The following is a 110,456-nucleotide window of genomic DNA, read 5'->3' as shown; positions in this document are numbered from 1 at the left end:
CCACCGTGTAGCCGTCCACGGTCGCGCTGCCGGTGGCGGCCGGCAGCGCGGCCTCGGCGGCCGCGCCCTCGCCGGGGACGTCCAGCGTCCGGCTGAGCACCAGACCGGTACCCCGGCCGGGGCCGCTGTCCGGGACGAAGGAGGCGTAGACGCGCCAGGTGCCGGCGGCGAGGGCGGCGAGCGGGGCCGTCCAGGTGCCGTCGGCGGCCATCTCGGGGTGCAGGTGCTGGAAGCCGGTCAGGTCGGAGCGGACCGCGTAGAAGTGCATCCGCTTGGTCTGGTCGGTGCCGAAGGCGGTGAGCGGCCTGCCGTCCGGGCCGGTGACGGTGAACCGGTACTCGGCGGGCGCGCCGGGGGTGAGCGCCGCGGTGGCCGCGTCGAGGCGGTAGCCGTTCTGCTCGGCGGCCGGGGCCGCGGCCGGCGCCGCTGCGGTGGGCTGTCCGGCGGCGTCGGCACCGGCGCCGGGCGTCTGGTGGCCCTGGTGGTTCTGGTGTCCGGCGGCGGTGGCCGACGGCGCGCCGCCGGAGCCGTGGTCCATGCCGCTCATCGCGGTGGAGCCGCAGGCGGTCAGGGCGGCCGCGAGGACGGCGGCGCCGGCGGTGCGGGCCAGGGAGCGGGTGTCGAGGAACGTCACGAGAGGTGTCTTTCGGTGGGTACGGACAGGACGCGGTGCACCGGCCCCCTTCCGGGAGGGCCGGCACGGGTCCGGTCAGTTCCGCGCGACGCCCAGCAGGAGCAGCAGCCGCCGTCCGGCGGCGGGGGGCGCCCGGGGCCCGTCCGCCGGGCGCGGGTGCGGCCCGGCGAGGGCGGTGGGCTGGGTCGCACCGACGGCCGGGACCGCTCCCCCGGGTGCGGGCACCCCGGCGCCGTCGCGGCCCCGGTGCGCCACACAGGAGTCGGCCGCGGCGGTGGTCCGGAGCTCGCCGCCGTGCGCCCGCGGCCCGTCCGGCCTGTCCAGCCTGTTCGGCCTGTCGTCCGGCCCGTGCAGTCCGTCCGGTCTGCCCGGCCTGTCCGGCGCGTGCAGCCCGTTGTCCGGCCCGGCCGGGGTGCCGTGCTGCCGGTGCGGATCGGCGGCGGCCCTCCAGGCTTCCGTCGGGGCCTCCGTCGGGGCCCCCGTCGGCCGCGGCTCGTGGCAGCCGCCCGCCGAGGTGGGCGAGCCGTGCATCAGGAACAGTCCGGCCAGCAGCGCGCAGAGCAGCAGCAGTCGGGCCACCGCCCGCCCCCGCGTCCGTCCGCCGTCCGTCATCACCCGGCAGACGATACCCCCAACCCGTATCCCGTCCCCGTCTGTTTCGGCCCTCGGTACAACATTTCCGGCCGATTCACCCCCACCCGGGGTGTCCTGCCCCCGCCCCCGGGGCAGAAATGCTCTCGGCCACCCCGTCGGCAGGAAGTGCCATGCCAACTCGCCAGCTCAGAGACGAGCGCCCACCGACCGACCCGGACGACCTCCGCGATCCACGAGACCCGCGCGACCCGGTCCTGATCGGCGACATCATCGCCGACACCCTCGCCGAGATCGCCCGCCGCGCCGCCCCCCTGGAACCGCGTCAATTCCCCGCCCAGCGCACTCGCCCACACCCATAACCAGACAATCCGAGCATCATTCGAAATCGACTTCGGATGTACACACAGCGCCGCTAGGATCGCGGCGCTCAACCGCCGTTCCGACACATCCCGGTGTCGGAGGCAGCGCGGATCATTCCGAAGGCCACGATGACCGAGAAGCTCGCCCTCGCCGGGGACCGCACCCCGGCGACGCCGTCCGCGCCGGACGCACTGGATGCACCGTCCGCCGCAACCCCGGCCCAGCACCGCCGTTCCGGGGCGGACTCCCACGACGGCTCCCGTCCCCGGGGCGGGCCCGCGACGCCCCGGGCGCCGCGCATCCTGGTCCTCGACGGACTGCGGCTGGTCGCGGCGCTGGCGGTGCTCCTCTTCCACTACCTGGCCGGATCGGGCGACATCCCCTGGCAGCGGACCGCGGTGGACCTCTTCCCCACCCTGCACCGGATCGCCGAGTTCGGCTGGCTCGGGGTGGTCTTCTTCTTCATGATCAGCGGCTTCGTGATCTGCATGTCCAGCTGGGGCAAATCGGTCCAGGACTTCTGGCGGGGCCGAATACTGCGCCTGTTCCCGGTCTACTGGTTCGCGGTCGTCCTCGGTACCGTCGTCGCCCGCTTCGGACCGCACACCCCGAACGAGCCGCGGATCACCGTCAGCCAGATGCTGACCAATCTGACGATGCTCCAGGAGCCGTTGAAGACGCCCCTGGTGGACAACGTCTACTGGACCCTCTGGGTCGAGCTGCGGTTCTACATCATCTTCACCGCGGTCGTGGTGCTCGGCACCGGATACCGCCGGGTCGCCAACTTCTGCTGGATCTGGGCGCTCGGCTCCGTACTGGCGCCGATCTCCGGGATCCCGCTGCTCGACGTGCTCCTCGCGCCCCTCTGGGCACCCTTCTTCATCGCGGGCATCGCCTTCTACCTGCTCCGCCGCGAGGGCCGGCTCACCGGCGAACTGCTCGGTCTGCTCGCCCTCACCTGGCTGCTCGTCCAGCACAACCTGCCGGCGGTCATGGCGGCCGAGGGCCACGGCATCAACTGGAAGATCTGCCTGACCGCCGTCACCGCGATGTACGGCCTGATGGCCCTCGTCGCCCTCGGCAAGCTGGACCGCGTCCAGTGGCGCTGGCTGCCCGTGGCGGGCGCGATCTCCTACCCGCTGTACCTCATCCACCAGTCCACCGGTGTCCGGTACATCTGGCGCTGGAACGAGACCCTGGGTGCCTGGACGACCCTGCTCTCGGTGACCGCGGCCATGGTCCTCGCCGCCTGGCTGGTCCACCGCCTGGTCGAACGCCCCGCCACCCGCCTGCTGCGCCGCCTGACGGCGCCGTCCCCCGCCGACCGCACCTGACCCGCCCGCGGCGGACACCCCCGGGGGCGCAGGGCTGCCCGGGACGATGGCGAGTGGGGAGGTGACCCGTGGAACTGCGGCAGCTCAGGTACTTCTGCGCCGTCGCCGAGGAGGAGAACCTCGGGCGGGCGGCGCAGCGGCTCGGCCTGCGGTCCCCGTCGTTGAGTCAGCAGATCCGCGCGCTGGAGGCCGAGTTCGGGGTGCCCCTGTTCGCGCGCTCGCCGGCCGGGATGACGCTCACGGCCGCGGGCGCGGCACTCCTGCCCGAGGCGCGGGCGGCGCTGGCGGCGGCGGAACGCGGCCTGCGCGCCGTGGCGGCGGCGGCTTCGGCCGCGCGGGTGTGGACGGTGGGCGTCCCGCCGGGCGTACCGTCCGACCTGCCGCGACGGCTCCGCGCGGTCGCCCGGGAGGCCGGTGTGGAGCTGGTGTTCGAGGACGTGGGCTCCGCCGAGCAGCTCGCGCGACTGCGCCGCCGGGAGTTGGACTGCTGCGTGCTGACACTCCCGGTCGACACGGACGGACTCGCGTCGGTGGTGGTCCACGACGAACCCCTGGGCGTCCTGCTGTGCCCCAAGCATCCACTGGCCGGCCGCGACACGGTCGGCTGGGCCGAGTTGGAGGGGCAGGAACTGCTCTGGTTCCGCCGGGAGTCGGCCCCCGGCTACCACGACGCCGTACTGGCCGCCTGTCACGCGGCCGGGTGGCGGCCCGCCCTGCGCACCGTGGCTCCGCGCCGGGCGCTCCTGCTGGCCGAGCTGATCTCGGGCGACCCGGTGGTCGCACTGCGGCCCCGACCCGCCGCGGAGGAACCGGGGCTGACGTGGCGTCCGCTGGCGCAAAACCCGCCCCGGCTGCGCCTGGCCCTCGCCTGGCCGAGTGACGAGGCTCACTCCAGGCTGCGCGCGATCGCCCGCACCCTGGCGTGTTAGGCGGCGCCTCAGCCGCGTGAGGCGCTGCCTCGTGGACGGCCCGCGGTGAACAGGCGTTACCTGCACGCATGTTCATTTTGCTGCTGACCTACCGGGACGGAGTGCTCGACCGGCTCGACGCACTGCTGCCGGAGCACTACGCGTACGTCGACCGGAACATCGCCGCCGGCATCTTCCTCCTGACGGGACGCCGGGTGCCGAGGACCGGCGGCGTGATCCTGGCCCGTGCCGACAGCCGGGCGACGATCGAGAAGGTCATCACCGAGGACCCGTTCCTGCGCACCGGCGCCGTCGCCTACGACGTCATCGAGATCGAGCCGACGCGTTCCGCGCTCCCCGGCCTCCTCTAGGCCCTGCCCGGTCCTGTCTGTTCCCGCCCGAACCCAAGCCCAAGGATGTGGATTTCACCATGGTTCTGCCCGCACCCCGCGCAGAGATCACCATCGGCACCACGACGGTCACCTACCTGCCCGACGGCCACGGGTGGCTCGATCCGGCCGCGATCTTCCCCGACAGCCGCCCGGACGGCTGGGCCACCCACGCCGAGTTCCTCGACGGCGAGGGCCGGTTCCCGGTCAGCATCGGCTCGTTCCTGATCCGCACCGCGGAACGCGTCGTCCTGGTCGACCTCGGCCTGGGCGCCGTCGACTTCGCGGTTCCCGGGATCGCGGAGTTCAAGGGCGGCGAGCTGCTGGCGTCTCTCGCCGCCGAGGGGCTGACACCGGCGGACGTCGACACCGTCGTCTACACCCACCTGCACCACGACCACGTGGGGTGGACCAGCAATCTCGCGCCGGCACCCGACCTTCCCGCCGGTGCGCGGCTCACCGGGCTCACCTTCGCCGGGGCCCGGCACCTGGTGCACGAGGCGGAGTGGCGGCACTGGGCGGACAAGGGCGCCTTCCCCGGCCCGGACGCCGCCGCGGTACAGGCCCCGCTCGCCGACCGGATCGCCTTCGTCGGCGACGGGGACGAGATCGCCCCGGGCGTGCGCGTCCTGGCCACACCCGGACACACCCCCGGCCACAGCAGCCTCGTCGTCACCGACCCCGGCGGCGGGAGCGACCAGCGGCTGGTCATCCTCGGCGACGTCATGCACTGCCAGGTGCAGGTCGCCGAGAGCCACTGGGCCTTCGTCTTCGACGTCGACCCCGAGCAGGGCGTGCGCACACGCGAACTGCTGCTCAAGGAACTGGAGGACGAGAACACCCTGCTGGCCGGCGGCCACTTCGCCGGAAGCGTCTTCGGCCGGGTCCTACCGCCGGTGACCACCCGCGCCTGGGCCTCGCACAGGAGCCGGGCACGCTGATGACCGCAGTCATGCCTTCACCCATCACAGGCTGACCTGCGACGATGCCCGGTTCGAGCACCGGGTGGCAGTCGTGGATCAGAGGGCGATGAGCAGTACTCGGCTTCCACAGAGCTTGGCCATGTCATCGACATCCGACGTGAGGATGGCGACCGGCCCCGGCTGTCGCAGTGCCATCTCGGCGACGGTCGCGTCGATCGCGTACTTGTGGCCGTGCAGTCCGGCCTGCTTCAGCAGTGCGGCCGCGGCCCTGGCGGCCTGCTCGGTGACCGCCTCGACCTTGACCTGGGAGAGCACCCAGTTCAGCCGGGAGGTGTTCACCCGTGCGTGCATGACTTCCACGATGGTGTTGGCGCAGACCACCAGATCGGCCGCCATGGAGTGGAAGGAGTGGATCATCGCGAGCGTGCCCCGGTCCTGCGAGATCCAGGCTGAGAGCCCCTGGGAATCCAGCACGACTGTCTCAAGGCGGTTGTTCATGCAGCGCTCGCCGGATTCTCGCGTGCCGCCGAGTCGAGGATCCTGGCCTGCGCGGCCGCCAACTCCTCGTCGGTGAAAGCACCGTGCTCATCCTCGTAGCGGCGCAGTTCCTCGCCAAGCAGCTGGTGCCGGATCTGTCGGGCAACCGCCTCGGCCACGTAGCCGGAGACGTTGTCGGTGAGCCTCTTGAGCTCGGCCACCTGCTCGGTCGGCAGGGTGACCGTGATGCGGGTAGTGGCAGACATGAGGCAAGCATACTCCGGTATGTTCCGCAGTGCGTAGGAGCGGCCGCAGCGCCGGCGGAGGAGCTTGCATAAGCTGAAGGCTGGCTTGCATCTTGTGCAAGCAGCCACCCTGGGAGCCGCAATTCACTCCTACGGGTGACCTGACCTATGCGGCGTGGGCCGAGCCCTGGTGAGCTTCGGCCGTCGACCGCCGGCGGCGAGTTCGCTCAGTCGCTCGCCGATCACGGACACGCCGGGGCGGGGCTCCTGCTCGTAGTACCAGGGCTTCCGCCGACGCAGCAGTTCCTCACCGTGCTCGGCCCAGACGAAGCCCGGTTTCCGCAGCAGCTTCCGGAACACCGCGTCGACCGTCTCCGGGTGGGCGGCGGCCAGCCGGCGGATCGGCAGCGGGGCGATCGACTCCTCGCGCAGGTACACGCGCAACAGGTCCTGGTGCTGCCTGCGGCCCGCCGGGGTCGGGTCGGCGAAGAGGGCCCGCAGCATCCCGTAGTCAGCGTAGAAGTTGAGCCCGTCGACCTCGTCGTAGATGACGCCGATGGTGTCCGAATCCGCGAGGGCTTGCGGCAGTTCGAAGGCCGGCAGGTCGATTCCCGGCAGCCGCCTGCCGCGGGCCCGGTCGGGGTGCTCGGCGACCGCACCCTCCTGTCGGTGCCGGTAGTAGGCGTTGAGCCGCTCCTCGACCTCGGCCGGGGGAAGGATCAGTTCGTCGCTGCCGCAGAACTTGACGAACGCGGCCCGGTCCGCCCGCATCGACTCCCATCCCTGCGCGATCTTCTCGGGGTTGCGGAAGACCAGTGCGGGGTGGCTGGTGGCCAGTCGGAGCGCAGTGCGGGCGATCTCGGCGGCGCTGGACTTCGGGTAGGACGACATCGCCCCGGAGACCAGCCACACGCCCTCGGCCGAGAGGACGGGCACCAGGCAGGTGAGGAGGAACCCTCCCTTGGACACTCCACGGAAGGCCGCCCGCCCGACGTTCGAGTACGTCCGGTACTCCAGGTCGTCGACCAGGTTCAGCAGGACGACGGCGTCCCCGTCCTTGCGCTGGACCTCGAAGATGCCCTCGACCGGGTCACGCCAGCCGAGCAGCAGCGCCCGATCGGCTTCGCTCAAGTCCCGCCGTCCGGCAACGAACCTGTCCACCACCGTCGAACCGTCCGGCAGGCGGTACCGCAGGATGAAGTTGTCGGTGATCCGGATCGCCGTGCCCTCGTCCAACAGCCGCTCGGGGCCGGCCGCCTCCAGGAGGAGCGGCGTCAACCACTGGTCGAAGCGCGGGCCTTGGGCGAAGGCGACGAGTTCGCCCTTCAGTTCGGCACTTCGCTCGATCAGGCCTCGCAACGACACCTCGTCCTCACTCCGCACGACAGCGGTCATGCGAGCCCTCCCTGTCTCGAAGATTCCGGCGCTCACTGCGCCCAGTAATAGCGGTACGCCTCTACCCACTCAGCTCCGTCCGGAGCCGGGTCCGGCAGCGGAAGGTCCAGCAGCCCGATCGTCTGCCGGAATCCGCTGCGGGTGCACAGGGCGACGATTCTGCCTTCCTGCGAGAGGTCGACGCCGCGCACGGTCACCTCGACGCCCAGCACTGTGGTGCTGAACGGCACCGCCAGGTGCTCCTCGACGGCGGCGAACAGAGCCGACATCTCCTCGTGCTCGTCGTAGGTGTCGACCGTCGCTTCCTCGACCAACGCGGCCAGTTCGCGCCTGCTCAACGTGCTCATGGCGCCACGCTAACCGACCTGCCCGCGCCGTATCGCGAGTGTTCCCAAGCACTGTCGAGTACGCGCGTATCGTCACTGCATGCGCTTGAGTACCGTTATCCTCCCCATCCACCGGTGGAGCGAGGGGCAGAAGATCTGGCAGCGGGCCGAGGAGCTCGGGTTCCATGCCGCCTACACCTATGACCACCTCTCCTGGCGGTCGTTCCGGGACGAGCCGTGGTTCGGGGCGGTCCCGACCCTCACCGCCGCCGCGACGGCGACCGAGCGGATCCGGCTGGGCACGCTGGTGACCTCGCCGAACTTCCGGCACCCGGTGACGCTGGCGAAGGAGATCGTGTCGCTGGACGACGTCTCGGGCGGGCGGCTGACGCTCGGGATCGGGGTGGGCGGCACGGGATTCGACGCGACGGCGATGGGGCAGGAGGCGTGGTCGCCGCGGGACCGGGCGGACCGGTTCGGGGAGTTCCTGCCGCTGCTGGACGAGCTGCTGAGGAACGACTCGACGACGCGCGAGGGCACCTACTACTCGGCGGTCGAGGCGCGGAACATCCCCGGCTGCGTGCAGACGCCGCGGGTGCCGTTCTACGTGGCGGCGACCGGGCCGCGCGGGCTGCGGCTGGCGGCGGAGTACGGGCAGGGCTGGGTGACGTACGGGGACCCGAAGGGGCCCGCGGACGTGCCGGTGGAGCAGGCCCCCGCGGTGATCGCGCAGCAGATCGGGAAGCTGACGGCGGCCTGCGAGGCGCAGGGCCGGGATGTCGCGACGCTGGAGAAGGTGCTGCTCCAGGGCTCGACCGCGGAGCGGCCGCTGGCCTCCCTGGACGCCTTCGTGGACTGGGCCGGGACGTACCGGGAGCTGGGGATCACCGAGTTGGTGGTCCACTGGCCGGTGCCGGACTCGATCTTCGCGAACGACCTGGCGGTGTTCGAGCGGATCGCCACCGAGGGCCTGGCACAGCTGGGGTGAGCGCGCGGTGGTGTCGGCGGGAGGCGCTACTCTTTCCGCCGCACACCATCATCTGATCGTTTGTCACACGGGGGTTCCTTCGTCATGCCTGTTCACCGGAGACTGCTCGGCGCCGGTCTGGCCGCCACCGCCCTGTTCGGCCTCGCCGCCTGCGGGCCGGACAACTCGTCCGACCAGGCCGGCGGTTCCGCCAACACGCCCGCCGCTCCGGCTGCTACCGCTCCGGCCCCCTCCGGGTCCGGGTCCGGGTCCGGCAAGCCCGCCGGCACGGCCGCGCCGACCGGTGGCAAGAGCTCCGGCCCGGCGGCGGGCGGCAAGCCGTCGGCGGATCCGAGCGAGCCGGAGGGCTTCTGCGACGCCCCGCCGCTGCCCGCCGGCCAGAAGTGGATCTACCCGGCGAAGGGCACCACCGCGACCACGCTGGTCTACAAGGACACCAAGACGGCGTGCGGCGTCAACGACGTGGTCTTCGAGCCCGTCGGCGCCGACAAGACGGCCCCCTTCGCGCCCACCGCCAAGGGCCACCTGAACTCGGTGCTGGCGAAGTCGAAGGACGTCAACGCCGCCGACCTGGTGAAGCACATCAACGAGTGCATCGCCGACCCCACCAGCACCAAGGGCTTCTACCCCTGCTCGGGCGGCGACTACAAGGTCGCGATCGACGCCTCCGGCAAGGTCGTCGAACTGACCGAGCGCGCCCATTCCTGAGCCGGTGAACGGCCGCGGGTGACGGCTGCACGAACACGGGGGAACGGGCGGGTCGGCACGGGGCCGACCCGCCCGTTGCGGTTCGGTCACGGTGTGTCCGATTGATTGATCATTGGGTGGGAGTGCGGTGATTGATTTTGTTGGCACCGGTGTGCGGCGGCTTTCATAATTCCTGCTGAGACGCGTGACGGTAGACCTGGAGAGCCACGGGGGGTGGCCCGCGAGGGCCCGTGCGCCATTCCCACATTTCCCCGGGGGAGTTCCTTGTCCGCGCCCGAAAACCTGCCGTCCGCCGACGAACCGGTGGATGGTCCCGTTCCGGTTCCCGATCCCGATCCCGCCGAGTACGCGCCGTTCGCCGGGCTGCCCGGCGCGCCGGCCGCCGCCGCACCGGCCCGCCGGCTGCCGCGTGCCGTCGGGGTGGTCCTCGCCACCGCCGGCCTGCTCGCCGTGACGGCGGCCAGCGCGGCCGTCACGGTCGCGGTCGGCAGGCCCGACGAGCGGTCGACCGTCGTCGCCGCCGGCCTGACCGGCCGCCCCTCCGCGAGCGCCTCCGCGGGCCCCTCCGCGAGCCTCTCCGCGAGCCCGGGCCAGTCCGCGAGCGCCTCCGCGAGCCCGTCCGCGTCCGCGACGGCCGCACCGAAGCCCAGCCCGACCGCCTCCGCCCCGGCGCCCAGGCCGACCAGCACCCTGAAGGGCGGCGTCAGCGGCGGCAGCCACAGCGGCGACCTGCGCTACTTCCTGCTCCCGATCCCGGACGGCGGCGAGTCGTACGGCCCCTCCGACGGCGTGATGATGACGGACGAGGAGATCGCGGAGGGCTACAAGCAGGCCGACATCATGGACGTCCTGAAGTCGTACGGGTACAAGGAAGCGGCCACCCGCACCTACCGGACGGCCGACGGGAAGGCCGAGGTGACGGTCGAGCTGATGCGGTTCGGTTCGCCCTCGATGGCGAAGGACTTCGCCAAGGGCTCGACCCTGAAGCAGACCGACACCATCGAGATCGAGGGCGACCCGAGCGCCCACGCCTACCGGTTCACCCCCCGGCAGCAGGCGTTCACCGGCTCGATGGTCGGCATCTCCAACTCCGGTGACGTGCAGTACACGATCACCGTCGACGTGAAGGGGACGCCCGACAAGGCGCTGCTCAACGACGTGATGAAGCGCCAGCGCGAGCGGCTGGCCTCCGGCGGCTGAGCCCCGCCGCCCGCCCGCCTTCGACGCCCTTTCCCCTTCTGGAGCGATTCCATGACCACCGAACCCGTGGAGCCGTCGCCCGCCGACGCTCCGCCGCCGGCCGCGCCGCCCGCGCCCGCCGTGCCACCCGCCGCGCCCCCCGCCGAGCCGTCGCTCGGACTCCCGACCGAGGCCGCGCCCGCGTCCGCGCCCGTCCGCCGCCGCCCCCGGCCGGTGCTGCTGCTGACCTCGGCCCTGGTGCTGGGCACCGTCCTCGGCGGCGCCGTCGGCTACGGCATCCAGGCCCAGCGCCCGCCCACGCCGCTGCCGCCCCTGCAGGTGGCCCGCCCGGCCTACCCGGCCGAGGTGGTGGACCCGGCGGCGGCCGCCGCGGCCGCGCCGAGGCCGCTCGCCGTCGACGGCGACCTCCGCAAGCTGCTGATCACCCGCCCGGACGGCAGCGAGGTCTGGGGCGACTACCCGGACACGCCCAGCTGGGTGAGCGTCGGCGACCTCGCCGAGCGGGACGGCAAGGCCGACGTCTCCTTCAAGGACTACCTCCGGGAGGGTCTGCGCCGCGCGGCCGGGGTCAGTTGGAAGAAGGGCGGCGTCAAGTACCGCGTGACGCTGCTCCAGTACGGCCCGGACCGCGCCGCCGAGGCGATGGTCCGCGCCAAGAACTTCAGCCTCAAGCCCTTCGTCGAGGGCGTCAACGGCGGTTACCGGGTGGAGAGTTCGCCGGACTACTGGGCCGAGAGCACCGAGCAGTACTACTACGGGTACGCGGTCGCCCGGCGCGGCACCGTCGTGCTGGAGGTCGAGGTCTACGCGCCGCAGGCGGTGCAGGCCGAGGACCTGAAGGACATCGCCAAGCGGCAGTGGGAGCGGCTGACATGACCGACAACACCGTCACCCAGGCCGCGCCGGTCGCGGAACCGGTCCCGGAACCGGTCGTGGAACCGGCTACCGAGCCGCTGCCCTCCGCCGACGCACCCCCCGCCGTGCCCGTCCGCCGGTCCCGGCTGCTGCGCGCCACCGGCGCGACCGTGGCGGCCGCCCTGGTCGGCGTGGTCATCGGCATCGGCATCATCAAGGTCGAGTACGACGCCCCCGGCCCGGTCGTCGCCGCCTCCGGTGCGCCGACCACCGGGCCCGCCCCGACCGCCGCCCCGACGCCCTTCGGCGCCAAGTCCAACGGGAACCACTTCGGTTCGCTGCGCGACCTGCTGCTGCCCGTCCCGGACGGCTACGCGCTCGGCCCGGACGACGGCGGCTACGGCAACGACGTCGAGCTGTCCGCGGACCGGCTCTCGGCGGACATGGAGGAGGACCTCAAGGAGGTCCCGAAGGAGAAGCGCGACCGGCTCCGGGCGTACTGGGAGGGCCTGCACGTCAAGGCCACCGGGGTGCGCACCTACAAGGCCGTGGGCAGCAACGACCTGCTGATCGGGATGAAGCTGCGCCAGTTCAACCAGCAGGAGGTGCAGAAGCTGAACGAGTACACCGCCGTCTTCACCGGTGACACCGGACTCTTCCGCATCGGCCCCGAGATCCCGGGCCACCCCGAGGCGCACTGCTACCTGATGCCCGTTCCGCCGGGCGCGCAGATCGACTACCTGGAGTGCTCCGCCGCCGAGGGCGACCTGCTGGTGGTCATGAACGTCGAAGGCGTCGCGCCGCTGCGCAAGGACCGGATCGTCACCCTCTTCACCCAGCAGCTCGACCGCCTCGCCACCCCGGGAGCGTCCGTATGACCGACAGCGCCACCCCACAGGACACCGCGGCCCCCGCGACCGCGCCGCCCGCCGTACCCCCGGGTCAGCCCGCCCCCGCCGCCCCGGACCCCTGGGCCGGCCCCGCCGGCCCCGAGGCGCTCGCGCCGCTCGCGCCGCCGGAGACCCCGGAGGAGCGCGCGGCCCGGCTCCGGCGCCGCCGCAACGCGCTGCTGCGCTGGGGCGCCGCCGTGCTGGTCCTCGCCACCGCCGGGACGGCCGCCGCGATCGCGGTGACCGCGCCCGAGCGCACCAGGATCCCGGGCCTGGCGACCGCGAACGACGGCCGCTACACCTTCGCCCCGCTCGCCCTGCCGCCGCTGCCCTCCGGCAAGGCGGCCCCGAGCGCGAGCGACAGCCGCAACCGCCACGCGGCCGACCTGCGGTACCTGCTGCTGCCCGCGCCCAGGGAGGCCGGCGGCTCGCTGACCCCCGTGGTCTTCCCGACCCCGACGGCCGTCGCCTCGCAGACCGCGGCCGCCTCCGCCTCCGCCTCCCCGTCCTCCGCCGCCCCGGCATCCGGTCCGGCCTCCGCCACCCCGTCCGCCGGGGCCGCGCCCTCCACCGGCCCGGCCCAGGCCACGGCCGACTGGGTGCCCTGCGGGGACGCGGCCGCCGATCAGCGCGACCCGGCCGCGCTCGCCGGCAAGCTGGCCGAGGACGCGTGCCGCTCCGCCACCGTCCGCGAGTGGACCGCCTCGGACGGCACCCGGACCAGGATCCGCCTGCTCGGCTTCGGCTCCTCCGGGGAGGCCTGGGACGTCTTCAGCCAGCTCCGCTCCGACGGCGCCCTCAAGGACCTGGACCTCAAGGCGCAGTCCCCCGAGGGCTTCGACCAGGTGCCCGGTGTGGACAGCGCCCTGCGGGTCGGCACCGCCAGGGCAGCCTCCGGCGAGCCGTCCGCCCGCGCCGCGTACCTGAGCGCCGGCGACGTCCTCGCCGTGATCGTGATGACCAACCCCAAGGGCGTCCCCGCACCCGCGTTCCGGCAGGTCGTCACCCTCCAGTCCGACCTGCTGGCCTGACGGCCGGTACCGTGCCGCCCCGGGCCGGTCGCGCATGCGGCCCGCCCGGCCCGGGGCAGCCGGGACGATCCCCTAGGGGATGACGGGGAGGCGTCATACCGCAGCATCATGCGGGGCTCGTCATTCCAGCTCATCCCAGCACGGGGTGCGGACACTACGTTGGAAAACGTGTCCACTGTCATCAAGACGGACGGCCTCACCAAGAGGTTCCCCCGGGTCACCGCCCTCGATCAGCTCACCGTAGAGGTGCAGCCCGGGGTGGTCGGTCTGGTGGGGGCGAACGGGGCGGGCAAGTCCACACTCATCAAGATCCTGCTGGGGCTCGCCCCGGCGACCTCCGGCACCGGGCAGGTCCTCGGCCTGGACATCGCCACACAGGGGTCGGAGATCCGCGAGCGGGTCGGGTACATGCCGGAGCACGACTGCCTGCCGCCGGACGTCTCGGCGACGGAGTTCGTGGTGCACATGGCCCGGATGGCCGGGCTGCCGGCCGCCGCCGCGCGCGAGCGGACCGCCGACACGCTGCGCCACGTCGGGCTGTACGAGGAGCGCTACCGGCCGATGGGCGGGTACTCCACCGGCATGAAGCAGCGGGTCAAGCTCGCTCAGGCGCTGGTGCACGACCCCAAGCTGGTGCTGCTGGACGAGCCGACCAACGGGCTCGACCCGGTCGGCCGGGACGACATGCTGGCGCTGATCCGCCGGGTGTACTCCGACTTCGGGATCTCGGTGCTGGTCACCACCCACCTGCTCGGCGAGCTGGAGCGCACCTGTGACCACCTGGTGGTCATCGACGGCGGCAAGCTGCTGCGCTCCTCCTCCACCGCCTCCTTCACCGAGGCGACCGCGGTGCTGGCCGTCGAGGTGACGGACTTCCCGTCCGCGGGCCCCGCCGACGGCGACCACACGGACCCAGCCCCCGCCGACGGCCACCCCGCGGACTCCGCCGTCGCGGTGCGCGAGCGGATGGCCGCCGCCGGGCTGTCGGTCCAGATGGACGGCTCGCGGATCCTGCTGGTCCGGATCGACGGGGACGACACCTACGACACCATCCGCGACACCGTCGCGGGCCTCGGCCTCGGCCTGGTCCGGCTGGAACAGCGCCGCCACCGGGTCGCCGAGCTCTTCACCGACTCCGCCACCGCCGCACCGCAGGGAGGTACCGCAGATGTCGCTGCCTCCTGAGACCAGGTCGACCGACACCGGCGTCATCCACGACATCGGCTACCGCGGCTACACGGGCCCCCGCCTCGGCCGGGCCTACGCGACCCGCTCGCTGTTCACCCAGAGCCTGCGCGCCGCGTACGGGCTCGGGCGCTCCGGCAAGTCCAAGGTGCTGCCGATGCTGGTGCTCGGCGTGGTCACCGGGCCCGCGGTGATCATCGTCGCCTTCGCGATCGTCACCGGCCGCAAGGAGCTCCCGCTCGACTACCCGGGCTACCTGGCCGCCCTCGGGCTGATCGTCTCGATCTTCCTGGCGGCCCAGGCGCCGGTGCTGCTCTCCCGGGACCTGCGCCACAACACCGTCCCGCTGTACTTCTCCCGCCCGATCACCCGCGGCGACTACGTCCGGGCCAAGTTCGCCGCGATGGCCTGCGCCCAGCTGCTGCTGATGACGGCCCCGCTGCTGGTCCTGTACATCGGCGCGCTGCTCGGCGGGCTGGACTTCGGGCACAACACCGCGCAGCTCCTGTACGGCCTGGTCACCGCCGTGCTGTACGCCCTGGTGCCGACCTCCGTCGCGCTGGTGATCGCGGCGAGCACCCCGCGCCGGGGCTTCGGGGTGGCGGCGATCATGGGCTACCTGGTGGTCAGCACCACCCTGGTCGCGATCATCACCGGTATCAGCAGCGGCGTCTCCGAGACCGTGCCGGACTCCGCCCAGTGGATCGCACTGCTCTCGCCGAACGAGCTGGTCGAGAGCCTGACGAACCAGCTGTTCGACCTCGGGACCGACCCCGGCCGGATGCACGCGCCCGGCGCGCTCGGCGCGGCCGTCTTCCTCGTCGTCGCCGCCGCGATCACGGCCGGCTCGTACGCCCTCCTGCTGCGTCGCTACCGCAGCATCTGATCACCCGAGTATCTGAGAGGGCGTCATGGCCACCATCACCATCGACAAGGTCTCCCGCTGGTTCGGCAACGTGGTCGCCGTCAACGACATCAGCATGGCGATCGGCCCCGGCGTCACCGGCCTGCTGGGCCCCAACGGCGCCGGGAAGTCCACGCTCATCCACATGATGAGCGGCTTCCTCGCCCCCTCCACCGGGGCGGTCACCCTGGACGGCGCGCCGATCTGGCGCAACCAGGAGGTGTACCGGCAGATCGGGCTGGTGCCCGAGCGCGAGTCGATGTACGACTACCTGACCGGCTGGGAGTTCGTGCTCGCCAACGCCGAACTGCACGGACTCGCCGACCCGGGCGCCGCCGCCAAGCGGGCGCTGGGCCTGGTCGAGATGGAGTACGCCCAGGACCGGAAGACCGGGACGTACTCCAAGGGCATGAAGCAGCGCGTCAAGATGGCCTCCGCGCTGGTCCACGACCCCGCGGTGCTGCTGCTCGACGAGCCCTTCAACGGCATGGACCCGCGCCAGCGGCTCCAGCTGATGGAGCTGCTGCGCCGCTTCGGCGCGGACGGCCGGACGGTGCTGTTCTCCTCGCACATCCTGGAGGAGGTCGAGCAACTGGCCCGGCACATCGAGGTCGTGGTGGCCGGCCGGCACGCCGCCTCCGGGGACTTCCGGAAGATCCGCCGGCTGATGACCGACCGCCCGCACCGCTACCTGGTCCGCTCCAGCGACGACCGCCGGCTGGCGTCCGCGCTGATCGCGGACCCGTCGACGGCCGGCATCGAGCTGGACCTGCAGGACAAGGCGCTGCGCATCCAGGCGGTGAACTTCCAGGGCTTCACCACCCTGCTGCCGAAGGTCGCCCGGCAGGCCGGCATCCGGCTGTACACCGTCGCACCGGCGGACGAGTCCCTGGAGAGCGTCTTCTCCTACCTCGTCTCCGCCTGAACGCCTCAACCGGACCAGGAAGGCCGACCACACCATGAACCCGACCGTCGCCAGGCTGACGCTGCGCGGCCTGCTGGGCCGCCGCCGCGGCCTCCTGCTGCTGGTGGTCCCCGCCCTGCTGCTGCTCGTCTCGGCGATCGCCAGCGGCTCCAGCGGGGACAAGCACGACCTGACCGTCAAGATCCTCGGCCAGCTGGGCCTCGGCACCCTGCTGCCGATCCTCGGCCTGGTCGTCGGCACCGGCGCCATCGCCACCGAGATCGACGACGGCTCGATCGTCTACCTGCTCGCCAAGCCGCTGCCCCGCTGGAAGATCATCACCACCAAGCTGGTGGTGGCCGTCGGCACCACCTGGGTGTTCGCGGCCGTCCCCACCCTGCTCGCCGGGCTGCTGCTGTACGGCACCGGGGACAACCTGGCGCTCGGCTACACCGTCGCCACCCTGGTGGCCGGTGCCGTGTACAGCGCGCTGTTCCTGCTGCTCGGCGTGGCCACCCGGCACGCGGTGGTGGCGGGCCTGGGCTACGCGCTGATCTGGGAGTCCCTGGTCGGCAACTTCGTGAAGGGCGCCAAGACGCTGAGCGTGCAGCAGTGGGGCCTGTCGGTGGGCGAGGCGGTGGCCGGGGACGGCGCGATCACCGCGGGGGTCTCGCTCGGGGTGGCCGTGCCGCTGCTGCTGGTGCTCACCGTGGCGGCGACGGTGCTGGCCTCGGTGAAGCTGGCCGGGCTGACCCTGGCCGCCGAGGAGTAGGCCCGGCGGCCCGGGTGGCGGCCTGCCCGGCCGCCACCGCCCGGGTCGCGCCCGGGTCGCAGCGTCCGGGTCGCAGCGTCCGGGTCAGAGCGTCCGGTTGCGGCCCGCGCCCCAGCCGGCCGCGGCGACGACGGCGGTCAGCGCCAGCATCAGCACCAGCACGGTGTCCCAGCCGCCGGTCAGCTGCCGCAGCGCCCCGGCGCCGACCGGTCCGGCCGCCGCCACCAGGTAGCCGACCGCCTGCGACATCCCGCCCAGCCGGGCGGCACCGGCCGCGCTGTCGGTGCGCAGCACGATGAAGGCGAGGCCGAGGCCCAGCGAACCGCCCTGGGCGATGCCCAGGATGGTGGCCGCGACCCAGGCGCCGGGCACCGGCGAGACCAGCAGGATGGCGAGGCCCAGCCCGTTCAGCACGGCCATCACGAGGGCCAGCGCCCGCTGGCTGGTCATCCGGCCGGCCATCAGCGGGACGAGGAACGCCCCGGCGACCTGTACCAGGTTGGAGAAGGCGAAGACCAGGCCGGCCTCGCCGCGGTCCATGCCGTGGTCGGCCAGGATGGTCGGCATCCAGGCGACCAGGATGTAGACCAGCAGCGACGAGACGCCCATGAAGAGGCTGATCTGCCAGGCCAGCGGCGAGCGCCAGATCCCCTGCGCGGGGACGGCGGCGGCCCGGGGCGCGCTGGCCGCCGGCGCCGGAGCCGCGGCCCGCTCCTGGCGGGAGCGCAGCACCTGCGGCAGCCAGGCCACCGCCGCGACCAGCGCCAGCAGCGACCAGGCGCCGAGCGAGGCCTGCCAGCCGCCGCCGAGGGCGTGCTCCAGCGGCACCGAGGTGCCGGCCGCGAGGGTGGCGCCGACCAGCATGGTGGTCGAGTAGACGCCGGTCATGGCGGCGGCCTTGCCCGGGAACTCCCGCTTCACCAGGCCCGGCATCGAGACGTTCAGGACGGCGATGGCCACGCCGATCACCACGCAGCCCGCGTACAGCGCCGCCACCGAGGGCAGCACCCGCAGCAGGACGCCCGCGCCGAGCACCAGCACCGCGCCGAGCACCACCCGCTCGGTGCCGAACCGCCTGGTCAGCCGGGGGGTGAGCGGGGCGCCGACGCCCTGGAAGAGCACCGGCACGGTGGTGATCAGGCCGCTCGCGGTGGCGGAGAGGCCGAAGGTCCGCTGGATCTCGCCGACCATCGGCGAGATCGCCGCGAGGCAGGCGCGCATGTTCAGGGCGACCAGCAGGATGCCGGTCAGCAGCAGGGCGGGGTGGGCCAGCCGGGCGCGGACGGGGAGCGTGGGAGTGGTGACAACCGGCTGCTGGGCACGGGTGACTGCCATGGGTCGTGCTGCTCTTTCGTGAGGACGGGGACGCGGGCGCGGAAGGGGCGGGCGCCGCTTACTTCCGGGCCGCGATGGCCGCGAGGAGCTGCTCGACGGCCGCGGTCGGCTCGGCGAGCAGCTCGCGACACGCCGCCTCGGCGCGGTCCGGGTCGCCGCTCTCGATCGCGTCCACCAGGGCCTCGTGGGTGGCCACGACCACCTCGGGCATCTCGTGGTCGCCGAAGGCCGTCCGCATCGACTCGCGCACCGAGGCGCCGAAGTAGCGGTACACCTCGGCCAGCGCCGGGTTGTGCGCGGCCTCGACGACGGCGGTGTGGAACTCCAGGTCGTGTTCGACGGTCGCCTCGCGGCCGGCCCGCTCGGGGTGCGCCGCGATCACCTCGGCCTCGCGGGCCAGTGCGGCCCGCATCCGGCGGATGTCCTCGGGCGTGTGCCGCAGTGCCGCCAGCCGGGCCCCCTCGGCCTCCAGCGCCGCGCGGACCTCCAGGACGTCCCGGATGCCGGAGCGCTGGACCCCGCGCAGGACGGAGGCCGGGTCGCTGGTGCTGCGGACGAAGGTGCCCTCGCCCTGCCGGGAGACCAGCATGCCGGCGTGCACCAGCACCCGGATCGCCTCCCGTACGGTGTTGCGTCCGACCTGGAGGCGCTCGGCCAGCTCGTGCTCGGTGGGGATCCGCGAGCCGACCGGCCAGGCGCCGGCGGCGAGCTGCTCGCGCAGCTGGTCGATGGCGGTGTCCACCAGGGAGCGCCGGCCGGCGGCCTGCAGGTTGTCGTTCGTGCTGGTCACGGCGGCTCCTCCCGAGTCCTCTGGGCCGGTCATCGGTCATCCTACAACTGCTTGCCCGGTCATCCTACAACTGGTGGATGAACACCATGGGAACCGTCCGGGCCGGCCTCGCGTTGCTCCGGACGACTTCGGTCCACCCCTATTGCAAGGAGAGCGTCCGCATGGTGTTCAAGAAGCTGCTCGGTGCCCTGGGCGTCGGCGGTCCCGGCGTCGACACCGTCCTGTCCACGCCGGTGGTGCAGCCCGGCGGCACGCTGCACGGGACGGTCGAGCTGACCGGCGGCACGGTCGAGGCCGACATCCGGGGGATCACGCTGACGCTGGTCGCCCGGGTGGAGATCGAGCACGAGGAGGGGGAGAGCACCGGTCTCTACCCGTTCGCGCGCTTCTCCGTCACCGCGCCGCTGGTGCTGGCGCCGGGCGAGAACCGCTCGATCCCGTTCGCCGTCCCCGTCCCGTGGGAGACGCCGGTCACCGTCGTCGCCGGGCAGCGCCTGCACGGGATGCAGCTCGGCGTGCGCACCGAGGTGGACATCGCGGGCGCGCTCGACAAGGGTGACTCCGACCCGCTGGAGGTCGAGCCGCTGCCGGTGCAGCACCGGATCCTGGACACCCTGCTGCAGCTGGGCTTCCGGTTCCGCTCCGCCGACCTGGAGGCCGGGCGCATCCGCGGCACCGGTCAGACGCTGCCGTTCTACCAGGAGATCGAGTTCTCCTCGGCGCCGCAGTACGCGCACTCCTGCAACTCGCTGGAGGTCAGCTTCGTGACCACCCAGAACCGGGTCGAGGTGGTGCTGGAGGCGGACAAGCGCGGCGGCCTGTTCGGCCACGGTGGCGGCGACGTGATCCGCACCCACGTGGTCGAGCACGGCCAGGCCGACCAGGACCTCACGGCCCTGGTCGACGGCTGGATCCGCGCGGCGCTCTGACCCCCGCTGCCACTCGCTGACCCCCGCCGACCCCCGCGGCCACCCGGCGCGCGGGCGGCCGGCGGCGGCTATCCGTAGGAGACGTTGCTGCAGATGTCGTCGTCGGCCGAGCGGGCCTCGTTGACCACCTCGGTGGGCAGCGGGGCCGGGGCGGCGGGCGTGCCGGGCGCGGCGGCCGTGGTGGCGTTGGCGGCGGCGTAGTCCTTGCCGAGCACCAGGCTGATCCCGGCCGCCGAGGTCGGCGTCAGGGTGGAGCCGGGGAACATCGCCGCGACCTTCTCCGCGTTGGCCTTCTGGCCGGAGCCGTACTCCACCGTGGTGGTCGCCTTGTTGGTGTTCTTGGCGGTGGTGACACCGGTGACGGTGACCTTGGCGGCCTTGAGCGTCTCGGCGGCCTTGGCGGCCAGCCCGGAGGCGGTGGTGCCGTTGTAGACCGCGACCTTGACCGGCGGCCCCTCCACCGCGGCCGGCGGGGGCGGCGCGGCGGGGGTGGTCTCGGGCGCCGCGGTCGGGGTCTGCGGGGCGTCCTCCTGCTTGCCCGTGGCATCCTCGCCGTCGATGGTCCGGTCGGCCTGGAGGGTCTTCCAGAGGTTGTCGACGGCGGGGTGGACCAGGTCGATCCGGGGGCCGTTGTAGCGCCACGGCGTGGTGAGGAACTTGACGTCGTGCAGGTCGATGTTCTTCATCGACAGCGCGAAGTCCATCAGCTTCTTGGCCGAGTCCAGCCCGGGGTCGACCGTCATCGACTTGGTGGCGGCGTCGGCCAGCGGCAGCAGCGTGGTCGGGTTCAGGCCCTCGCCCTTGACCTTGGCCATCAGCGAGGCCAGGAAGGCCTGCTGGCGCTTCATCCGGCCGACGTCGGACTCGTCGCCGATGCCGTGCCGCAGCCGGACGTAGTCCAGCGCCTTCTGGCCGGCGAGCTTCTGCTTCCCCTTGGGCAGGACGACCTTGCCCTTCTTGCCCAGGTTGGGGTTGAGGTGCCCCTCGTAGACGTCGTTCGGCAGGCAGACGTCCACCCCGCCGACGGCCTCGGTCATCGCCGCGAAGCCCTCGAAGTTCACTTCTATGGTGTGGTCGACCCGGATGCCGGTGAGCTTCTCCACCGTGTTCTGCGTGCAGGCCGGGTTGCCGGACTCGCTGTTGCCCACCGAGAACGCCGAGTTGAACATCTGCCCGGGCGACTCCTTGGTCCACTTGCCGTTCGGCAGCTTGCACGCCGGGATGGTCACCAGCGCGTCGCGCGGGATCGAGATGCCCACCGCGTGCTTGTGGTCCGCGTAGACGTGCAACAGGATCGTGGTGTCCGAGCGGGCACCGTCCTCGTTGCCGCCGCCGAGGTCGCTGTTCTTGCCGGCCCGCGAGTCGGAGCCGATCAGCAGGATGTTGACCGGCTTGTTGCCGTTGGCGTCGGCGACCGCCTCCGGCGGGCGGTCGGTGGCGATCGCGTCCGGGTCGAAGGACTTGATGTTGCCGTTGAGCTTGTAGTAGATCGCGCCGCCGGTACCGGCCAGGAGCACCAGGACCCCGGCGGCCGACCAGGCGACGATCTTCTTGAGGTTCCGCTTGGGCTTGCGGCTGTTGCGCGCGGCCGCCCGGCCGCCGGCCGCGGTCGCGCCCGGCGCCTCCTTGCCGGCCGCACCCCTGCCCGCCGGGCCCTTGCCCGTGGTCGAGCCCTTGCCCGCGGTGCCCTTGCCCTGGGCCGCCCGCCGGGCCTCGGCCCGGCCGCCCGGCCGGGGCGCGGGGACGCGGCCGTCGGCGCTGTCGGCGGGGGGCTCGGTCCGCACACCGCCGCGCGAGCCTCCGGCGCCGTGCGAGCCTCCGTGTGAACCGCCACCGCGGGGGCCGCCGCCGCTGGCGCGCCGCCGTCCGTCCGCTCCCGACGGGGTCTCGTCCCACTGGCCTGACATGCGCGTACCTCTCAGCGGCGAAGCGGCAATCCTGTGCGCGTCCGGCGGGCAACGCCCGGGCCGGCTGGTCGCACCGCACAGGAGCACCGCACCGGGAGACGCGGAGCTTCAGCGGAGCATACAAACTCTTCCTGAGACGGTCAGCATCCGGGTGCCGCCGAGGCGATCACCGGGCCCCCGTCCGGCCGTTCAGCGGACCGGGTAGAGCCGCTCCAGGACGACGGCGACGCCGTCCTCGTCGTTGCCGACGGTGACCTCGTCGGCGACCGCGAGCAGCTCCTCGTGGGCGTTCGCCATCGCGACGCCGTGCGCGGCCCAGCCGAACATCGGGATGTCGTTGGGCATGTCACCGAAGGCGATGGTGTCGGCGGCGCGCACGCCCAGCCGACGGGCCGCGACGGCCAGCCCGGTGGCCTTGGAGAGCCCGAGCGGCAGCAGTTCGACGATGCCGGCGCCCGCCATCACGACGCCGACCAGATCCCCCGCGACCCGGCGGGCGAGGTCGGCGAGGCCGTCGTCGGTCAGGCCGCGGTGCTGGATGTAGAGCTTGCTGAGCGGGGCGGCGAACAGCTCGTCCTTGTCCGCCCGGACCACCGGGAGGTCGGAGCCGATCAGCAGCTCGTACCCCGGACCGGCCAGCACCTGGCCGTCGAGGCCGTCCTGGTTGGCGGCGACGGCCAGCGGGCCGATCTCCGCCTCGATCTTGGCGATGGCCAGTGCGGCCTGCCGCCGGTCCAGGGTGAGCGAGGTGAGCAGCTTGTGCGCGCCCGCGTCGTAGACCTGCGCGCCCTGGCCGCACACCGCTATGCCGGTGTAGCCGATCTCGTCGAAGACCGGCCGGGCCCAGGCGGCCGAGCGGCCGGTGACGATGATGTGCAGCGCCCCGGCCGCGGTGGCGGTGGCCAGTGCGGCCCGGGTGCGCTCGGAGACGGTCTCCCCGCTGTTCAGCAGGGTCCCGTCGAGGTCGGTGGCGACCAGCCGGAAGGGCAGGTCGCCACCGGGGGAGACGGGGCTGGGGCTGGTGTTGCTCATGGGCCGTACGTCTCCCGGGAGTTGCTGTCGAGCGGTGCTGCGGAGGGCGTTACTTCTTGACCGGCGGGAGGACCTCGCGCCCGCCGAGGAAGGGACGCAGCGCCTCCGGGACGACGACCGAGCCGTCGGCCTGCTGGTGGTTCTCCAGGATCGCCACGATGGTGCGCGGGACGGCGACCAGGGTGCCGTTCAGCGTGGCCAGCGGGCGGACCTTGCCCTCCTCGCGCATCCGGATGGCGAGCCGGCGGGACTGGTACTCGGTGGTGTTGGAGGTCGAGGTGACCTCGCGGTACTTGCCCTGGGTCGGGATCCACGCCTCGATGTCGAACTTGCGCGCGGCCGAGGAGCCGAGGTCGCCGGAGGCGACGTCGATCACCCGGTACGGCAGCTCCAGGGCGTTGAGGAAGTCCTTCTCCCACTGCAGCAGGCGGCGGTGCTCGGCCTCGGCGTCCTCCGGGGAGGTGAAGACGAACATCTCCACCTTCTCGAACTGGTGGACGCGGATGATGCCGCGGGTGTCCTTGCCGTAGGTGCCGGCCTCGCGGCGGAAGCAGGACGAGTAACCGGCGTAGCGCAGCGGCAGCTTGTCCGCGTCGATGATCTCGTCCATGTGGTACGCCGCGAGCGGGACCTCGCTGGTGCCGACGAGGTAGCGCTCCTCCTCCGCGAGGAAGTAGACGTTCTCGGCGGCCTGGCCGAGGAAGCCGGTGCCGTCCATGGCGGCCGGGCGGACCAGGGCCGGGGTGATCATCGGGGTGAAGCCGGCCGCGGTGGCCTGGGTGATCGCCATGTTGACCAGGGCGAGCTCCAGCAGCGCGCCGACACCGGTCAGGTAGTAGGACCGCGCGCCGGCGACCTTGGCGCCGCGCTCGGTGTCGATCGCGCCGAGGATCTGCCCCAGCTCGACGTGGTCGCGGGGCTCGAAGCCCTCGGCGGCGAAGTCGCGCGGGGTGCCGACCTCCTCCAGGGTGACGAAGTCCTCCTCGCCGCCGACCGGGGCGGCCGGGTCGATGAGGTTCGCCAGGGAGCGGAGCAGGCGCTCGGCCTCCTCCTTGGCCGCACCCTGCTCGGCGTCGGCGGCCTTGACCTCCTCGGCGAGCGCCTTGGTGCGCTGCAGCAGGGCGGTCTTCTCCTCGCCCTGGGCCTTGGCGACCTGCTTGCCGAGCGTCTTCTGCTCGTTGCGCAGCTCGTCGAAGCGACTGCCCGAGGACCGGCGGCGCTCATCGGCGGAGAGGAGGGCGTCGACCAGGTCGACGTCCTCGCCACGGACGCGCTGCGAGGCGCGTACTCGGTCAGGGTCCTCACGAAGCAGGCGAAGGTCAATCACGGGCCCAAGCCTACCGGGCGGGTGCCCTTCCACCGGTACGGATTTCCGGCTGGGGATAACTCGGCCCTTCCTGTGGATAACCCTTGTGGGCAATCGCGCCGCGAAAGGTTATCCACAGGCGGAACCGGTGGGCTGTGGATGATGGGACCCCCTGGGCGGGCCGTGTGTGCAACCAGGGAATTGAGGTTTCAAACCTCATTTGACCTTCCCGAGTGAGGGAATTGAAGCACTCGCACGGGTGATTTGCTGGCACACGGGTGACTCTGGTCCGATTAGTCATCTCTGCGCCGCTTCCCGATGATCCGACCGAAACCGGCAGTGGCTATACCGGTTTGTCGACTCATCCCCAGGCCTGTGGATAACTTTCGGCTGTGGACAGCCGGGGGCCCTGTGGACAGCCGGGTTCCGCCGGTGCGGAGCCTGTGGACGACGGGTGCGGTGACCCGTCCCGCCGTCCGGGCGCGGTCGAAAACAGTCGAAAAAGGGTGGGAAAACGAAAGTCGACGGTCAGATGTCGCCGCGACCGTCGAGGCAGCGGGAGAGCCAGTCCGCGGCGTCGGTGAAATCGGTGTCCGAGGTGCCCGGCCGCCGGTGCTGGGAGACCTGCTGGTCGGCGCGCGGATAGGAACCGAGGAAGCGCACCTGCGGGCAGATCCGCTTGAGGCCCATCAGCGCCTCGCTCACCCGGCGGTCGGTGAGGTGGCCCTCGCAGTCGATCAGGAAGCAGTAGCTGCCGAGCCCCTCGCCGGTCGGCCGGGACTCGATCCGCATCAGGTTGACGCCGCGCACCGCGAACTCCTGGAGCAGCTCCAGCAGCGCGCCCGGGTGGTCGTCCGGCAGCCAGAACACCATCGAGGTCTTGTCCGCGCCGGTCGGCGAGGAGACCCGCCCGGGCCGGCCGACCAGGATGAACCGGGTGGTCGCGTTCTGCGCGTCGGCGATGTCCTTGACCAGCGGGTCCAGCCCGTAGATCGGGGCCGCGAACTCGCCCGCGAAGGCACCGTCGAACCGCTCCTCGGCGACCAGCCGGGCGCCGTCCGCATTGGAGGCGGAGGACTCCCAGCGGGCGTCCGGCAGGTTGGCGGCCAGCCAGCGGCGCACCTGCGGCTGGGCCACCGGGTGGCTGGTGACGGTCTTGATGTCGGCCAGCTCGGTGCCCGGACGCACCAGCAGCGCGAAGGAGATCGGCAGCAGCACCTCGCGGTAGATCATCAACGGGCTGCCGGAGGCCAGTTCGTCGTTGGTGGCGGTGACGGCGCCCTCGACCGAGTTCTCGATCGGCACGAACGCCCCGGAGGCCTCGCCGCCGCGTACCGCGTCCAGCACCAGCGGTACCGAGGCGAGCGGGACCAGCTCCCGGGTCGCCGCCTCGGGCAGGGTGCGCAGGGCCGCCTCGGTGAAGGTGCCCGCCGGGCCGAGGTAGGTGTACCGGGTCGCCGACATGCCGCCTCCGAGCGAATGGGTTGTCAGACCAGTCACCTTAGCCACTCCACCGATCGGCCACGTCCGGATTCCGGTCCGTGGTCACCGGGCCTGTTCCAGCAGCGACTGGCCCACGTAGCCGCCCTCCGGGGCGCCCGGCGGGACGGCGTACAGACCGCCGGCCTCGTGCCGCAGGAAACGGGAGAGGCCGTCGCCGCGGGCCAGCTTGCGCTGCACCGGGGTGAAGCCCCGGCGCGGGTCGGACTGGAAGGCCAGGAAGAGCAGTCCGGCGTCCGGGGAGCCGTCGGCCAGCAGGCCGTCGTGGTACGAGAAGCCGCGCCGCAGCATCGCCGCACCGCCGTTGGCGCTCGGGGCGGCGACCCGGACGTGCGCGTCGGAGGGGATCGCCAGCGCACCGTCCGGGCCCTGCGCGGCCAGGTCCACCGGGGTGTTCTCGCCGCCGGAGGCGGGTGCGGAGAGCGGGGCGCCGTCCGCCTTGCGCCGCCCGATCACCCGCTCCTGGCGGTCGACCGGCAGCGCCTCCCAGTTGTCCAGCAGCATCCGGATCCGCCGGAACACCAGGTACGAGCCGCCCACCAGCCAGGCCGGTCGGTCCTCCCCGGGGGTGCAGAACACCTTGGCGGCGAAGTCGTCCTGGCCGGGTTCGGGGTTGTTGGTGCCGTCGATCTGGCCCATCAGGTTGCGGCCGGTCATCGGCTGCGCGGTGGCGCCCGGGGTCCGGGCGAAGCCGGACATCTGCCAGCGCAGCGCCGCCGTCCCGGCCGCCTGGCGCTGGAGCACGCGCAGCGCGTGCACCGCGACCAGCGCGTCGTCGGCGCCGATCTGGACGAGGAGGTCGCCGTCGCCGCGGGCCGGGTCGAGGGCGTCGCCGGGGAAGGCGGGCAGCGGTTCGAGGGCGGCCGGCCGGTGGGCGGCCAGTCCGGCCTTGTCGAACAGGGCGGGGCCGAAGCCGAAGGTGACGGTGAGCGAGCACGGCCCGGCGTCCAGCGCGATCTGGTTCTCGTACTCGGTGGCCGGCTCCCCGGCGGCCAGCCTCGCGGCGGTCTGCGACCAGCGCCGCATCAGCTCGCGCAGCCCGTCCCGGCCGACGCCGTCGGCCAGGTCGAAGGCGGCCAGCTGGACCCGGGCCTGCTGCGGTTCGAGGATGCCGGCCTGGTGTTCCCCGTGGAACGGCAGCCGGGCGGCGCCGAGCGCCCCGCTCGGCCGGGTGCCGGCCGGGGCGGGGCCGGCGGGGGCGCGGTCCAGGGCGATGGCCCCGGCCGCGCCGGCGCCCGCCCCGACCACCAGCCCGGCCCCGGCGGTGCCCAGCAGGGCCCGCCGGGTGAAGCCGGTGCGCCCGGGCCCCTCCGCGGGCGCGCCGCCGGCCGTGGTGCTGTGCGCGGCGGTGTCCGTGCTGCTCTCCGTGGTGCCGTCCTCCAACGCGCTCACCCGATCTTCAGCTGCTTGATCTCGGTGGCCTGGTCGATGTCCGAGGAGCGGACCTGCACCGACACCACCCAGTTCCCGGCCAGCGGCAGCTGTGCGGTGCCGCTCCAGCGCCCGGTGCCCTCGGCGGTCAGCGCCACCGGGAGCGGGCCGAGGTCGCGGTCCGGCAGGGTGAAGGCGAGCTCCACCTCGGGGACCTCGACCGGCCGGCCGTCCGCGCCGTCCAGCGCGAGGTGCACCTCGTTGGGCCCGGTCCGGACCGGGTTGAGGGTGACCGTCGCGGTGCCCTTGGCGTTCGGGGTGCGGCCCTTGGTGTCGTACGGGAGCTTGAGCTCCAGGGTCTGGCCCGGCACGGTCTGCGGAGCCGGTGCGCCGGGCGCGGGGGCGGTGGCGCCGGTCCGGGCGGCCCCCGCCGAGACCTCCTGGGCCACCCGGCCGGGCGGCGAGTTGGTGAGCATCGTGGTGACCACCAGCACGGCCACCGCGACCAGCGACTCGACCAGCACCGAGCGGCGCAGTCCGGCCCTGGTGGGGGTGAGCGCGCGGTCGCGCCCGGCGCTCTCCCGGGCGGCCTGCTGGCGGTCCAGCTGGGCCTGCCGGACGGGGTCCTCGGAGACCGCCGCGACGGCGACCGGCTCACGGGCCTCGACGGCGCCGACCGGCTCCGCCTCGGCCGGGGCCGAGCGCAGCCGGGCCGCCCAGGAGCGGGAGACCCAGGCGACGCCGAGCATCGCGACCACGCAGCCGGTCTTCACCAGCAACAGCCGCCCGTACTCGGTCGAGGTCAGCGCGCCCCAGCTGCCGAGGCCGCGCCAGGACTGGTAGACCCCGGTGGCGGTGAGCACCGCCACCGAGCCGAAGGCGACCTTGGAGAAGCGGTCGACGGCCTCCGGGGCGAGGCCGTGCCGCAGTCCGACCAGCATCGCGGCGAGGCCGCCCAGCCAGAGGGCCATCGCGATCAGGTGCAGCATGCCGAGCGGCAGGGCCAGCCAGACCTGGATGCCCACCGCGGCGTGGTCGGCCCCGACCCAGGTCGCGGAGAGCGCCACCGCCAGCACCAGCCCGGCCACCCCGAGGCCCAGCCGGGCCTCGCGCTGCGGGCGTTCGGCGGCCCGCTGCTCCAGCTCCCGCAGCTCGGCCTCCTCGGCGTCCGCCGACCGCGGTCCGTCGGCCGACTGCCGTGCGCCCGCCGACTGCGGTCCGTCAGTCGCCTCCGGTCCGTCGGCGGCCGGGTGGGGCGGCTGGCCGAGCTGGCCGACCAGCAGCGACAGGAACACCCCGCTCGCCGCGAGCAGCAGCAGCCGGGCGGCCAGCGCCGTGCCGATCCGCTCGTCCAGCGTGGTGCGCACCAGCGACAGGTCGAAGGCCTGCCCGACCCCCGAGCCGCGCTCGTACGGGCCGCGCAGCAGCAGCACCGCCACGGTGGAGACCAGCAGGGCCACCCAGCCGGTCATCAGCAGCCGCTGCACCTGGCGCAGCGCGGCCCCGGCCGGCCAGCAGACCAGGACGAACGCGGCGGCGCCGGCGAGCAGCGCGAAGGCCAGGTAGGCGACGGTCCGCCCGGTCCCGTAGAGGGCGGCGACCACCGGGTCCGCCTCGGCGCTGCTCAGCGCGGTGGCGGAGACGGAGGTGTCCGAGGGCGCGCCGACGGAGAAGACGAACGCGCCGCCGATCGGGTGCGAGTCCTCCGAGACGGCCCGCCAGGCGACGGTGTAGGTGCCGTTGGCCAGGCCGCTGTTCAGCCCGACCCGGGCGGTGTTGTCCCGGCCGTCCGCGTGCGCCGGACTCCCGGTGTCGACGGCCTTGCCGGCCGGGTCGAGGACCCGGACCGAGTCGCCGGACAGCGAGACGGCCTCGCTGAAGGTCAGCGTGACGGACTGCGGGGCGGCGGGGACGACCGAGTTCTGGACCGGGTCGGTGGACTGCAGCGCGGCGTGGGCGGAGGCGGGGCCGGCGCCCGTGAGCATCAGCGCGAGCACCGCGCCGAGCATCCCGAGCAGCGCGGCGATCCGGCGGTGGCTGGCCTTCGGCATCTGGCGGATCCCTTACTGCTGGCCGGGCCGGCCGGACTCGCCGGACCGGCCTGGACGGTAGGTGAGTTCCTTGACCGGCACCTTGACCGAGATGGTGCCGGTCCTGGCGAAGGTCAGGTCGAGCTCCAACTCGTCACCGAGGACGGGGGCCTTCTGCCATCCCATGATCATGAGGTGGGTGCCGCCCCGGGCGAGCTGCAGCGCGCCGTGCGCGGGGACGTCCAGGCGCTCGACCTGCTCCATGGTGGAGGCGGTCGAGCGGTGCATGGTGACCGACTCGGCGCCGGGGCTGGAGACCTTGAGCAGCTGGTCCTCGCCGCCGTCGTTGCGCACGGTCAGGTACCCGGCCGCCATCCCGCCCGCCGGGGGCAGCGGGATGTAGGAGTCGGCCACGCTCAGCCGGGCCGTCCCGTCGCCCGCGCCGCTCCCGCCGCCCGCACCGCAGGCGACCAGCAGGGCGCCGCCCCCCAGTGCCGTCGCCAGCGCCGCGCCCGCGAGTGCCGTTCGGCGGAAGCCGAGGGGGCTGCCGAGTGCCTTCATGCGGCGACCCCCCGCGCGAGCAGCGGGAGGTCGTGCTCGTAGACCTGCTCCTCGGTGCCGCTCAGGTAGAGGACGTGCGCCTTGTCGTCCGCGGGGAGGAAGGCCAGCACCTGCGCGCCGTGGGTGGAGGTGACGGTGCCGTCCGCGTTGGTCACCGGGTCCTCGATCAGGATGCCGAGCGACTTGGCGGCGGTCTTCACCTTGGCCAGGTCCCCCGTGAGGCCTATGAAGTCGCTGCCCATCGAGTCCAGCCAGGTGCGCAGCACCTGCGGGGTGTCGCGCTGCGGGTCGGTGGAGACGAAGACGACGTTGACCTTCTGCCGCTCCTCGGCGGAGAGCTTCTTCATCGCCACGCCCACGTCGCCCATCGTGGTGGGGCAGACGTCCGGGCAGCTGGTGTAGCCGAAGAACAGCAGGGTGGCCTTCCCCGCGGTCTGCTGGCGCAGGTCGTAGGGCTTGCCGGAGGTGTCGGTCAGCTGCAGGTCGGGCTTCTCGAAGTTCTTGCTGAGCACGGTGCCCTGGTACGGCGAGTCGGCCTTCTGCCGGGTGACCTTGGCGGGGCCGGTGCCGCTGCCGCCGTCCGAGCCGCAGGCGGTCAGGGCGAGCGCGGCGGCGAGGGCGACGGCGGCGGCACCGGCCAGGCGGGCGGTGCGGGGGGTGCGGGGCATGGCGGTGTTCCGATCGGGTGCGCGGTGGTCACCGGTGGGGGCCGGACCCGTTCGGACCGGGTCCGGCCCCCACCGGTGCGAGGGTCAGGAGGCGGCGCTGCCGTTCTTGCGGCGCAGGCCGAGGACACCGAGAGCGGCGCCGATCACACCGACGACGATGCCGACCACACCGAGGACGCGGGCGGTGGAGTCGCTGCTCTTCGCGGCGTCGTCACCGGAGGCCTGCTCCTTGGCGTCGCCGTGGCCGTGGCTGTCGGCGGAGGTGGCGGCCGGGGAGGCGGTGACGCCGTGGGCGTCGCCGGAGGAGGCCTTGGTGAGGGTCAGCACCGGGGCGGGCTTGGCCGGCTCGGGCTGGCCGTCCTTGGCCTCGTCGATCCAGCGGACGACGTCGCCGTTGTCGTAGCTCTGCAGCGCCTTGAAGGTGAGCTTCTCGGCGTCGGTCGGCAGCGGGCCGAGCGAGACGCGGAACTCCTGGAACTGGCCGGGGGCGATCTTGACGCCCGCGTCGGCGGTCCAGGTGATCTTGGAGACGGCCTCGTTGACGTCGTTGCCGTGCACCTTGATCGGCTTGTCGAGCTTGGCCTTCTCGATGGTCGCGGTCCAGCCCGGCAGGGGCAGGGTCCGCACGGAGGCCAGCGGGTGGTCGAGCGGGAGGTTGACCTCCAGCTTCACCGTGGACGCGGCGTCGCTCTCGTTCGGGACCCGGAAGTCGACGGCGGTGTAGCCGCCCTGCGGGGCGCTGCCCGGGTTGACGGTCACGTGCGCGGAGGCCGGGCCGGCCAGGACCACGACGGAGGTGGCGGCGGCGAGGGCGACGGCGGCGATACGGCGGGTGGCCAGGGAACGCATGATGGGGTGGTCTCCGTTCGGAGGCTCGGCGGCAGGCCGGCCCTCGGGCACGGTGGTCCGTGCTCGGGCGGGCGCCGCGCGGCGTGGGGGGACGTCTGTGGGACCGCAGGACCGCGCGGGAGCGCGGGAACGAACGGTTCTGCTGCTTGCGCACGCCCGGAGCCCGGTACGGCAGGGGGTGCCGGCGGCGGGTCAGTACGCGAGGACGCCGAACGGAGGTCCGCGCCGCACCACGCTGTGCCGCAGCGCGGTACCGGCCGGCAGCGGGTCGCCCCCGCCGCGGGCGCCGGGGCGGCGGACGGGGCCGCCCCCGGTGCCGAGCAGGCCGCGCAGCAGGGCGGCGGCCAGCGCGAACGCCGTCCGCAGCGGCGCGGCCCAGTGCTCCCGGGCGGCCGCGGCGGTGATCCGGACCAGTCGCCACAGGGCGGCCTCGCCGCGCCGCAGCCACCAGCCGGCCACCAGGGCCGCGGCCAGGTGCCCCGCGAGCATCGACGGCGTCATCCCGAGCACGCCGCCCTGCCACCAGGGCGCGACGGCGAAGGTCTGCGGGTCCAGGCCGGCACTGGAGACGAGCTGCTCGGCGGACGGGTTGCCGGGCAGCCCGATCAGTGTGCCGGGCCGGGACTCGTTGCAGATCAGCCGGCCCGCCACCTGCGGCAGCGAGAGCGGACCGGAGGAGGAGCCGTGGTGCATCCCCGACAGGCCGGCCATCGCGGTCGTGTGGCCGCCGAAGCCGTGGAAGAGGCAGTGCAGGCCGAGCTGGCCCGCGCCGAGCGCACCGGCGATGGCGGCGAGCGAACGCTCCCGCCCGCCGAAGGCCACGGCGAGCACCAGGACGGCCGCGAAGCCGGTCGCGAGTGCGGACGGGGCCACGTTCCCGCCGCCGGCCAGGGCGTGCCCGGCGGCCGCGATCAGCGTGCAGACCAGGGCGAACGGCACCGCCCGCGCAAGCCGCAGATCCCAGGCGGCGGCCCCGACCGGCGCGTCCGGTGCGGGGGCGCCCGGGTGCGGGGCGGCGGCGGGGGCATTCATGGCCGGGCCATCATCTCATCGCGTACCCCGCCGACGCGGGCAGGGTGGGAAATCCCTACGAATGCCCCGTTCGGCCCCGGCGCACGCGCCCCCGAATGCGCCGCTCGGCACAGAGCACGGCCCCAGTCCATCCGCCGAACGGGCGGTACCGGACCTCCGACACGGTTCACCGCCGGATCCCCCGGAGATACCTAGTTGTATGTGGAGCCGCAGCCAGGAGGGACCTCCCGTGGACATCTGGTGGACTCTGCACCTCAAGCGCGACCCGGCCAGCGTGCCGCTGGCCCGGCGCATACTGCTGGGTGCCATGGCGACGGCGGGCGTCGACCCGCAGGTCGCCCAGGACCTCGGGGTCGCCCTCAGCGAGGCCTGCGCCAACGCCGTCGAACACGGCGCGGGCGGCCGCCCGGACGAGGGCTTCCAGGTCACCGCCTCGATCAGCGGCGACCGCCTGCGGATCGAGGTGACCGACTCCGGCCCCGGCGTCGCCGCCCCCGCCGCGGCCTTCCCGCCGCCGCCGCTGCGCCGCCCGGCCGCCCCGCCGGCCCGCCCGGCCCCGCGCCGCCGCACCCGCCGCGGCCGCGCGACCCTGCCCGGGGCCCTGCTCACCACCCACCGTCCCCGCCGCGACGGCCGCCCCTACGACACCCACGTGCTGCCGCCCTGCCTCCCGCCCGCCCCGGCCCCCACCCTGCGCCCGGTCGACCTCGACACCCTCCCCGACCTCACCGCGGAGAGCGGCCGCGGGCTCTTCCTCATCCACGCCCTGACCGACCACGTCCAGCTCCGCAACCACCCCCTGGGCGGTGCGATCGTCAGCTTCGACAAGATCCTCAAGTGGCAGGACGGCGCCCTGCTCCAGGCCTCGTAGGCCCCGGGGGCTCCCCGGTTGCCGGTGGGGTACGGCGGCCGGACGATGGGGGAATGATGCACCAGATGCGCGCCGAGTACGGCGATGGCGGCCCGGCCGCCGGGGTGAGGCTCTGGCACATGGTCCGCGGTTCGGAGGCCGTGGCGATGTGCGGCCGGGAGCTGGACGCGGATGCCGCGCTGCGGGAGCCGGTGGACTGGGGCAAGACGCCCGAGCTCTGCTGCCACACCTGCGGGGCGTACTACCTGCGCGAGACGCCGTACCTGGCCACCGAACACCCGTAGGCACGCCTACCGTGGTCGGCATGGAAGAGCCCCTGGTCCGGCCCCGGTCCCTGGTCCGTGAGGCCGCCGCGCTGCGGACCGGTGAGTCCGGCCTGCCCGCCCATGTCGACCGGCTCTGCGCCCGGATCGAGCACGTCGACCCGCTGATCCGCGCGTTCGTGTCCGAGCCCGGACGGCACGCCCGGCTGAGCGCCGAGGCCCGCGCGCTGGCCGCCCGCTACCCCGACCCGGCCGCCGCGCCCCCGCTCTTCGGGGTGCCGGTCGGGGTCAAGGACATCGTCCACGTCGACGGACTGCCCACCCACGCCGGCTCCGCGCTGCCCCCCGGCGTCCTGGCCGGGCCGCAGGCCACCGTGGTGGACCGGCTGCGCGCCGCCGGGGCGCTGGTGGCGGGCAAGACCGTGACCGCCGAGTTCGCGTCCAGCGCCCCCGGTCCGACCCGCAACCCGCACAACCCCGCGCACACCCCGGGCGGTTCCAGCAGCGGTTCGGCGGCGGCCGTCGCGGCCGGGCTGGTGCCGCTGGCCATCGGCACCCAGACCGTCGCCTCGGTGGTCCGCCCCGCCGCCTACTGCGGGGTGGTGGGCTTCCGGTCCACCCACGGGCGGATCCCGATCGACGGGGTGATCCCGAACGCGCCCAGCTTCGACACCCTCGGCGTGCTCACCTCCGACCTGGCCGGCGCCGCGCTGGCCGCGTCGCTGCTCTGCGACGGCTGGCAGGAGGCCGGGGACGGCCCGCCGCCCGTCCTCGGGGTGCCCGTCGGGCCGTACCTGGAACGGGCCGAGCCGCAGGCGCTCAAGGCGTTCCGGGAGCAGCTGGACCGGCTCGCCGCAGCAGGACTGACGATCCGCCGGGTCGATCTGCTGCCGGACTTCGAGCAGCTCGCCCGGCACCTGCGGACCATCGGCCGCTTCGAACTGGCCCGCGCCCACGCCGACTGGTTCACCCGCTTCGGTGCCCTCTACCGGCCCGAGACGGCGGCCGCCGTCCGGCACGGCCAGGGCGTCGACCCGGAGGACCGCGAGGCCGCGCTGCGCGCCCGCGCGCACTTCCGCGACCGGCTCGCCGAGGAGACCGGGCGGGCCGGGGTGGACCTCTGGCTGGCGCCCGCCGCGACCGGCCCGGCGCCGCTCGGCCTGGACGGCACCGGCGACGGCATGATGTGCCTGCCCTGGAGCTACGCCGGACTGCCCGCGCTGAGCCTGCCCGCCGGCCCGGCGGACGACGGTCTGCCGCTGGGCCTCCAGGTGGTCGGCGCGGCCGGAGCCGACGAAAAGCTGCTGGCCGGGGCGGCCCTGCTGGAGCGGGCCCTGGTGCCTGGTCCCGGCTCCACCGGGGGCTAACCCCCGCCGGGGTCGGCCGGGCTGCCGCACTGTGCCGGCACCCTCCCGCGCGGGAGGGTGAGGACATGCCGAAGCCGCCCAGCCACCCCAGCCCGCAGCGCAGTTGCCGCCGCGCGATCCACTGCCAGAACCGCCCGGGAGGGCAGGTCTGATGCTGCTCTCCTACGCACTCCAGAGCCTGCGCGCCCGCCGGTCGAGCTTCGCGGGCGCCTTCTGCGCACTGTTCTTCGCCGCCCTGACCGTCACCGCCTGCGGGACGCTGCTGGAGACCGGCCTGCGCGGCGAGATCCGCACCGAGCGGTACACGGGCGCCCCCTTCGTGGTGGCCGCCGACCAGCAGGTGCACCGGACGACCGTCAAGGACAAGGGCAACGGGAAGACCAAGACCAAGGAGAAGGCCAAGCCGCTCGCCGAGCGGGCCTGGCTGCCCGCCGCACTGGCCGACCGGATCGCGGCGGTACCGGGCGTGCGCGCCGCCGTGCCCGAACTCACCTTCCCCGCCCAGCCGGTGGCCGCCGACCGGCTCCCCGGGTACGGACACGCCTGGGCCTCCGCCGGGCTGACCCCGTTCACCCTGGCCGAGGGCCGGGAGCCGGGCGCCGCCGACGAGTTGGTGGTCGACGCGGGTCTGGCCGCCCGGGCCCGGCTGCACGTCGGCGACCGGCTGACCGTCCGCTCCACCCAGACGCCCGCCGCCTACCGGATCTCCGGCATCGCCGCCGCCCGGGGCACCGAACTCACCGAGCAGAGCGCGCTGTTCTTCCAGCAGGCCGAGGCCGAGCGGCTGGCCGGCCGGCCCGGACAGGTCGCCGCGGTCGGCGTCCTGCCGGAGCCCGGCGCCGACCGGGCGAAGCTCGCCCGGGACCTCGCCCCGGTGCTGGCCGGCGCCGGCGCGGTCGTCCACCAGGGCGCCGACCGCGGGCAGGCGGAGTTCCCGGAGGCCGCCGGTGCCCGGGTGAAGCTGGTCAGCATGGGCGCCGCGATCGGCGGCACCGCGCTGCTGGTGGCCGTCCTGGTGGTCAGCGGGACCTTCGCCCTGATGATCCGCCAGCGGGCCCGGGAGATCGCCCTGCTGCGCGCGGTGGCGGCGTCGCCCAAGCAGGTGCGGAAGATGATCGGCGGCGAGGCGCTGCTGCTGGGCCTGGTGGCCGGTGCGCTGGGCTCGGTCGCCGGGCTGCCGGCCGGCGGGTGGCTGTACGAGGGCTTCGTCGACCTCGGTGCCGTGCCGGACACCCTGCACCACACGCTGAGCGTCTTCCCGGTGTTCGCCGCGGTGCTCGCCACCCTGCTGGCGGGCTGGGCCGCGGCCCGGATCTCGGCCCGCCGGGCCTCCCGGATCCGCCCCGGCCAGGCGCTGTCCGAGGCCGCCGTGGAGATCCCCGGGGCCGGCTGGGGGCGGACCCTGGCCGGTGGCCTGACGCTGGCCGGCGGCATCGTGCTGGTCGCCGTCCTCGCCGCGCTGGACACCGAGAAGGCGGCCACCCCGGTCACCTTCGCCGCCGTGGTGGTGCTGGCGGTCGCGGTCTCGCTGCTCGGCCCGGTGCTGGCCCGGGTGGCCTCCGCCGCCTTCGGCGGGGTGCTGCGGGTCTTCCCGGTCAGCGGCCACCTGGCCGCCGCCAACCTGCGGGCCGAGTCCCGCCGGCTCGGCGCCGCCGCCGCGCCGCTGGCCCTGCTGACCGCGATGGTCTGCACGGTGCTCTTCACCCAGTCCACCCTCGGCGGGGCGGCCGCCCGGCAGGCCGAGGACGGCGTCCGGGCCCCGTGGACCCTGGCCGCGAGCGCACCGGGCGTCCCGGGCCAGGCGGCGCAGGCGGTCCGGGCGGTGCCCGGAGTCACCGCGGTGACCGAGGTGCTGCGCAGCTCCGTCCGGATCGACCTGGAGAAGTACACGGTGCAGGGCGTCACCACCGAGGGCCTGACGGCGGGCTGGGACCCGCAGGTGACGGCGGGCACGCTGGACGGCTTCGGCGACGGCGACCTCGCGGTCAGCGAGACGGCGGCGGGCGGCCTCGGGGTGCGCCCCGGCTCCACCGTCCGGCTGGTGCTCGGCGACGGCGCCCCGGCCACCCTGACCGTCCGGGCCGTGTACGCCCGCGGACTCGGCTTCGGGGATCTGACGCTCTCCCACGCGCTGCTGGTCCGGCACGTCGACAACCCGCTCGCCGCGGCCGTCCTGGTGACCGCCGACGGCCGGGTCACCCGGGAGCGGCTGACCGCGGCGGTGGCGGGCTTCCCCGGGGTGCGGGTGCTGGACCGGGCGCAGGCCGGCGGGATCGCGGCCGAGGCGCGGCAGAACGGCGCCGAGGTCAACTTCCTCGGGATGGGCCTGGTGCTCGGCTTCACCGCGATCTCGGTGGTGAACACCCTGGCGATGGCCACCGCCGACCGGCGGCGGGAGTTCGCCCTGCTCCGGCTGACCGGCGCCACCCGGCGCCAGATCCTCGGGATGCTGCGGCTGGAGGCGGTCGCGGTGGTGGCCACCGGGGTCGCCCTCGGCTCGGCGATCGCGTTCGCGGTGCTCACCGCCTTCAGCCTGGGCATGACCGGCTCGGCCGAGGTGGCCTGGGGCTGGACCGGCTACGCCGGGGTGCTGGCGCTGGCCGCGGTGCTGGCCCTGGCCGCCACGGCGCTGCCGGCCCGGCTGGCCCTGCGGGCGCCGGCCCTGGGAGTGCCGGCCGGGTAGAGCCGGGTAGACCCCGTCCGACCGGACGGGACCGGGGCGGGCGGGGCGACCGCTATACCCTGGCGGGACGCAGGCGCAACGGGCGGCTCACTCCGGTGGGCCGCCCGGCGCCGCTCCCGCTACGACGGGTTTCCCGTCCCGACGGACAGCTGAGGTGCACTGTGACCGGTTCTGGCACGGACGGGCGCACGGGCGCCCGCGCCGACGGCCGGGCCGACGGCCGGGTCCTGCGCGGTGAGGAGACCCGCCGGGCGGTGCTGCGCCGAGCGGTCGAGATCGCCTCGGTGGAGGGGCTGGACGCGCTGTCGATCGGCCGGCTGGCCACCGACCTCGGGCTGAGCAAGAGCGGGGTCTTCGCCGGCTTCGGCTCCAAGGAGGAGCTGCAGCTGGCCACCGTCCGGGCGGCCCGGCGGATCTTCGCGGACGCGGTGGTCACCCCGCTGGAGGACACCGCCCCCGGCCTGGGCCGGGCCCGGCGGCTCTGCGAGGGCTGGCTGGCGTACTCGCGGGCCCGGGTCTTCCCCGGCGGCTGCTTCTTCTTCGAGGTGAGCGCCGAGTTCGACGCCCGCCCGGGCCCGCTGCGCGACGCGCTGGCCGCCTGCGCCCGGGAGTGGCACACCGTGGTGCTCGACACGCTGGCGCAGGCCCGGGCGACGGGCGGGCTGCGGGCCGGGGCCGACCTGGAGGACCTGGCGTTCTCGCTGATCGCGGTGATGGAGACGGCCAACGCGCAGGCCCTGCTGTTCGACGAGCAGGCCCCGTACGACCGGGCGGGCCGGATCGCGCTGCGCCTGCTGCGGGCGGAGGCGACCGACCCGCGGGCGCCCGAGCTGGCCTGAGCCCCCGAGACCCGAATCCGGGGCGGGCTTCGCGTCCATAAAACTGCACGAACGGTCGTGCTAATATCTCGGCGAGTTCGGCACCGCACCCAGGCACGCCCGTCAGCACCGACAGGGAGACCCCGATGGACCCGGCCGTCGCACTGATCCGCACCAGCCTCAACGCCCTCTCCCGACCGGCTCCCGGCCTGGCCGGCCGGGCCGCGTTCGCGCTGTACCGGCACCCCGTCCGGCGCGGCCGGGTGGGCAGCCGCGAGCGCGAGGTCCACGACCGGGCCGTCACCGAGCAGCTCACCGTCCACGGCAGGCGCGTGGTCGTCTACCGCTGGGGCGACGGCACCCGGCCCGTGCTGATGCTGCACGGCTGGCAGTCCCGCGCCTCCCGGTTCGCCGGCTTCGTCCCGCGGCTGCGGGCGCTCGGCCTGAGCCCGGTCGCCTTCGACGCCCCCGGGCACGGCGACTCGGGCGGCCGCGCCACCACGGTGCTGGAGTACCGCGAGATCGCCACCCGGCTCCAGGAGCGGTACGGCGCGTTCGAGGCGGTCATCGCGCACTCGCTCGGCGTCAACGCGGCCTTCCTCGCGCTGCGCGGGGGCCTGCGGGCCGGGCGGCTGGTCGCCGTGGCGGGGGTCAGCGAGTTCTCCTACCTGCCCGCCGCGTTCTGCGCCGAGCTGGGACTGAACACCGCGATCGAGCGGGAGCTCAGGCACCGGGTCGAACACGAGTTGTTCCCCGGCGTCGGGGACGTCGCCGAGTACTTCGACGCCGCCCGCAGCCCCGAGCAGATCGCCCTGCCGATCCTGGTGGCGCACGACGAGGGCGACCGCAGGGTCGGCATCGACCACGCCCACCGGCTCAAGGCCGCCTACGGGGACCGGCTCGAACTGCTCGTCACCCAGGGCCTCGGCCACCGCCGGATCCTCACCGAGCCCGCCGTCGTCGACAACGCCGTCGGATTCCTGGCGGCCGGTCAGGGGGTCACGGCCCCGTGAGCCTGCTCGAACTGCACACCCGCTCGCTGGAGCTGGCCGCCGAGGTGGTCGACACCGTCCGCCCCGAGCTGCTGGAGCTCGCGACGCCCTGCGCGGGCTGGACGCTGCGCCGCCTGCTGGAGCACGTCGTCGGCCAGCACCGGGGCTTCGCCGCCGCCGCCCGCGGCGCCGGGCCCGACCTCGCGCTCTGGCGCGACGCCCCGCTCGGCGGGGATCCGGCAGGGGCGTTCCGGCGCTCGGCGGCCGACCTGACCGCGGCCTTCGCCGAGGCCTCGGCGGCCGGGCGGGAGCTGTGGCTGCCGGAGATCCGGGCCGGCGGCGCCTTCCCGCTGCGCCAGGCGGTCGGCTTCCACCTGCTCGACACCCTGGTGCACGGCTGGGACGTCGCCGCCGCCCTGGGCGTCCCGTCCGGTGTCGCCGCGGCCGTGGACGGCGACGGGCGGCTGGCGGCCGTCCTGCTGTCGGTGGCCGAACTGGTCCCGGCCGCGCCGGAGGACCGCGCGCCGGGGCGGGCCTTCCAGGGGCGCCGCGAACCGGGCGGGGGCGCCGGACCGTTCGACCGCGCGCTCGCCCTGCTCGGCCGCGACCCGGACTGGGCGCCGCCCGCCGGAGGGGACCGGCCTCAGGCCTGAGGCCGGTCGCGCTGCTCGTCGGGGAAGCGCGGTCCGCCGATCAGGTACAGCAGTGCGGCGATCGGAAAGCCGATCGAGGCGACCAGTAGCACGATGAACTGCCAGAACATCTCCCGCTCCTCGTCAGTCCCGGGCCACCCGGCCCCCCGAAGGAGCCGCCAAACCTGATGGGCCCTGATTGGCCGAATTGTCCACTCGGTATCCGACGGTATGGCCGGATTACTCCCGCTGCCACCGGACAGCCTCGGCCCGGGCGGGGCGCGCCGGGTGCAGGGGTCTGGGCTCGGGCGGCGGGTGGGGCCACACTGTCGGGATGCAGGTACAGCTCGCAGGGGAAGCACGGCGGCCGGACCGCGAGAGCGAGGACTTCACGGCGGCCTCGTCGGAGGCGCTCGTCCTGCTCGACGGGTCGAGCTCGCCGAGCGGCATGGAGTCGGGGTGTCGCCACGGCACCGCCTGGTACGTCCGCAGACTGGGGGTGCACCTGCTGGCCCGGCTCACCGACCGGGCCGACCGCTCGATCGCCGAGTGCCTGGCCGACGCGATCGCGGAGACCGCCGCGCTGCACGGTGGCCGCTGCGACCTGGCCCACCCCAACACGCCCGCCGCGATGGTGGTCGCGGCCCGGCGGCACGGCTCCTCGCTGGAGTACCTGGTGCTCGGCGACTCGCTGCTCGTCCTGCAGTACAAGGACGGCCCGCCGAAGGTGATCGGGGACAACCAGCGCTTCCCCGGCGGGGAGGAGCTGCGCCGACAGGTCTGGTCGACCGTCCCCGGCTCGACCGAGCGGGCCGCGCTGCACCTGCGGTACGCGCTGGCCGTGCGGGCCGCCCGCAACACCCTGCACGGCCCGTGGATCGCCGCCGCCAGCCCGAAGGCCGCCGGGCACGCCGAGACCGGCTTCGTCCCGCTGGACCGGCTGCACGCGGTGGCCGCGCTGTCCGACGGCGCCTCGCGCTTCACCGAGCGGTTCGGCCTGGGGAGCTGGGCGGACGCGCTGCGGCTGCTCGGCGAGAGCGGCCCGGGTGAGCTGATCGCGCAGGTGCGGGCGGTGGAGCGGGCGGACGCGGCCTGCGAGCGCTGGCCGCGCGGAAAGGCGCACGACGACGCCTCGGCCCTCTACGCGCTGCTGTAGGAGCCGAGGCGTCGCCGTCGGGCGCCCACCCGCACCACCCACTTCGCAGTGCTTCGCCCCGCCGACCAACCGGTCGGCGGGGCGAAGCAGCAGGACCCGAATCGACCGACAGCAGCCGCTCCTGGTCCGGCCTCTCACGATGTGCCGTCAGCGTCCCAGGCTGGTGTCGGCGGGGATGGTGCCGAGGCGGCCGGCCTGGAAGTCCTCCATGGCCTGCTGGAGCTCGCGGTGGCTGTTCATGACGAACGGGCCGTAGTGGGCGACCGGCTCGCGGATCGGCAGGCCGCCGAGGAGGACGACCTCGAAGTTGGCGTTGCGGGAGTCCTGGGTCTCGTCCGCCCGGATGGTGAGGGAGTCGCCCTCGCCGAAGACGACGGCCTGCCCCATGTGGAACGGGCGCCGTTCCTCGCCCGCCGAGCCGCTGCCGGCGAGGCCGTACGCGAGGCCGTTGAAGTCGGCCCGCCAGGGCAGGGTGACCTGGGCGCCGGGGTTCACGGAGACGTGGATCATGGTGATGGGTGTGTGCGTCGCGCCCGGGCCCTGGTAGCCGGCGATGTCGCCGGCGATGAGGCGGATGAGCGCTCCGCCGTCCGAGGAGGCGAGCAGCTTCACGGTCGTGCCCCGGATGTCCTGGTACTTAGGGGCGATCATCTTGTCGGCGGCGGGCAGGTTCACCCAGAGCTGGAGCCCGTGGAACAGGCCGCCGGACATGACCAGCGACTCCGGCGGGGTCTCGATGTGCAGCAGGCCGGAGCCGGCCGTCATCCACTGGGTGTCGCCGTTGGTTATGACACCGCCTCCGCCGTGGGAGTCCTGGTGGATGAAGGTCCCGTCGATGATGTACGTGACCGTCTCGAAGCCGCGGTGCGGATGCCAGGGGGTTCCCTTCGGCTCCCCGGCCGCATAGTCGACCTCGCCCATCTGGTCCATCATGATGAACGGGTCCAGGTACTTCTGGTTGACCTTGGCGAAGGCGCGGCGGACGGGGAAGCCCTCGCCTTCGAAGCCCTCGGGGGCGGTGACCACGGTGAGGACCGGCCGGCCGCTCGTGACGGCGGGGTCGGGGGTGGCGACGCGCGGGAGGGTCAGCGGGTTGTCGACGGTCACGGCGGGCATGTCGGCCTCCTTCGGGGGGTGTGTGGCCTACATCCAGGAGATTAGTTCAATCCTCAACAAGAAGCAAGTTGAATTTTGAACCATATGGGGACGGCTGAGCCGCCGGCCCCTCCTCCAGGATGGACCCCCGGCCGTCAGCCGTACATCCGGCGCATGGTGAAGTCGACCATCTGCTCGACCGCCTTGGCGTCGAACACCATCCGGTGCTCGCCCTCCATGTCCAGCGCGAAGCCGTACCCCGTCGGCAGCAGGTCCAGCACCTCGGCGCCGGTGACGGTGAAGTGCTTGGAGTCCTTGCCGGCGTAGCGGCGCAGCTCCTTCAGCGAGCTGAACATCGGGATCACCGGGGTCGGCGTGTTGTGCAGCGCCAGGAACCCGGGGCGCTCGCCGCGCGGGCAGTGCACCTTGGAGGTGATGAAGATGGCCTGGAAGTCCTCCACCGCCATCGACCCGGTGGTGAAGGCCCGGACGGCGTCCGCCAGCGAGGGCGGGGAGGGCTCCGGGTAGAGCGACTGCTGCTGCGCCGCCTGCGGCTGCTCGCCGTAGGGGCCCGGCCCGGGCATGCCGTTCATGCCCGGCTGCGGCCCCGCCTGCTGCTGGTAGGGGTCGCCCGGGTACGCGTTCTGGTCATAGCCGTACACACGGACAGGCTATCGGGAGCGCAGCCGCCTGTGTGGCGGTCGATCCTGACAGGAGTGGCCGTCCGGCGTTGTGGGACGTGACCACGTTCATAGCGGATTCACCGCCAGGGGCTTGAAACAAGTTACCGCTGGGTAGCATCATGATGCCTACTGGTGGGTACGGGGCGCCCGATCGCGGCGGTCACCCGGAAGCGACGAACCGGAGATAACGGCCATGGGTCACTACAAGTCCAACCTGCGGGACGTGGAGTTCAACCTCTTCGAGGTGTTCGGCCGCGACCAGGTGTACGGCACCGGTCCGTTCGCCGACATGGACGTCGAGACCGCGAAGAACATCCTCAGCGAGATCGCGCGCCTCGCCGAGAACGACCTCGCGGCGTCCTTCGCGGACACCGACCGCAACCCGCCGGTCTTCGACCCGGAGACCAACACCGCCCCGATCCCCGCCTCGTTCAAGAAGAGCTACCAGACCTTCATGGACGCCGAGTGGTGGCGCCTGGGCATCCCGGAGGCCATCGGCGGCCAGGTCACCCCGTCCTCGCTGATCTGGGCCTACGCCGAGCAGGTCCTGGGCTCGAACCCGGCCATCTGGATGTACTCCTCCGGTCCGGCCTTCGCGGGCGTCGTCCACGACGAGGGCACCGAGGCGCAGAAGAAGGTCGCCGAGCTGATGACCGAGCGGCTCTGGGGCGCCACCATGGTGCTGACCGAGCCCGACGCCGGTTCGGACGTGGGCGCCGGCCGCACCAAGGCGATCAAGCAGGAGGACGGCTCCTGGCACATCGAGGGTGTGAAGCGCTTCATCACCTCGGGCGAGCACGACATGTCCGAGAACATCATCCACCTGGTGCTGGCCCGCCCCGAGGGCGGCAAGCCGGGCACCAAGGGCCTGGGCCTCTACATCGTCCCGAAGTTCGACTTCGACTGGGAGACCGGCGAGCTCGGCGAGCGCAACGGCGCCTACGCCACCAACGTCGAGCACAAGATGGGCCTCAAGGCCTCCAACACCTGCGAGATGACCTTCGGCGCCAAGCACCCGGCCAAGGGCTGGCTGCTCGGCGAGACCGTCGACGGCATCCGCCAGATGTTCAAGATCATCGAGTTCGCCCGGATGATGGTCGGCACGAAGGCCATCGCCACCCTCTCCACCGGCTACCTCAACGCGCTGGAGTACGCCAAGGAGCGCGTGCAGGGCGCCGACATCTCGCAGTTCCTGGACAAGACCGCCCCGCGCGTCACCATCACGCACCACCCGGACGTGCGCCGCTCGCTGCTCACCCAGAAGGCCTACGCCGAGGGCATGCGCGCCCTGGTGCTGTTCACCGCCTCCACCCAGGACGACGTGCTCGCCGCCCGCCTGCGCGGTGAGACCGACGAGGCCGCCGAGCGCCTGAACGACCTGCTGCTGCCGATCGTCAAGGGCTACGGCTCCGAGAAGTCCTACGAGCAGCTCGCCCAGTCCCTGCAGACCTTCGGTGGCTCCGGCTACCTGCAGGAGTACCCGATCGAGCAGTACATCCGGGACGCGAAGATCGACACCCTGTACGAGGGCACCACCGCGATCCAGGGCCAGGACTTCTTCTTCCGCAAGATCGTCAAGGACGGCGGCCAGGCGCTCACCGCGCTGTCCGAGCAGATCCAGAAGTTCCTCGGCTCGGCCGAGGGCGGCGACGCCCTGGCCGCCGAGCGCGAGCTGCTCGCCAAGGCCGCGGGCGACCTGGAGGCGATCGTCGGCAAGCTGCTGGCCGACCTCTCCTCGGTCGAGCAGGACGTCAAGAACATGTACAAGGTGGGCCTCAACACCACCCGCCTGCTGATGGTCTCCGGCGACGTCGTGATCGGCTGGCTGCTGCTGCGCCAGGCCGCGGTGGCCCTGGCCAAGCTGGAGGCCGGCGCCTCCGAGAAGGACGTCCCGTTCTACCAGGGCAAGGTCGCGGCGGCCCGCTTCTTCGCCAAGAACGTCCTGCCGACCATCACCCCGCAGCGCCTGATCGCCGAGGGCATCGACAACGAGATCATGGAGCTGGCGGAGGAGGCGTTCTAGGACGCCCACCGTCGCCGGCCGGCACCTGCCGCTTGTGACACCTCTCTGACCGCCTGACCCAACCCTCAGTACGAAGGGGGCCCGCCTTCCCGGCGGGCCCCCTTCGTGCTGTCCGCGGTCGGCCGGCGCCTGGGTGCCCGGCCGCCCGGGCCGGCCGCTCAGCCGCTGCGCAGGGCCTGGAGCGGGTCGGTGCGGGCCGCGCGCAGCGCGGGGTAGAGGCCGGCCAGCAGCCCGACCACGCTGCCGATCAGCGGGGCGGGCAGCGTGGTGGCGGGCTGGAGGACGGCGGTCCAGTCCCGGGCGGCCGCGACGGCGACCACGGTGACCACACCGAGGGCGGTGCCGACCAGGCCGCCCAGGGTGCCGAGGGCGGTGGACTCGGTGAGGAACTGGGCGGCGATGTGGCCGGTCCGGGCACCGAGCGAGCGGCGCAGGCCGATCTCCCGGGTCCGTTCCAGGACCGCGACCAGGGTGGTGTTGGCGATGCCGACCGCGCCGACCAGCAGGCAGATCCCGGCCAGGGCCAGGAACAGGCCGGTCAGGTCGGAGGTCACCTTGTCCTGGAGGCTGTGCGGATCGGGCGGCGGGACGACGGTGAAGGCCTCCGGCGCGTCCGGCCGCAGGGCGAGCGGGAGCTGCGCGGCGACCACCGAGGCGGCGCCGACCCGGGTGGCCACCAGCGCCTGGGCCGCGTGCTCGGGGTCCGCCCCGGGGTTGCCGAACTGCGCCAGCGCGGTACTGGCCGGGATGACCAGCCCGAGCAGCGCGCCGGACTGCCGCTGCACGTCCGAGTAGATCCCGATCACCGTGTACGGCACGGAGCCGATGAAGACGGCGGGCTGGGCGTCCAGCCGGCTCACGCCGAGGCGCTTGGCGGCGGCCTGACTGAGCAGCACCACCGGCTGGGCGGTCCGCTGGACGAAGGGGTCCATGGTGACGCCGGCCGTGATGGTGGGCTCCATGGCGGCCACCGCGCCCGGGGTGGCCGCGAGCACGGCCAGGCCCGTTCCCTCGTTCTCGCCGTTCGGACGGCCGGAGACCACCGGAGCACCCGGCACGGACCACCAGACGCCGCCCGCGCGCACCCCGTCGATCCCGGCGATCCGGCGGTCGGCGTCCTCGGGGAAGTGGGTCGGCGGGTTGGTGCCGGGGGCGACGCCCTCCGTCGCGGGCCGGTCGGCGACGTTCACCGTGGTGGCCCTGGTCAGGCTGAACTGCTCGCCGATCTGGCCGGAGGCCGTCGCGGTGAGGCCGAGCACCGCGACGAACGCGCCGATGCCCAGCACCGTGCCCAGCATGGTCAGCACCGAGCGGCCGGGGCGCTGGAGGACGCCGGACAGGGCCTCCGAGCAGAGGTCGCCGAGCCGGAGCCGGGAGGGCGGCTCGGGCAGTGCGCCGCGGGCCATCAGCGCGGCACCCCGGCGTCGGTACCACTGCGGGGAGCGGTACTACTGCGGGGAGCGGCACCGCTGCGGGGGACGGCACCGGGATCGGCGGGTCCGGCCTCGTCGAGGACGCCGTCGCGGATGGCGATCCGGCGCCCGGCGCGGGCGGCGACGGCCGGGTCGTGGGTGATGACCACCAGCGTGAAGCCCTGGGCGTGCAGCGCGTCGAACTGGGCGAGCACCGCCCCGGCGTTGGCGGAGTCCAGGTTGCCGGTCGGCTCGTCGCAGAGCAGCAGGCTGGGGCGGTTGACCAGGGCGCGGGCGATCGCCACCCGCTGCCGTTCGCCGCCGGACATCGTGGTGGGCAGGGCGTCGGTGCGGTGGCCTAGGCCGACCTGGCGCAGCGCGTCCAGGGCGGCGGCCCGGCGACGGCGGGGCGGCGTGCGGTTGTAGACCTGGGCCAGCACCACGTTCTCCTCGGCCGTCCGGTGCGGCAGCAGGTGGAAGGACTGGAAAACGAAGCCGATCCGGCGCCCGCGCAGGGTCGCCCGGTCCCGGTCGCGCAGGCCGCCGGTGTCGATGCCGTCCAGCTCGTAGCGGCCCCGGCTGGGGGTGTCGAGCAGGCCGAGCAGGTGCAGCAGGGTGGACTTTCCGGAGCCGGACGGGCCGGTGACCGCCAGGTACTCCCCGCGGTGGACGGTCAGATCGGACGGGTGCAGCGCGGTGACCGGGGGCCGGCCGGGGTAGCTGCGGCCGACCCCGGACAGGGCGATCACGGGTGGCGTGCCGGTGGTGGGGCCGATGGCGGTCGGGGCGGTGGTGGGCGGGGCGGTGGTGGGCGGGGTGGCGGTCACCGGCCGACCACCACCTGGTCGCCGGGCCTGAGTTCGGTCCCGGCGTCGGGGACCACGGCGACCATGCCGTCGGCGCTCACCCCGGTGGTGACCGGGACGGTGGTCCGGTTGCCCGCGGCGTCCACCCGGGTGACCGAGGTCCGGCCGGCCGCGTTGGTGGAGATCGCGGCCACCGGGACGGCCGTCACCGGCTGCCCGGCGGTGTCCTTCAGCACGGTGAGTCGCACGTTCCGGCCGTTCAGGGCGGCCGGCAGCGGAGCGGCGGGGGTGATGGTGACGGGGACGTAGGCCGGTCCCGCGCCCTGGCCGCCGGCGTTCGGGGCCTGCGGGGCGCCCGGGGCGGTGTTGCCCCCCGGCGCGCCTCCGCCGGCTCCGGCGGCGCCGCCCAGCGTGATCACCCTGCCGGCGGGCGGTGTGGTGGTCGGGGCGCCGACCTCGCCCACCGTGCCCTTCAGGGTGGTGTTGGTGTCCTCGACCAGGATCTCCACGGCCATCCCCGCCCTGACACCCGCGGCCTGGGCGGGCGTCAGCTGCCCGGTGGCGCTGAGGCCGCCGCTGGTGAGCGAGAGCAGGGTGCCGGTCGCGGGGGCGCCGACCGAGCCGTTGACGGCGGTGACGGCGGCGGGCAGCGTGGGCAGGAAGACGGCGTGGGCGGCCGGCACCATCGGGCCGTTCACCGCCTGGGCCTTGCCGAGGGCGGTCTTGTCCGCGGCCAACTGCTTCTTCGCGGCGGCGAGTTGCTGGTCGATGTCGAGCCCGGGGGCGGGGGCCGGCGCCGGTGCTCCGGTGGCGGTGCCGGTCGGGGCGGTGCCGGTGGGCGCGGTCCCGGTGGGGGCGGGCGTCGGTGGCTGGGCCGCGCTGCTCTGGCCGGCCTTCTTCTGCGCGGTGAGCGAGTCCACCGTCTGCTGGCTGCCGTCCACGGCCTTCTGCGCGGCGTCGACGGCCTGTTGGGCGGTGACGCCGGTGGTGGGCACCGGGTAGCCGAGTCTGCGGTAGAACTCGGTGACCGCCTGCGCGGTACCCGGGCCGAAGACGCCCTTGTCGTCCGACCGCAGCGAGTACCCCAGGCCGGCCAGCGCGTTCTGCAGCTCGGTGACGTCCGGACCGCTGCTGCCGGGCTTGATGTCCCGGTACGCCGGCACCGGCCCGTCGAGCGCGAAGAGCGGCTGCCCGGACACCTCGGCCAGCAACTGCCCGCTGGTGACGGCGTCGCCGGTCTTCACGGCCAGCTTCGACACGTACAGCTGGGTGACGTCGGGGGAGGCCGAGGAGGGGACGATGTTGTACTGGGCCGGCGGGTAGACCACCGCGCGGGCCGGCACCGACCGGTTCAGCACCTGGCTGGTCACCGGCGCGGTGATCAGACTGTTCGGCGGCGGCGCCGCCTGTGCGGCCCGCTCGGCGGGTGACTTCACCAGCGAGGCGGCGCCCAGGCCGCCCACCGCCAGCAGTGCCGCACCCAGCGCCACCAGCGCCAGCACCCGCCTGCGCCGCGCGGCCCGGGAGCGCCGCGGGGGTGCCCCGGCGTCGGCGTCGGCCGGCTCGGCGGCCTCGATCGTGGTGGTCGTCAACGTGCTTCTCCCCCCGATGACTTCACTCCGGGGGGAGTATCGTCGATCGGCTGTCGGACGGGTGCGACGGGGTGCGCTCGGGAGGCGGCCGCGGGCCGTCCGGGTGCGCGGCCGGCGCCCTCCCGCGACCGGGCCTGAGGGTGGTGATGTTGGTCACCAGGATGGTGGGCGGGCAGCTCCAACTCACCCACTGCGGGGGCCGGGCGGTGGTGTACCGGCCGTTCTGCGCGCAGCTGTTGGGATGGGCGGGCGTCACGAACGCTCCGGCGGGCTGCTGCGCCTCCTGCGCGATGCGGCGGGCCTCGCACAGGAGGAACTCGCCGAGCGGTCCGGGCCCGGCGCGCGGGCCGTCGGGAACCTGGAACGCGGCCGCGCCCGGCCCAGGGCCGACTCGTTGCGGCGGATCGTGCGGGCGCCCGGCCTGGCGGGGCGGGACGCCCCTGGTCGCGGCGGTCGGCGACCGTGCCGGGCCTGCCGCCCGACGAGTTGGCCGGGCGACTGGACGGTGCCCATCCGGTTCGCTGACGGCCGGTCATCCGTGAAAGGGTGGAGAGGGGGATATGTGATGACCCTGTGCAAGCGGCTGGAATCCCTGGGTGCCCGACGGGGGTTCGGGGACCGGCGGGGCGTCACTTCACGGTTCTGTCTGCGTTCTGCATCCGTTGCCGGGTTCCGAGTGTCATGTCCGTGTACGGGCATATGCTCAGGGTGCGAAGTCGACCCCCAATCCGGCTTCAGCCCTCCCTCGACTCAGGAGCAGCATGTCGACCGCCGCCCGCCAGGCCTTCTTCGACCGGACGCACACCGATGATCTGATCGCCTTCCTCGGCACCTCCCCGTCGCCCTACCACGCGGTCGCCAGCGCGGCGGAGCGCCTGGAGAAGGCGGGCTTCCGGCAGGTCGCCGAGACCGACGCCTGGGACGCGGCGGCCGGGGGGCGCTACGTCATCCGGGGTGGCGCGCTGATCGCCTGGTACGTGCCGCAGGGCGCGGGCCCGGAGACCGCGTTCCGGGTCGTGGGCACGCACACCGACTCGCCGAACCTGCGGGTCAAGCCGGTGCCGGACACCGGGTCGGCCGGCTGGCGTCAGGTCGCGGTGGAGATCTACGGCGGTGTGCCGCTGAACACCTGGCTGGACCGCGACCTCGGCCTCTCCGGCCGGCTCGCGCTGCGCGACGGCAGCTCGCGGCTGGTGCAGCTGGACGAGCCGCTGCTGCGCGTGCCGCAGCTGGCGATCCACCTCGACCGCCAGGTCAACGAGGGCATGAAGCTCGACAAGCAGCGCCACCTCACCCCGATCTGGGGCCTCGGCCCGGTCGACGAGGGCTCGCTGATCTCCTACGTCGCACAGCGGGCGGGCGTCGAGGCGGCCGACGTGGCCGGCTGGGACCTCATGACGCACGACGTGCAGCCGGCCTCCTACCTGGGCCGCGACCGCGAGCTGCTGGCCGGCCCGCGCCTGGACAACCTGCTGTCGGTGCACGCGGCCGCCGCCGCGCTGGCCGCCGTCGCCACCGCCGCCGCGACGGACGGCGCGGACCTGCCGTACATCCCGGTGCTGGCCGCCTTCGACCACGAGGAGACCGGCAGCGAGTCGGACACCGGCGCGCAGAGCCCGCTGCTCGGCAACGTCCTGGAGCGCAGTGTCTACGCGCGCGGAGGCAGCCCCGAGGACCGCGCCCGGGCGCTGGCGGGCACCGTCTGCCTCTCCTCCGACATGGGCCACGCCGTCCACCCGAACTACAGCGAGCGGCACGAGCCGGGCCACCACCCGATGCCGAACGGCGGCCCGATCCTCAAGGTCAACGTCAACAACCGGTACGCGACCGACGGCGTCGGCCGGGCCGTGTTCGCGGCGGCCTGCGAGCGGGCCGGCGTGCCGTGGCAGACCTTCGTCTCCAACAACGCCATGCCCTGCGGCACGACGATCGGCCCGATCACGGCGGCCCGGCTCGGGATCAGCACGGTCGACTGCGGCATCGCGGCGCTGTCCATGCACTCGGCGCGCGAGCTGTGCGGGGCGGACGACCCGTACCTGCTGGCGAGCGCGATCAAGGCCTTCCTGGAGGGCTGAGCGGTCAGGGCCGAGCGGTCAGGGCCGAGCGGCGAGGGCTGAGCGGCCCACGCGGAAGGGGCCCGGCGGAGTGCGCTCCGCCGGGCCCCTTCGTGCGTGTTCTGCCCGCGCCCCTGCGCCCGCGCTCGGGCCCGCTCCGCGAGCCCGGGCGCGGGGGCAGTCGGCTACTCCATGCCCGCCAGGACCAGCGGCAGCCGCCGCGCGCCGTCCGCGGTGAGCTTCACCGGTACGCCCCAGTCCTGCTGGTGGACGTGGCAGGCCGGGTACTCGATCTCCGGGTCGTCGTCGCAGGAGGCGGCCATCGCCGAGACGTGCAGCACGCCCTCGGCCACCTCCGCGGAGAGCACCAGCTCGCGGGAGAGCGCCGAGTCGGCCCCCGCCCCGGAGACCAGCAGCTCGGGCGGGGTGGAGCTGACCAGCAGCCGGGTGGACGGGCCGTAGCGCTCGTCCAGCTTCTGGCCGCTCGGGGCGGAGAAGACCACGTCCAGCTGGAACGCGCCCGGTGCGACCTCGGTGGCCGCCCGCCGGGTGCGGTGCGCGACCGACTCCACCCGGACGGCCTCCTCGGGCAGTCGCAGCCTGGTCAGCCGGTGCCGGGCGGACTCGACCACCACGATGTCGCCGTCCACCAGGACCGCCCCGGAGGGCTCGCGCAGGTCGGTGGCCAGCGTGGTGACCTCGCCGCTCGCCGGGTCGAAGCGGCGCAGCGCGTGGTTGTAGGTGTCGCTGACCGCCACCGAGCCGTCGGGCAGCACGGTGACGCCGAGCGGGTGCTGGAACAGCGCCTGGTCGGCCGCGCCGTCGCGGTGGCCGAAGTCGAACAGGCCGGTGCCGACGGCGCTGTGGACCGTCTTGGTTTCACGTGAAACCCACCGCAGGGACGAGGTCTCCGAGTCGGCCACCCAGAGCCGCTCGCCGTCCGCCGACACCGCGAGCCCGGACGGCTGCGCGAACCACGCCTCGGCGGCCGGTCCGTCGACCAGGCCCTCGTTGGTGGTGCCGGCCGCGACGCCGACGGTGCCGGCGGTCGGGTCGTAGGACCAGAGCTGGTGGACGCCGGCCATGGCGATCCAGACCCGGCCGTCGAACCAGGCGACGTCCCAGGGCGAGGAGAGGTCCACCTCGCGGGCCGGGCCCTCGGTCGCCGAGCCCTGCCACCACTGCCGGCCGGTGCCCGCCAGGGTGGTGACGGCGCCGTCCGCCAGCCGCACGCCGCGCAGCGCGTGGTTGACGGTGTCGGCGACGATCACGTCGTAGCCCAGCGCGTCGCGGACCGGGCCCTCGGGGAGCAGCACCAGGCCCTGCGGCTCGCTGAACCGGGGGCTGGTGCCGTCGACCAGGCCGCGCTCGCCGTCGCCGATCCGGCGGACGACGCGCTCGCCGTCCTCGGCCAGCTCGACCAGCGAGTGGTGGCCGGAGTCGGCGACCAGGAAGTGCCCGTTCGGCAGCCGGACGGCCTTGCCCGGGAACCGGAGGTCGCCCGCGACCGGCTCGGGCGCGACGTACGGCCCGTCGCCGCGCCGCAGGGTGCCCTTGGCCTGGTGCTCCGCCTCCAGCTCCTCGACCAGCCGGGCGATGGCGTGCGCGTGCCCCTCACCGGCGTGCTGGGCGACCACGTACCCCTCCGGGTCGATCACCACCAGCGTCGGCCAGGCCCGGACGGCGTACTGCTTCCAGGTGGCGAGCGCCGGGTCGTCCAGCACCGGGTGGTGCACCTCGTACCGCTCGACGGCGTCCACCACGGCCTGGTGGTCGGCCTCGTGCACGAACTTGGGCGAGTGCACGCCGACGATCACCACGGTGTCGCGGTGCTTCTCCTCCAGCTCGCGCAGCTCGTCCAGGACGTGCAGACAGTTGATGCAGCAGAACGTCCAGAAATCCAGGATGGTGATCTTGCCCCGGAAGTCCGCGAGCGTGAGCTCCTTGCCACCGGTGTTCAGCCAACCGCCTGCCCCGACCAGCTCGGGGGCGCGTACACGTGCACGAGATGCCATGAGCCAATCAAACCTCACCCGGCGGCAGGACATTCCGCCGTGGTGGGGTTCGGCGGGTGGCCTTCGGGTCAGGCCTTCGGGTCAGGCGGTCGGGGTGGGCTGGTCGAGGCGCCAGCGGACCTCGCCTTCGTGGAGCTCGCCGGTGGGGGCCAGGCCGAGGGTGCGGGCGACGGCGGCGGAGGCGTGGTGGTCGGGGTGGATGTGGGCGAGGACGGTGGTGACCCCGCCCGCAGTGAGGTGGGCGAGCAGGGTGCGGGCGGCCTCGGTGGCCAGGCCGCGGCCCTGCCAGGGGGTGCCGAGCACCCAGGCGACCTCGGCGGCCTCCGGGCCGATGGTGGCCTGGACGTAGCCGGTCAGCCGGCCGTCGGCGCGCAGTCGCAGGGCCCAGTTGCCCCAGGCCAGGGCCGGGTCGGGGGAGCCCGCGGCGAGGCGGGTGTAGCGGGTGCGCAGCGCGTCGGCGGTGGGCGGTTCGCCGCCGGTGAAGACGTACAGGGCCGGGTCGGCGAGGGCTGCGGCCATCTCCTCGGCGTGGTCGGGCCCGATCGGGAGCAGGTCGAGGCGCTCGGAGCGCAGGGGCACGGTGGTGGAGGGGCGCATGCCGGTATTCAACGCCCGCGTGTGGCGGTGCTTCGCGACGGGTACCCGATCGGGTCGAATGGGGGCACGTCCACTCGGAGGAGGCGGCATGCGGTACCTGATCAGGGAGAAGCTCTTCACGATCGGCGACGACTACTGGATCGAGGACGAGGACGGGCACCGGGCGTTCCTGGTGGACGGCAAGGTGCTGCGGCTGCGGGACACCTTCGAGCTGAAGGACGCGAGCGGCCGGGTCCTCGCCGTGATCAAGGAGAAGGCGTTCACCGTCCGGGACGCGATGAAGATCGAGAACGCCGACGGGGACGTGATCGCCACCGTCCGGGAGAAGCTGTTCACCCCGTTCCGCGACAAGTACCACGTGGAACTGGCGGGCGGCGGCGAGCTGAAGATCCACGGGAACCTGGTCGACAAGGACTACCGGATCGAGAACAGCCACGGCGACGACCTGGCCCGGATCTCCCGCAAGTGGTTCCGGATCCGCGACAGCTACGGCGTGCAGATCGCGGACGGCGCCGACACCGGTCTGCTGCTCGCCGTCGCGGCCTGTGTGGACCACCTGACGGAGGAGGACTAGGAGCAGGCCCGGCCAGGGGAAAGGGGGGGCCGGGCGGGCCTAGACGATGATGTGCGGCAGGAAGCGGGCCCCCTGGTGGGTGATCGGGCTGTCGTCCGTCTCGCGGATGCCCAGGCCCGCCGACTCGCCGTCGACCACCCAGGTGCCGAGCACCGGGCGGTTGCCGTCGAAGTCGGGCAGCGGGTGGTACTGCTGGTAGCAGAACCCCTCGGAGCCGTAGCGGTCCGGGTCGCCGGCCCAGTCGGCGAGCCGGGTCTCGCGGCCGTCGGGTCCGACGATCCGGATGCCGGCGCCCTCGCGGCCGAGCAGCGGTTTGGCCGCGTAGCCGGGGCCGTCCGGGTCGGCGAGTTCGCGCGGGCCGTCCAGGTAGGCGGGCAGCAGGTTGGGGTGGCCGGGGTACAGCTCCCAGAGCACGGCCAGCAGCGCCTTGTTGGAGAGCAGCATCTTCCAGGCCGGTTCGATCCACAGGGTGGAACCGGTGGAGCCGCCGTGGTCGATGACGTCCAGCAGCTGTCCGCCGAACTCGTCCGAGGCCAGCCACTCCCACGGGTAGAGCTTGAACGCGGAGCGGATGAAGCGGTGTTCGAGGTCGACGAAGCGACCGGAGAGACCGTCCCAGCCGATGTCCTCCATGGCGATGCCGACCGTCTCGACGCCGGCCTGTTCGGCGCACTCCTGGAGGTAGAGGGTGGTCATCCAGTCCTCGCCCTCGGTGTCGCCGCGCGAGTGGGCGAAGTGCACCGGGCCGGGCGGCAGCAGGTGCTTCTGCCGGGCCCAGGAGGCGACCAGGCGCTCGTGCAGCGAGTTCCACTGGTCGGCGGCGGGGAAGCGCTCCTCCATCCAGAACCACTGCGGCCCGGCGGCCTCGATCAGGGAGGTCGGGGTGTCGGCGTTGTACTCGAAGAGCTTGGCCGGCCCGGCGCCGTCGTACGCGAGGTCGAACCGCCCGTACACGGCGGGCTGTTCGTCGCGGCGCCGCCAGGACTCGGCGACGGCGGCGGCCAGTCGGGGGTCGGTGATGCCGTAGTCGGCGAACCGGCCGGTTCGCACCACGTGTTCGGCGGCGGCGAGGGACATCTCGTGCAGTTCCTCGACCACCTCCTCCAGCGCCTCGACCTCGGGCAGCGAGAACTCGTAGTACGCGCTCTCGTCCCAGTAGGCGTGCGGGCCGCCCTGGTTGCAGGGGGCGGAGCACATCGCGTAGATCAGCCCCTGGCCCTCCACGGTGGCCAGCCAGTCGGGGCGCGGGGCGATGGTGCGACGGCGCACGTGCTCAGCCCCCGCCCGAGCCGCTGGAGCCGGACGGGCAGCCGAAGCCGCCGCGCTTGGTGGCGGCCTTGTCGAAGGTGCCGCCGAGGGCGGTGGTGCTGCCCGAACCGCAGTAGTACCAGCGGCCCGCGGTGGCGCCGCCGCCCTTGCAGGAGTGGCTGTCCAGCACCTTGAGCGTGCCCGGGTCGACGCAGCGGCTCGGCGTACTGCTGCTGGAGGACGAGCAGCCGGAGAGCGCCAGCGCGAGGGTGCCGACCATGCCGAGGGCGACGAAGCCCGAGCGGCGGCGGCCGTCGGGGGAGGGGTCGGCGGGTCGCTCGGCGGGTATCGCGGAGGGGATGGCGGCGAGGACGGCGGCGGGCGCCGCGTCAGGTCTCGCCGGGCTCTCGGCGGGCCCGGGGGCGGGCGGGGGCGGCGTCATGGCGACCGATGGTACGCGCCGGGCCGGATGGTACGGGAGGGGCCCCGGTTCCCCGGTCGGGCGTTGACCCGATGGGATATGTTTTGCCGATCCTTGACCGTGGGGGTCCGGTGACCGCACCGGGCTCGGCCGGACTCAGTGAATGGACCCGGGGGAAGACACCCATGAACGACATCCTGCACGGCCTCGGTGCGGCGGCCGCCTTCGGCGGCGTCGGCGTGGTGCTGCTGCTCCTCGGCGTCGGCCTGGTCGACGTGCTGACCCCGGGGAAGTTGGGCCACCAGATCTGGGTGGAGCGCAACCGCAACGCCGCGGTGGTGCTGAGCTCCGCGCTGCTCGGCATCGGCGGCATCGTCTTCACCGCGATCATGTACACCTACGAGGACTTCGGCAAGGGCCTCGCCTCCACGGCCTGTTTCGGCCTGCTGGGGCTGCTGCTGATGGCCGTCGCGTTCTGGGCCGTGGACGTGCTGACGCCGGGCAAGCTCGGCGCCATCCTGGTCGACCCCGAGCCGCACCCGGCGGTCTGGGTCACCGCCAGCTGCAACATCTCGGTGGCGGCGATCGTGGCGGCCGCGATCGCCTGAGGCCTCGGCTCAGGCCGGCAGGTTCAGGCTGGCAGGTTCAGGCTGGCAGGTTCAGGCTGGCAGGTTCAGGTTCAGGTTCAGGCGATCCGGACGGGGTGCGGGGCGCCGCCGAGGACGTTCTCGCGACCCCAGGCGCCCAACGGGGCCAGCGCCGCGTTGAGCCGGGCCCCGGCCTCCGTCAGCGAGTACTCCACGCGCGGCGGCACCTCCTCGTACGCCTCGCGGTGCACCACGCCGTCCGCCTCCAGCTCGCGCAGGTGGGCGGCGAGCACCTTCTCGGTGATGCCCGGTACCAGGCGGCGCAGTTCGCCGAACCGGCAACTCCCGCGCTCGTCCAGCGCCCAGAGGATCAGCACCTTCCACTTGCCGCCGATGACGTCCATCGCGGCGTCGATCCCGCAGACGTACGCGCCCGGCCTCGATACGGTCGCCATGCCCCCACCTTCCGACCTGGATGCTCACCCCAGGGTAACCACCCACTCCCAAGTGCGTACTTGATCACCTCCGGGGCCTGCCGCGAGCCTGATCGGCATGGCACAGAACACCGTTGAGAAGATCTCCCGCACCCCGCTGACCCTGCTCGGCCTCGGCGCGATGGGCGCCGCACTCGCCCGGACCTGGCTCGCCGCCGGGCACCCGACCACCGTCTGGAACCGCACCGCCGCGCGGGCCGAACCGCTCGCCGCCCAGGGCGCCACCGTCGCCGCCACCGCAGCCGATGCGGTCGCCGCCAACCGGCTGGTGGTCGTCTGCCTGCTCGACGACGCCTCCGTGGACGAGGCGCTGTCCGGCGTCGAGCTGTCCGGCAAGGACATCGTCAACCTCGTCACCAGCACCCCCGGCCAGGCCCGTGCCCGCGCCGAGTGGGCCCGCGAGCGCGGCGCCCGCTACCTGGACGGCGGGATCATGGCCGTCCCGCCGATGATCGGCGTCCCGGCGGCCGGCGGGTACGTCTTCTACAGCGGCTCGGCCGAACTCTTCGAGCAGCACCGCGAGACCCTCGCCGTCCCGGTCGGCACCACGTACGTCGGGGCGGACGCCGGCTTCGCCGCGCTGTACGACGTGGCGCTGCTGAGCGCGATGTACGGCATGTTCGCCGGGCTTACGCACGCCTTCGCACTGCTGCGCAAGGAGTCCGTGCCGCCGACCGCGGCGGCCCCGCTGCTGAGCGGCTGGCTCACCGCGATGACCCACTCGGTGCAGGGCAGCGCCGAGCAGCTGGAGAGCGGCGACTACACCACGGGTGTCGTCTCCGGCCTCGCCATGCAGGTCGCGGGGGCCCCCACCTTCCTGCGCACCGCCGAGGAGCAGGGGGTCAGTCCCGAACTGCTCGCCCCCTTCTTCGAGCTGATGCGGCGGCGGCTCGCGGAGGGCGGCGGCGAGGAGAGCCTGACGGGCCTGGTCGACCTGCTCCGGCGGTAGTCCGCGCTGCGGCGTCGGTGCTGCGGCGTCGGTGCAACGGGTGCCGCTGCAACGGGTGTCGGCGCAACGGGCGTCGGTGCTGCGGCGTCGGTCGTGGCGGACCAGGTCCTGTCCGGCGTTGCGCGTCCGGCGGCAGGATCGGCCGGACAGGACCCGAGGCCCTACCCGGCCGCGCGGGCGGTGGCCGGGCGGCGGCGGAGGGCGGGGTCGGTGAGCGCCGGGGGCTTCCAGACGCCGTCGGGGTGGTAGACGTTCGTGCCGGGCGGGACGATCGCGTCGATGCGGTCGAGGGCGTCGTCGTCCAGGACGAGGTCGGCGCCCTTGAGCGCGTCCTCCAGCTGCCCCATGGTGCGCGGGCCGATGATCACCGAGGTGACGGCCGGGTGCGCCAGCGGGAAGGCCAGGGCCAACTCGGGCAGGGTGCGGCCGAGTTCCTCGGCCAGTGCGGACAGCTCCTCGACGGCGTCCAGCTTGGCGGCGGTGGCGGGCAGCGCCGGGTCGAAGCGGGCCGGGGTGAGGGCGGCGCGGCCGGCGGTCATGTCGATCGGACGACCCTTGCGGTAGCGGCCGGTGAGGAAGCCGGAGGCGAGCGGGCTCCAGGTCAGCGCGCCCATGCCGAGCCGCTGGACCACCGGCAGCACGTTCGCCTCGACGCCCCGGGCGAGCAGCGAGTACGGCGGCTGCTCGGTCCGGAACCGCGGCAGGCCCCGGCGTTCGGCGACGTGGTAGGCCTCGACCAGCTCCTCGGCGGGGAAGGTCGAGCAGCCGAAGGCGCGGATCTTGCCGGCCCGGACGAGGTCGCCGAGCACCGAGAGGGTCTCCTCGATGTCGGTGGTGTGGTCGGGGCGGTGCACCTGGTAGAGGTCGATCCGGTCGGTGCCCAGTCGGCGCAGGCTCTCCTCCACCTCGTGGACGATCCAGCGCCGCGAGTTGCCACCCCGGTTGCGGCCCTCGCCCATCGGGAAGTGCACCTTGGTGGCGAGCACCACGTCGTCGCGGCGGCCGCCGGCGAGGGCCTTGCCGACGATCTGCTCGGACTCGCCCGCGGAGTACATGTCGGCGGTGTCGACGAAGTTGATGCCCTGGTCGAGGGCGGCGTGGATGATCCGGACGCAGTCGTCGTGGTCGGGGTTGCCGACGGCGCCGAACATCATCGTGCCGAGGCAGTGGGTGCTCACCTCGATGCCGGTGCCGCCGAGGACGCGGTAGCGCATGGTTCGGGCTCCCTGGAGTGGTGGGTGGTGGTGGCCGTGGCCGGTGGTGGTCGGCTGCGGGTCCCGACGGTAGGTGCTGGAGTGCACTCGAAGGCAAGGGGTGGGCGCTGTTGAGTGGCTCCGGGCCGGTCCCCCTTCACGGCTCCGTGTGGCCGGCTCCCCCCGCTGGGGGAGTGGCTTCCTCCGGACGGCGGAGGCCAGGGCGCCGCGGCCGGTGCGAGTTTGGGGGCATGACAGACATCGGGCGGATCGCCGCACGGGCGGCGACCGGATGGGGCGTCGCGGGATGGGGCGCGGCCTACGCCGTGCTGGGAGCCGGCTGCGCCGGGGGCGGCCGGGCGCTGTTCGGACTGGCCTGGTTGGGGTGGGCGGTCGCTGCGGTGGGCGGGGCGGCCGTCGCCGTCGGTCTGGCGGTGGCCCGCCGCGGCCTGCAACCGCCCTTGCGCAGAGCACTGCTGGCGCTCTGCGCCCTGGCCGTGGTGGCGGCGTTCAGCCTGCTGATGGACGTGATCACGCTCATCTTCGGTCAGGGCGTGGACAGTCGGGCCGATGCGGGGTTGCGCGCGCTGTCGGCGGTCGGTGCCGTCCTGCTGGCGGCGACCGCCCGTCCGGACCGTCCGGTCCCGGCGGCCGACCCTGTCGGACCAGCCCCTCGGAGGGTCCAACTCGCCGCCTGTGCCGGGACACTGGCCTTTGCGCCGTACGTCGTGATGAAGCTGGTCTGGGTGCTGGGCGGCACCTTCGCCGGAACGGACGGCGCCGAGATGCGAGCTGCCTCGGAACGCAACGGCGCCTCCGGGGTCTGGCTCGCCCTGGAGTCCTGGGGCGTGGACGGGACGGTGCTGCTGGCGGCCCTCGGGGTGTTCCTGCTCTGGGGCCTGGTCCGCCCGTGGGGCCGGGTCTTCCCGCGCTGGACCCTGGTGCTGCGCGGACGCCCCGTCCCGCGCTGGCTGCCGCTCACCCCTGCCCTGCTCGGCGCCGCCACCCTCGTGCCGTACGGCACCTTCGGGGTCGGGTACCTCGTGCTCGCCACCGGGGGCGCGGTGACGATCCGGCCCGGTGACTTCCACAGTGAGGCGGATGTCCTGCTGGTGGCCTGGATCGGTTTCTGCGCCTTCGCCGTGTACGGGGTGGCACTGGCGGTCGCGGCCCGCTCGTACTGGCGCCGAACCGGTCCCGGCCGTCGACCGTCCTGATCCGAGCCCGGCTCGGTTCTCGTCGAGGGTGCGGCCAGGGGCGCGTCCGGCCTCAGGCGTCCGGCTTCCGGTGCCGGCCGGGGCCCTTGCGCAGGAGCGGTACGGGCGTGTCCGCGTGCGGGAAGATCCTGAGCTGATCGGCGCGGGCGATGAGCCCGTACGCCTCGGCGTAGTTCTCCGCGACGGCGACCGGCTGCCAGGCGAAGCCGTCCCACTCGACCACCAGTCGTGGTGCGTCCTTGAACAGGTGCGCCCCGCGCTGCGGTCCTGCCACCAGCGCGATCGCGTCCCGCACCCCGGGCGAGCGGCGTCGCTTCGCCCGGGCTGCGTACCAGTCGGCCAGCGGTTCGTCCTCGGCGTCCATCGCCACCTCCCTCAGGTTCGGCGGGGCCAGTCTTGCCGATGGCGGGAGGGCGGGGCGATTCCACGAACGAGTGAAGTGGGTAGTGCTGTTGTCCGACCGTCAGATGTCCTGCTTCGGTCTCTGTGCAGGGGTGGCCACCTTCGGGGTGGCAGCGGCTGCCCTTTCCGCACTTTGCAAAGTGTGACTTTGCAAAGTGCGGAAGGGGAGGGAGGGGGGAAGTGCAGAGGGCGGGGGACCAGGCACCCGGGGCTGCCGCCCGGCTCAGATGCCGGAAGCGAGCTTCAGGGTGATCGCCCCGGCGATGATCGAGGCGAACGAGAGCACCTTGGGGAGGGTGATCCGCTCCTTGTAGATCAGGGCCCCGAAGAGCACCGTGCCGATCGAGCCGAGCCCGGTCCAGATCGTGTACCCGACGCTGAGGTCGATGGTCCGCAGGGCGAGGCTCAGCGTGAAGATGCCGGCCGCGGCCACGACCAGGGTGAAGACGGACGGCCAGAGCCGGGTGAAACCGTGCGTGGCGTTGGTGCCGAGGGCGAAGCCGATCTCGAAGACGACGGCGATCGCGAGGAAGACCCAGGCCATGGCGTTCTGCTCCTTTGCGGGTGCGGGTGCGGGTGCGGGTGCGGGTGCGGGAGTTCGGGATCAGGGGTCGGCCAGTTCGGCCAGTTCGGCCAGTTCGGCCGGTCCGGCCGGACCGGAGGGGCCCGTCAGGCGGCCGGCTGCTGCTCGCCGCCGAGCCGGTCGGCGAGCTTCAGGCCGAGGACGCCGCCGATGATCAGGACGAAGGCGATCGCCTTCCCTGCGTTCATCGACTCGTGGAAGATCGCCGAGCCGAGGATGACGGTGCCGACGGAGCCGATCCCGGTCCAGACGGTGTAGCCGACGCCCACGTCGAGGGTCTTGAGGGCCAGGCTGAGGAAGAAGATCCCCCCGGCGGCCGCCGCCGCGGTGAGCAGCGAGGGCCCCAGGACGGTGAAGCCGTGGGTCGCGTTGGTGGCCAGGGCGAAAGCCACTTCGAAGGCCGAGGCGATGAGCAGGTAGATCCAGGCCATGAGAACCCCCCGGGTTCCTAGTCATTGCATGTATGTGCAAATTCATGGAGACTGGGCAAGAGCATGCATGTACAAGTAACCTGTGTCAACCCACCCCGCTCGGCCAGGGAGTCACCCATGACCTCTCGACCCACCCCCACCAGCGGCGATGCGGATGCCCGGATGTGGGCCCGCCTCACCGCACTGCACACCCAGGTCGAGGGCCGCCTGGCCACCGTCCTCCAGCGCCGCCACGGCCTCGGCCTCTCCGAGTACCGCGCCCTCGGCTTCCTCTCCGAGGCCCCCAAGGGCGAGCTGCGCATGCAGGACCTCGCCACCAGCCTCGGGCTCAACCAGAGCTCGGTCACCCGCCTGGTCGCCCGGCTGCACACCGCCGAGTTCACCTACCGGGACAGCTGCCCCGACGACAAGCGCGGCGTCTACACCGTCATCACCGAGCTCGGCCGCGCTCGCCGGGAGGAGGCCCGCAGCACCTACGAGTCCACCCTCACCGCCGCGATCGACGAGGCCGGCGAGGCCGCTCCCGACCTCGCCCCACTGCTCGCCACCGCCCGGAGCTCCCTCGGCACCCCCTCGCCCGAGGACGCGTCCTAGGTCCGCGTCCTATGTCCGCGTCCCAGGCCGGCGTCCCAGGTCCGCGTCCCAGCCCGCGCCCGGTCCGCCCGGGGATGCGCCGGGAGCCACTAAACTCAGCCGCACCCGGGACGCACCGCGTCCAGGTCGCATCCGTCCGCCCGGGCTCGCCCGGCCGCCTGTACCGGCAGGCCGGTGCACAGGACATCGACACCATCCACCCGCGGGCACCCCCACCGGTGTTCGCCGGAGACATTGGAGCATCCCAGGATGACTCGGCAGTTGATCACCAGCGCGCTTCCCTACATCAACGGGATCAAGCACCTGGGCAACATGGTCGGGTCGATGCTCCCGGCGGACGTCTACTCCCGCTACCTGCGCCAGCGCGGCCACGAGGTCCTGTACATCTGCGCGACCGACGAGCACGGCACCCCCGCCGAGCTCGCCGCCCAGGAGGCGGGCCTGCCGGTCGCCGAGTTCTGCGCGCAGGCCCACGAGCAGCAGAAGGCCATCTACGACGGCTTCCAGCTGTCCTTCGACTTCTTCGGTCGCAGCTCCTCCCCGCAGAACCGGGAGATCACCCAGGAGATCGCCCGCGAGCTGCACGCGAACGGCTTCATCGAGGAGCGCGCGGTCCGCCAGGTGTACTCCAACACCGACGGCCGCTTCCTGCCGGACCGGTACATCGTCGGCACCTGCCCGCACTGCGGCTACGACAAGGCCCGCGGCGACCAGTGCGAGAACTGCACCCGCGTCCTCGACCCGACGGACCTGGTGGAGCCGCGCTCGGCGATCAGCGGCAGCTCCGACCTGGAGGTCCGCGAGACCAAGCACCTCTTCCTCCTCCAGTCGAAGCTGACGGACGAGGTCGAGGCGTGGATCGCGGCCAACGGCGACACCTGGCCCGTCCTCGCCTCCTCGATCGCCCGCAAGTGGCTGACCGAGGGTCTCCAGGACCGCGCGATCACCCGCGACCTGGAGTGGGGCGTCCCCGTCCCGGCCGACGTCTGGCCGGAGCTGGCGGCCGCGGGCAAGGTCTTCTACGTCTGGTTCGACGCCCCGATCGAGTACATCGGCGCCACCAAGGAGTGGGCGGACGCCGCCCCGGCCGGCGAGGTCCGGGACTGGAAGTCCTGGTGGTACGAGGCCGACTCCACCGTCCGGTACACGGAGTTCATGGCCAAGGACAACGTCCCGTTCCACACGGTGATGTTCCCCGCCACGATCCTCGGCTCGCGTCGGCCGTGGAAGAAGGTCGACTACGTCAAGGCCTTCAACTGGCTGACGTACTACGGCGGCAAGTTCTCCACCAGCCAGAAGCTCGGCATCTTCACCGACGTCGCGCTGGAGCTGCTTCCGGCCGACTACTGGCGCTACTTCCTGATGGCGCAGGCCCCCGAGTCGGACGACTCCAGCTTCACCTGGGACCTCTTCGCCTCCGTCGTCAACAAGGACCTCGCCGACACCCTCGGCAACTTCGTCAACCGCGTGCTGTCCTTCAGCCGCAAGCGCTTCGGCGACGAGGTCCCGGCCGGCCACGAGGCGGGCGAGGCCGAGCAGCGCCTCGGCGCCCAGATCGCCGAACTGCTCGCCGAGTACGAGGGCCACCTCGACGCGCTCAACTTCCGCAAGGCCGCGCAGAGTCTGCGCGCCCTGTGGAGCGCCGGCAACTCCTACCTGGACGAGAAGGCGCCCTGGCTGCAGGCCAAGACCGACCTGGACGCCGCGGCCCTGACGCTGCGCACCGCGATGAACCTCATCCACCTGTACTCGGTGGTCTCCGAGCCCTTCATCCCGACCGCCGCCAAGGCGATCCGCGACTCCTTCGCCCTGCCCGACGACACCCGCACCTGGGTCTCTGCCGAGGAGGCGCTCACCCTCGTCCCGGCCGGCACGCCGTTCACGGTGCCCCCGGTGCTCTTCGCCAAGATCACCGACGAGCAGCTGGAGAGCTGGACCACCCAGTTCGGCGGCGGCGCGGCCTGAGTCTCAGGCTTCGGGGGGCTGCGTAGGAAGTCGGCGGGTCCGACTTCCTACGCAGCGGCGACGGGACAGCTGAGGGTGGGCCAGAGCTGGTTGGGGCAGGCGATCACGTCGTCAGCGGATCCGCACGGCCGGTCGGCGATCCTGGTCAGCTCCACGGCGTTCACCGAGATCACGCCAGCCACGCCGGGATCGGCTCACCCGCGGTCGACGGTCTCCGGGCACCTGTCAGTCGGGCAGATCGCCGTTGCCGCCCAGGTTCGCGACCATCCGCCGCAGCACGTTGATGGTGGTCACGAAGTCGGCCGTGTCGATGCCTTCATGCATCTGCTCGTGAACGCGCAGATTGCGCTCCCGGGCCCGCAGGCGGCCGTCCTCTCCGGCCTCGGTCAGTGTCATGACCCCCGCCTCCTCGGTGACCCAGCCACGGGCGAGCAGGTCGTCGAAGACGCCGTCGAAGTCGATCCCGAGGTCCTCGTACGCCGTCAGTCGCTCGGTCAGCGTGGCGCGGCTCCATGTGGCCGGCGACCCGGCGACGTGGTTGAGCGTCCACCAGTGCGGCTGGGTGAGGTCCTCCACTGCCAGCTGAGCCCGGAGGGCTCCGACCACCTGGCGGTAGGCCTCGCCGCTCCACGCGCCGATGGGCTGGGCTGCCAGTTCCTCGGGTGAGTACTCCTTGATAGCCACGCTGATGCGCCCCCTTCAACGATTACCGGAACGCGATCACGGTAGGACTTCAAGTTCGCTTGAGGTCAAGCCTGGGTTCGCAGACCCTGCCCATCGCCAGGATCACTGATGAGCAGTTGGAGAGCTGGACCGCCCGGTTCGGCGACGGGACAGCCGAGGGCGGGCCAGAGCCGGTTGGGGCAGGCGATCACGTAGTGCCCGGCCCAGCGGTTGTCGGAGATCCACCTGGACCACACAAGGTCTCCGCCGCGGGCCAGTTGAGCGGCCGCCCGAGCCCGCCGCCTGCTGGTGGGACACCAGGTCTCACCCCCTGGCAGATGCCGTTCGAAGCGCTCGACCAGCCAGGCGGTTGCATCCGTCGGTGCTCGCCATGTGCCGCGCACCTGGGCGGCCGGTCGCAGCAGCCACCAGCCGGTCATCATCGGCGGCAGCTCGGACGCCAGGAATCCGCTGCCCTGTACCGGGCGCCGCTCCGCCTCCCGTGCCAGCAACCGGCCGTCCCCCGTCCACTCGTAGCCGTGGAAGTGCACCCGGGCGTCTCCTTGGAGTGATCGGCGCCCGGGTATCCGCAGCAGCTGCGGACACCCGGGCCATCGTGGACGTCCCGCCGCCTACACCGACAGGCCGAACCGCGCCGGGTCGATCCCGGCGGCGGTCAACTCCTCACCGGTGAAGAGCAGGGGCTGGGCATCGGGCCGCTTGCTGTCCCCCAGCGCGAAGGCCCCGGGCACCTCGGGCACCGCGCCGAGGGTCACGCACGACTCGCCGTCGTCACCGCCGCCCTGGTTCCCCCCGCAGGCCCGGTTGAACTCGACCCCGGCCAGATCGAGGGCGTACAGGTTGCGCTCACTCATCTCGTGCACCTTCCGGTAGTGCTCCGGGGCAGCAACGGCCCCACCCCGCCCGCGAATCGGACGGGAAGACAAACGGAAATGGGGCAGGCCACGCGCTACCCGCGCGCGGCCTGCCACGCGGAGAACCCGCCGGGGGCGCCATCCGGCGGGAGGAGGTCGGAGGTGCGCACAACCCGCTCCCGCCCACCCCTCAACGGCCGGACGTAGACGTCGTGCCGGCGGATCTCCATTGATATTCCCGGGTCGGAGCGCGCTAATGTTCCTGCAGATATTCATCGCGGATTGTCCTGAGGGGGGATCGTGCCGATTCACCCGACGAGCCGACCTGGAAGAATGAATTGAACTTTTCCAGGTAGGCTGCCACGTCCCGAGGATCCGTCACGACAATCTCGGCATGGACCGTCTCCACGGTCACCACCCGGTCGTCTCGGATGGCAAAGGAATGGCCAGGCGAGTCCGGCTGATGTGCAGTGAGGGGAACGATCCGGATGTCGACGTTAGGGAGGCGGGAGGCTGAGATGATTCTATCCAATTGCCCCGCCATCATCGCGGGCGCAAGTATGCGCCAACGGAGAACCGGCTCGGTAATGACGAAGCTCAGGGTTCTGTCGGGGTCGTACAGGATGGCTTGCCGTTCGAGTCGGGTCGTGATTGTGGGGTTGAGAGACTCTGCTCCGAGGTTCTTCTTTCCCAGGATTGTCCGAACGTATTCCGGAGTCTGTAGGGGCCCGGGAACCAGCGACGGTTGGAATAGCTTCAGGGCTTTCATCGACTGGTCGAGCGCCCTGATCTGCTGCTGCTTTCTGTGGTAGCCGAGCCGCCGGAACTCGCGCCAGGCGGTGGATTCTGTGGCATCTGCCCTGGCTGCGGCCAGGTACTCGGACTTGACTTCGGCCGATACTCCTATAGCCGTAAGGATTCGGTCGACATCCATCACGGTCGGGGTTGCCCGACCGTTCTCGATTTTGCTCAGTTTGCTTGCAGACATGACGGCGCTGCGGGCAACGGCCTTGGCTTCCTTGCCGGATGCCTGCCGTAGTGCCCGCAGCGCCGCTCCCAACTCTGCTCTGTTCACTCGTTGTGCTTGGCCCACCAGTCGGTGAACGGTTCCGCATGAGCAAGCGCGATGTCCCGGTACTGGGAAAATTCGGGCAGGCGGTCGGGCGCCACGAAATCGGCCCCGAGATATTTCCCGTGGGCGTCGTAATTCATGACGCCGATGGTGTGGTTGTCGAACATCCAGAAATCAGGCGCATTCGGGATCGGGTTGTCCTGGCCGGTGACATCGAGGATGAAGAACTCCTCGCCCGCCTCGGCGTTCCGCTGGTATCCCCACCCGAGTTCAAACCCGAGGTACGGAGTCAGAGGGCGAGAGAGGATGTGGACCCGGTACATCCGCTTGCCTGATTGTGTGGAGATTCGTACGGTGTCCAGCCACCCGGACGACTTGTAGGCCTCGGGCTGTGGCTCGCAGGCAAGAAAGGCGTGATAGGCCTCGACTCCGCCGGATTGGCTGTAGTCATCCAGGGTTTCCAGCCGGAAGGCTTCTGTCTCAAATTCGTCAAACCATTGTGAGAGCGTCCTAGATGAGCTTGTCACGGATGGCCTTCCGGATGAGTTCGAGCGGGATCTCGACGACCGTCTCACGCTCGGGGAGCTCCAGGCCGTGGTCCGCTGGAGTCTCGCCCTGGACGAGCAGGGTCTTACGGTCGGTGGTGTACAGCGTCGGACATTCCCCGTCATCGCAGGAACTGGCGATCTTCCGGACCAGCACGGTGTCCCCTTAGCAAGGTTCCGGTGTCAGCGCTGATCCTCCTGGAACGATTCGGCTAGGCGGTGCCGAAGTGGTCGAACTCGCCGCGTTTGACGCCTTCGAGCCAGAGGGCGAACTTCTTCGGGGTCGTGACGATGACGTCGTCGGGGGTGTCGGACTCGCGGATCTCGACCAGGCCGTCGGAGCTTCGGACCTCGATGCACTGGTTGCTGTTCCCGCTTATCGATGACTTCTGCCAGTTGCCCATGTCCGCGCGCATTGTGCGCAGCTCGATGCCGAGTCGCTGCTGGCGCACGGTCGGTGACATGCGGGGTGGCATGAGCTCTCCCCCGATCGGTACCTCCGGTGCAGTCTGCTGCCCGGGTGGCGAGGGGTCCACCCGTAGGGAGGTCCGGTTGGGCAGGGTCCAGATTGCCGACGCCTCCGCCGCGCCGATCGTCCGACCGGCCCCCGATGATGCGCGAACCAGCGGTCGGGGGCTTGACCTGGTGGACTCGCTTGCCGATGAGTGGGGTGTGGAACTCATCGGGTCGTACGGCAAAGCGGTGTGGGCGGTTGCGGCGGTCGGTGGCTGATGGGCATCGTCCTGCTGGCCGGGCTGTTCGTCTCGGTGCTCTTCGTCGGCGTCGTCGCGCAGATCACCGCCACCCGTCAGCCACGTGAAAGGCGCACCGTCAGGCGGGACTTGGCCTCCGGCTATTCGTCGACCAGCAGCGAGAAGTAGGCGCTGTCCTGCCAACTGCCGTCCGCCCTGCGGTGCTTACGGCGGTGGACGCCCTCGAATGGCGCGCCGATCCGGATGTGTCGGCCGACGAGGGTGGCGGGCCAGTCCCCCCGGACGGTCATCCGGCTGCCAGCCGTTCGGTGAGCCGGGCCTTCGCAGCCGGCCACTCCTCCGCCAGCATCGAGAAGTAGGCGCTGTCCCGCCACGTCCCGTCGGCCCGGCGGCGCTCGCGGCGGTGGATGCCCTCGAAGGTGGCGCCCAGGCGGGCGATCGCGTTGCGTGAGCGCTCGTTGAGGCTGTCGGTCTTCCAGAAGACGCGGCCCATGCCGAGGTCCTCGTACGCATGGGTGAGCAGCAGCAGCTTGGACTCGGTGTTCACCGCCGTCCGCCAGGCGGACCGGGCGTACCAGGTGCCGCCGATCTCGACGAGCTCGTTGGCGGCCTCGAAGTCGTAGTACCCGGTCATGCCGATCGCCCGCCCGCTCGCCAGGTCGATGACCGCGAACACGACCGCCGTCCCGTCCGCGATCTCGGCGAGCCGCTTGTCAATCACGTCGGCCAGCTCCGCCTCCGTGCGCGGTGTGCCGGAGGGCACCCAGCGCCACACCTCCTCGTCACCGCCGCCGGCGGCGAACAGGTCGGGCAGGTGGTGGCGGCCGAGGGGTTCGAGGCGGACGTGGCGGCCGAGGAGGGTCACGGCCGAGGGAAGCTTCGCGGTCATGATCCCGAAGGTAGCCGTACTCTGCACTAGATGCAATGGTGTTTTGAACTAGTGCAGATGGAGACGGGTGTGAAGAAGGCCCTGCGGGACGGTGCGTCCCGCAGGGCCTCACGAGCCGCGAGGGCTCAGGGCTCAGAGCTCAGAGCTCACACGGCTACCGGCTCAGATGAACGAGTTGATCTCGATCGTCTCGGTGCGGCCCGGGCCGACGCCGATGGCGGAGATCGGGGCGCCCGACATCTCCTCCAGCGCCTTCACGTACGCCTGGGCGTTCTTCGGCAGGTCGGCGAAGGTCTTCGCCTTGCTGATGTCCTCGGTCCAGCCCGGCAGCGTCTCGTAGATCGGCTTGGCGTGGTGGAAGTCCGACTGGTTGTACGGCAGCTCCTCGACCCGCTTGCCGTCGATCTCGTAGGCGACGCAGACCGGGATCTGCTCCCAGCCGGTGAGCACGTCGAGCTTGGTCAGGAAGAAGTCGGTCAGGCCGTTGACCCGGGTCGCGTAGCGCGCGATCACCGCGTCGAACCAGCCGCAGCGGCGGTCGCGGCCGGTGGTCACACCGCGCTCGCCACCGATCCGGCGCAGCGCCTCGCCGTCGGCGTCCAGCAGCTCGGTCGGGAACGGGCCCGAGCCGACGCGGGTGGTGTACGCCTTCAGGATGCCGATGACGCGGTCGATCTTCGTCGGGCCGATGCCCGCACCGGTGCAGGCGCCGCCGGCGGTCGGGTTGCTGGAGGTGACGAAGGGGTACGTGCCGTGGTCGACGTCGAGCAGGGTGCCCTGGCCGCCCTCCAGCAGGACGACCTTGTTCGCCTTCAGCGCCTCGTCCAGCACCAGGGTGGTGTCGGCCAGGAACGGCTTGATCTTGTCCGCGTAGCCGAGGTACTCCTCCAGCACCAGCTCGGCCGGGATGGCGCGGCGGTTGTAGAGCTTGACCAGCAGCTGGTTCTTGTCGTGCAGCGCGGCTTCGATCTTCTGCTGCAGGATCGACTCGTCGAAGAGGTCCTGCACGCGGATGCCGACGCGGTTGATCTTGTCCGCGTAGGTCGGGCCGATGCCGCGGCCGGTGGTGCCGATCCGGCGCTTGCCGAGGAAGCGCTCGGTGACCTTGTCCAGGGTGCGGTGGTACGGGGTGATCAGGTGGGCGTTGCCCGAGATCAGCAGCTTGGAGGTGTCGATGCCGCGCTCGTTCAGGCCGCTGAGCTCGGAGAGCAGCACGCCCGGGTCGATGACGACGCCGTTGCCGATCACCGGCGTCACATTCGGGCTGAGGATTCCGGAAGGCAGCAGGTGAAGTGCATACTTCTGGTCGCCGATGACCACCGTGTGACCGGCGTTGTTGCCGCCCTGGTAGCGAACGACGTAGTCGACGGAGCCACCGAGGAGGTCGGTCGCCTTCCCCTTGCCCTCGTCTCCCCACTGAGCGCCAACGAGCACGAGTGCCGGCACAGGCGTACACCCCTTCCGGTTGGGGCATCCTGCGTAGGCCGCAGTCTGCCCCGAGATAGACGAAGCCCCTGGCGCAATAGCGCAAGGGGCTCTTGCACCGAGAGATTACCTGAGGAAGGACCGGTCGTGTCGTCCCTGTCCACGCCCGCAACCGGCGGCCCCGAGCCGCTCCTCCTGCTCCTCGACCCGGCGGCCCGGCAGACCGACGGCGAGTCGGTGCGGATCGCGAAGGACGTCCTCTGCGGAGGGGCGGACGTCAAGGTGGCGTACCCCGAGAGCCCGTCCGAGCTCGACCGGGTGCTTTCGCACCGGGGCCGCCGCCGACCGGTCGTGATCGGGTCCGACCTCGCCCTGCAGAGGGTGCTCCAGGCCCTGCACCGCCAGCGTGAGCTGGGGGCGGACGCGGTGGGCATGGTCCCCGTGGGCCGGGCGAACGAGCTGACCGCGGCCCGTGCGCTCGGTGTGCCGGGCGAGCCGGTGCAGGCCGCGCGGGCGGTGCTCTCGGGCGCGCCGCGCAAGCTTGACCTCCTGGTGGACGACGGCGGCGGGGTGGCGCTCGGCGGGGTGCGGATCTCGGGCAGCGGGGCCCGCCGGCTGGTGGGCCGGACGGGTGGCTGGCGTTCGCTATGGGCGAAACTGGCTGCGGCCGAGCAGGGGACCGTACTCACGAAGAGCGCATCCGAGACCACCAAGAGCGAGCACAGCTCCCGGCTGCGGGTCGAGGCGGACGGGCGACTGCTCGCGGACGTCGACCGTCCGGTCCGGGTGGTCGAGGTGACCCTGCCGGTCGGCGAGGCGGCGGGCGAGGGCGTGATGGAGATCGTCGTCCGCGCGCCCGGCGCGCTGGTGCGGGCCCGCGCGGCGACCGTCTCGGTGGTCGGGCGCGGATTCGGCTACGAGGCGGACGGTCACCCGGTCGGCCCCGTCCGGACGCGGACCTGGACGGTGCACCCGGGCGCCTGGGGGCTCCTGCTCCCCGCGACCCCGCCCACGGTCTGACCCGCAGCCCGCAGGCCACAGCCGCACCAGCAGCCCAAGCCCGACGCCGGCAGCCGCACAACCGCCCCCGACGCCCCCCGTCCGGCCCCACCCGGCCCCCTCGGGCCCGGCTCCGACCCCGGGTGAGCAGGCTCACGTTGGGCGAACCCCCGGCGAACGCCCGGCGAAGGGTCGTCCGCACACGCATCGCGCCAACGGGCGCGAACCACAAGGCCAAGCGCCCCTCCGGCGAATTTCCGCGCCCCGAATTCCACGCCGGGTAAGGGGTTTTGTCTACGCGCGTTACTGATCGATCGCCCAACAATCCCGCCCTCCCCGGTTCCGGAAGCCTGTGCCAACTGCCCTAGACTCGAAGGCGTGCCACGTGGTGACGGAAGACTCAACCACGATCTTCTTCCCGGTGAGAAAGGCCCCCAGGACGCTTGCGGCGTCTTCGGTGTCTGGGCTCCCGGCGAGGAGGTCGCCAAGCTCACGTTCTTCGGCCTTTACGCCCTGCAGCACCGCGGTCAGGAATCCGCGGGCATCGCAGTGAGCAACGGCTCCCAGATTCTCGTCTTCAAGGACATGGGACTCGTCTCCCAGGTCTTCGACGAGGCCTCCCTGGGGTCGTTGCACGGGCATATCGCCGTCGGACACGCCCGCTACTCGACCACCGGTTCCTCGGTCTGGGAGAACGCCCAGCCGACCTTCCGCGCGACCGTTCACGGTTCGCTGGCCCTCGGGCACAACGGAAACCTGGTGAACACCGCCGAACTGGCGGCCATGGTCGCCGAACTGCCCGGTGAGGAGCACGTCTCCCGCTCGGGCCGGTCGGCCGCGACCAACGACACCGACCTGGTGACCGCCCTGCTCGCAGGCCATCCGGACCTCTCCATCGAGGAGACGGCCAAGCTGGTCCTGCCCAAGGTCAAGGGCGCGTTCTCGCTCGTCTTCATGGACGAGCACACGCTCTACGCCGCCCGCGACCCGCAGGGCATCCGCCCGCTGGTGCTCGGCCGGCTGGAGCGCGGCTGGGTGGTCGCCTCCGAGACGGCGGCGCTGGACATCTGCGGCGCCTCCTTCATCCGCGAGGTCGAGCCCGGCGAGCTCATCGCCATCGACGAGAACGGCATGCGGACCTCCCGCTTCGCCGAGGCGAAGCCCAAGGGCTGCGTCTTCGAGTACGTCTACCTGGCCCGTCCGGACACCTCCATCGCCGGCCGCAACGTGCACCTCTCCCGCGTGGAGATGGGCCGCCGGCTGGCCGCCGAGGCGCCCGCCGAGGCCGACCTGGTGATAGCGACCCCGGAGTCCGGTACCCCGGCCGCCATCGGGTACGCCGAGGCCAGCGGGATCCCGTACGGCTCCGGCCTGGTGAAGAACGCCTACGTGGGCCGCACCTTCATCCAGCCCAGCCAGACCATCCGCCAGCTCGGCATCCGGCTGAAGCTCAACCCGCTGCGCGAGGTCATCCAGGGCAAGCGCCTGGTGGTCGTGGACGACTCGATCGTGCGCGGCAACACCCAGCGCGCGCTGGTCAAGATGCTGCGCGAGGCCGGCGCCGCCGAGGTCCACATCCGGATCTCCTCGCCGCCGGTGAAGTGGCCCTGCTTCTTCGGCATCGACTTCGCGACCCGCGCGGAGCTGATCGCCAACGGCATGACCATCGAGGAGATCGGCCGCACCCTCGGCGCGGACTCGCTCTCCTACATCTCGATCGACGGCATGATCGAGGCCACCAAGCAGCCGAAGGACCGGCTCTGCCGGGCCTGCTTCGACGGGGAGTACCCGATGGAGCTGCCCGACCCGGCACTGCTCGGCAAGCTCCTGCTGGAGGCCGAGATCAAGGGCGGCCAGCAGCCCCCGGCCGTCCGCGGCAAGCCGACGGGCAGCGACCTGGACGGTGTCCAGTCCCTGCTCGGCGGAGCGGGCGCGGCCGACGCCCTGCGCCGCCCGTAGTACTCAAAGGTGGGGTCCCGGAGCCCGGGGCCCCACCGCTGTTCCATCCCCCACTGACCCGAAAGGGCCGCACCGCAGTGACCACGAACCAGAACGGCGCCACCTACGCCGCCGCCGGCGTCGACATCGAGGCGGGCGACCGCGCCGTCGAGCTCATGAAGCAGTGGGTCAAGAAGGCCAGCCGCCCCGAGGTCGTCGGCGGCATCGGCGGCTTCGCCGGGCTCTTCGACGCGTCCGCCTTCAAGCGCTACGAGCGGCCGCTGCTGGCCTCGGCCACCGACGGCGTGGGCACCAAGGTCGCCATCGCCGCCGCCATGGACAAGCACGACACGATCGGCCACGACCTGGTCGGCATGGTCGTCGACGACCTGGTGGTGTGCGGCGCCGAGCCGCTGTTCATGACCGACTACATCTGCGTCGGCAAGGTCGTGCCGGAGCGGGTCGCCGCGATCGTCAAGGGCATCGCCGAGGGCTGCGCGCTGGCCGGCTGCGCCCTGGTCGGCGGGGAGACCGCCGAGCACCCGGGCCTGCTGGGCCCGGACGAGTACGACGTCGCGGGCGCCGGCACCGGTGTGGTGGAGGCGGACGCGCTGCTGGGCGCCGAGCGCGTCCGGGCCGGCGACGTGGTGATCGCGATGGCCGCCTCCGGCCTGCACTCCAACGGCTACTCGCTGGTCCGCCACGTGCTGCTGAACGAGGCCGGCTGGAAGCTGGACCGCAAGGTCGAGGAGTTCGGCCGCACGCTTGGCGAGGAGCTGCTGGAGCCGACCCGGATCTACTCGCTGGACTGCCTGGCGCTCACCCGGGCGACCGAGGTCCACGCCTTCTCGCACGTCACCGGTGGCGGCCTGGCGGCCAACCTGGCCCGGGTGATCCCGGACGGCCTGCACGCCCGCCTGGACCGCGGCACCTGGACCCCGCTGCCGGTCTTCCGGACCGTCGCCGAGGTCGGCAAGGTGGCCACCCTGGAGATCGAGAAGACGCTGAACATGGGCGTCGGCATGGTCGCCGTCGTCCCGCCGCACTCGGTGGACGTGGTGCTGTCGATCCTGGAGGACCGGGGCGTCGAGGCCTGGCTGCTCGGGGACATCGTCGAGCGCGGCGGCGAGCACGAGGGCGGCGCGGCGCTCTACAACGCGTACGAGGGCTTCACGGCGGGCTGAGCAGCCGGCTGAGGCACGGGAGGGCCCCCGCGGCGATGCGCTGCGGGGGCCCTTCTGCCGTCGGCCCGGGCGTCCGGCCACGCCGAACGGGCCCGGGAATGCCGAAGGGGCCCGGGGACGTCGCAGGCCCCGGAGGGCCCGGCGTCCGCGGGAACGCCGAAAACCGGCCCGGCGCACAAGGCGCCCGGACCGGTCAGGCCAGACTGGGACTACGCCCGACGGCGGGCCTGGGATTGCCCGGAGCCCGACTCGACGTCGTCGTCCTCGTCATCGTCGGCGTAACGAGCCGCGTATTCCGCGTAGGGGTCGTCGTCCTCTTCTTCCTCGATCGGCTCAGGCTCGATCGGGGTGGTGGAGGGCGATACGCCCAGCTCGTTGGACAGACGATTGGCGTCGAACCCGCCGCTGTTGTACTTCAGCTCGCGGGCGACCTTCGTCTGCTTGGCCTTGGCCCGGCCGCGCCCCATGGGTCGACCCCCTCAACGATGGGGCTCACGGCCCCGAGTCTGACACGTGTTCATGATCAAGAGCGGCCTGCCCGAATGGGGAGGACCGTCCCTTGGAGCATTAACGGTACCTGTTTCTGCCGCTGGACGGTACGTCGTCGGTGTGACGTGGCGCGCACCGGCCGCACCCGAGACCAGGTCTTCCCAGGTCAGGGGAGGTTTTGCGGCCATTTGCACGCTGTCCGGAGGTAGTTCAGGTCCGTCGTTCCCGGATCGATTATCCCCCCAAGGGGGACTTTGGATCACCCGATCGGGTGCAGAAGTGAGAATCCGGTTCCACATTGTGATGCGCGGGAGGCGGAAGGTGGACGGCTCGGGACCGCCCCGGCGACCGCCCCCCGCGCAGCAGGGTCCTACGGCGGTGCTCAGGCGCGGCGGGCACCCGGCAGCAGGACCGAGCGCAGCGCGCTGATCTCCCGCATCCGCTTCTCGGCCAGGCGGTCGGCGGCCACGGCCGGCGGGACGCCGTCGGAGGCGGCCCGGGTGAAGATCTCCAGCGTGGTGTCGAAGATCCGGGTGGCCTTGTTCTTGGCCCGCTCGAAGTTGAAGCCCTCGATCTCGTCGGCGACCTGGATCACGCCGCCGGAGTTCACCAGGTAGTCCGGGGCGTAGAGGATCCCGCGGCCGGCCAGGTCCTTCTCGACGCCGGGGTGGGCCAGCTGGTTGTTGGCCGCGCCGCAGACGATGGCGGTGCCGAACTCGCCGAGCGCGGCCACCGAGGCGTCGGTGAGCGCGCCGCCGAGGGCGCAGGGGGCGTAGACGTCCAGCTTGGCCTGGAGCAGGGCGGCGGTGTCGGCGACGACCTCCACCTCCGGGTGGGCGGCGCGCACCCGGTTCACGGCGGCCTCGGCGACGTCGGTGATGACGACGGTGGCGCCGTCCGCGACCAGGTGGCCGACCAGGTAGTGGCCGACCTTGCCGACGCCGGACACGCCGACCCGCTTGCCGCGCAGGGTCGGCTGGCCCCAGCGGGCCTGGGCGCTGGCGCGCATGCCCTGGAACACGCCGAAGGCGGTCAGGATCGAGGAGTCGCCGGCGCCGCCGTTCTCCGGGGAGCGGCCGGTCACGAACTCGGTCTCGCGCGCGATGACGTCCATGTCCTGGACGTAGGTGCCCACGTCGCAGGCGGTGATGTAGCGGCCGCGCAGGGACTCCACGAAGCGGCCGTAGGCACGGAGCATCGCCTCGTTCTTGTCCTTGTTCGGGTCGCCGATGATGACGGCCTTGCCGCCACCGAGGTCGAGCCCGGCCAGCGCGTTCTTGTAGCTCATGCCGCGCGACAGGTTCAGCGCGTCCTCCAGCGCCGCCTCCTCGGAGGCGTACGGGAAGAAGCGGGTGCCGCCGAGGGCCGGGCCCAGGGCGGTGGAGTGGATGGCGATGACGGCCTTGAGGCCGGAGCTGCGGTCGTGGCAGAGCACGACCTGCTCGTGGCCGTCGCCGGGGACGCCGTCCTGTTCGGTACGGAAGATCCTGCTGAGCACTCCGGGTGTGGCGTGCGTGGCGGATGCGGTCTGTACGTCGGTCACTGTGGTGACTCCAGTATCCGAGGCCCGCTGCTGTGGTGCGGGCGCCTAAGGCGAAGCGTAGTCGCGAGGGCGTCGCCGATCTGCCCTCTTGTACGAGCTTGTACGGGTTGTCCGAAGCGTGAGACGCGGGCGGCGCGGGGGCCGAGGGAGTGCGCCCGCGAACCGTTCCGGGCCCGCGCCCTCCCGGTGGACCGGTGGTGCGTGCGACGATGCAGAACGTGACCGTCGTGCGCACCTCCGTACTGCCGCCCTACGCCGCCCACCTGCGGGTCTACGAGCCGCTGGCCGCCTACCCGGAGCCCGAGCGGGTGCGCTGGCAGGCGTACGCGGCGGAGCACGGCCCGGACGCGGAGGTGGCCGGGCAGCCGGTGGCCGCGGCGGGGCTGGAGGAGCAGCGGGCGGCCCTGGCGGAGCTGGTCGGGCGCACGCCCCGGGCGCTGCCGGAGCGGGAGAGCGAGCGGGCCTTCGTCCGGGCCGTGGACGGGGTGCTGTACGTCTGTCCGTGGGCGACCAGGCTGCGCAGCTGGCAGGCGCTGGAGGAGCTGCGGGCGGGGGCGCCGGTGGCCCTGGTGGACACCGCGCTGCCGCCGGCCACCCGGGCGGCCGCGGAGGCCGACCGGGAGCGCTGGCGGGCGGAGCACCCGGACGCCCGGCCGTGGATCCTGACCAGCCGGTGGGAGGTGCCGGTGAGGTGGTTCCTGCCGTTCGGGGAGGAGGACCGCTGCTTCGTGCCGGCCGGCGGGGCGGAGAAGGGGGAGACGGCGGCGGCGCTGTTCTACCTGACTCCGATGGCGCAGGCGCGCCGGCGGGTGGCGCGCGGCTACCGGGTGCTGCGCGAGCGCCTGCCGCAGGGCGAGCTGGTGCGCGGGGCGGAGCAGGTCGGGCGGTGGCTGGAGGAGTTCCATCCGCGGTCGCTGGTGGAGCTGGACTACGGGGGTCTGGTGCACCTGCTGGGGCCCGGGCTGTTGGCGGAGGACCGTTCGGCGGGGGACCTGGAGGCGGGGCTGCAGGCGCTGCGGGCGGGGGACTCGGCGGGCGCGGTGCAGGCCTACGAGGAGCTGACGGGACGCTGGCGGCGGGTGCAGGCGCTGCGGCAGGCGAACTGACGGCGGTTGAGGGGGGCTGAGAGGGACTGAGGGGGGCCGAGGGAGACCGGGGGCGGCTGAACGGCTGCCGGGGGTCGACGGAGGGCTGCGGAGGGGCCGCGGGCGGCCGCTGAGGCCCTGTCAGCACTGGCCGGAGCCGGTGTCGGTGGTACTTGTAAGACTGTAAGAGTCGTAGGGCCCGACCGTCATGACCAAGGTCCCGGTTCGGGTCAATACCTATCGAACGTGACACTACTCACCGTTGACGCGAACTAACCCCTATGTGCAAAAATGGGACAACCAGCCCAACTTCACGTGAGCGTGCCCACTTTTGGGTGGTTCTGGACTCGATGAGCGCTTTGCGGGGAAACGGCGGGTCTGGTCCCCTCGTAACTAGATGTCACTATAAGGTGACTGCCCGTTATGGGGTGGTCCATCGCCATCCGTCGGCCTTGAACCCGTGAGGGGTCAATTTTGGCGGTTTGGTCGATAGGGCTGGACGGATGGTGTAGTTGTAGACACCAGGACAAGCCGTTCGTCCTATAACCGACTCGGCCCGTCTATGCCATTTCGGGCATCGCGGGCCAAGGTGCAGAATTTGAAGGATAGAACCGCCCTGGTTCGGTTCTCCCGAGGAGGCCGCTCATGACCGCTCGTACCCCTGATGCTGAGCCTCTGCTGACACCGGCAGAGGTCGCCACCATGTTCCGCGTGGACCCGAAGACGGTCACCCGCTGGGCCAAGGCAGGCAAGCTCACATCGATCCGCACGCTGGGCGGACACCGCCGTTATCGCGAGGCGGAGGTTCGCGCTCTGCTGGCCGGCATTCCGGCTCAGCGCACCGAGGCCTGATAGGCCAGAGGCTCTTTAAAGGGGCTGCTTACCGGACTCCGCCGGGTCCGGTAAGCAGCCCCTTTTGCATGCCCCGGGGGAGCCCCCGGAGATCCTCCCGGTTCACCGCCCGTTCCATGCCGGTCGGTCGGAATGTTGAACTCCGGATAACGATTTGATGGTTGTGGGGTGGGGGGGATTTACTGTGAATGGCAGTACAATTTTATATATTAAATTGGCTCGGGCCGGGAGGGGGCGCCGGCCGGTGGGTCTCGGGAAAAGATAAGTGACGACCGTCACACGGACGGTCACTTGTGGTCTAGACCTATGCCGGGGTAGTCCGCACCCGGTGAAAGCGAAGAGGCCCGGAACCAAACGGTTCCGGGCCTCTCGGCAACGGCGATCCTGACGGGACTTGAACCCGCGACCTCCACCTTGACAGGGTGGCGAGCTAACCAACTGCTCCACAGGACCAGAGATTTTCGATCCGTTCGCTTCGCTGTGCGCTGCGAACAAGACAGATCGTAGCCCATGGTGGGCCCCCAGGTCGAACTGGCTCCTGAGGGCCCCGCGGACCGCCCGCGCAGCTCAGAGCGCGGCCCGGGCCGCCTCCATCGCCTTCATGATCCGCTTCTCGGAGACCGGGGTCGGCGTGCCCAGCCCCTGGGCGAAGAAGCTGACCCGCAGTTCCTCGATCATCCAGCGGATCGCCAGGATCTCCGCGGAGGGCTGCAGGCCGGCCGGCACCTCCGCCAGCAGCTCGCCGTACGCCTGCTGGACCTGCTGGACCTTCAGCAGCTGCTGGGTGTCGCGCTGCGGGTGGTTCGGCAGGGCCTCCAGCCGGCGGTCCACCGCCAGCAGGTAGCGCTTCAGGTCCGGGAGCCGCTGCCAGCCGCTCTGGGTGACGAAGCCCGGGTGCACCAGCGAGGCCAGGTGCAGCCGGATGTCGTTCACGGCGTTCAGCAGCACCGGGCTGCTCACCGCCTTCAGCCGGGTCGAGGCCTTGTGGAAGGCGATCAGCGCCGTCGCCGTCTTCAGCGTGGTGTCCGCCGAGAGCTCGTACAGATCGGCCCGGACCTTGTCGTGCAGCTTGGCGAAGGCCGCCTCGTCCCAGGCGGGTCCGCCGGCCGCGGCCATCAGCCGGTCGGTGGCGCAGGCCACCACGTCCTCGAACAGCGCCGGGATCGAGCCGTGCGGGTTGTACGACAGCGCGAGCTTGGCCTGGTTGCCCAGCCGGCCCTGGATCGACTTGGCCGGCGAGTTGGTGGTCAGCACCAGCAGCCGCCGGGTGCCCTCCCACATCGCCTGGGCCTGCGCCTGCGGGGTGTCGAACAGCCGGATGCCCACCGACTCCTTCTCGTCCACCAGCGCCGGGTAGGCGCGCAGCGAGTGGCCGCGGGAGCGCTGTTCGAAGGTGCGCTGGAGCACCGGCAGGCCGGCCGGCCAGGCGGTCAGCCCGGACTGCTCGATGCCCTGGCCGGAGGCCGCCGAGGAGAGCGTCTCCTTCAGCTTGGGCTTCAGCTGCAGCCGCAGCTCCTCCAGGTCCTTGGACTCGGCGAGCTTCTTGCGGCCGTCGACCACCCGGAAGGTCACCCGGAGGTGGTCCGGGACCCGCTCGTCGTCCCAGGCCTCCGGCGGGATGGTGATCGCCGTCATCCGCTTGAGGATGTGCTCCAGGGTCGGCAGCAGGGGCTCCTGGCGGTCCTTCACGTGGCGCAGCGCGGCCTTGGCGAAGTCCGGGGCCGGGACGAAGTTGCGGCGGATCGCCTTGGGCAGCGCCCGGATGTAGGCGGTGACCAGCTCCTCGCGCAGGCCGGGGATCTGCCAGTCGAAGCCCTCGGCGGTGACCTGGTTGAGGACCGGGAGCGGGATGTGGACGGTCACGCCGTCCGCGTCGCTGCCGGGTTCGAACTGGTAGGTCAGCTTGAAGCGGAGCTTGCCCTGCTGCCAGTGGTCCGGGTAGTCCGCCTCGGTGATGCCGTCCGCCGAGTCGTTGATCAGCATCGACTTCTCGAAGTTCAGCAGGTCCGGCTGGTCGTGCCGGGTCTTCTTCCACCAGGAGTCGAAGTGCCGGGTGGAGACGATCTCGTCGGGCAGCCGGGAGTCGTAGAAGTCGAACAGGGTCTGGTCGTCGACCATGATGTCGCGGCGGCGGGCCCGGTTCTCCAGCTCCTCCACCTCGGAGAGCAGCTTGCGGTTCTCGGCGAAGAAGCGGTGGTGGGTCTCCCAGTCGCCCTCGACCAGCGCGTTGCGGATGAACAGCTCGCGGCAGAGCTCCTGGTCGATCCGGCCGTAGTTGATCTTGCGCTGGGCGACGATCGGCATCCCGTAGAGGGTGACCTTCTCGTACGCCAGCACCGCGCCGGCCTTCTTCTCCCAGTGCGGCTCGCTGTAGCTGCGCTTGATCAGGTGGCCGGCCAGCGGCTCGACCCACTCGGGCTCGATCTTGGCGTTGATCCGGGCCCACAGCCGGGAGGTCTCCACCAGCTCGGCGGACATCACCCAGCGCGGGGGCTTCTTGAACAGGCCGGAGCCGGGGAAGACGGCGAAGCGGGCGCCGCGCGCGCCGCCGTACTCGCGCTTCTCCACGTCGAACAGGCCGATGTGCGAGAGCAGGCCGGCCAGCAGCGACTGGTGGATCCGGTCCGCGTCCGGCTCGGCGTCCGGGTGCGGCTCCTCGATCGTGACGCCGAGCTGCTTGGCCACCGTGCGCAGCTGGGAGTAGATGTCCTGCCACTCCCGTATCCGCAGGTAGTTCAGGAACTCGGCCTTGCACATCCGGCGGAACGCCGAGGAGGAGAGCTCCTTCTGCTGCTCCCTGACGTAGCGCCACATGGCGAGGTAGGAGAGGAAGTCCGACGTCTCCGACTGGAAGCGGCGGTGCCGGTCGTCGGCGGCCTGGCGCTTCTCGGTGGGGCGCTCGCGCGGGTCCTGGATGGAGAGCGCGGCGGCGATCACCATGACGTCGCGGACGCAGCCGTTGCGGTCGGCCTCCAGGACCATCCGGGCCATCCGGGGGTCGACCGGGAGCTGGGCCAGCTGGCGGCCGAGCGGGGTGAGGCGCTTGCGGACGTCCTTCTCGTCGGGGTCGAGGGCTCCGAGCTCGTGGAGCAGGCTGACGCCGTCCTTGATGTTGCGGGAGTCCGGCGGGTCCAGGAACGGGAAGGCGGCGATGTCGCCGAGCCCGGCGGCGGTCATCTGGAGGATGACCGAGGCCAGGTTGGTGCGCAGGATCTCGGCGTCGGTGAACTCGGGGCGGGAGAGGAAGTCCTCCTCCGAGTACAGCCGGATGCAGATGCCGTCCGAGGTGCGGCCGCAGCGGCCCTTGCGCTGGTTGGCGCTGGCCTGGCTGATCGCCTCGATCGGGAGGCGCTGGACCTTGGTGCGGTGGCTGTAGCGGGAGATCCGGGCGGTGCCCGGGTCGATCACGTACTTGATGCCGGGGACGGTCAGGGAGGTCTCGGCGACGTTGGTGGCCAGCACGATCCGGCGGCTGCCGGAGCGCTGGAAGACCTTGTGCTGCTCGGCGGAGGAGAGCCGGGCGTAGAGCGGGAGGACCTCGGTGAACTTCAGCTTCAGCTTGTCGAGCGCGTCGGCGGTGTCGCGGATCTCGCGCTCGCCGGAGAGGAAGACCAGGATGTCGCCGGGGCCCTCGGCCTGCAGCTCCTCGGCGGCGTCGCAGATCGCCTGGATCTGGTCGCGGTCCCGGTCGACGTCCGTGGACTCCTCGTCCTCGGCGTCGTCGACGATCGGGCGGTAGCGGACCTCGACCGGGTAGGTGCGGCCGGAGACCTCGATGATCGGGGCGTCGCCGAAGTGGCGGGCGAAGCGCTCGGGGTCGATGGTCGCCGAGGTGATGACGACCTTGAGGTCCGGGCGGCGGGGCAGCAGCTGCTTGACGTAGCCGAGGATGAAGTCGATGTTGAGGCTGCGCTCGTGCGCCTCGTCGATGATCAGGGTGTCGTACTGGCGCAGCTCGCGGTCGGTCTGGATCTCGGCGAGCAGGATGCCGTCGGTCATCAGCTTGACCAGGGTGTCCGGGCCGACCTGGTCGGTGAACCGGACCTTCCAGCCGACGGCCTCGCCGAGCGGGGTGTTCATCTCCTCGGCGACGCGCTCGGCGACGGTGCGGGCGGCGATCCGGCGGGGCTGGGTGTGGCCGACCAGTCCGCGGATGCCGCGGCCGAGCTCCAGACAGATCTTGGGGATCTGGGTGGTCTTCCCGGAGCCGGTCTCGCCCGCCACGATCACCACCTGGTGGTCGCGGATGGCGGCGAGGATGTCGTCCTTCTTCTGGCTGACCGGCAGCTCGGCGGGATAGGTGATCGCGGGGACGGCGGCGCGGCGCTGTTCGACCAGCAGCTCGGCGCGCTCGATGTCGGCGGCGATCTCGGTGGCGACCTTCTGCCAGGCCTCGGGCTTGCGGACCCGGCGGGCCCCCTCCAGCCGGCGGCCGATCCGGACCTGGTCGCGCAGGGTCAGCTCGGGCAGGCGGGCGGCCAGCTCGCCGATGCCGGGACCCAGGGCCGGGTCCTTGCCGGTGGCGTCGGCGGACTGGACTGCGGGAGAACTCACTGCGGGCATCCCTCTAGGTTCGCAAGGAGGCGGGGTGGTGTGCACCTCGGTTTTTGAGCCCCTCCAGTGTCACAGCCGGGGGAGGGGATGTGCGAACGCCGTCCGAGGGGCGGGGCAACGGTTCGCCGGGCCGCTGGGCTCTGAGGGGGAGAGGAGGTGCTCATGGGAGCCCAGAAGGCCGAGCGGGACGAGGAGTTCCGCGCGTTCACCGGCGCCGCGTGGCCACGGCTGCTGCGGACGGCGTACCTGCTGGCGGGGGACCGGTACTCGGCGGAGGACCTGGTCCAGCAGGCCCTGGAACGGGCCTACGCGGCCTGGGGACGGGTCCGCCGGGCCGATGATCCGCACGCCTACGTGCGCCGGATCGTGGTCAACGAACACGCCCGGCGGTTCCGCCGCCGCGCACCGGAACAGCTGGTCACGGCGGTGCCGGAGCAGGCCGGGCCGGACGGCTTCGGGGCGCTGGACGACCGGGCGGCGCTGCTGGCCGCGCTCGCCTCGCTGCCCGCGCGGCAGCGGCAGGCGGTGGTGCTGCGGTACTGGGAGGACCTCAGCGAGAGCCAGGTGGCGGCCGCCATGGGCTGCTCGGTCGGGACGGTGAAGAGCCAGGCCTCCAAGGGGATCGCCAAGCTCCGTTCCGCCACCTCACTCACCGGAATCACCGGGATGACCGGAATGACGACGATCGGAGGCACCACATGACCGAGCGGGACGGGTACGCAGCGGCGGACGGGGACGAGGCGGTGGCCCGGGGGCTGACCGGCCTGGCGGAGGGGTTCGAGATCGGGCCGGTGCCCTACGACCGGGTGGTGGCCGGGGGCCGCCGGCGGCTGCTGCGGCGGCGGTCCGCCGCGGTGGGCGCGCTGGCGCTGGCCGTGGTGGCGGTGGCCGGGGGGGTGGCCGCGCTCGGTCCGGACGGGCCCGGGCGGGCCTCGGTGGTGCAGGCGGCGGGCGGGTCGCCCGCGGTGGCGCCGTCGGCGGCCCCGACGGCGACGGCCACCGTGACGGCGGGCGCGGCGGCCACTGCGACGGCGGGCGCGACGGCCACCGTGACGGCGGGCACCCGGGACCCGTTCGCACCGGTCCGGGTCCAGCTGGCCCAGGGCTCTTCGAACGGGAGGGCGTGGACGGCCTGGGCGGCGCTCTGGCCCGCCGCGGCGAAGGACCAGGCGTACCGGCAGGCGGGGCTGGTCTGGCAGGACCGGCACGCGGCCGGCTCGGACGTGCCCGAGCCCACCGAGGAGTCCGTGCGCCAGTACTGGCAGGAGGGCCAGGACGTGGTGAACCTCTACGTCACGCTGGACGGCCGCCGGCTGCCCGTCGACTCGGAGCACACCGTGGCCTCCCCGCAGGGGCGGCCGGCGGACGGCACCGACCCGCACGGCAACCTGTCGGGTTCCGCGATCGGCCCCCGGAACAAGGGCGGGACGGACGGGCCGATGCTCGGCGCGCCGGACCTGGTGCTGGTGAAGGTGGGCGGGGACGCCGCCAGGATGGTCGCGGCCTGGCCGGACGGCACCACCTTCGAGCCGCCGCTGGTCACCGTCGGGGACTCGCCGGTCCGCTGGGCCGCGATCCCCCGCCGGGCCGAGCGGCCCGGCGGGGAGATCACGGTCTACGGCGCGGACGGCGCGCTGCTGGCCACCAACACCAGCTGGCTGGCCTGAACCTCCCGCCGGTCGTCGGCGCCGTGCCGCACAGCGGTCCGGCGCCGCCCCGTGACGGCGCGTCACCGGCTGGCGGTCACGGCGCGGGCGGGGCGTAGAGCTCCAGCTGCATGCCCCACGGGGCGAGGAAGTAGACCCAGCGGGTGCCCGCGACGGGATGGCCGGGGCCGATGGTCTGGGGTTCGCCGAGGACGCGGACGCCGAGCGCCCGCAGGTGCCCGGCGGCCGCGTCCACGTCGGCGACCCGCAGGGCCAGGTGGTGGCCGCCCCAGTCGCTGTTGGCCGGCAGGACGCGGCGCTGACCGGGGGCCCGGTACTCGAACAGCTCCAGTTCCAGGCCGTCGGGGAGGCGGAGCACCGCCACCTCGGCGGTGGCCCGCGGATGGACGTCGAGGTGCCGGGCCATCCAGTCCCCGTCCCGGTCCTCCACCGGCCCGGCCCGGTAGAGCTCCTCGGCGCCGATCACCCCGGTGAAGAAGGCGACGGCCCGGTCCAGGTCGGGCACCGTGTAGGCGGCGTGGTGGGCGCCCAGCAGTCCGGGCAGGGCGGTGGTCTCGGCCGTGGCGGTCATGACTGCAGCTCCGGGGTGGGGTCGGTGGCAGGTTCCGGGGTGGGGCCCGTGGTGGGGCCCGGGGTGGACCCGGGCAGGGCGGAGTGCCGGTCGGCCCGGCGGACGGCGGCGGTCAGGACGGCCGCCAGGGCGAGCAGCAGCGGGATCAGCAGGTAGCCCACGCCGGGGTTGACCCGGTCGGAGACGGCGGCCAGCAGCATCGGGGCCACCCCGAAGGCCGTCCCGGAGGCGTAGCCCATCCGGGAGGACGCGGCGTCGACGCCCTTGGTGGCGGTGGCCAGCACCAGCACGATGGCCAGCGGGAACTGCAGCGCCATGCCGAGGCCGCAGACCACCAGGCCGGTCACCGCGACGGCGGGGTCGGTCGAGGCCCAGAACAGCGCGAAGCCGACCGCCGAGACGCCCAGCGAGCCCAGCAGGACGGTGGGCGCCGGGAACCGCAGGGTGAAGCGGGCGCCGAGCAGCCGGCCGACGAAGATGCCGACCACCAGCGCCGAGCCCGCCGCGGTGGCCCCGGCGGCGCTCACCCCGGCGTGTTCGCGCAGGTAGTCGGACTGCCACTGGGTGAGACAGACCTCCACCCCGGCCACGGCGACGATCACCCCGAGGGCGGCGAGGAAGAGCCGGGGGCTGCGGCCGGCCGGTGCCCGCTCCTCGACCGCGGCCGGGCCACCCGGCGCGTCGGCCGGCCCGGCCGACGCGGGCGGCGTCGTGCGCAGCAGGCGGCCGAGCAGGAACACGGCGCCGACCAGGACGGCGGTCAGCGCGATGCCCGGCCGCCAGCCGAGGCCGGCGTTCACCGAGGCGCCGATGACCAGCGGTGCCAGCAGGCCCATGCCGGACATCGCGGCGTTGGCCTCGCTGATCGCGGCCGGCCCCGCCGCGCCGTGGTGGTCGCTCAGCGAGGGCCAGATCGCGGTCAGGGTGAGGCAGCCGAAGAAGGCCGTCACCAGGGTCGCGCCGAGCGTCTGCACGGTGCCGTGGGCGAGCGCCAGGGCGAGCGAGCCGGCGGCCACCCCGCCCATCGCCCCCCAGAGCGTGCGGCCGCGGCCGAACCGGGCGACGAGGGGCGGGAACAGCGGCGCGCAGAGCAGCATCGCCACCGAGAAGGCCGTGCCGTGCAGGCTGGCGACGAAGCGGCTGGTGTGCTGCTCGTCGCGCAACAGCGGTACGAGCGGGCCGAATCCGAAGACGAAGTAGCCGTACGCGGCGATCTGGGCGTAGAGCAGCCACGTGGTGGCGTCCCTGGTCAGTCGAGGCATTGGCCGAAGCTAACCGGCGCCGGCCGGGGCTGTCTGTACACGCCTGTGGTACCCGACCGGGTACCCCGGCCGACCGCCGCTTCGGCCGTGCCGCAGCCGCCCGCCGCCGTGTCAGCATCGCCCTCCTGACCGAGCGGCAGGTACTGGCGGAGGGGAGCCCCGAATGGACGCGGCACAGCTGGGCGCGGTGCGGGTGAGCGGGGCGGTGATGACGCATCCGCGCCGCGCCGAACTGGCGCGGGAGCTGATCGAGCGCTGCCGGCCGGAGGAGCTGGACCTGGTGCTCGACCCGGAGCCGGACGGCCCGCCGACCGGGCTGCGCACGGCCGTCCGGGCCTGGTCCTCGGTGCCCGCGGGGGCCACCCACCGCCTGGTGCTCCAGGACGACGCCGTGCTCACCCCCGGCTTCTTCGACCACGTCCGGGCCGCGGCGCGGGCGGTGCCCGACGCCGCACTCGCCTTCTACACGCACTGGCAGTCCCGCAACGCCGCCGCCGTCCGGCTGGCCGTGCTGTCCGGCCACCGCTGGGCGCCGGCCACCGCCGAGTACACCCCGACCGTGGTGCTGCTGCTGCCCGCGCCGGTCGCGGCCGGGTTCGCCCGCTACGCCCGGGAGCACGGCGCGACCTGGGCCGACGACGTGGTGATGAGCCGCTACCTGCGCGCGGCCGGGGTGCCGACCTATCTGGCCGCGCCCAACCTGGCCGACCACGCCGACGTGCCGAGCATGCACGCCAACGGCGGCCACGGGCCGCGCCGTTCGGCCTGCTTCGCCTCCCTGCCCGCCGGGACGGGCTGGGAACTCGACGGCGGACTCGCGGAGTTGGACGCGATCCCGTTCCTCAAGTACGGCCGGGCGCAGGTCGCCACCCGGCTCGCGGACGGCCGGTGGGCCAGCATCGAGGCGCACCGCTACCTGCGGCGGATCGGGCTCGACCCGGAGGAGTCGCGCAAGCGGCTCGGCGAGTCGATCGCCGGACCGACGCCGCGCACGGCCGGGCTGCTCGCGGAGCTCGACCGGCCCACGGTGGAGGCGCACTGGCAGACCGCGCTGCTGATGGGCGTGGTCACCGCCACCCGCCGCCGCGCCGCCGAACCGGACGGCGTGCTCGCCGACCTGGCGCTCGGGACGGTCGGTGCCGGGGGGCTCTGCACCCGCTTCGGCGACGACGGGCTGGCGCGGCTGCGGCCGGGGCTGCTGGAACTGGCCCGGAGCGCCTATGCCGAGGGGTTGGCGGTCGGTGCGCGGTGCACGCCGGCCGCGGGCGGCGGCGGGCCGGTGCGGCCGGCCCGGGACCGGCGGGTGGTGGTCACCGGTCAAGGCGGGCCGGACGGTACCGAGTTGGCGGGGGCGCTGGCCCGGATCCTCGCGGACGGGGACTGGGACGTCACGCTCTGGGGTGCGGACGGGCCCGACTACCCGGGCGTGACGGCGGCCGAGCCCGGAACGGGCCTGGCGGGCGCCGCGGCCCTGCTGCAGGTGGCGGGTGGCGGTTCGGATGCCGGGCCGGACGTGGGCCCGGACGCCGGGCCGGGCGAGGACGCGGCCGCGCTCGCGGCGGGTGTCCGGGCCACGGCCACGGCCACGGTTGCGGCCACGGCTTCGGCCGCCGCCGCGGCCGGTGTCGCCGGATCGGTGCTGGTCGGCCCGGCCGAGGTCGCGGGGACGACCGTGCTGAGGCCCGGCCTGGTCTACGGGCCCGGCATCCAGGACGGCTCGGTGCTGGAGCAGGCCGTGCGCCGGTCGCTGCTCGCCCGGCCGATCCGTCCGGAGGCCCGGGCGGGGCGGCGCTGGCAGCCCGTCTTCGTCGACGACCTCGCCGAGGCGGTGGACCGGGCGCTGCTGCTGCCCGCCGTGCCCGCTGTGCCCGGCCCGCCGGATACCGGGCAGGGCCTGCCGGACGTCGTGCCGGGTCTGCTGGACGTCTGCGGGACGCGGGCGCTGAACGCCGTCGAGCTCGCCGAAGCCGCCTCCGCGGCCGTCCGGCCGGTGCCGGTGGAGGCGGCCCGTCCCGGGGACCGGGACGCAGCCGGCGACCCGGTCGAGGAGGACCCGGTCCGCTCGACGGAGGCCGCCGCGGCGGCGCTCGGCTGGCAGCCGCGCACCCCGCTGGCCGACGGGCTGCGCGCCTGGTCCCAGTGGCTGGCCTACGAGGCCGAACCGCGCCCCACCGGGGGTGCCGAGTGACCACCACCCCGCTCTCCACCGAGGCCGCCAGCATCGCCACCCCCGGCGGGGCCAACGAGGACCTGGCGCTGACCGGACCGCAGTTCGCCCTCGTCCTGGACGGCGCGACCGCCGAACCCGGCGCCAGCACCGGCTGCGGCCACGACGTCCGCTGGCTGGTCGCCGAGGTCGGCACCCGCCTGGCCCGCGCCCTGCTGCACGACCCCGACGCCCGGGTGCCGCTGCGCGAACTGCTCCACGACGCGCTGGCCGAGCTGGCCGCCGACCACGGCCGCACCTGCGACCTGGACAACCCGTGCAGCCCCACCGCCACCCTCGCCCTGCTGAGGCTCGCCGGGGACACCGTCGAGCACCTCGTCCTCGGCGACTCCACCGTGGCGCTGCGGGACCGCTCCGGCGCCGTCCAGGTCGTCACCGACGACCGCCTGGAACGCCTGATCCACCTGCCCTGGGCGGAGCTGCGCCGCCACCGCAACCGGCCCGGCGGCTTCTGGGTGGCCGGCCCCAGGCCGGAGGCCGCCCGGCGCGCCCTGGCCGGCAGCCTCCCGGTGGCCGGGCTCGGCACCGCCGCGCTGCTCACCGACGGCGCGGCCCGGCTGGCCGAACGGTACGGCTGCGGCTGGCCCGACCTGCTGGAACTGCTGGAGCGGGAGGGCCCGGTGCAGCTGGTCGAGCGGGTCCGCGCCGCCGAGCTGCGCACCGCCCCCGGCCGCTACCCCGGCAAGCACCAGGACGACGCCACCGCCGTGCTCTGCCGCTTCGAGAGCCACGAGAGCCACGACAGCCACGACAGCCACGAGAGGCCGTGACCGGGATGGACTCCTTCGGCATCGCCATCATCGGCTGCGGCTACGTCGCCGACCTGTACGCGGCGACCCTGCCCAACCACCCGTCCCTGCGGCTGACCGGGGCGTACGACCGCGACCCGGCCCGGACCGCCGCCTTCACCGCCTGCCACGGCGTCCCCGGCTACCGGACGGCCGCCGAACTGCTCGCCGACCCCGCCGTCCGGGCCGTGGTCAACCTGACCAACCCGGAGAGCCACTACGAGGTCACCCGGGCCGCCCTGCTGGCCGGCAAGCACGTCTACGTCGAGAAGCCGCTGGCGACCGACCTCGACCGGGCCCGTGAGCTGGCCGCCCTCGCCGCCGAACGCGGCCTCCAACTAGCCTCCGCACCCTGCGGGTTGCTGGGCGGCGCCGCCCAGACCGCCTGGCGGGCGCTGCGCGAGGGCCGGATCGGCACCCCCAGGCTGGTCTACGCCGAACTGGACGACGGCCCGATCCTGCGGATGCCGTTCCACGAGTGGATCAGCCCGTCCGGGGCGCCCTGGCCGTACCGGGACGAGTTCGAGACCGGCTGCACCGTCGAGCACGCCGGGTACTGGCTGACCTGGCTGACCGCCTTCTTCGGTCCGGTCCGCGAGCTGGTCGCCTTCTCCACCCGGGTGGCGCCCAACCCGCACGTCCCGGCGGGCACCGCGCTCGCACCGGACTTCTCGCTGGCCGTGCTGGGCTTCGAGCAGGGCGTCACCGCCCGGCTGACCACCAGCATCCACGCGCCCAAGGACTACTCGCTGCGGGTGATCGGCGACGAGGGCCTCCTGCACGTCGCCGACTCCTGGCAGTACGACTCGCCCGTCACGGTGAGCCGGCACCCGGACGGCGAACCGCGGACGGTCCCGCCGGTGCCCGGCCCGGAGCGGCCGTACCGCTACCCCGGCACGCACGACATGGACTTCGCCCGCGGCGTCGCCGAACTCGCCGCCGCGGCCGAGGGCGGGCGGCCCTCCCGGCTGCCGCTGGACCACGCCCTGCACGTCCTGGAGCTCACCCTGGCGATCTCCGCGGCGGGCCCGGGAACCGTCACCAGACCCACCACCACCTTCGCGCCCGTGCCACCGATGCCGTGGGCCGTGGGAGAGCAGCAGTGAGGAGAGAAGAGATGTCACCGCCTGAGACCCGGGCGTCCGGCCCCCGGACGCCCGAACCGCCGGCGCCCGGTCTGTCGGCGCCCGGCCTACCGGAGTCCGGTGTGCCGCAGTCCGGCGTGCCGGGCCCGTCGGCGCCCGGGACACCGGCGCCGCCCGCCGACCGGGAACCGCCGAGGCTGTCCTTCCTCGGCACCGGCTACCTCGGCACCACCTACGCGGCCTGCTACGCCGAACTCGGCCACCAGGTGATCGGCCTGGACGTCGACCCGGTGAAGATCGCCGCGCTCGCCGCCGGCCAGCTGCCGTTCCACGAACCGGGCCTCGCCGAACTGGTCCGGCGCGGCCTGGACTCCGGGCGGCTGCGGTTCACCACCGACCCGGCGGTCGCCGCGGCCGGCGCCGACGTGCACTTCCTCTGCGTCGGCACCCCGCAGCGCGCCGACGGCGGCGCCGACCTCGGCCAGGTCGCCGCCGCCGTCCGGGCCCTCGCCCCGCACCTGCACGGCCGGACGCTGCTGGTCGGCAAGTCGACCGTCCCGGTCGGCACCGCGGAGTGGATCGAGCGGCTGCTGCGCAAGCACGTCCCGGACGACGCGGACGCCGAGGTCGCCTGGTGCCCGGAGTTCCTCCAGGAGGGGCACGCCGTGGACGACGTGCTGCGCCCGGACCGGATCGTGGTCGGCGCGCGCGGCGACTGGGCCCGCCGGACACTCGACCGGGTGCACCGCGGCGTGCACGAGCTGGCCGCCCGTGAGGGGCGCGAGATCCCGGTCCTGGAGACCGACTTCGCCACCGCCGAGCTGGTCAAGACGGCCGCGAACGCCTTCCTGGCCACCAAGATCTCGTTCATCAACGCGATGGCCGAACTGTGCGAGGCGGCCGGCGCGGACGTCGCCCGGCTGGCCGAGGCGCTCGGCCACGACGAGCGGATCGGGCCGCACTTCCTGCGGGCCGGAGTGGGCTTCGGGGGCGGCTGCCTGCCCAAGGACATCCGGGCGTTGCAGGCCCGCGCCCACCAGCTGGGCGCCGGGGCGGCCGTGCGCTTCCTGCACGAGGTGGACCTGATCAACCAGCGGCGCCGGGAGCGCGTTCTGCAGCTGGCGGGGGAGCTGTTGGACTGCGTGGCCGGCCCGGCCGGGCCGGAGCTGACCGGTACCCGGATCGCCGTCCTCGGCGCCACCTTCAAGCCGGACTCGGACGACGTCCGGGACGCCCCGGCGCTGGCCGTCGCCCGGCTGCTGCACGGCGCCGGCGCCCAGGTGCGGGTGTACGACCCGCTGGGCGGGGCCAACGCCCGGCGCAGCCACCCCGAACTCGGCCACGCCGAACGCCTGGAGCAGGCCTGCGCGGGCGCCGACCTGGTCTGCGTGCTGACCGAGTGGCAGGAGTTCCGCGAGGCCGACCCGGCCGCGCTGGCGCGCCTGGTCAACGGACGGATCGTGATCGACGGCCGCAACTGCCTGGACCGGAGCGCCTGGGGCGCGGCCGGCTGGACGTACCGCGGCCTCGGCTGGAAGGAGGTGGCCTGAGTGGCCGAGAAACTGATCCTGGTGACCGGAGGGGCCGGCTTCGTCGGCGGCCGGCTGATCCGCAGCCTGGTGGCGGCCGAACCGCTCGCGGAGATCGTCTCGGTGGACAACTACTTCACCGGCTCGCCCGAGCGGCACGTCGACCACCCCCGGGTGCGCTACCTGCACGGCGACACCGCCGACGTGGTCACCCTCTGGTCGGAGCGCGGCCTGCCGGCGCCCGCGGTGGTGTACCACCTGGGCGAGTACTCGCGGATCCCGCAGTCCTTCGAGGAGCCGGACCGGGTCTGGGAGTTCAATCTGCACGGCACCAAGGAGGTGGTCCGGTTCTGCCGGCTGCACGGCGCCAAACTGGTGTACGCGGGCTCCAGTTCGAAGTTCGGCAACGGCGGCCGGGACGAGCACCTCAACCCGTACGCCTGGACCAAGGCCAAGAACATCGAGTACATCCGCAACACCGCGGACTGGTTCGGCCTGGACCACGTGATCACGTACTTCTACAACGTGTACGGGCCCGGCCAGATCGCCACCGGCTCGTACGCCACCGTGATCGGCATCTTCGAGCAGCAGTACCGGGCCGGTCTGCCCCTGACCGTGGTCGAACCGGGTACCCAGAGCCGCGACTTCACCCACATCGACGACATCGTCGAGGGCCTGCTGCTGTGCGCGGAGCGCGGCTCCGGGGACGGTTACCTGCTGGGCCGGGGAGAGGAGTACCAACTGATCGACGTGGCCCGGATGTTCGGTGGGGAGATCGCCATGATCCCGTCCCGCCGGGGTGAGCGTGCCAGTGGTCGGGCGGACAACTCCCGCTCCAGGGAGCTCGGTTGGGAGCCGAAGATCTCGCTGCGGGACTACATCGCGGAGTTCGTCGCGACCCGCAGGCCGGTCTCGGTGTCCTGAGCCCCGACCGGGTCCACGATTCCGTAGCGCAGGGCGATCGCCACCGCCAACGTCCGGTTGGGACAGTTGAGTTTGGCCAGCACCATGGTCACATGGCGCTTCGCGCCGTGCACCGAGATGCCGAGCCGGGTGGCGATCTCCTTGTTGCTCAGGCCCTCCACCAGCAGTCCGAGGGTCTGGCGCTCCCGTTCGGTCAGCGCCCCGCCGGCCACCCCCGGCAGGCTGCCGCGCTGGTACGGGACCCTGGGGCCGGGCCGCCCCGGGACCGGTGAGGGGGCGCGCCGCAGCACCAGGCGGCGCAGCGAGTCCTCCAGCAGCGGGGTGGTGACCTGCTCCAGGGGCAGGAAGCCGTCCACCCGGGCGGTGTCCCAGATGTGCGGGCTGCGTGCGGCGGCGGCGTCGAGCAGGACCAGGAGCCGGCCGTCGCCGCGCGGGGCGGCCAGCACCGACCTGGTCCACGGCGCGACCTCGTCGACGCAGACCAGCGTCACCACGTCCGCGCTCCACAGCTCGGCGGGCGCCCCGATCCGCTCCGGCGACCTGGTCGAGGCCTCGGCCACCAGCGGCAGCCCGCCGAGCATGCCGGCGATGCCGTGCCGGTGCATCTCGCTCTCGGCGACGACCGTCACCGAGAGGCGGTCCCTCGGCCGGTCCTGCGTGTTCTGTCCCCCCGGATCGTTCACGACACGCCCGCCAGCAGCTCCCGCCAGTGCCGCACCGCGGCCTGGTCGACGGGGCGGTCCCAACTGCCTTGCGGGCGGGCCCGGGTGCCGACGTGGAAGGCGTCCAGGCCGCCCGCGCGCAGCGGTGCGACGTGCGGCTCGCGCAAGGTCCCGCCGGCGATCAGCCGGGGGGCGGGGGCTCTCGGCCGGTCGTCGGCGCCGGGCCGGTCGTCGGCTCTGCGTCCGTCGTGAGGTCCGGGCCGGTCGCCGAGTCTTCGGTGCTCGGCGAGCAGGGTGGCGAGTCCCTCCTCGACGCCCTGCGGGCCGCCGGAGCTGAGCACCGAGTCGAGTCCGGGCAGGCCGGCGAGGGCGTCCCAGGCCGCGGTGCGGTCGGCGGTGAAGTCGATGGCCTTGTGGAAGGTCCACGGGCGGCCGTCCAGCACCTCCAGGACGGCCTCGACGGCGGGCAGGTCGACCGCGCCGTCCGGGGTGAGGAAGCCGAGGACGAACTCCTCGGCGCCGGCCCGGAGCAGCGCCCGGGCCCGGGACCTGAGCAGGTCCACGTCCCCCGCGGCGAATCCGGCCGCCTCGCGCAGCATGACCCGGACCGGCAGGTCCACCGCCGCGCACACCTCCCGCACCGCCTCCGCCGACGGTGTCAGCCCCCACCTCGCCATGTCCTGCACCAGTTCGATCCGGTCGGCACCCCCGAGCGCTGCTGCCCGGGCGTCCAGCGCGTCCAACGCGATCACTTCGAGCATTGGTCTAGACATGAGAAGAGCATTGCACAGCCCCCTGAAAGGAACTGACGTGTTCACACGAGAAGTCCGTGTGCACCGGACGCCCGCGAACGACATCCGGACGGCCGGGTTCGGGTTCAGGCGTCCAGCGCGGCCTGGTCGGCCTCCGGCAGCCAGTCGCGCGCCGGGTCGTACTCCAGCCAGCGGCTGCGCCGGGCCTCCTCGCCGAAGGCCCGCAACAGCGGGTCCAGCAGCGGGTGGTGGCGCTCGGTGGTGGTTCGGCGGGGGTCGGCGGTGACGGGCCGGCCGGGCTCGGCGGTGACGGGCCGGTCCGAGGGCGGGCGGCCGACCGCGGCGGGGTGTTCCTCACGCCAGAGCAGCGACCAGGCGTAGAGCGGGGTCGGGTCGACCAGCGGGACGGTCCGCACCCCGGGCAGGTCCGGCAGCGGGCAGTCCGCGGGGACGAGCGAGAAACAGTCCCGGTCCGCCCGCACCCGCTCCACGAAGTGCTCCAGCCCCAGGTTGACCGAGCCCACCCGGTCCGCGATCCCGAACTGGTCGGCGAACCGGGTCAGGAAGTCCAGCCGGTCCACCGCGGCCGGGTACCGCAGCGCGCCGCCGCCCTCGCGCAGCTCCGCCGGGCGCAGCACCGGGCGGTCCGCCAGCGGGTGGTCGGTGCTGAGCAGCGCGTCGACCGGCTCCAGCCGGACCAGGCGGTGGGTCAGTCCCTCGCCGAGGCCCCCGGTCAGCGGGTGGACCCGGCCGAACCCGGCGTCCGTCCCGCCGCGCAGCAGGGCGGCCGCCACCGAGGGGAGGTCGCGGCCGGGGACGGGCTCCACCTCCAGCCCGGGGACGCCCTCGACGGCCTGCGCGACGGTCCGCATCGGTGCGTACAGGTGTCCCCAGACGTCGATGCGCAGCGGGCGCCGCGCGCAGGCCACCGCCGCGACCGCGGCCTCGCCCTGGGCGAGCAGCCGCAGGGCCGGCTCCAGGAAGCGCCGTCCGGCCTCGGTCAGCCCGGTGCCGCGGCCGTCGCGGTCCAGCAGCCGGGCGCCGAGCACCGCCTCCAGCCGGGCGATCCGCTTGGACAGTGCCTGCTGGGTGATCGACAGCCGTCGTGCGGCGTGCCCGAAGTGCAGCTCCTCGGCGGCCACCGCGAAGGCGCGGACCTGGGCGAGATCAAGATCCATGGCCGTTCACCATAGGCGACAACCCCCGGTTGTCGCAGCGGGACGGGGGTTGTTGGACCGCCGCGGGCGGGGCGGGGTGTGCTGGGCGCCCGCCGGGGCTTTCGGTGCCCCGGCAGACGACGGACCGAGGAGTGCGCATGAAGGCGCTGACGCCGACCGGCCGACCCGCTGCGGCGGGCGGGTTCGCCGAGGCGGGCGGGTACGCGGCGGGCGGGTTCGCCGAGGCGGGCGGGTACGCGGAGGCGGTCGGGTTCGCCGAGGTCGACCAGCCCCGGCCCGGGCCGGGCGAGGCCCTGGTGAAGGTCGAGGCGTTCTCGGTGAACCGCGGCGAGACCTTCCAGCTGGAGGCGCCGAAGCCGGGCTGGCGGCCCGGCAAGGACATCGCCGGGCTGGTCGTCCAGGCCGCGGCGGACGGCTCCGGCCCGGCGGTCTGCCGGCGGGTGGTGGGCCACCCGCCGGCCGGGGGCTGGGCCGAGTACGTGTGCGTCCCCACCGACGCGCTCGCCGAGCTTCCCGACACGCTCGACAGCGTCAGGGCCGCCGCGCTCCCGCTGGCCGGGCTCACCGCGCTGCGGCTGCTGCGGACGGCGGGCGCCCTGGCCGGTCGGCGGGTGCTGCTGACCGGGGCCTCCGGCGGGGTCGGCCACTACGTCACCGAGCTGGCGTCGGCCGCGGGCGCCGAGGTCACCGCCGTCACCGCCTCGCCGGAGCGCGGTCGGCGGCTGACCGAGCTGGGCGCGGCCGCCGTCGTCCACGAGATCGGCGCGGCGCGCGGCCCGTACGACCTGGTGCTGGAGTCGACGGGCGGCGCCGGCCTGCCGGTGGCGCTGTCCCGGCTGGCCCGCCGAGGCACGCTGATCTGGTTCGGGCAGGCCTCCCGGACGCCCGCGACGCTGGACTTCTTCGACTTCTTCACCGGCCCGGAGTCGGCCACCCTGCGGCACTTCCACTACGCGGACTCCGACGCGGGCTACGGGGAGGACCTCGCCACCCTGGTCCGCCTGGTGGGGGAGGGGCGGCTGACCCCGGAGGTCGGCCGGGTCGCCCCCTGGGAGGAGACGGCCGCCGTCCTCACCGACCTGAGGGAGCGCCGGATCCGCGGCAAGGCCGTGCTGACGGTGAGTCCTTGAGCCCTTGAGCCCTTGAGCCCTTGAGCTTGCGAGTCCGCGAGCCCTTGAGCTTGCGAGTCCGTGAGCCCGTGAGCAGCTCGATCCGCTGTCCGAACCCCTCCGACCGACGAAGGCGTCCTCCGATGACCACCTCGCCCGACCCCACCTCCCCCGACCTCTCCTTCCTCGACCTCCCCGGCTTCCTCCGGGCCTTCGTCGAGGAGACCCGTCCCCGCGCCACCGGCGCCGGGATCGACCCGCACGAGTACGGCCGCGTCACCGGGGAGCTCGCAGCCGCGCCGGACTGGCCGGAGGCCTGCCGCCGAGCCGGCCGGCGGCACCTCGCCGCCGCCGACCTGGCCGACGCCGACGGTCGGACGGTGACCGCCGGCGAGGCCTACCGCCGGGCCGCCCGCTGGTTCCACTTCGCGGGCCTGATGCCGCACCCCGACCGTGCCGCGGCGGCCGAGGCCGCCACCGAGGCGGACGAGGCGATGCGCCGCGCGCTGGCCCGGCTGGACCCGGCGGCCGAACGGATCGAGGGCGACACCCACGCCGGCTGGCTGCGCCGCCCGGCCGGAGCAGCCCGTCCGGCCGTGGTGATCGTCGTCCCTGGCATGGACTCCGGGAAGGAGGAGTTCCACGGCGTCACCGAGGCCCTGCTCGCCCGCGGGATCGCGGTACTCGCCATCGACGGCCCCGGCCAGGGCGTCCTCGCCGCCACCACCCAGGTCGAACCCGACTACCACCGCGTGGTCGCCCGGGTCATCGACGCCCTGACCGGCCGCGAGGACGTCGACGCCACCCGCATCGGTGTGATCGGCCTCAGCCTCGGCGGCTACTACGCCGCGACGGCCGCCGCCCACGAGCCCCGCGTCCGCGCCACCGCGACCGTCAGCGGCCCCTACCGGCTCGACTGGCCCGCGCTGGTCCCCTTCGTCACCGCCACCCTCGTCCAGCGCTGCGCGGGCTCCACCGCCGCCGCCCGCGCCTTCGCCGACCGGGTCGACCTGACGGCCCTCGCCCCGCGGATCCCCGGCCCCCTGCTGGTCGTCGACGGCGGCGAGGACGGCATCCCCGGCGCCACCAACGGCGAACCCCTGGCCCGCCACGCCCCGCACGGCGAGTACCTCCTCGTCCCCCACGGCAACCACCTGCTCGGCAACGCCACCGCCGACTGGCTCCCCACGACCGCCGACTGGCTCACCGCGCACCTCACGGCCCACTGACCCGCGCGCCGCCCCCTCGGCAGCCAGGAGTGGCCGCTACCCGGGAGGCCGCGTCCCGTCCGGCCAGACGCAGGGGGAGACGAAGCTGACGGACAGGGTGCGGTCGCCGTCGCCGAGCTCCGTCAGGGTCGCGGTGAAGTCGTTCGCGTGGTTGGTGAAGAAGAGGGCGTGGTCGAAGCCGCCGGAGGCGTCGTCCAGCTTGAAGCCCATGGCCTCGACCTGGGAGCGGAAGGCCGTGAAGTACTCCGGATGCCGGTCCGGCGGCACCCCGGGCAGCTTCCGCTCGGTGACGGCGGTGACCTTGCCGTCGTACTCGGAGGGGGCGTCGTTCTTGAAGCAGTAGCCGTCGTTGTCCCGCTCGGCGACGGGCGTGGCGGGCTGCGGAAGCGCGCCCACGGCCCGGGCGACGTAGCTCTCGGTCTGCGCCTTCGCCTCGGCCCGCGTCATCGTCGGTTTGTCGGTCTCGCCGCCGCACGCCGCCAGGGGCAGCGCCAGGGCGAGGACGAGGACCGGGCCGAGCCTTCGGTTGCGGCGCACGGCACTCATCCGGCCTTCCTGGTCCCGGCGGCCACTTCGCCGAACGCCGTGACCGAGGGCGAGTTCTCCCGCCAGTAGTGCGAGTGGTCCGTACTGCCGGCGGGCAGGTGCCGCGCCCCGAACTGGGTGTCCATCGGATCCATCCCGAACAGCAGGCTGCTGCCCGCCGCGTTCTTGATCATGGTGTCCTCGCTCCCGCGCGCCACGTAGACGTGGGACGGGTCGATGTTCAGGTCCTTGGCGTGGTCGACACCGACGCCCGGACTGCCCACCAGGATGACGTCGTCGACCGGGACCTTGTGGTCCCGCATGGTGAAGCCGACGGTGGTGCTGCCGTAGCTGTGGCCCATGAGCGTGTTGTGGGACGGCGCGCCCTCGTGGGTGGTCCGCAGCCCGGTCTGGAAACGGGCCAGGTCCTTCTCCGCGTTCTCGGCGAACTCGTCCCGCACCGCGTCCGGGAAGAGGTTCTGCGGCGCGTCGTAGCCCACCCAGGCGAGGGCCGCCGTGGTCTTGGAGGCGTCCGCGCCCTTCGCGGCCTTCACCATCTCGTCGGCCTTGTCCACGTCCCCCGGGGCCGTGGCGAGCCTGGCCGAGGTGCCGGGGACGAAGGTGAGCACGTTGTCCGCCGTGTCGGGGTTGTTGACCGACACGATCGCCCGTCCCCGGCCCTTGGTGTCCAGGCCGAGCAGGAAGGCCGGGGCGCCGCCGCGGAGTTGGAGCCTGTCCCCGGTCAGCCGGCTCTCGATGGCGTCGAGCGCCTTGAGCTTCTCCTGGAGGTCGTAGTTCTTGGCGTCCCACGCCATGAAGTCGGGATTGGTGACGGCGCCGTTCACTCCCGCGATCTTCTCGGGCGGCTGGGGGCCCAGCTGGAGGAGCTGGAGCCGGAGGTCCTCCTGGCTGTGCTTCAGGGTGATGCGGTTGGCCTGGTCCCGGGCGACGGCCGGGATGCCGTCGAGGTTGCCGACCTGGTCGGGGTGGTTGAGGACGAAGCGCTGCTGCTGCGCCTCGGTGAGGCTGTCCCACCAGCGCTTGACGTCGTCGGGGCTCGATCCGGCCGCGGGCACCCGGTCGCGGGCCGCCACGGCTGCCTGGTCCGCCTGCACGGTGGCGCTGTCCAGCCCGGTGCCGCTGCTCGCGTTGTAGGAGAGGTGGCTGAGCCGCTGCTCGATCTCCTGGTCGGCGTGGGCGGCCTCGTTCAGCGCGGCGGTGATCCGCTTGCCGATCTCGCGGGCGTTCGCCTCGGCGCCGGTTCCGGCGTAGCCGGCGGAGGAGGGCTCGTTGTCCCAGCTGATGCGGCCGTCGGGGGCCACGGTGAACTTCTTCGCCCTGGCGTCGTCGAGGGCGCTGATCAGGTGGGCCTGGGCCGCCGCGAAGCCCTCGGCGGCGTCGGCGAGGGCACGGCTGACGAATGCCAGCTCCTGGCGGGCGGCCTGGAGCTTGGCGCCCAGGGCCTTGATCTCCGCCTGGGCCTTGTCGGAGGTGGCCCCGGTCCAGTGCGAGCCGCCCAGGCGGTCGGCGACCTCCCGCTGCCAGTCCTCGACGTGCCGGCCGAAGGCGGTGGCGAGGGTGTCGTAGGCGGTCCTGGCGGTGGTGAGGTTGTTGATGTTGGCGTTCTGCAGCGTGGCGATGTCCATGGCTACCGGGCCTTCCGCTCGGCTGCGGTCGGCGTCGCCTCGCCCGCCAGCACCGTCCCCCACGGATCCGGTACGGCCGCGGCCTGCGCCCCCGTACCCACGGTCGGACTGCCGCCCTGCAGGTGCGCGTAGACGCTCTGCTCGCCCTGCCGGTATCCGGCGGCCGTCTGGACCAGCCTGGTGCCGCAGCCGGCCATCTCACCGGAGAGCTTGTCGAGCAGGGTCTTCCAGTTCGCCGAGCAGTCGTGCAGGGCTCCGGCGGTGAGCCAGCCCTTCAGCGCCGCCGACGCCTGGTCGCTCGGGCCGACGATCTTCGCGGTCTCACCTGGTACCTGCTGCGCGATGTGCTGGGCACTCTGCCCGCAGCCGTCCAGCGCCGCCGGATTGACCGTGAACTGTGAGGCCAGATCAGGATTTGGCATGCGTCCCCCCGGGCGCGTCCTCGTGCGGGGCCTTCGCCCGCCTGGCCCACCCTAGAGGGCCGTACACGTACGCATGCCGATGTCCGGAGATCGGCGAGTCGCCCACGCCCGCGCCGCCGGTGTTCCGCTCCTCAGGCCGAGTCGTGGCGGGTCAGTACGGCAGCAGGTCGCTCGTGACCAGGTCGAAGCCGAACGGCTCGGGGATGTGCAGCGTCTCGCCGAACTCGATGTCCTCGCGGCGGTGGTACTTCGTACCGTCGGGCCGGCTGAACAGGGTGACGGTCTTCTGCCGGGCGTCGACCAGCAGGTACAGCGGAATGCCCATCATCGGGTAGTCGCGAACCTTCCCCACCCAGTCGTTCTCCGGGTTCGAGGGGGAGACCAGCTCGACGGCGACAGCGGCGAGCTGGGACGGGACCTGGTTGTCGGACGTTTCCAGGGCCTCGCTCGGAAGGTAGGTCAGGTCCGGGTTGCGGCTCTTGCCGACATTGGGCGAGACCAGATCGGTGTTCTCGCTCGGCAGCAGTTCGACCGGGGCATGCCTGTCGAACTGGCGGCGGACCACCAGCAGGTTGCGCTGGTGGATGCCCGAGGGGCTGACCATCATGACGATGGTGTCGCCCGAGAGCTCCACCTTGAAGCCGTCGGGCAGGCTCCGGCGGGCTTCTTCGAGGAGTGCGAAGTGCTCCGGGTTCATGCGCGGTGTCTCCTGGGGTGTGCCGGGGCGGCATCCTCAGAGTAGTCCGGCGCCCGGAGGGACAGTGCTCGTACGCGGTGCCTGCCGCTGACCCCGGTCTCCGACCGTCGCGGGGCTCCGCTCGCCCCGGCAGTTGACCGTCCGTCGTGCCGTTGGCGCCAGACAGCACGAAAATGCCCCCGAAGCGAGCTGCTTCGAGGGCATCGTGCCTGGTCAGGCTATGTGGCCAGGGCCGGGGTCGAACCGGCGACCTTCCGCTTTTCAGGCGGACGCTCGTACCAACTGAGCTACCTGGCCGTACTGCATTTGCACCGTCTCTTGCGAGACGAGCGATCCCGACGGGACTTGAACCCGCGACCTCCACCTTGACAGGGTGGCGAGCTAACCAACTGCTCCACGGGACCTTGTGTGGCGTGAACCACTAGGTCTTGCGGCACTGACTTTACTACGGTACTGCGTGCCCCCAACGGGATTCGAACCCGTGCTACCGCCTTGAAAGGGCGGCGTCCTGGGCCACTAGACGATGAGGGCTTGCGGCCTGTCCCGCTGTTTCCAGCGTTCGGGGACGTCGAGAAGCATATGGGATTTCGGGCGGAACGCCAAAACGGGTTTCGGCCGGGTGGCGGCGGGGGGCGGGGTCAGGACCAGCCGAGTTCGTCGAGCTCGTGGTCGTCGAAGCCGAAGTGGTGGGCGACCTCGTGGATCACCGTGGTGCGGACCTCCTCGACCACCTGCTCGCGGCTCTCGCACTGCCGCAGGGTCGGGCCCCGGTAGACGATGATGCGGTCGGGCAGGACGCCGGCGTACCACTCGCCGCGCTCGGTGAGGGGGGTGCCCTCGTAGAGGCCGAGGAGTTCCGGGTCGGTGGCGTCGGGTTCGTCCTCGACGAACACCGCGACGTTGTCCATCATGGCCGCGAGCTGCGGGGGAATCTGGTCGAGGGCGTCGCTGACCAGCGTCTCGAACTCTTCCCGGGTCATCTCCACCGGATCATTGTCGGGTCTGGGGTGACGGTGTGCCAGGCGGTCGGGGCAGGTGTTTCATGGGCGTATGACGACCTCGGACGGTGCGGTGGGCGGCGCGGTGCGGGCGGAGGCCGGGCCGGGCGGGGCCCCGCGGCGGCCGTCGGCGCTGCGCGGACAGGGGCCGGCGGCGGCGGTGGTGGCGCTGGGCGGGGCGATCGGGGCGTCGGCCCGGTACGGGGCCGGACTGCTCTGGCCGACCGGGCCGGCCGGGTTTCCGTGGACGACGCTGCTGGTGAACGTGGCGGGCTGCGCGGTGATCGGCGTCTTCCTGGTGGTGATCACGGAGGGGCGGCCCGCGCATCCGCTGCTGCGGCCGTTCTTCGGGACGGGGGTGCTCGGCGGGTTCACCACCTTCTCCACGTACGCGGTGGACATCCGGCGGCTGCTGGAGGAGGGCCGGCCCGGCGCGGGCCTGGCGTACCTGGGGCTGACGCTGCTGGCGGCGCTGGGGGCGGTGTGGGCGGCGGTCGGACTGACGCGCCGTCTGGTTCGGCGCGGGGCGGGGGAGTCGCGGTGACCGGGTCCACCGGGTCCACCGGGCCGAGCGGGCCGAGCGGGCCGGCGCTGCGGCTGACCGTGCTGGTCGGAGAGAACGACCGCTGGCACCACCGCCCGCTGTACAGCGAGATCGTGCACCGGGCGCGGGCCGCCGGGCTGGCCGGGGCGAGCGTGTTCCGGGGGATCGAGGGGTTCGGGGCCTCGTCGCTGGTGCACACGGCGCGGCTGCTGTCGCTGAGCGAGGACCTGCCGGTGGCGGTGGTGATCGTGGACACCGAGGAGCGGGTGCGGGGCTTCCTGCCGCAGCTGGACGGCCTGGTGGCGGAGGGGCTGGTGGTGCTCGACCCGTGCGAGGTCGTGCGGTACGTCGGCCGGGGCGGGACGGCGGCGGAGCCGGGCGAGGGGTCGAGGGAGGGGGCGGGGGAGTGAACTGGCTGCTGGTGGTGGCCGGGGCGGTGGTGGGCGCGCCGCTGCGGTACCTGAGCGACCGGGCGGTGCAGGCGCGGCACGACTCGGTGTTCCCGTGGGGCACGTTCGCGGTGAACGCGGTCGGCTGCCTGGTGCTCGGACTGCTGACCGGCGCGGTGGCGGCCGGTGCCGCGTCCTCGCACGTCCAACTACTGGTCGGGACCGGCTTCTGCGGGGCGCTGACCACGTACTCGACCTTCTCGTACGAGACGCTGCGGCTGGCCGAGAGCGGTGCCGGGCGGTACGCGCTGGCCAACGTGGCGGGGAGCCTCGCGGTGGGCCTGGCGGCCGTGTACGCGGGGGCGGGGCTGGCCTCGGCGCTCTGGGGCTGAGGCGGTCCCCTGGCACGGGAACGGGCCGGGGAGGTTTGAACCGCGTCCGTTGGGCCGGGTGGATGGCGGTCGGGGCCTTCCTGCGGCGCTGCCCGTGTCCCCCTCGGGCGGGCGCGCGTTGGGCACCGAAAGTGGCCGCGGCACGGTGGCGGCCCGGGTGGGGCGGGACGAGAGGGAGCTCGGTGGCGGCGGTGCGTGTGATGCGTGCGGTTCGGGATGCGGGTGCTCAGGTCGTGGCTGGCCGGGTTGCGGGTGGCCGCGACGGCGCGGGTGGTCGCCGGTTGGCAGGAGCCGGTGAGGTGCCCGTGCGTGAGGTGCCCGTGCGCGAGGTGCCGGTCCGGGTGGCCGACCCGCGTGCCGCGGCGGTGCGGACGGGCGTGGTGCGGGCGGCGGCGGTGCTGGCGGTGGCCGGGCTCGGGCTCACCGGGTGCATGTCGGTGGGGCCGGCGGCGGACGAGAAGCACGGCGTGGTGCCGGTCGGGCAGGCCGGGACGCCCGGCAAGGCCGTCGGCGGGGCCTCCGCCTCGCCGGTGGGCGCCCACCAGATCGGTGCCGGGCGCTCGGAGCGGCCCGGGGGCGTGCAGGCCGAGAACGCGCCGCAGGCAGGCGCCACTTCGCCACCGGGTGAGGCGAGTCCCGGGGTGAACGGCGCGGTCGCGGGCGCGGTGCCCGTGCCGGGCGCGCCCCCCGAGGAGGCCGCGCCGGGCGCGAACGGCGGGGCCGGGGGCGTGAGCGCCAGCCCCGCACCTCATCCGCCGACCGGTTCCTCCTCCGGCGGGGCGACCGGTGGCCCGGGCGGCTCCGCGGGCGGCGGGACGGGCGGCACCGGCGGCGGAGGAACCGGCGGCGGACCGGTCGGCACCCCGGCCGCCAGCCCCACCACCAGGCCCCCGGCCTCCCCCGAGCCCGAGCACACCTCGGCCGCGCCGACCGCTCCGCCGGTCCCGGAGCCCTCCGCCAGCAACCCCGGCGGCAACTCCGGATCGTCGGCGCCGAGCCCGGCCGCGGGCGGACATTAGCGCTCTGGCCTGCGCATTTGCCTCTGATCCCTAGGTTCGCCTATGGTGGTAGATCGTTCGTTTGATTCATTTGATTGGCGCCCTAATTCCCATCTGGCGCCCTTGGCGCGTTCCGGCGATCCGTGGCTGACCGCATAGAGGCGGTTGTGAAACAGAACCCGGACTTTGGCGCGTGCCACTTCCGGAAGGTTTTGCATGTCTCTCGTTGACGACGCCCGCTTCGCCATGCCCGCGAGCGAGTCCGCCGCCGATGTCACCACCATCGATGCCCCCGAGGTCGACCTGATCGACGCCGAGCAGGACATCGACCGAAACGCCGACCTGGATGCCGACGAGGTCGAGGCCGACGAGGCCACCGAGCCCGCCGAGCCGACCATCACCTTCGGCGACCTGGGCCTGCACGACGACGTCGTGCGCGCCCTCGCCAAGCGCGGCGTCACCACCCCGTTCCCGATCCAGGCCGCGACCATCCCGGACGCCCTGGCCGGCAAGGACGTGCTGGGCCGCGGTCGCACCGGCTCCGGCAAGACCCTCAGCTTCGGCCTGCCGCTGCTGACCCGCCTCGCCGACGGCGAGCGCACCAAGCCCAAGCACCCGCGCGGTCTGATCCTCGTCCCGACCCGTGAGCTGGCCATGCAGGTGGCCGACGCCCTGGAGCCGTTCGGCTCGGTGCTCGGCCTCAAGCTCAAGGTCGTCTGCGGCGGCACCTCGATGTCGAACCAGATCTACGCGCTGGAGCGCGGCGTCGACGTCCTCGTCGCCACCCCCGGCCGTCTGCGCGACCTGCTGAACCGCGGCAGCGCCAAGCTCGGCGACGTCCGCACCGTCGTGCTCGACGAGGCCGACCAGATGGCCGACATGGGCTTCCTGCCCGAGGTCACCGAGATCCTCGACCAGGTCCCGGCCGGCGGCCAGCGCCTGCTGTTCTCCGCCACCCTGGAGAACGAGATCGACACCCTGGTCAAGCGCTACCTGAAGAACCCGGTCACCCACGAGGTCGACCCGTCGGCCGGCGCGGTCACCACCATGACCCACCACATCCTCGTGGTGAAGCCCAAGGACAAGGCGCCGATCACCAACGCGATCGCCGCCCGCAAGGGCCGCACGATCATCTTCGTCCGCACCCAGATGGGCGCCGACCGCGTCGCCGAGCAGCTCATCGAGGCCGGCGTGAAGGCCGACGCGCTGCACGGCGGGATGACCCAGGGCGCCCGTACCCGCGTCCTCGGCGACTTCAAGGACGGCTACGTCAACGTCGTCGTCGCGACCGACGTCGCCGCCCGAGGCATCCACGTCGACGGCATCGACCTGGTCCTGAACGTGGACCCGGCCGGCGACCACAAGGACTACCTGCACCGCTCGGGCCGCACCGCGCGGGCCGGCCGCTCCGGCGCCGTCGTCACCCTGGTGCTGCCGCACCAGCGCCGCGGCGTGTTCCGCCTGATGGAGGACGCGGGCGTCGACGCCTCGCGCCACATCCTCGACCACGCCTTCGACGCCGAGGTCGCCAAGATCACCGGCGCCCGCTCGCTGATCGAGGTCCAGGCCGAGAGCGCGGCCGGCATCGCCGGTGCCGCCGAGCGCGAGCTCGCCGACATGACCCGCCAGCTGGAGCGCGCGCAGCGCCGCGCCAACGAGCTGCGCGAGGAGGCCGACCGCCTCGCCGCCCGTGCGGCGCGCGAGCGTGCCGACCTGGGCATCGTGGACGAGGAGCCGGCCGCCGAGGCCGACGCGACCGCCGAGACCCCGGAGGCCGCCGCCACCACCGAGTCCGCCGCCCCGGTGGCGGAGGAGCGCACCACCTCCTACCGCGAGGCGCGCACCGAGCGTCCGGCCTACGACCGTGGCAGCCGTGACCGTGACGACCGCGGTGGCCGCTCCGGTGGCTTCAACCGTGACGACCGTGGCAGCCGTGACCGTGACGACCGCGGTGGCCGCTCCGGTGGCTTCAACCGTGACGACCGCGGCAGCCGTTCCTTCGGTGACCGTGACAACCGCTCCGGTGGCTTCAACCGTGACCGTGACGACCGTGGCGGCCGTACCGGTGGCTTCAACCGCGATGACCGCGGTGGCCGTACCGGTGGCTTCAACCGTGACGACCGTGGCGGCCGTACCGGTGGCTTCAACCGTGACGACCGCGGTGGCGAGCGCGGCGGCTTCAACCGCGACGACCGCGGCAGCCGTTCCTTCGGTGACCGTGACAACCGCGGTGGCGGCTTCAACCGCGACCGTGACGACCGCGGCGGCCGTTCCTTCGGTGACCGTCCGGCCCGCACCTTCGGTGACCGCCCGAGCTTCGGCCGGGACCGCGACGAGCGCGGCGCCGGCAGCAGCGCGAGCCGTCCGTTCTCCCGTCGTGACGACCACCGCTCCGGTGGCCGCCCGCAGGCCTCCGGTGGCTTCAACCGTGACCGCGGCGGCGACGACCGCGGCGGCCGCTCCGGTGGCTTCAACTCCGGTGGCTTCAACCGCGACGACCGCAAGCCGCGCTGGAAGAACTGACCTTTTCGGACAGTGAAGGCCCTGGGGCCCGGACCACTTCGGTGGCCGGGCCCCTCGGCTTTCCGGGCTCCGGCGGCCGGTGGTAGGCTCCGCGCGCATTTGTGCGATCTTCACAACTAGGGCCGGACAGGGCCTGGCCGGAGGTCGTCGCAGCGAGCGCCGCCCGCCGTCCGGCCCCACCCCCGCCCCACAGGTGACCGGGCCCGGCCGCCGTCGTGTCGAGCGCCGCTGCCGGTGCCGCTGGCCCGGCCCGGGCCCGCGCAGTCGCCCGCAGACCAGGGGGGTCTCGTGCCAAGTCGCAGAACCGTCGTACCCGACACCGGGAGAGGAGGGACGGCGGGACCGGCACCGCTGCGCAGGCTCCTGGCCGGTGCGGTCGTCGCCCTGGCCACCACGGCCTCGGTGCTGCTGCCGACGGGCAGCTCCGGCGCGGTGGGCATCACCACCACCCCGGCGCCCGCCCCCGCAGCCGCCACCGCCTCGCCCGGCGCCACCGGCGCCCCGACGGCCGGACCGACCGGCGCACCGGCGGGCGCACCGACGTCCGGAGCGGCCAAGGCCGCCCCCGGCGCAGCCCCCGCCTCCGGTGCGCCGGAGCAGCCGGCCGCCGCACAGCCCGTCCCGCCGAAGACCGCGGCCGCTCCCCCGGTACGGCAGCAGGACTGCACCGCGCTGCCGCTCGCCGCGTTCGGCGACCCGGGCACCGCGGTCGGACGCGGCACCCTCCCGGTGGACGGCTCCGCCTGTTACGCCGTCACCGTCACGGGCCCTGGCCGGCTCGGCATCCGGATGACCACCACCGCGGCCACCGTGTACGACGCGGCCGGCACCGCGGTCTGCGGCCCCTGGCTGTACGCGCCGATGGCCGGCTGCGACATCAAGGCCGCCGGCACCTACTCCCTGGTGGTCGTCCCGTCCGGCGTCTGGGGCCCGACCGACCACCAGGTCGCGGTCTACCCGCTGCGCGCCACGGCCGGGTGCGGCACCCCGCTCGGCACCGGCTTCGACCAGCCGGAGATCACCGGCACCACCGTCTCGCCGGTCCAGCTCGACTGCCGGTCGATCGACGCCAGGCCCGGTGAGCGGATCCTCGGCGCCGACGCCGGCGGCCGCTGGCTCACCGACGCCAGTGGTGCCGAGCTGTGCGTCCAGGACTTCGCGAACCCGGGCTGCGTGCTGCCCGGCAGCGGCCCGTACCGGGTGCTGTTCCACCTGGGCAGCGGCGAGCCCGGCCCGTACCGGTTCCCGCTCAACCGGATCTCCGACCCGGTCGGCTGCACGCCGCTCTCCCCGCAGGCGTTCGGGCTCCCGGCGGCCGCCTCGCCGAGCCCGTGCTTCACGCTGAAGGTGCCGAAGGCCGGCAGCTACACCGTCCAGTCGCCGACCTACGGCGCGATCCTCACGCTGTTCCGGCCGGACGGCACCAGCCTCTGCGGCTACGGGGGCAACCCCTGTCCCTTCCCCGCCGCGGGGACGTACACGGCGCTGCTGCGGCAGCAGCCCGCCTCGCTCGTCTTCCGGCAGCCCGGTGAGACCGCCGGCTGCGTGGCCGGCAACGACACCGGCCTCGCCGACGGACCGCTCACGGGCAGCCTGGCGGACACCTCGCAGGTCAACTGCCATCTGCTCCCCAGCGCCACCGGCACCCGGATCGCCGTCCTGCCGGGACACCGGGACGGCTTCGTCGCCTACCCCGGCGTCACCGTGGTCGATGCCGCCGACGCCACCCAGTGCAGCGGTTCGGACCTGCAGTTCTGCGAGCTCAAGGGCACCGCGCCGTACCGGCTGCTGGTGGGCGCGAACAGCCCCGGCGGGTACGAGGTGACGGTGTTCAGGACCGCCGGCCTGAGCGGCTGCGCGCCGTTCGCGCAGAGCGGCTTCCCGGGGGCGCCGGGCGCCACCGCCTCGCTGGACGCCGACCACCGGGTGACCTGCTTCCGGGTGCCGGCGGGCGCGCACACGGCGCACGAGATGCTCGCCTTCTCCTACAGCTCGCTCAACGGGACGCCGCCGACCTCCCTGGCCGGTGAGCTGTTCCTGCTGGACCCGTCCGGTGCGCAGGCCTGCCGGACGTACAGCTACGGGTCCTCCGAGGCGTTCTGCACGCTGGACCCGGCCAAGGACTACGCCGCACTGCTGGTCGCCAACGGCACGCCGAACGACTTCCGGCTGCTGCGTCGGGACGTCAGCCGCAGCGCCGACTGCCAGAACGCGGTCTCCAGCACGGTGGGCGGCGCGCCGACCCCCGGCCGGATCGCCTCGGACCTGGACGCCCGCTGCACCCGGGTCGCCGCGGCCCCGGCCGACCAGCTGCGGATCTCGACCGGTGCGGACGGCGGCAGGACCACGGTGACCGTGCTGGACGCCGAGGGCAAGCAGATCTGCACGGCCGGCCGGTTCACCAACTACTGCGACGTGACCGGCTCGATCGAGTACCGGATGATCGTCGAGGCGTCCAACTACGACGGCACCCCGATCGACTCCCGGCTGGACGTCTGGCGCTTCGCGACCGACTCCGGCCTCCCCGCGGAGTGCCCGACCGTCGACTCCCGGGTCGCCTTCGGCCCGCTCGCCGGCCGGCTCACCCCGGACCACCGGGCGGTCTGCGCCACCGTGCCGGTCAAGGCCAGCGACCAGTTCACGGTGACCGGTGTGGCCTCCAGCTCCACCCCCGGGTACCCGCGGGTGAGCCTGATGGCGCCCAACGCCAGCTCCCAGGGCACCAACCAGTCCGACTACTGCTCGACCAACTGGGGCGAGACCAAGGCGGCCTGCCGGATCGGCTTCCAGTCGCCCGAGGCCAAGGCCGTGCTGCTGCTGACGCTGCCGCCCGGCTCGGACGCGATCGACTACAACGTCCAGGCCACCTGTGACTCCCGCAACTGCGGCGGGGCCAAGGCCTCGCTGGAGTCGGTCTCGCCCTCGGCCGGGTTCACCGGCGGGCCGGCGACCTTCACGGTCAAGGGCACCGGGCTGACGGCCAAGGACTCCGTCTCGGTGCAGTTCTACAACCTGCCGTCGCGGTCGGCGACCGTCAGGAGCGCGGCCGCGGACGGGACGTCGCTCACCGCGGAGGTCGACCTCACCGGGATCGCGCCGAACCTGGCGGGCATCAGCGTCTCGCCGGACGTCTACCAGCGGAGCACCTCCCTGACGCTGCGCCAGTCCTACTCCGTGGTCGATCCGGTCTCGCCGGGGCAGGGGCGCTACACCGCCGCCGGCCCCGTCCGGGTGCTGGACACCCGCAAGGGGATCGGCCGTTCGGGTGAGCTGCCGGTGGCGGCGCAGGGCACGGTCTCGGTGCAGGTGGCCGGTCTGGCCGGGGTGCCTGCGTCCGGGGTGAAGGCGGTCGTGCTGAACGTGACGGCGACCGATCCGAAGGGGCCCGGTCATCTGACGGCGTGGGCTTCGGGTGCGGCGCGGCCGGACTCCTCGAACCTGAACTGGGTGGCGGGTCAGACGAC

General features: G+C 73.2%; 108 protein-coding genes and 4 tRNA genes (1 of these 112 only partly in view). 53 read left to right on the top strand and 59 right to left on the bottom strand.

Annotation, left to right across the window (positions count from 1 at the left end; translation table 11 throughout):
• Positions 1-634 carry the 5' portion of a hypothetical protein gene (locus ACFVVX_RS04025; RefSeq protein ID WP_387941109.1) on the bottom strand. Its footprint begins 305 nt before the window's first position, so 634 of the gene's 939 nt are visible here — the first part of the coding sequence; its start codon is at positions 632-634; the stop codon falls past the left edge of the window.
• A gap of 75 nt (positions 635-709) precedes the next feature.
• Complete coding sequence (locus ACFVVX_RS04020) at positions 710-1,246, bottom strand: hypothetical protein (RefSeq protein WP_387941107.1); 537 nt, start codon at positions 1,244-1,246, stop codon at positions 710-712.
• A gap of 470 nt (positions 1,247-1,716) precedes the next feature.
• Between ACFVVX_RS04020 and ACFVVX_RS04015 the strand changes: the two genes are divergently transcribed.
• The 4 genes from ACFVVX_RS04015 to ACFVVX_RS04000 all read left to right on the top strand — a co-directional run bounded on the left by ACFVVX_RS04015 (position 1,717) and on the right by ACFVVX_RS04000 (position 5,160).
• Positions 1,717-2,922 (top strand): acyltransferase family protein, encoded by a 1,206-nt coding sequence (locus ACFVVX_RS04015; RefSeq protein WP_387941105.1) that lies wholly within the window; start codon positions 1,717-1,719, stop codon positions 2,920-2,922.
• 68 nt (positions 2,923-2,990) lie between these two features.
• Positions 2,991-3,851, top strand: coding sequence for a LysR family transcriptional regulator (locus ACFVVX_RS04010; RefSeq protein ID WP_387941103.1), 861 nt, complete (start codon positions 2,991-2,993; stop codon positions 3,849-3,851).
• Between the two features lie 68 nt (positions 3,852-3,919).
• Entirely contained in the window at positions 3,920-4,201 is a 282-nt protein-coding gene (locus ACFVVX_RS04005) for a YciI family protein (protein ID WP_387941101.1), read from the top strand.
• Between the two features lie 59 nt (positions 4,202-4,260).
• Entirely contained in the window at positions 4,261-5,160 is a 900-nt protein-coding gene (locus ACFVVX_RS04000; RefSeq protein WP_387941099.1) for an MBL fold metallo-hydrolase, read from the top strand.
• Between the two features lie 78 nt (positions 5,161-5,238).
• Here ACFVVX_RS04000 and ACFVVX_RS03995 read toward each other — a convergent pair whose 3' ends face one another.
• From ACFVVX_RS03995 to ACFVVX_RS03980, 4 genes are all read right to left on the bottom strand, one after another.
• Positions 5,239-5,640 carry a DNA-binding protein gene (locus tag ACFVVX_RS03995; RefSeq protein WP_387941098.1) on the bottom strand — a complete coding sequence of 134 codons (402 nt, stop codon included), beginning with the start codon at positions 5,638-5,640 and terminating at the stop codon, positions 5,239-5,241.
• Entirely contained in the window at positions 5,637-5,885 is a 249-nt protein-coding gene (locus ACFVVX_RS03990; protein WP_387941096.1) for a hypothetical protein, read from the bottom strand. Before ACFVVX_RS03990 ends, ACFVVX_RS03995 begins: the two co-directional genes overlap by 4 nt.
• 129 nt (positions 5,886-6,014) lie before the next feature.
• The gene (locus tag ACFVVX_RS03985; RefSeq protein WP_387941094.1) at positions 6,015-7,259 is read right to left on the bottom strand and encodes a hypothetical protein; all 1,245 of its coding nucleotides are present in this window, start codon (positions 7,257-7,259) and stop codon (positions 6,015-6,017) included.
• Between the two features lie 32 nt (positions 7,260-7,291).
• Complete coding sequence (locus ACFVVX_RS03980) at positions 7,292-7,606, bottom strand: hypothetical protein (protein WP_387941092.1); 315 nt, start codon at positions 7,604-7,606, stop codon at positions 7,292-7,294.
• Positions 7,607-7,685: 79 nt separating this feature from the next.
• On the opposite strand from ACFVVX_RS03980, the gene ACFVVX_RS03975 reads away from it, so the two are divergent.
• The 10 genes from ACFVVX_RS03975 (at position 7,686) to ACFVVX_RS03930 (ending at position 17,022) form a co-directional block, all read left to right on the top strand.
• On the top strand, positions 7,686-8,573 hold the full coding sequence (locus ACFVVX_RS03975; RefSeq protein ID WP_387941090.1) for an LLM class flavin-dependent oxidoreductase: 888 nt from the start codon (positions 7,686-7,688) through the stop codon (positions 8,571-8,573).
• An 84-nt stretch (positions 8,574-8,657) separates the two neighbouring features.
• On the top strand, positions 8,658-9,281 hold the full coding sequence (locus tag ACFVVX_RS03970; protein WP_387941088.1) for a hypothetical protein: 624 nt from the start codon (positions 8,658-8,660) through the stop codon (positions 9,279-9,281).
• Between the two features lie 264 nt (positions 9,282-9,545).
• The gene (locus tag ACFVVX_RS03965; RefSeq protein ID WP_387941086.1) at positions 9,546-10,481 is read left to right on the top strand and encodes a hypothetical protein; all 936 of its coding nucleotides are present in this window, start codon (positions 9,546-9,548) and stop codon (positions 10,479-10,481) included.
• Positions 10,482-10,532: 51 nt separating this feature from the next.
• Positions 10,533-11,357, top strand: a complete 825-nt coding sequence (locus ACFVVX_RS03960) for a hypothetical protein (RefSeq protein WP_387941084.1) — start codon at positions 10,533-10,535, stop codon at positions 11,355-11,357.
• Positions 11,354-12,214 carry a hypothetical protein gene (locus ACFVVX_RS03955; protein WP_387941082.1) on the top strand — a complete coding sequence of 287 codons (861 nt, stop codon included), beginning with the start codon at positions 11,354-11,356 and terminating at the stop codon, positions 12,212-12,214. The genes ACFVVX_RS03960 and ACFVVX_RS03955 overlap by 4 nt, the downstream gene beginning before the upstream one ends.
• Entirely contained in the window at positions 12,211-13,257 is a 1,047-nt protein-coding gene (locus ACFVVX_RS03950) for a hypothetical protein (protein ID WP_387941080.1), read from the top strand. The genes ACFVVX_RS03955 and ACFVVX_RS03950 overlap by 4 nt, the downstream gene beginning before the upstream one ends.
• Positions 13,258-13,365: 108 nt before the next feature.
• Positions 13,366-14,442 (top strand): ABC transporter ATP-binding protein, encoded by a 1,077-nt coding sequence (locus ACFVVX_RS03945; RefSeq protein WP_387941078.1) that lies wholly within the window; start codon positions 13,366-13,368, stop codon positions 14,440-14,442.
• Positions 14,426-15,328: an ABC transporter permease gene (locus tag ACFVVX_RS03940; protein WP_387941076.1), complete on the top strand. Its 903-nt coding sequence runs from the start codon at positions 14,426-14,428 to the stop codon at positions 15,326-15,328. The genes ACFVVX_RS03945 and ACFVVX_RS03940 overlap by 17 nt, the downstream gene beginning before the upstream one ends.
• A 25-nt stretch (positions 15,329-15,353) precedes the next feature.
• Positions 15,354-16,271 carry an ABC transporter ATP-binding protein gene (locus ACFVVX_RS03935; RefSeq protein ID WP_387941074.1) on the top strand — a complete coding sequence of 306 codons (918 nt, stop codon included), beginning with the start codon at positions 15,354-15,356 and terminating at the stop codon, positions 16,269-16,271.
• A gap of 34 nt (positions 16,272-16,305) precedes the next feature.
• Positions 16,306-17,022 carry an ABC transporter permease gene (locus ACFVVX_RS03930; protein ID WP_387941072.1) on the top strand — a complete coding sequence of 239 codons (717 nt, stop codon included), beginning with the start codon at positions 16,306-16,308 and terminating at the stop codon, positions 17,020-17,022.
• Positions 17,023-17,106: 84 nt separating this feature from the next.
• On the opposite strand, the gene ACFVVX_RS03925 is transcribed toward ACFVVX_RS03930, so the two are convergent.
• Positions 17,107-18,357: a CynX/NimT family MFS transporter gene (locus ACFVVX_RS03925; protein WP_387941070.1), complete on the bottom strand. Its 1,251-nt coding sequence runs from the start codon at positions 18,355-18,357 to the stop codon at positions 17,107-17,109.
• A gap of 58 nt (positions 18,358-18,415) precedes the next feature.
• Complete coding sequence (locus ACFVVX_RS03920; RefSeq protein ID WP_387941068.1) at positions 18,416-19,147, bottom strand: FadR/GntR family transcriptional regulator; 732 nt, start codon at positions 19,145-19,147, stop codon at positions 18,416-18,418.
• A gap of 77 nt (positions 19,148-19,224) precedes the next feature.
• Here ACFVVX_RS03920 and ACFVVX_RS03915 point away from each other — a divergent pair, with 77 nt between their 5' ends.
• The gene (locus tag ACFVVX_RS03915; RefSeq protein ID WP_387941066.1) at positions 19,225-20,076 is read left to right on the top strand and encodes a sporulation protein; all 852 of its coding nucleotides are present in this window, start codon (positions 19,225-19,227) and stop codon (positions 20,074-20,076) included.
• A 68-nt stretch (positions 20,077-20,144) separates the two neighbouring features.
• On the opposite strand, the gene ACFVVX_RS03910 is transcribed toward ACFVVX_RS03915, so the two are convergent.
• The 10 genes from ACFVVX_RS03910 to ACFVVX_RS03865 form a co-directional block, all read right to left on the bottom strand.
• Positions 20,145-21,860, bottom strand: a complete 1,716-nt coding sequence (locus ACFVVX_RS03910; RefSeq protein WP_387941064.1) for an LCP family protein — start codon at positions 21,858-21,860, stop codon at positions 20,145-20,147.
• Between the two features lie 312 nt (positions 21,861-22,172).
• Positions 22,173-23,015, bottom strand: coding sequence for an HAD family hydrolase (locus tag ACFVVX_RS03905; protein WP_387941062.1), 843 nt, complete (start codon positions 23,013-23,015; stop codon positions 22,173-22,175).
• A 49-nt stretch (positions 23,016-23,064) separates the two neighbouring features.
• The gene (serS, locus tag ACFVVX_RS03900) at positions 23,065-24,342 is read right to left on the bottom strand and encodes a serine--tRNA ligase (protein WP_387941060.1); all 1,278 of its coding nucleotides are present in this window, start codon (positions 24,340-24,342) and stop codon (positions 23,065-23,067) included.
• Between the two features lie 507 nt (positions 24,343-24,849).
• The gene (gene pheA, locus ACFVVX_RS03895; RefSeq protein ID WP_387941058.1) at positions 24,850-25,785 is read right to left on the bottom strand and encodes a prephenate dehydratase; all 936 of its coding nucleotides are present in this window, start codon (positions 25,783-25,785) and stop codon (positions 24,850-24,852) included.
• A gap of 81 nt (positions 25,786-25,866) precedes the next feature.
• The gene (gene efeB, locus ACFVVX_RS03890) at positions 25,867-27,213 is read right to left on the bottom strand and encodes an iron uptake transporter deferrochelatase/peroxidase subunit (RefSeq protein WP_387941056.1); all 1,347 of its coding nucleotides are present in this window, start codon (positions 27,211-27,213) and stop codon (positions 25,867-25,869) included.
• Positions 27,210-29,243: a FixH family protein gene (locus ACFVVX_RS03885; protein ID WP_387941054.1), complete on the bottom strand. Its 2,034-nt coding sequence runs from the start codon at positions 29,241-29,243 to the stop codon at positions 27,210-27,212. Before ACFVVX_RS03885 ends, efeB begins: the two co-directional genes overlap by 4 nt.
• Positions 29,244-29,255: 12 nt before the next feature.
• Positions 29,256-29,783 (bottom strand): copper chaperone PCu(A)C, encoded by a 528-nt coding sequence (locus ACFVVX_RS03880; RefSeq protein ID WP_387941052.1) that lies wholly within the window; start codon positions 29,781-29,783, stop codon positions 29,256-29,258.
• Positions 29,780-30,451 carry an SCO family protein gene (locus tag ACFVVX_RS03875; protein WP_387941050.1) on the bottom strand — a complete coding sequence of 224 codons (672 nt, stop codon included), beginning with the start codon at positions 30,449-30,451 and terminating at the stop codon, positions 29,780-29,782. Before ACFVVX_RS03875 ends, ACFVVX_RS03880 begins: the two co-directional genes overlap by 4 nt.
• A gap of 84 nt (positions 30,452-30,535) precedes the next feature.
• On the bottom strand, positions 30,536-31,300 hold the full coding sequence (locus ACFVVX_RS03870; protein ID WP_387941048.1) for a YcnI family protein: 765 nt from the start codon (positions 31,298-31,300) through the stop codon (positions 30,536-30,538).
• A 192-nt stretch (positions 31,301-31,492) separates the two neighbouring features.
• Positions 31,493-32,332 (bottom strand): hypothetical protein, encoded by an 840-nt coding sequence (locus tag ACFVVX_RS03865; protein WP_387941046.1) that lies wholly within the window; start codon positions 32,330-32,332, stop codon positions 31,493-31,495.
• Between the two features lie 229 nt (positions 32,333-32,561).
• Here ACFVVX_RS03865 and ACFVVX_RS03860 point away from each other — a divergent pair, with 229 nt between their 5' ends.
• The 8 genes from ACFVVX_RS03860 to ACFVVX_RS03825 all read left to right on the top strand — a co-directional run bounded on the left by ACFVVX_RS03860 (position 32,562) and on the right by ACFVVX_RS03825 (position 41,114).
• Complete coding sequence (locus ACFVVX_RS03860) at positions 32,562-33,203, top strand: ATP-binding protein (protein WP_387941044.1); 642 nt, start codon at positions 32,562-32,564, stop codon at positions 33,201-33,203.
• A gap of 53 nt (positions 33,204-33,256) precedes the next feature.
• Positions 33,257-33,487: a hypothetical protein gene (locus tag ACFVVX_RS03855; protein WP_387941042.1), complete on the top strand. Its 231-nt coding sequence runs from the start codon at positions 33,257-33,259 to the stop codon at positions 33,485-33,487.
• Between the two features lie 20 nt (positions 33,488-33,507).
• Positions 33,508-34,833, top strand: coding sequence for an amidase (locus ACFVVX_RS03850; protein WP_387941040.1), 1,326 nt, complete (start codon positions 33,508-33,510; stop codon positions 34,831-34,833).
• Positions 34,834-34,984: 151 nt separating this feature from the next.
• On the top strand, positions 34,985-37,516 hold the full coding sequence (locus tag ACFVVX_RS03845) for an ABC transporter permease (protein ID WP_387941038.1): 2,532 nt from the start codon (positions 34,985-34,987) through the stop codon (positions 37,514-37,516).
• A gap of 161 nt (positions 37,517-37,677) precedes the next feature.
• Entirely contained in the window at positions 37,678-38,355 is a 678-nt protein-coding gene (locus ACFVVX_RS03840; protein WP_387941036.1) for a TetR/AcrR family transcriptional regulator, read from the top strand.
• A gap of 125 nt (positions 38,356-38,480) precedes the next feature.
• A complete protein-coding gene (locus ACFVVX_RS03835; protein ID WP_387941034.1) occupies positions 38,481-39,347 on the top strand; it encodes an alpha/beta hydrolase in 867 nt (288 codons plus the stop codon).
• The gene (locus ACFVVX_RS03830) at positions 39,344-39,979 is read left to right on the top strand and encodes a TIGR03086 family metal-binding protein (protein WP_387941033.1); all 636 of its coding nucleotides are present in this window, start codon (positions 39,344-39,346) and stop codon (positions 39,977-39,979) included. Before ACFVVX_RS03835 ends, ACFVVX_RS03830 begins: the two co-directional genes overlap by 4 nt.
• A 313-nt stretch (positions 39,980-40,292) precedes the next feature.
• Positions 40,293-41,114 (top strand): integrase, encoded by an 822-nt coding sequence (locus ACFVVX_RS03825; protein ID WP_387941031.1) that lies wholly within the window; start codon positions 40,293-40,295, stop codon positions 41,112-41,114.
• Between the two features lie 147 nt (positions 41,115-41,261).
• Here the strand turns inward: ACFVVX_RS03825 and ACFVVX_RS03820 are convergent, their stop codons facing one another.
• Entirely contained in the window at positions 41,262-42,230 is a 969-nt protein-coding gene (locus ACFVVX_RS03820) for a pirin family protein (protein ID WP_387941029.1), read from the bottom strand.
• 134 nt (positions 42,231-42,364) lie between these two features.
• Positions 42,365-42,871: an SseB family protein gene (locus ACFVVX_RS03815; protein WP_387941027.1), complete on the bottom strand. Its 507-nt coding sequence runs from the start codon at positions 42,869-42,871 to the stop codon at positions 42,365-42,367.
• Between the two features lie 214 nt (positions 42,872-43,085).
• On the opposite strand from ACFVVX_RS03815, the gene ACFVVX_RS03810 reads away from it, so the two are divergent.
• Entirely contained in the window at positions 43,086-44,915 is a 1,830-nt protein-coding gene (locus ACFVVX_RS03810) for an acyl-CoA dehydrogenase (protein WP_387941025.1), read from the top strand.
• 158 nt (positions 44,916-45,073) lie between these two features.
• Here ACFVVX_RS03810 and ACFVVX_RS03805 read toward each other — a convergent pair whose 3' ends face one another.
• The 3 genes from ACFVVX_RS03805 to ACFVVX_RS03795 are packed head-to-tail and all read right to left on the bottom strand — an operon-like array spanning position 45,074 to position 48,725.
• On the bottom strand, positions 45,074-46,321 hold the full coding sequence (locus ACFVVX_RS03805; RefSeq protein WP_387941023.1) for an ABC transporter permease: 1,248 nt from the start codon (positions 46,319-46,321) through the stop codon (positions 45,074-45,076).
• Positions 46,321-47,154 carry an ABC transporter ATP-binding protein gene (locus ACFVVX_RS03800; RefSeq protein WP_387941021.1) on the bottom strand — a complete coding sequence of 278 codons (834 nt, stop codon included), beginning with the start codon at positions 47,152-47,154 and terminating at the stop codon, positions 46,321-46,323. Before ACFVVX_RS03800 ends, ACFVVX_RS03805 begins: the two co-directional genes overlap by 1 nt.
• On the bottom strand, positions 47,151-48,725 hold the full coding sequence (locus tag ACFVVX_RS03795; RefSeq protein WP_387941019.1) for a peptidoglycan-binding protein: 1,575 nt from the start codon (positions 48,723-48,725) through the stop codon (positions 47,151-47,153). The genes ACFVVX_RS03800 and ACFVVX_RS03795 overlap by 4 nt, the downstream gene beginning before the upstream one ends.
• A 16-nt stretch (positions 48,726-48,741) precedes the next feature.
• Here ACFVVX_RS03795 and ACFVVX_RS03790 point away from each other — a divergent pair, with 16 nt between their 5' ends.
• Both ACFVVX_RS03790 and ACFVVX_RS03785 read left to right on the top strand, forming a co-directional pair.
• Positions 48,742-49,536, top strand: a complete 795-nt coding sequence (locus tag ACFVVX_RS03790) for a helix-turn-helix domain-containing protein (RefSeq protein WP_387941309.1) — start codon at positions 48,742-48,744, stop codon at positions 49,534-49,536.
• Positions 49,487-50,800: a M18 family aminopeptidase gene (locus tag ACFVVX_RS03785; protein WP_387941017.1), complete on the top strand. Its 1,314-nt coding sequence runs from the start codon at positions 49,487-49,489 to the stop codon at positions 50,798-50,800. The genes ACFVVX_RS03790 and ACFVVX_RS03785 overlap by 50 nt, the downstream gene beginning before the upstream one ends.
• A 164-nt stretch (positions 50,801-50,964) precedes the next feature.
• Here ACFVVX_RS03785 and ACFVVX_RS03780 read toward each other — a convergent pair whose 3' ends face one another.
• Together ACFVVX_RS03780 and ACFVVX_RS03775 are read right to left on the bottom strand one after the other, a co-directional pair.
• Positions 50,965-52,794 (bottom strand): NHL domain-containing thioredoxin family protein, encoded by a 1,830-nt coding sequence (locus tag ACFVVX_RS03780; RefSeq protein ID WP_387941015.1) that lies wholly within the window; start codon positions 52,792-52,794, stop codon positions 50,965-50,967.
• An 81-nt stretch (positions 52,795-52,875) separates the two neighbouring features.
• On the bottom strand, positions 52,876-53,391 hold the full coding sequence (locus ACFVVX_RS03775; protein ID WP_387941013.1) for a GNAT family N-acetyltransferase: 516 nt from the start codon (positions 53,389-53,391) through the stop codon (positions 52,876-52,878).
• An 88-nt stretch (positions 53,392-53,479) separates the two neighbouring features.
• Here ACFVVX_RS03775 and ACFVVX_RS03770 point away from each other — a divergent pair, with 88 nt between their 5' ends.
• Entirely contained in the window at positions 53,480-53,965 is a 486-nt protein-coding gene (locus ACFVVX_RS03770; protein ID WP_387941011.1) for an LURP-one-related/scramblase family protein, read from the top strand.
• Positions 53,966-54,004: 39 nt separating this feature from the next.
• On the opposite strand, the gene ACFVVX_RS03765 is transcribed toward ACFVVX_RS03770, so the two are convergent.
• Together ACFVVX_RS03765 and ACFVVX_RS03760 are read right to left on the bottom strand one after the other, a co-directional pair.
• Positions 54,005-55,234 carry a glutathionylspermidine synthase family protein gene (locus tag ACFVVX_RS03765; RefSeq protein WP_387941009.1) on the bottom strand — a complete coding sequence of 410 codons (1,230 nt, stop codon included), beginning with the start codon at positions 55,232-55,234 and terminating at the stop codon, positions 54,005-54,007.
• A gap of 4 nt (positions 55,235-55,238) precedes the next feature.
• Positions 55,239-55,655, bottom strand: a complete 417-nt coding sequence (locus tag ACFVVX_RS03760; RefSeq protein ID WP_387941007.1) for a hypothetical protein — start codon at positions 55,653-55,655, stop codon at positions 55,239-55,241.
• 164 nt (positions 55,656-55,819) lie between these two features.
• Here ACFVVX_RS03760 and ACFVVX_RS03755 point away from each other — a divergent pair, with 164 nt between their 5' ends.
• Positions 55,820-56,242, top strand: a complete 423-nt coding sequence (locus tag ACFVVX_RS03755) for a DUF350 domain-containing protein (RefSeq protein WP_387941005.1) — start codon at positions 55,820-55,822, stop codon at positions 56,240-56,242.
• Positions 56,243-56,319: 77 nt separating this feature from the next.
• On the opposite strand, the gene ACFVVX_RS03750 is transcribed toward ACFVVX_RS03755, so the two are convergent.
• Positions 56,320-56,676, bottom strand: a complete 357-nt coding sequence (locus ACFVVX_RS03750) for a winged helix-turn-helix transcriptional regulator (RefSeq protein ID WP_387941003.1) — start codon at positions 56,674-56,676, stop codon at positions 56,320-56,322.
• A gap of 97 nt (positions 56,677-56,773) precedes the next feature.
• On the opposite strand from ACFVVX_RS03750, the gene ACFVVX_RS03745 reads away from it, so the two are divergent.
• Positions 56,774-57,664: an NAD(P)-dependent oxidoreductase gene (locus tag ACFVVX_RS03745; protein WP_387941001.1), complete on the top strand. Its 891-nt coding sequence runs from the start codon at positions 56,774-56,776 to the stop codon at positions 57,662-57,664.
• Positions 57,665-57,825: 161 nt separating this feature from the next.
• Here ACFVVX_RS03745 and ACFVVX_RS03740 read toward each other — a convergent pair whose 3' ends face one another.
• A complete protein-coding gene (locus tag ACFVVX_RS03740) occupies positions 57,826-58,878 on the bottom strand; it encodes an aldo/keto reductase (RefSeq protein WP_387940999.1) in 1,053 nt (350 codons plus the stop codon).
• Positions 58,879-59,108: 230 nt separating this feature from the next.
• On the opposite strand from ACFVVX_RS03740, the gene ACFVVX_RS03735 reads away from it, so the two are divergent.
• Positions 59,109-60,074 carry a hypothetical protein gene (locus ACFVVX_RS03735; protein ID WP_387940997.1) on the top strand — a complete coding sequence of 322 codons (966 nt, stop codon included), beginning with the start codon at positions 59,109-59,111 and terminating at the stop codon, positions 60,072-60,074.
• 52 nt (positions 60,075-60,126) lie between these two features.
• Here the strand turns inward: ACFVVX_RS03735 and ACFVVX_RS03730 are convergent, their stop codons facing one another.
• From ACFVVX_RS03730 to ACFVVX_RS03720, 3 genes are all read right to left on the bottom strand, one after another.
• Positions 60,127-60,438, bottom strand: a complete 312-nt coding sequence (locus ACFVVX_RS03730) for a DUF6087 family protein (protein ID WP_387940995.1) — start codon at positions 60,436-60,438, stop codon at positions 60,127-60,129.
• 261 nt (positions 60,439-60,699) lie between these two features.
• Entirely contained in the window at positions 60,700-61,020 is a 321-nt protein-coding gene (locus ACFVVX_RS03725) for a DMT family transporter (protein WP_387940993.1), read from the bottom strand.
• A 125-nt stretch (positions 61,021-61,145) separates the two neighbouring features.
• Positions 61,146-61,490 (bottom strand): DMT family transporter, encoded by a 345-nt coding sequence (locus ACFVVX_RS03720; protein WP_387940991.1) that lies wholly within the window; start codon positions 61,488-61,490, stop codon positions 61,146-61,148.
• A gap of 117 nt (positions 61,491-61,607) precedes the next feature.
• Between ACFVVX_RS03720 and ACFVVX_RS03715 the strand changes: the two genes are divergently transcribed.
• Complete coding sequence (locus ACFVVX_RS03715) at positions 61,608-62,084, top strand: MarR family winged helix-turn-helix transcriptional regulator (RefSeq protein WP_387940989.1); 477 nt, start codon at positions 61,608-61,610, stop codon at positions 62,082-62,084.
• A 249-nt stretch (positions 62,085-62,333) separates the two neighbouring features.
• Positions 62,334-64,049, top strand: coding sequence for a methionine--tRNA ligase (gene metG, locus ACFVVX_RS03710; protein WP_387940987.1), 1,716 nt, complete (start codon positions 62,334-62,336; stop codon positions 64,047-64,049).
• 47 nt (positions 64,050-64,096) lie between these two features.
• Here metG and ACFVVX_RS03705 read toward each other — a convergent pair whose 3' ends face one another.
• The 7 genes from ACFVVX_RS03705 to ACFVVX_RS03675 all read right to left on the bottom strand — a co-directional run bounded on the left by ACFVVX_RS03705 (position 64,097) and on the right by ACFVVX_RS03675 (position 67,668).
• The gene (locus tag ACFVVX_RS03705) at positions 64,097-64,231 is read right to left on the bottom strand and encodes a hypothetical protein (RefSeq protein WP_387940985.1); all 135 of its coding nucleotides are present in this window, start codon (positions 64,229-64,231) and stop codon (positions 64,097-64,099) included.
• Positions 64,232-64,274: 43 nt separating this feature from the next.
• The gene (locus ACFVVX_RS03700; protein WP_387941307.1) at positions 64,275-64,739 is read right to left on the bottom strand and encodes a MarR family transcriptional regulator; all 465 of its coding nucleotides are present in this window, start codon (positions 64,737-64,739) and stop codon (positions 64,275-64,277) included.
• A gap of 605 nt (positions 64,740-65,344) precedes the next feature.
• Entirely contained in the window at positions 65,345-65,587 is a 243-nt protein-coding gene (locus ACFVVX_RS03695) for a DUF397 domain-containing protein (RefSeq protein WP_387940983.1), read from the bottom strand.
• 253 nt (positions 65,588-65,840) lie between these two features.
• Positions 65,841-66,662, bottom strand: coding sequence for a helix-turn-helix domain-containing protein (locus tag ACFVVX_RS03690; protein WP_387940981.1), 822 nt, complete (start codon positions 66,660-66,662; stop codon positions 65,841-65,843).
• Positions 66,659-67,186: a DUF6879 family protein gene (locus tag ACFVVX_RS03685; RefSeq protein ID WP_387940979.1), complete on the bottom strand. Its 528-nt coding sequence runs from the start codon at positions 67,184-67,186 to the stop codon at positions 66,659-66,661. Before ACFVVX_RS03685 ends, ACFVVX_RS03690 begins: the two co-directional genes overlap by 4 nt.
• Complete coding sequence (locus ACFVVX_RS03680; protein WP_387940977.1) at positions 67,170-67,361, bottom strand: hypothetical protein; 192 nt, start codon at positions 67,359-67,361, stop codon at positions 67,170-67,172. Before ACFVVX_RS03680 ends, ACFVVX_RS03685 begins: the two co-directional genes overlap by 17 nt.
• Before the next feature lie 55 nt (positions 67,362-67,416).
• Complete coding sequence (locus ACFVVX_RS03675) at positions 67,417-67,668, bottom strand: DUF397 domain-containing protein (protein ID WP_387940975.1); 252 nt, start codon at positions 67,666-67,668, stop codon at positions 67,417-67,419.
• Positions 67,669-67,935: 267 nt separating this feature from the next.
• On the opposite strand from ACFVVX_RS03675, the gene ACFVVX_RS03670 reads away from it, so the two are divergent.
• A complete protein-coding gene (locus ACFVVX_RS03670) occupies positions 67,936-68,085 on the top strand; it encodes a hypothetical protein (protein WP_387940973.1) in 150 nt (49 codons plus the stop codon).
• Here ACFVVX_RS03670 and ACFVVX_RS03665 read toward each other — a convergent pair.
• The 3 genes from ACFVVX_RS03665 to ACFVVX_RS03655 all read right to left on the bottom strand — a co-directional run bounded on the left by ACFVVX_RS03665 (position 68,058) and on the right by ACFVVX_RS03655 (position 70,252).
• Complete coding sequence (locus ACFVVX_RS03665; protein ID WP_387940971.1) at positions 68,058-68,207, bottom strand: hypothetical protein; 150 nt, start codon at positions 68,205-68,207, stop codon at positions 68,058-68,060. The two genes, ACFVVX_RS03670 and ACFVVX_RS03665, sit on opposite strands and share 28 nt — an antisense overlap.
• Positions 68,204-68,806, bottom strand: a complete 603-nt coding sequence (locus tag ACFVVX_RS03660; RefSeq protein WP_387940969.1) for a GNAT family N-acetyltransferase — start codon at positions 68,804-68,806, stop codon at positions 68,204-68,206. The genes ACFVVX_RS03665 and ACFVVX_RS03660 overlap by 4 nt, the downstream gene beginning before the upstream one ends.
• A gap of 162 nt (positions 68,807-68,968) precedes the next feature.
• Positions 68,969-70,252 carry an adenylosuccinate synthase gene (locus ACFVVX_RS03655; protein ID WP_387940967.1) on the bottom strand — a complete coding sequence of 428 codons (1,284 nt, stop codon included), beginning with the start codon at positions 70,250-70,252 and terminating at the stop codon, positions 68,969-68,971.
• Positions 70,253-70,378: 126 nt separating this feature from the next.
• Between ACFVVX_RS03655 and ACFVVX_RS03650 the strand changes: the two genes are divergently transcribed.
• From ACFVVX_RS03650 to purM, 3 genes are all read left to right on the top strand, one after another.
• On the top strand, positions 70,379-71,251 hold the full coding sequence (locus tag ACFVVX_RS03650) for a diacylglycerol kinase family protein (protein ID WP_387940965.1): 873 nt from the start codon (positions 70,379-70,381) through the stop codon (positions 71,249-71,251).
• A 357-nt stretch (positions 71,252-71,608) separates the two neighbouring features.
• The gene (gene purF, locus ACFVVX_RS03645; RefSeq protein ID WP_387940963.1) at positions 71,609-73,189 is read left to right on the top strand and encodes an amidophosphoribosyltransferase; all 1,581 of its coding nucleotides are present in this window, start codon (positions 71,609-71,611) and stop codon (positions 73,187-73,189) included.
• A gap of 77 nt (positions 73,190-73,266) precedes the next feature.
• Positions 73,267-74,352, top strand: coding sequence for a phosphoribosylformylglycinamidine cyclo-ligase (purM, locus tag ACFVVX_RS03640; protein WP_387940961.1), 1,086 nt, complete (start codon positions 73,267-73,269; stop codon positions 74,350-74,352).
• Positions 74,353-74,561: 209 nt separating this feature from the next.
• Here the strand turns inward: purM and ACFVVX_RS03635 are convergent, their stop codons facing one another.
• Complete coding sequence (locus ACFVVX_RS03635) at positions 74,562-74,819, bottom strand: DUF3073 domain-containing protein (RefSeq protein WP_387940959.1); 258 nt, start codon at positions 74,817-74,819, stop codon at positions 74,562-74,564.
• A gap of 404 nt (positions 74,820-75,223) precedes the next feature.
• Positions 75,224-76,384: a Glu/Leu/Phe/Val dehydrogenase dimerization domain-containing protein gene (locus tag ACFVVX_RS03630; protein WP_387940957.1), complete on the bottom strand. Its 1,161-nt coding sequence runs from the start codon at positions 76,382-76,384 to the stop codon at positions 75,224-75,226.
• A gap of 209 nt (positions 76,385-76,593) precedes the next feature.
• Between ACFVVX_RS03630 and ACFVVX_RS03625 the strand changes: the two genes are divergently transcribed.
• Positions 76,594-77,490, top strand: a complete 897-nt coding sequence (locus ACFVVX_RS03625; protein WP_387940955.1) for a hypothetical protein — start codon at positions 76,594-76,596, stop codon at positions 77,488-77,490.
• Between the two features lie 624 nt (positions 77,491-78,114).
• Positions 78,115-78,321 carry a developmental transcriptional regulator BldC gene (bldC, locus tag ACFVVX_RS03620; RefSeq protein ID WP_014137253.1) on the top strand — a complete coding sequence of 69 codons (207 nt, stop codon included), beginning with the start codon at positions 78,115-78,117 and terminating at the stop codon, positions 78,319-78,321.
• A gap of 379 nt (positions 78,322-78,700) precedes the next feature.
• Here the strand turns inward: bldC and ACFVVX_RS03615 are convergent.
• Both ACFVVX_RS03615 and hrpA read right to left on the bottom strand, forming a co-directional pair.
• Positions 78,701-78,774, bottom strand: a tRNA-Asp gene (locus ACFVVX_RS03615).
• Positions 78,775-78,888: 114 nt separating this feature from the next.
• Positions 78,889-82,884: an ATP-dependent RNA helicase HrpA gene (gene hrpA, locus ACFVVX_RS03610; protein ID WP_387940953.1), complete on the bottom strand. Its 3,996-nt coding sequence runs from the start codon at positions 82,882-82,884 to the stop codon at positions 78,889-78,891.
• Positions 82,885-83,037: 153 nt separating this feature from the next.
• Between hrpA and ACFVVX_RS03605 the strand changes: the two genes are divergently transcribed.
• Both ACFVVX_RS03605 and ACFVVX_RS03600 read left to right on the top strand, forming a co-directional pair.
• Complete coding sequence (locus tag ACFVVX_RS03605) at positions 83,038-83,577, top strand: SigE family RNA polymerase sigma factor (protein ID WP_387940951.1); 540 nt, start codon at positions 83,038-83,040, stop codon at positions 83,575-83,577.
• Positions 83,574-84,542, top strand: coding sequence for a hypothetical protein (locus ACFVVX_RS03600; protein WP_387940949.1), 969 nt, complete (start codon positions 83,574-83,576; stop codon positions 84,540-84,542). The genes ACFVVX_RS03605 and ACFVVX_RS03600 overlap by 4 nt, the downstream gene beginning before the upstream one ends.
• 76 nt (positions 84,543-84,618) lie before the next feature.
• On the opposite strand, the gene ACFVVX_RS03595 is transcribed toward ACFVVX_RS03600, so the two are convergent.
• Positions 84,619-85,113 carry a VOC family protein gene (locus tag ACFVVX_RS03595; protein WP_387940947.1) on the bottom strand — a complete coding sequence of 165 codons (495 nt, stop codon included), beginning with the start codon at positions 85,111-85,113 and terminating at the stop codon, positions 84,619-84,621.
• Entirely contained in the window at positions 85,110-86,375 is a 1,266-nt protein-coding gene (locus ACFVVX_RS03590; protein ID WP_387940945.1) for an MFS transporter, read from the bottom strand. The genes ACFVVX_RS03595 and ACFVVX_RS03590 overlap by 4 nt, the downstream gene beginning before the upstream one ends.
• Before the next feature lie 163 nt (positions 86,376-86,538).
• Between ACFVVX_RS03590 and ACFVVX_RS03585 the strand changes: the two genes are divergently transcribed.
• The 5 genes from ACFVVX_RS03585 to ACFVVX_RS03565 are packed head-to-tail and all read left to right on the top strand — an operon-like array spanning position 86,539 to position 92,928.
• The gene (locus tag ACFVVX_RS03585) at positions 86,539-88,563 is read left to right on the top strand and encodes an NAD-dependent epimerase/dehydratase family protein (protein ID WP_387940943.1); all 2,025 of its coding nucleotides are present in this window, start codon (positions 86,539-86,541) and stop codon (positions 88,561-88,563) included.
• Positions 88,560-89,372 (top strand): protein phosphatase 2C domain-containing protein, encoded by an 813-nt coding sequence (locus tag ACFVVX_RS03580; protein WP_387940941.1) that lies wholly within the window; start codon positions 88,560-88,562, stop codon positions 89,370-89,372. The genes ACFVVX_RS03585 and ACFVVX_RS03580 overlap by 4 nt, the downstream gene beginning before the upstream one ends.
• A gap of 5 nt (positions 89,373-89,377) precedes the next feature.
• Entirely contained in the window at positions 89,378-90,496 is a 1,119-nt protein-coding gene (locus ACFVVX_RS03575; protein ID WP_387941305.1) for a Gfo/Idh/MocA family protein, read from the top strand.
• Positions 90,497-90,507: 11 nt separating this feature from the next.
• Complete coding sequence (locus ACFVVX_RS03570; protein WP_387940939.1) at positions 90,508-92,025, top strand: UDP-glucose dehydrogenase family protein; 1,518 nt, start codon at positions 90,508-90,510, stop codon at positions 92,023-92,025.
• Entirely contained in the window at positions 92,026-92,928 is a 903-nt protein-coding gene (locus tag ACFVVX_RS03565) for an NAD-dependent epimerase/dehydratase family protein (protein WP_387940937.1), read from the top strand. It abuts the gene before it with no gap.
• On the opposite strand, the gene ACFVVX_RS03560 is transcribed toward ACFVVX_RS03565, so the two are convergent.
• The 3 genes from ACFVVX_RS03560 to ACFVVX_RS03550 form a co-directional block, all read right to left on the bottom strand.
• A complete protein-coding gene (locus tag ACFVVX_RS03560; protein ID WP_387940935.1) occupies positions 92,880-93,557 on the bottom strand; it encodes a response regulator transcription factor in 678 nt (225 codons plus the stop codon). The genes ACFVVX_RS03565 and ACFVVX_RS03560 overlap by 49 nt on opposite strands.
• Before the next feature lie 50 nt (positions 93,558-93,607).
• Entirely contained in the window at positions 93,608-94,363 is a 756-nt protein-coding gene (locus tag ACFVVX_RS03555; protein ID WP_387940933.1) for a copper homeostasis protein CutC, read from the bottom strand.
• 104 nt (positions 94,364-94,467) lie between these two features.
• The gene (locus tag ACFVVX_RS03550) at positions 94,468-95,520 is read right to left on the bottom strand and encodes a LysR family transcriptional regulator (protein WP_387940931.1); all 1,053 of its coding nucleotides are present in this window, start codon (positions 95,518-95,520) and stop codon (positions 94,468-94,470) included.
• Between the two features lie 137 nt (positions 95,521-95,657).
• On the opposite strand from ACFVVX_RS03550, the gene ACFVVX_RS03545 reads away from it, so the two are divergent.
• On the top strand, positions 95,658-96,650 hold the full coding sequence (locus tag ACFVVX_RS03545) for a zinc-binding dehydrogenase (RefSeq protein ID WP_387940929.1): 993 nt from the start codon (positions 95,658-95,660) through the stop codon (positions 96,648-96,650).
• 122 nt (positions 96,651-96,772) lie between these two features.
• Entirely contained in the window at positions 96,773-97,858 is a 1,086-nt protein-coding gene (locus ACFVVX_RS03540; RefSeq protein WP_387940927.1) for an alpha/beta hydrolase family protein, read from the top strand.
• 36 nt (positions 97,859-97,894) lie between these two features.
• Here the strand turns inward: ACFVVX_RS03540 and ACFVVX_RS03535 are convergent, their stop codons facing one another.
• The 8 genes from ACFVVX_RS03535 to ACFVVX_RS03500 form a co-directional block, all read right to left on the bottom strand.
• The gene (locus tag ACFVVX_RS03535) at positions 97,895-98,404 is read right to left on the bottom strand and encodes a hypothetical protein (protein WP_387940925.1); all 510 of its coding nucleotides are present in this window, start codon (positions 98,402-98,404) and stop codon (positions 97,895-97,897) included.
• Positions 98,401-100,029, bottom strand: coding sequence for an alpha/beta hydrolase (locus tag ACFVVX_RS03530; protein WP_387940923.1), 1,629 nt, complete (start codon positions 100,027-100,029; stop codon positions 98,401-98,403). Before ACFVVX_RS03530 ends, ACFVVX_RS03535 begins: the two co-directional genes overlap by 4 nt.
• A gap of 2 nt (positions 100,030-100,031) precedes the next feature.
• Positions 100,032-100,451, bottom strand: a complete 420-nt coding sequence (locus tag ACFVVX_RS03525; RefSeq protein ID WP_387940921.1) for a hypothetical protein — start codon at positions 100,449-100,451, stop codon at positions 100,032-100,034.
• Between the two features lie 151 nt (positions 100,452-100,602).
• Positions 100,603-101,148, bottom strand: a complete 546-nt coding sequence (locus tag ACFVVX_RS03520) for a Uma2 family endonuclease (RefSeq protein WP_387940919.1) — start codon at positions 101,146-101,148, stop codon at positions 100,603-100,605.
• Positions 101,149-101,371: 223 nt separating this feature from the next.
• Positions 101,372-101,445: transfer RNA gene (locus ACFVVX_RS03515), tRNA-Phe, on the bottom strand.
• A 33-nt stretch (positions 101,446-101,478) separates the two neighbouring features.
• Positions 101,479-101,552, bottom strand: a tRNA-Asp gene (locus tag ACFVVX_RS03510).
• 54 nt (positions 101,553-101,606) lie between these two features.
• A tRNA-Glu gene (locus ACFVVX_RS03505) sits at positions 101,607-101,679 on the bottom strand.
• 107 nt (positions 101,680-101,786) lie between these two features.
• Positions 101,787-102,128, bottom strand: coding sequence for a metallopeptidase family protein (locus ACFVVX_RS03500; RefSeq protein WP_387941303.1), 342 nt, complete (start codon positions 102,126-102,128; stop codon positions 101,787-101,789).
• A gap of 70 nt (positions 102,129-102,198) precedes the next feature.
• Between ACFVVX_RS03500 and crcB (ACFVVX_RS03495) the strand changes: the two genes are divergently transcribed.
• The 6 genes from crcB (ACFVVX_RS03495) to ACFVVX_RS03470 form a co-directional block, all read left to right on the top strand.
• On the top strand, positions 102,199-102,690 hold the full coding sequence (gene crcB / locus ACFVVX_RS03495) for a fluoride efflux transporter CrcB (protein WP_387940917.1): 492 nt from the start codon (positions 102,199-102,201) through the stop codon (positions 102,688-102,690).
• On the top strand, positions 102,687-103,100 hold the full coding sequence (locus tag ACFVVX_RS03490) for a DUF190 domain-containing protein (RefSeq protein ID WP_387940915.1): 414 nt from the start codon (positions 102,687-102,689) through the stop codon (positions 103,098-103,100). Before crcB (ACFVVX_RS03495) ends, ACFVVX_RS03490 begins: the two co-directional genes overlap by 4 nt.
• Entirely contained in the window at positions 103,097-103,471 is a 375-nt protein-coding gene (gene crcB, locus ACFVVX_RS03485; RefSeq protein WP_387940913.1) for a fluoride efflux transporter CrcB, read from the top strand. Before ACFVVX_RS03490 ends, crcB (ACFVVX_RS03485) begins: the two co-directional genes overlap by 4 nt.
• 299 nt (positions 103,472-103,770) lie before the next feature.
• A complete protein-coding gene (locus ACFVVX_RS03480; protein ID WP_387940911.1) occupies positions 103,771-104,490 on the top strand; it encodes a hypothetical protein in 720 nt (239 codons plus the stop codon).
• A 195-nt stretch (positions 104,491-104,685) separates the two neighbouring features.
• Positions 104,686-106,992: a DEAD/DEAH box helicase gene (locus tag ACFVVX_RS03475; protein WP_387940909.1), complete on the top strand. Its 2,307-nt coding sequence runs from the start codon at positions 104,686-104,688 to the stop codon at positions 106,990-106,992.
• Positions 106,993-107,280: 288 nt separating this feature from the next.
• On the top strand, positions 107,281-110,456 hold a 3,176-nt coding region (locus ACFVVX_RS03470), incomplete at its 3' end, for a hypothetical protein (RefSeq protein ID WP_387940907.1).

It is taken from the genome of Kitasatospora sp. NPDC058170, from assembly GCF_042883905.1.
Classification (GTDB): Bacteria; Actinomycetota; Actinomycetes; order Streptomycetales; family Streptomycetaceae; genus Kitasatospora.
This window is presented reverse-complemented; position numbering and strand designations above follow the sequence as displayed.

Bases quoted from the DNA above. Each gene is read 5' to 3' on its own strand.
- ACFVVX_RS03735 (WP_387940997.1), top strand. From the start codon at position 59,109: ATGACAGACATCGGGCGGATCGCCGCACGGGCGGCGACCGGATGGGGC.
- ACFVVX_RS03975 (WP_387941090.1), top strand. From the start codon at position 7,686: ATGCGCTTGAGTACCGTTATCCTCCCCATCCACCGGTGGAGCGAGGGG.
- ACFVVX_RS03595 (WP_387940947.1), bottom strand. From the start codon at position 85,113: ATGACCGCCACGGCCGAGACCACCGCCCTGCCCGGACTGCTGGGCGCC.
- ACFVVX_RS03665 (WP_387940971.1), bottom strand. From the start codon at position 68,207: ATGACCGTCCGGGGGGACTGGCCCGCCACCCTCGTCGGCCGACACATC.
- ACFVVX_RS03990 (WP_387941096.1), bottom strand. From the start codon at position 5,885: ATGTCTGCCACTACCCGCATCACGGTCACCCTGCCGACCGAGCAGGTG.
- ACFVVX_RS03525 (WP_387940921.1), bottom strand. From the start codon at position 100,451: ATGCCAAATCCTGATCTGGCCTCACAGTTCACGGTCAATCCGGCGGCG.
- ACFVVX_RS03600 (WP_387940949.1), top strand. From the start codon at position 83,574: ATGACCGAGCGGGACGGGTACGCAGCGGCGGACGGGGACGAGGCGGTG.
- ACFVVX_RS03575 (WP_387941305.1), top strand. From the start codon at position 89,378: ATGGACTCCTTCGGCATCGCCATCATCGGCTGCGGCTACGTCGCCGAC.
- ACFVVX_RS03905 (WP_387941062.1), bottom strand. From the start codon at position 23,015: ATGAGCAACACCAGCCCCAGCCCCGTCTCCCCCGGTGGCGACCTGCCC.
- ACFVVX_RS03535 (WP_387940925.1), bottom strand. From the start codon at position 98,404: ATGAGTGCCGTGCGCCGCAACCGAAGGCTCGGCCCGGTCCTCGTCCTC.
- ACFVVX_RS03845 (WP_387941038.1), top strand. From the start codon at position 34,985: ATGCTGCTCTCCTACGCACTCCAGAGCCTGCGCGCCCGCCGGTCGAGC.
- ACFVVX_RS04005 (WP_387941101.1), top strand. From the start codon at position 3,920: ATGTTCATTTTGCTGCTGACCTACCGGGACGGAGTGCTCGACCGGCTC.
- ACFVVX_RS03980 (WP_387941092.1), bottom strand. From the start codon at position 7,606: ATGAGCACGTTGAGCAGGCGCGAACTGGCCGCGTTGGTCGAGGAAGCG.
- ACFVVX_RS03585 (WP_387940943.1), top strand. From the start codon at position 86,539: ATGGACGCGGCACAGCTGGGCGCGGTGCGGGTGAGCGGGGCGGTGATG.
- ACFVVX_RS03500 (WP_387941303.1), bottom strand. From the start codon at position 102,128: ATGACCCGGGAAGAGTTCGAGACGCTGGTCAGCGACGCCCTCGACCAG.
- ACFVVX_RS03855 (WP_387941042.1), top strand. From the start codon at position 33,257: ATGATGCACCAGATGCGCGCCGAGTACGGCGATGGCGGCCCGGCCGCC.
- ACFVVX_RS03930 (WP_387941072.1), top strand. From the start codon at position 16,306: ATGAACCCGACCGTCGCCAGGCTGACGCTGCGCGGCCTGCTGGGCCGC.
- ACFVVX_RS03960 (WP_387941084.1), top strand. From the start codon at position 10,533: ATGACCACCGAACCCGTGGAGCCGTCGCCCGCCGACGCTCCGCCGCCG.
- ACFVVX_RS03935 (WP_387941074.1), top strand. From the start codon at position 15,354: ATGGCCACCATCACCATCGACAAGGTCTCCCGCTGGTTCGGCAACGTG.
- ACFVVX_RS03730 (WP_387940995.1), bottom strand. From the start codon at position 60,438: ATGGACGCCGAGGACGAACCGCTGGCCGACTGGTACGCAGCCCGGGCG.
- ACFVVX_RS03835 (WP_387941034.1), top strand. From the start codon at position 38,481: ATGGACCCGGCCGTCGCACTGATCCGCACCAGCCTCAACGCCCTCTCC.
- ACFVVX_RS03945 (WP_387941078.1), top strand. From the start codon at position 13,366: ATGCGGGGCTCGTCATTCCAGCTCATCCCAGCACGGGGTGCGGACACT.
- ACFVVX_RS03570 (WP_387940939.1), top strand. From the start codon at position 90,508: ATGTCACCGCCTGAGACCCGGGCGTCCGGCCCCCGGACGCCCGAACCG.
- bldC (WP_014137253.1), top strand. From the start codon at position 78,115: ATGACCGCTCGTACCCCTGATGCTGAGCCTCTGCTGACACCGGCAGAG.
- ACFVVX_RS03875 (WP_387941050.1), bottom strand. From the start codon at position 30,451: ATGCCCCGCACCCCCCGCACCGCCCGCCTGGCCGGTGCCGCCGCCGTC.
- ACFVVX_RS03625 (WP_387940955.1), top strand. From the start codon at position 76,594: ATGCAGAACGTGACCGTCGTGCGCACCTCCGTACTGCCGCCCTACGCC.
- ACFVVX_RS03520 (WP_387940919.1), bottom strand. From the start codon at position 101,148: ATGAACCCGGAGCACTTCGCACTCCTCGAAGAAGCCCGCCGGAGCCTG.
- ACFVVX_RS03995 (WP_387941098.1), bottom strand. From the start codon at position 5,640: ATGAACAACCGCCTTGAGACAGTCGTGCTGGATTCCCAGGGGCTCTCA.
- ACFVVX_RS03805 (WP_387941023.1), bottom strand. From the start codon at position 46,321: ATGGCCCGCGGCGCACTGCCCGAGCCGCCCTCCCGGCTCCGGCTCGGC.
- ACFVVX_RS03970 (WP_387941088.1), top strand. From the start codon at position 8,658: ATGCCTGTTCACCGGAGACTGCTCGGCGCCGGTCTGGCCGCCACCGCC.
- ACFVVX_RS03530 (WP_387940923.1), bottom strand. From the start codon at position 100,029: ATGGACATCGCCACGCTGCAGAACGCCAACATCAACAACCTCACCACC.
- ACFVVX_RS03670 (WP_387940973.1), top strand. From the start codon at position 67,936: ATGGGCATCGTCCTGCTGGCCGGGCTGTTCGTCTCGGTGCTCTTCGTC.
- ACFVVX_RS03590 (WP_387940945.1), bottom strand. From the start codon at position 86,375: ATGCCTCGACTGACCAGGGACGCCACCACGTGGCTGCTCTACGCCCAG.
- crcB (WP_387940917.1), top strand. From the start codon at position 102,199: ATGACGACCTCGGACGGTGCGGTGGGCGGCGCGGTGCGGGCGGAGGCC.
- ACFVVX_RS03545 (WP_387940929.1), top strand. From the start codon at position 95,658: ATGAAGGCGCTGACGCCGACCGGCCGACCCGCTGCGGCGGGCGGGTTC.
- ACFVVX_RS03820 (WP_387941029.1), bottom strand. From the start codon at position 42,230: ATGCCCGCCGTGACCGTCGACAACCCGCTGACCCTCCCGCGCGTCGCC.
- ACFVVX_RS03760 (WP_387941007.1), bottom strand. From the start codon at position 55,655: ATGACGCCGCCCCCGCCCGCCCCCGGGCCCGCCGAGAGCCCGGCGAGA.
- ACFVVX_RS03790 (WP_387941309.1), top strand. From the start codon at position 48,742: ATGACTTCACTCCGGGGGGAGTATCGTCGATCGGCTGTCGGACGGGTG.
- ACFVVX_RS03555 (WP_387940933.1), bottom strand. From the start codon at position 94,363: ATGTCTAGACCAATGCTCGAAGTGATCGCGTTGGACGCGCTGGACGCC.
- ACFVVX_RS03605 (WP_387940951.1), top strand. From the start codon at position 83,038: ATGGGAGCCCAGAAGGCCGAGCGGGACGAGGAGTTCCGCGCGTTCACC.
- ACFVVX_RS03825 (WP_387941031.1), top strand. From the start codon at position 40,293: ATGCAGGTACAGCTCGCAGGGGAAGCACGGCGGCCGGACCGCGAGAGC.
- ACFVVX_RS03770 (WP_387941011.1), top strand. From the start codon at position 53,480: ATGCGGTACCTGATCAGGGAGAAGCTCTTCACGATCGGCGACGACTAC.
- pheA (WP_387941058.1), bottom strand. From the start codon at position 25,785: ATGTCGGCGACCCGGTACACCTACCTCGGCCCGGCGGGCACCTTCACC.
- ACFVVX_RS03865 (WP_387941046.1), bottom strand. From the start codon at position 32,332: ATGAATGCCCCCGCCGCCGCCCCGCACCCGGGCGCCCCCGCACCGGAC.
- ACFVVX_RS03780 (WP_387941015.1), bottom strand. From the start codon at position 52,794: ATGGCATCTCGTGCACGTGTACGCGCCCCCGAGCTGGTCGGGGCAGGC.
- metG (WP_387940987.1), top strand. From the start codon at position 62,334: ATGACTCGGCAGTTGATCACCAGCGCGCTTCCCTACATCAACGGGATC.
- ACFVVX_RS03635 (WP_387940959.1), bottom strand. From the start codon at position 74,819: ATGGGGCGCGGCCGGGCCAAGGCCAAGCAGACGAAGGTCGCCCGCGAG.
- ACFVVX_RS03660 (WP_387940969.1), bottom strand. From the start codon at position 68,806: ATGACCGCGAAGCTTCCCTCGGCCGTGACCCTCCTCGGCCGCCACGTC.
- ACFVVX_RS04015 (WP_387941105.1), top strand. From the start codon at position 1,717: ATGACCGAGAAGCTCGCCCTCGCCGGGGACCGCACCCCGGCGACGCCG.
- ACFVVX_RS03850 (WP_387941040.1), top strand. From the start codon at position 33,508: ATGGAAGAGCCCCTGGTCCGGCCCCGGTCCCTGGTCCGTGAGGCCGCC.
- ACFVVX_RS04020 (WP_387941107.1), bottom strand. From the start codon at position 1,246: ATGACGGACGGCGGACGGACGCGGGGGCGGGCGGTGGCCCGACTGCTG.
- ACFVVX_RS03720 (WP_387940991.1), bottom strand. From the start codon at position 61,490: ATGGCCTGGATCTACCTGCTCATCGCCTCGGCCTTCGAAGTGGCTTTC.
- ACFVVX_RS03675 (WP_387940975.1), bottom strand. From the start codon at position 67,668: ATGTCACCGACCGTGCGCCAGCAGCGACTCGGCATCGAGCTGCGCACA.
- hrpA (WP_387940953.1), bottom strand. From the start codon at position 82,884: ATGCCCGCAGTGAGTTCTCCCGCAGTCCAGTCCGCCGACGCCACCGGC.
- ACFVVX_RS03750 (WP_387941003.1), bottom strand. From the start codon at position 56,676: ATGGCGACCGTATCGAGGCCGGGCGCGTACGTCTGCGGGATCGACGCC.
- ACFVVX_RS03925 (WP_387941070.1), bottom strand. From the start codon at position 18,357: ATGGCAGTCACCCGTGCCCAGCAGCCGGTTGTCACCACTCCCACGCTC.
- ACFVVX_RS03540 (WP_387940927.1), top strand. From the start codon at position 96,773: ATGACCACCTCGCCCGACCCCACCTCCCCCGACCTCTCCTTCCTCGAC.
- ACFVVX_RS03810 (WP_387941025.1), top strand. From the start codon at position 43,086: ATGGGTCACTACAAGTCCAACCTGCGGGACGTGGAGTTCAACCTCTTC.
- ACFVVX_RS03725 (WP_387940993.1), bottom strand. From the start codon at position 61,020: ATGGCCTGGGTCTTCCTCGCGATCGCCGTCGTCTTCGAGATCGGCTTC.
- ACFVVX_RS03955 (WP_387941082.1), top strand. From the start codon at position 11,354: ATGACCGACAACACCGTCACCCAGGCCGCGCCGGTCGCGGAACCGGTC.
- ACFVVX_RS03695 (WP_387940983.1), bottom strand. From the start codon at position 65,587: ATGAGTGAGCGCAACCTGTACGCCCTCGATCTGGCCGGGGTCGAGTTC.
- ACFVVX_RS03785 (WP_387941017.1), top strand. From the start codon at position 49,487: ATGTCGACCGCCGCCCGCCAGGCCTTCTTCGACCGGACGCACACCGAT.
- ACFVVX_RS03775 (WP_387941013.1), bottom strand. From the start codon at position 53,391: ATGCGCCCCTCCACCACCGTGCCCCTGCGCTCCGAGCGCCTCGACCTG.
- ACFVVX_RS03475 (WP_387940909.1), top strand. From the start codon at position 104,686: ATGTCTCTCGTTGACGACGCCCGCTTCGCCATGCCCGCGAGCGAGTCC.
- ACFVVX_RS03715 (WP_387940989.1), top strand. From the start codon at position 61,608: ATGACCTCTCGACCCACCCCCACCAGCGGCGATGCGGATGCCCGGATG.
- ACFVVX_RS04000 (WP_387941099.1), top strand. From the start codon at position 4,261: ATGGTTCTGCCCGCACCCCGCGCAGAGATCACCATCGGCACCACGACG.
- ACFVVX_RS03880 (WP_387941052.1), bottom strand. From the start codon at position 29,783: ATGAAGGCACTCGGCAGCCCCCTCGGCTTCCGCCGAACGGCACTCGCG.
- ACFVVX_RS03950 (WP_387941080.1), top strand. From the start codon at position 12,211: ATGACCGACAGCGCCACCCCACAGGACACCGCGGCCCCCGCGACCGCG.
- ACFVVX_RS03940 (WP_387941076.1), top strand. From the start codon at position 14,426: ATGTCGCTGCCTCCTGAGACCAGGTCGACCGACACCGGCGTCATCCAC.
- ACFVVX_RS03870 (WP_387941048.1), bottom strand. From the start codon at position 31,300: ATGCGTTCCCTGGCCACCCGCCGTATCGCCGCCGTCGCCCTCGCCGCC.
- ACFVVX_RS03745 (WP_387941001.1), top strand. From the start codon at position 56,774: ATGGCACAGAACACCGTTGAGAAGATCTCCCGCACCCCGCTGACCCTG.
- ACFVVX_RS03915 (WP_387941066.1), top strand. From the start codon at position 19,225: ATGAACACCATGGGAACCGTCCGGGCCGGCCTCGCGTTGCTCCGGACG.
- ACFVVX_RS03740 (WP_387940999.1), bottom strand. From the start codon at position 58,878: ATGCGCTACCGCGTCCTCGGCGGCACCGGCATCGAGGTGAGCACCCAC.
- ACFVVX_RS03885 (WP_387941054.1), bottom strand. From the start codon at position 29,243: ATGCCGAAGGCCAGCCACCGCCGGATCGCCGCGCTGCTCGGGATGCTC.
- ACFVVX_RS03755 (WP_387941005.1), top strand. From the start codon at position 55,820: ATGAACGACATCCTGCACGGCCTCGGTGCGGCGGCCGCCTTCGGCGGC.
- ACFVVX_RS03985 (WP_387941094.1), bottom strand. From the start codon at position 7,259: ATGACCGCTGTCGTGCGGAGTGAGGACGAGGTGTCGTTGCGAGGCCTG.
- ACFVVX_RS03550 (WP_387940931.1), bottom strand. From the start codon at position 95,520: ATGGATCTTGATCTCGCCCAGGTCCGCGCCTTCGCGGTGGCCGCCGAG.